The sequence below is a fragment of the Methanolobus bombayensis genome (assembly GCF_017873415.1).
GTDB lineage: Archaea > Halobacteriota > Methanosarcinia > Methanosarcinales > Methanosarcinaceae > Methanolobus > Methanolobus bombayensis.
Genome location: NZ_JAGGKD010000001.1, coordinates 346,030 through 461,372, shown reverse-complemented (window position 1 = coordinate 461,372; position 115,343 = coordinate 346,030). Strand labels below are relative to the sequence as shown.

The following is a 115,343-nucleotide window of genomic DNA, read 5'->3' as shown; positions in this document are numbered from 1 at the left end:
TTCAATCAAAAATAAACACATTTTTTGTCTGCCTTGAAAATGTATATTTTCATTGCCACTTTACACTAATTCTAAACATTCTTCTAACTCATGCCAGCATAAAAAGGATGTTTTTTAGATATAAATAAAATAATGTGGATTAAATACTAACATTTGCGGATTTTATCCAAAGTTAGAAAAGTATATATAATAACCAGAACTATATTAGTATGGTTGAAATAATGTATCAGAGTTTAACTCTGCATTAAAAGACCTATAGCTTATGTCCGAGATACTTGTTCTCGACATGATGCTATGATATGAGATAGTACAATCGTATATTCAAATATACCCTGGATGGGATCTAGAAGTAGATCATGTTCATGCTGTACGTGGTTTAGAACTATGAGAGGTTTCGACTTCTTCCAAAATTTACACGCTTTGATATCTGAGCTTCCAGTCAGAAAGCATTAGTTCACACTGTGTTTGGATGACCAAGTTCAGGAAAAGGAAAAAATGCACACCTTTCAGGACATCAAAGTGAGAATGTCAAACTAAAGAAAAACAGACAGTACACTCTGATAGATAATGGGTGTAACTAGTTACAAACCACGAGGTATGAATATGGATAAATTTACATCTGGTGATAGCAATATCTCTGACGATATAATATCTCAATTACCAAAGTCATTACAACTAATGGTAGAGATCGAGGACAGAGCAAATGCTAAACTTCGTTTGATACTGAAAGATATTGAAGAAGGAAAAACCACCCTTGAAGAGGTCAAGAAAAAAAGAGGGATTTGACCTTCATTCCTATTTTTCTTAAATAATAAGGTTCTCTAGAATATTTCCTAACCGACATGCGGAATACATTGTCCAGTATTCCGTAAGAACTTTCTTTTTATTCTGGTAAGTTCTATGAAAACTTTTCATTACATATTGTTCTTTTAGTGACTGCAAGGTATATTTCATTGTTTTCTCTTTTAATTTTCCTATAGACCTTTTGCAGTATGGCCTGAATGATCTTACATAAAGTAATTTTACTAAATGATAAAAGTTATAACAATATTTGTAAAAATGGATTAAGGTGTTTTTCAAATATAATTAAATCAATAGCAATAACCTCTGAATCAAACGTATAATTAAGCATGTAAACCTCTAACCTTGTAATATTGTAAACTCGTAATATTGTAAGCTGGTAATGTTATAACATTGTAATTATATTGATTATTAAATAATTATTTATACTATATGTGTTTACAATAAAATACCTGAATAAGTTAGGTGAACAATATGAATATAAATTCACTTTCAATGAATACCACTGTCCATACGGATGGAAGAATAATATGGGTAACTAGAGGCGAGGAATGCGCAGTTCGAATTGAAAACATTGATAAGCTCATGCAGTATCCCGATTTAACAAAAATACACTGCACAATTTTAAGCCAAACTTCAAAATATTTAGATGTCGTTATAGATGAACCATACAGTGAAGAAGAATTAGTGCGCCTTACTAAGGAAGCAGTACAAAGTGTTAATGAAAAAATACAACGTTTAAATGACGGCATTTATGAAAAAACAGAAATGACAAAGGAAGAAATTCTAAAAGATGTCTGCGTTGAGACCAATGGAAAGAAAATATGGATAAATACCGGAAAAGGCTGTGCAGTCCGGATTGCAGACGTTGATAAGCTCATGCAATCTCCTGATTTTACAGAAATGGATTGTATATTAGATCAAAATGCAAACTTTGTACAGATCTATATAGGATACACTATGAATACATAAAGTCTAGAGTAGATTCGAGTTATTTAGATGAGTTGTTAATAACTTATATTGAAAATACTTAGGCTTTGTAGACTAATGATTGGAGCTACCATCCAGAATTACATTACATAAACCTTAATTCTGAATGAATTGGAGAGATTTCTACAAAGCCAAAGCTCTATTTTACTTTTAAACTTCAAAGTAAACTCTCCATCAAAGTGGGAATCCAGCTCTTTCAGAGATAATTTAAGTTCTGGATACGAGCTACTCTAGCTTTTGTTAAAATAATCTATTCACTTTCACTTCACTTGGCTCATCAGAATATATATTCAAAACATACCATATTACATGAGTGAAAAACCAATTACAAATGAACGTGAGTTGTACATTAGAATCAATGAGTATCGTAACGAACAAGGAACAGGTGCTTTAACATCATATGACTTGTATCCATTCATTGAAACACAATCAAGTGATCTACCTCCTGACATTGTACTTAGAATCATCATTCTAGGAAATGCGTGTGCCTGGGGAATATATGATACAGCATGTCAGCATCTCAAAAATTATATACAAGCTTTCAGACATTACCAAATATTCAATATCTAAAAAGTGAAGAAATATGTGGGAATTCAAACAAGTAATTGTGATACCTGAAGATGTGGAAATGTCTCCCGGGAAACTTGGAGTTCAGGTTGCTCATGCATCTATAACTCCAATCCTCAAAAATCTGGACCGTCTTGATGATATTAAAGAATGGTTCGATGATGGAAAACAACAAAAGAAAGTTGTTCTGAAGATCAAGAATCGAACCAAATTATTGAACTTCAGAGACAAAGCAATTGATGAAGGATATATCTGTGAACTTATACGCGATGCGGGAAGGACAGAAGTGGAACCAGGGACAATTACAGCATTGGGTTTTTTCCCTATGAAAAGTGAAGATATCGATAAATTAACAAAGAAACTGAGTTTGTTCTCTTGAAAACAGTAGTATGCAAGCTATAGACTGTTATTTCTCAATGCTAATTGTTATGGGTTGTGCCGCCTGCGGCGGATGGCTGTACTGTTTTTAGTTACTAAAGAGAATTATAGGTTTGAATCCACTTGTTTTTTTCTTTTGATTATGAACTTATTTCAAAACTCCTCTTACAGCTTTTTCCAGAACAACCTGAAACATGCAATATCTAGTATTCTTTTGAAAACAACATTACGCTTTTTTCATATTTGAGAATCCTGACTATCTTCTGACATACCACGAATACGCGTAAAATACGCGCAAAACGCATAAAATACGTGTATATCAAAAAGTTCATTCATTCAAAACTAGAATGTGCCTTTTGCATGTCCTTTATGAATGATGGATCCATTCCCCTTCAGCCGACGTAGTAAAGTATATGCCAGGTATTTTTCTTTGATGAATTTCCCCTTTGCCTGAGATATTGCGAGTAGTAATGCAGAGTGAGAAGAAAAGAGAGGTACTTAGCAAAATGGAGATGGAATAACTAAAAAAGTAGTTGGTGTTGTTTCATGCAACAATGGCCAACGATTCTGAACCAGCGGGTAAATTCATTGAATTGAGTGTAGATACACCGGTTTCACGAAGAAGCTTGTGGTTTCTTTTTTGAACACTCATTGTTAACTTTAATTCGATTGTTTTTGGGGAAATATCAATGTTTACATTCAGATTCTGACATTTTTGAACATCGAATTTCTTAACTCCAAATCTACGAGAGGCATCAATAATTTCCACACCCATGATAGAATTGTCTTCGCCGATATCCAAAATTATTCCATCTACATCGATGGATGACTTATATTTCACACCTTTAGAATATGCGAAAAAGCTGTCATTTTGATAATCATAATCGGCTGAACCATCACGCTTAATCTTGCGCTCGCTCATCGTCTCTCATTCTCCTCTTGGATGCTTCTTTAAAACATGTCACTAAAGAATATTGGATAGGATCTAAGTCCTTTACACCAAATATTATTATTAAATCGTAATCTTCATTATATCGATACAAGACTTTAAACTTTTGCTCGTTTTGTTGCAAAATACCTACTGGTGTGCAATCGAAGATTGTGTGGTAAACTTCTTTTGAAAACTCCTCTCCAAAACGAGTCTCAATCCTTTTTCGGAAATGCATTGTTTCATGGATATTTTCCACAGTGATAGTGGACAGATACTGACCAAATGCGTAGATATCCAATGATTCCATATGTAACTCCTCTGTATTAAGTATGCTAATTAGGTATATACGTTGTCATTTTTAATGATTCCCACATCAATCATGCTTATATCGCTAGTTCCACTCGAAAATAGTCTTTTGTATCTGCATTAGTTCAATAGCGGTCATCATGGACTGTGCCGCCTTCGGCGGAATGGTTGTGCTGTTTTAGTTATGCATAAGAGGCAATTGAGCCTTATCATGTTGTTTTTCTTTAAATTATTCTGTAGACCTCTTGTTTTCTTCATTTTCCTATCAACTTTGAAACATAAGTAAATCCGCCGACAATTAGCCCTACTACAAACAACGTTCTCAATAATTGCTTTGCAGCTGTCATGAAATGATATAGGGCAATACAGAGATCCCATGCCTGATGAGCAGTAGCTCCAGCAACAATTGCCACTACTCCTATAATGACTATTTTAATATAATCTTCCATAGTCATTGAATCACATGATGTCGTGCTATATTATATTAAAAATAACTTGCCTGCAGTCATTGTGGCTATTAAATTGATTAGAATGGAGTTTGTTGTGAGAAATCAAACATGTCTTTCTGCTTGAAGACCTCTTCGACTTCTTTATCTAAATACTCATCAATCCCTTTTTTTTTAATCTCTTGAATCAGATTAAAGGTTCTTGCATGTGCATTTTGCAATATTGAACTATATGAATTTGGATATATTTTAATCTGTTTTTGTCCCCAATCTCAGTGAATTCACAACCAAACTCCACGTTTGTCCCAAGAACAAAACAATTTAGTATTGTATCGCTCTCTATTCGCCCGGCTTTACGTATCTCTTTTGCATAGTATTGGACTTGGTACAAATCTTCATCACATATGGTGTGTCCACCCTTCTTCAAGAAGATAAGGAACAATACCTTTCAGCTCTTTTAATATCTGCTGACCTGCACGACCACTTCAAAGACATTTCTTTTTTCAACAATCATATAGAGGAATTAAAAACAAAAGGATTTGTAACAAGGAAGTTCTTCCAATCAAAAAGCATCAAGTTCTTTGATAACAACGTTGGTAAATCGGAAAACTTTGAAAAGATGGGGCGAGGTAAATACAGATTAAAACATTGAAGCGGTTTAGAGTCCATCTTGAATGACTATGGAAAACTCAGAAATGCATTGTACCTGGAAAACTAGTGATATAAATAAAAACAAGAGATGAACATCATGCGATGCTCATCCATCCTCCTAGCCAACCCGAAGGGTATCCCTAAAACAGCCTAAGCGGCGCATGAGCGTCAACTACAACCTGCGTTTCCAACGCACCACCAAGCCCAAGTGGCGTTTGAACGTACTTATAATATGAGCATCGCATTTTTTGAATTACTTTTTTTGCACGGATGCGAACCTGGGAGCACCGGTGCACCAGCCATCTTGAAGCACTGTGGTCCGAGCACCTACCGGAGCAGAGGACGACAGTGTGTCCAATACCAATGCAAGGCGGTGCGCCGCCCGCAGTACCGCGAAGGCAGCGAGGACGGAAACCGCCAAAATGTCCCTATCCTAAGGATATATGTTACTTTACTCCTTTTATGGGTGTTGATGGTGATTAATTGATAAACAAAACCAACACATACATTCAAATTTATTATATGTGTAAGTGAAATGGAGATAGTAACAAAATAGAATAACTTCAAATTAATTTCGAATATTATTTAAAGGAATATTACAAATATAACATAAATTTATTGTATATGAATTATGCCGAGTATCAAATTAATCAGTGGGAATTAAATGATCGAACTTGTATCAAACATAGGACAAGTGGTCCGAAAAACCGAAGGTGACAAAGACTTAATTGATTTATGGCAAAAAAACGAGGCTGATGATTATGAATTTACACTAATTGTTAATATCAGCAATCAGAAAATAGATTTAGACTTGAAAGCTTTTGAAAAGAAAATATTTAAAGATGGTCTTTTTTACCAGCAAGGCAATTGGAGTATAGGTTCTATAATCAAAATTAACAAATTCAAAGATACAAAGGAAAATAAGAAAAAGATTGTAACAAAAATATTGCGGGCTTTGGATTTCTTAGATATTTCCGGTGACGCTATAATAAATGAAATAAATAATTCTGTATTTTCTAAAGTTTCTGAATATGAAAACAAAAGTTTCGTAATATTGTTCACTAAAGATAGCGATCTTCCAATTAATTCATTGAAATATAAATTTGTTGAAGCGATTGAAGACAAGGGACTAAAGAAAACAGATTACTCTGGAACCTGCCAGATTTGTGGCACTCAATCAAATGGACTTTACAACAGTATTGTTTACAAATGTTTCACAAATGACAAAGAAATTTATTCAAATACTGATTCTTCGCCATCACATGGAATCTGTAGAGAATGTATTTATGATATACTTCACGGAAAAAGCCATGTTGACAAGTATCTAAAAACGTGGTGGAGTGGAAGTGAAGTTTTATTTTTACCACACAAATACAATGCTGATATTAAAAAGATATATGAAGAATATTCTATAAATGAATCTAATAGTACTACCCTTTTATCCAAAATTCGCGAAAATGAAACAGATGTTCTATACGAAATTGGTGATTGTGGTGCTTTAGTTGATATTTTATTCATTAATGACAATAAGAGTAATTCTGAATGGAAAATAACCTATCATATAAGAAATGTTATTCCATCTCGTTTTAATAAGATTTCAAATTTAGAATATAAATATAAGAGTAAAAAAGGCACCCCATTGACATTTTACCTAATAATAAATTATCTTCTTAATGGGAAGATAAAGAAAAAAGAAATGTTCAAAACAGGAGAAGCAAAGAGCTTTTTGAAAGATATTTTTTATGGCAATAAACTCAACAGAAATTTATTCTTTTACCGTGCAATGCAAAAATATCGCCTTCAGTACTTCGAAGATGAAAATAATGGGAGAATGCCGAGTCTAATCATGATTCATAGAATTTATAATTTTTTAGTTGATTGTGGCTGTTTAGAAAATGGTTGGAACTTAGTTGTAGAAAATGAAGATGGTGATTATAGTATGAGCGAATATGAAAGCATAGATGATTTCTTTGCAAAGAACAGCGATTTTTTTTCTAGTGATACTAAGAAAGCTTGGTTTTTACTTGGGCGTTTGTATAGCAATATGATCTATGAATCAAAAAAATATAAAGGTGGAGAAAATAATAACAATGTTGAATCCTACCTCGAAAAGAATTTTTTCTTTGGAAGAAAATATGATTTTACCACTTTTGTCTATCTATCAAATCAATGTTCTGAATTGATGCATAAATATGGCGTACAAAACAAAATACATTTGAAGAATCTAGCATCAGATACAAAGGGATTAATGGGTTCCGGTTTAGAGAAACTTTCAAGCGATGAAGCAAAATATATTTTCTTTTGGGGAATGCAACAATGGATTGCAAATCCAAAAGATGCAGACAAAATTGCTGAAGGAGATGAGGAGTAATGGCAAATACAAGGGAATTTTTACTTTTATGGGATAGTACGATGGCTAATCCGAATGGAGACATGTTAAACGATAATCAACCAAGACATGATGAAATAACAGGACAACTAGAAGTTTCTGATGTCAGAATTAAGCGCTTTGTAAGAGATGAATGGCAATCAAAGGGATACAATGTCCTTGTTCGTACGAAAAGAGATAATAAAGGAAAAGTGATGTCATGCACAAAATTGATAGATGAACTCAAAAAGGAGAATAACCTGAAAGATGAAAATCTTATAGCTCATTTATTAAATGAATACATAGATGTGAGACTGTTTGGTGCTGTAATTACAAAACCAAAAAATGATATTACTGGACCTTTGCAAATAATGTGGAGCAAATCTATAAATTCTGCTGAAATAAAATTCATGCAAGGAAATTCTGCTTATGCCAGTGGAGAAGACCGAGGTCAGTCATCAATTTGGTCCAAACATATATCCCCATATGCTATTTTCAAAACCTATGCTGTTTATAATGATAATACTGCAAAGAGGCAGGGTATTGAAGTATCTGAAAATGATTTGGCTGCCTTTACTGAATCACTTATAAGTGGATTAATCAATTATAGGAGCACATCTAAGAACCAGATGCCAAGATTGCTTGTAGAGGTCATATACAAAGAACAAAGAATTGATGGCGAATTAAATTATCTAGATGTGAATTATGACATTCCTGACAATGAATTAAGGGATGTATCACAAGTAGACATAAACCTTGAAAAGCTTGTTAATTACTATCACAGTAAGAAAAGCGATATTGAAAAAGTGCGAATATATATGCATGGCAGTATAACTATAGAAAATCTGGATAAAGATTTTGAAATAATCCGTTTCTAAAAAAGAGGCTCTTACATGGATTGTGTTGTATTTCGAGCAAGAAGTGGATTTGCAAGATTTAGAAAACCATATACAACCACCTCAGCACTTACTTTTTTGTGCATCCATCCAGTAGCTATTAAAGGACTTGTTGGAGCAGTAATGGGTATCGATAAAGCTGAATTGCATAATCTAACTTCTAATATGAAAATTGGAGTACAAGTAATTTCATATGTTAGAAAAGATATGCAAGCTTTGAAACTGCTCAGTATGAAATCAGGAGATAAATTTTTGAATTTCCCCGCAAATGTTGAGTTCTTGAGAAATCCTGAATATCGAATTTTTATTTCATGGGATGGCGATAAACTTGATGAATTTGAATCTCGCCTTATAAACCAAAACCCTATATTTACTCCGTATTTTGGTACAAGTGAAAATATTGCAAAGCTTGTTTATGAGACAAGAGATAATGCACAATTAGTTGACAAAACTGATAGAATAGATAGTATAATTCCCTCTAAGTTTATAGATTTGAAATATGGAGATTATCAAATATTCATGGATAGAATTCCAGTTTTAAATAATGAACAAAGAGAATATGTGCAATATGAAAAAATTGTATTTGGATTTAAAGAAGGAAAATGTTGTAGTTTAGTAGGGTCTGTTAATAATGTATATGAAATCAATGAAAAATATGTCTACTTCTTCTGATGGATCTTTTTCACTTCGATCACATCCCCACCAAACACTAAAAGAACATCTGGAAGGAGTAACTCAAATTGCACTTCAAATTTATGACTCTAACAATACAAATCAATCACTAAGAGAAATTGTTAGAAAAATATGTATGGCACATGACTTTGCAAAATCTACAAGTTTTTTCCAAGATTATCTAAACTACCATGAACTTAAAGAAAAAACGGACTTCGAAAAAACTGATAAACGAATTTTTGGCAATGAAAAAAACCATGCTTTATTATCTGCCTTTTTTGCTTATTGGTGGCTTCCAATTGAGTACAAGTTTATTGGATTTTTAATTGTTAAAAGGCATCATGGTAGCGTAATAGATGCTCGTGATGAAGTGAATTTACAAAATGATTATTTTAATCTCAAAAAACAAGTCGATGATATTAAAAACAATCATAGAAATGAAGTCGAAAAAATCTATGGTTTTGATTTGAATGATTTCTTTGATTTTATAAACGAAAAAAATATTAGATTGCTTCGCAAGCACTTCAGGGATTTAGATGACGTAGATATTTCAAAAATCATGGAATTTAATTATCTATATTCTTTACTTCTAACAGCAGACAAACTTCAATTAATAAAAGAAATCCCAAACATCTCAGACCAAAAGCCTGCTTTTTACGTTGAGAATTATAAAAACGATTTGAGAGATGAGATTCTAAAAAAGAACCCACTCCTTGTTGGTTCAGAAATATTTAAAATGCGAGACATGATGTTTCGCGATGTTAAAAAGGAACTTGAAAACACTGATTTGAAAAAGGAATCCTTTTTTTCAATAAATATCCCTACTGGCGCAGGAAAAACATTTCTTGCATACTATTCCGCACTGTACATTGCCGAGAAAATAAAAAATGATTTCCATCACGATTCACGGATTATATATGCACTTCCATATATGAGTATTATAGACCAAAACTACGCTGAGCTTGAAAAAATAATAAGCTATAATGAAAATGGTGTTAACAATTTAAAAAGTACAGAAATTCTTAAACATCATTCATTTTCCGAAATAAAGTATGAAAGCGAAGATGTTGTCTATAAAAACTATGATGCACGATTTTGTTTTGAGAATTGGCAAAGTAGAATGATCACGACTACCTTTGTCCAATTGTTTAATACTATTTTCAAAATTGGAAAAAACTCAACATCTCATCGTTTCCACATATTGAAAAATTCAGTGATTATACTAGATGAAGTTCAGATTATAGAAGAGAAATACTTCCCTATTATAAAGTCTTTTATGGCAACCCTTGCAAATGATTATGGTGTTAAATTCATATTAGTAACTGCAACCATGCCCATATTGATTGAAACGCATGAGCTTATTCCAAACAAAAAATATTACTTTCAAAATTTGAATAGAATTAAAATTTATAATAATACACATGAAGAAGTTACAATTGATGATTTTAAAAATATTGTGCTTAATGACATCAGTAAAAATGATGATAAATCTTTTCTTATAGTATTGAATACAATTAAATCTGCAAAAGATGTTTTTTTGTATCTTCGGGAAAAAACTCATAGAAAATGCATATATCTATCAACTGAAATTTATCCAAAAGCACGACTTGAAAAGATAAACTTCATCAAAAATGCTTCTGAAAAAACAATAGTCATTTCTACTCAATTAATAGAGGCAGGTGTAGATATAGATATGGATATTATATATCGAGATTTTTCTCCACTTGATTCTATAAACCAAACTTCGGGTAGAGCAAATCGAAATGGTGGAAATGAAATAGGTTTAGTTAAAATATACAGGTTAAAAGATGGACCAGATGGTGCATATTTCCATAGTTATATTTATCCTACTTTTTTAACTGAGATAACTAGGATGGTACTTGAAGACAAATATGAAATCTCTGAAAACGAAATATTTGACCTAAATGAATCTTATTCTAAAGAAGTAATCAAAAAAGCAAGTTTTGACATTTCAGATGATATATTCAATTATATGAAAAAATTAGATTTAAAGAAAATGCGCGACTCTTTTGAATTAATAAACAGTGATTATAGGTTTAAAGAAGATATTTTTATAGCAGCAGATGATGAATTCAATCGTAATATTAATGAACTTATTTTAGTAAAAAAACAAATTAAGAAAAATGGCAATAGTATCGAAAAAAATACTGCCATTAAAAACTTAGTTCGTAGTCTAAATCAATACAAAATTTCCCTTAATAAAAAAACATACGATTCCATAAAAGACTCGCTTTATGAGATAGAGGATTTTGACTTAAAGTACCTACCCTTAAAAGTTGGTTCTTTGTGTGTTTATTCTGAAGAGGAAGGTATCATCTCCAATAACCAATCTATAGAGATATTCTGAGGTATCCATGATTAAACTTAATTACACGTGTGTGCGCTATCCTGATATAAAACTAAGAATGCGCGATGGTGCAAAGCTTAGAGGATTTTTTGCGAATAAGTATACTTGTGATGACATCATGCATAATCATGGAGAAGAAGGCACAGTTTATCGATACCCATTAGTTCAGTATAAAGTTATTGACAAAAGTCCAATTATTATTGGTCTTAATAGTGGTGCTGCAACAATTATGGACATAGGAATATCTGAAGACAATATTATAATTCAGGGTACTCATTTTAACCTCGAAAGAGCAGAAATCATAACAGAACAGGTTGATTTTGGACTGGCTAATGATAATTATGAATATCATTTTAAGACACCTTGGTTTTGTTTAAATCAAAACAACATAAACAAATATAAAAAATCAAATGAAAATGAAAAACAATCACTCCTATGTAAAATATTGATTGGAAATATTCTCTCAATGTCTAAAGGTTTCGATTATTGGATCAAAGATGAAATCATAGTTGAATCTTCATTTAAAGAAATACCTGTCAACTTTAAGGGAAAATCGATGTTGGCCTTCAAAGGCTCCTTTGTCACAAACTTCCAGATCCCAGACTATCTGGGATTAGGCAAATCAGTATCACGTGGTTTTGGGACGGTGAAAAAATGCAACTTGTAATTAATTCACGTGGATCATACCTCAAAAAACAACAGAACTGTTTTCTTGTCAAGAACGAAGACAAAGTGTTTGAGGTATCTGCCAACAAAGTTGAAAGTATTCTCATAACCACATCAGCAACCATTACAACCGATGCCATCAAGTTCGCTGTTGAAAATAACATTGACATAGTGTTTCTAGACCATTTTGGTGACCCATATGGAAGAGTATGGCATTCCAAATTAGGAAGTACTGTACTTATCCGTAGAAAACAACTTGAAATCGCAGACAAAGAGAAAGGCTTTGACCTTGTAAAAGGTTGGATTGAAGTAAAAATCAACAATCAAATCGAGTTCCTAAAAGACCTAAAGAAGAACCGTCCAGAAAAACGTGAAGAAATGGATGAATACATAACAAATATAGAAGCAATGAAGGATAAGCTCCTTGAACTTGACGGGGTTCTCGATGAAGCAAGAGAATCTATATTGGGAATAGAAGGTATGTCTTCAAGACACTATTTTAATGCACTTAGCTATATTACGCCTGAAAAATGGAAATTTGAAGGAAGAAGCAGAAATCCTGCAGTCGATGAATTTAACTGTTTGCTTAATTATGGATATGGTGTCCTTTATTCAATGGTAGAAAAAGCTTGTATCCTCTCAGGACTTGATCCTTATGTGGGTTTCATACACACTGATAACTACAACAAGAAATCACTTGTATTTGACCTTATAGAAATGTATCGAATCCATGTTGACAGGACCGTGGTCAACCTATTCTCAAAAAGAAAGATCAAAGAGGATTATTTTAACAGCATCCCCAATGGCCTGAGCCTTAACAAAGATGGTAAAGCTGTGCTTATCCAAGCGCTTAACGAGGTTTTAGACCAGAGTATCAGCTATCATGGCAGGAATATCAAAATCAGAAATACAATACAAAGTGATTGTCATAAAATAGCTAATTCACTTATCAAATGAAAAGGTGAAGAAATGTTAGTGTGGGTAATATATGACATTGCTGATGATCCAATCAGAAAAAAAGTCAGTGATAAATGCAAGAACTATGGCCTTTACAGGGTTCAGAAAAGTGTCTTTTTGGGCGATCTTAATACAAACCAAAGGGATTCTCTTGCAATTGAATGTGAAGATCTAATAGACCCTGAAGTAGATTCAGTTTATATTTTCCCAATGGATGATGAATCATTCAGAAAGGTCAAACTGATAGGACAGGCTTTTGACAAGGAACTTGTTAGCGATGAAGTATTAACAACTTTCTTCTGAGGATATTATGGAAGAAACAGAAAGTAAAAGTTCTACAATAATTACCATTTCAGATGTACTGGAATACCTGTTCTGCCCCAGATTTATCTATTTTATGTATTGCCTAGATATACCTCAACACGAAGAAAGCAGATTCAAAGTCATCAAAGGAAGAGATGTTCATAAAAAGCGACAAATGACAAACAGAGAATATGTGAGGAAGAAACTGAATTGTATTAGCAAAGAATCCGAAGTCTATGTAGTTTCCAAAGAGCACCACATAAAAGGAATAGTAGATGAAGTTCTTTTTTTAGAAGATGATACTGCTGCCCCATTGGAATATAAGTTTGCAGAATATAAAGACAAAGTATTCTCAACTTACAAATATCAACTTGTTCTACAAGCATTGTTGATAAAAGAAAATTACAACATAGAAGTTGAAAAAGGATATATCTGTTATACTCGTAGTAATAATATGATAAAGGAATTGGCTTTTAAGTTATCAGATTTTAAAAAGGCTAATGACATAATCACAGATATTATACAGATAGTTGACAAAGGAAAATACCCTAAAGCAACAAGATCAAAGAACAAATGTATTGATTGTTGTTACAGAAATATATGTGTATGACATAATTTTCTTATACTTATAAGGAGTTCAATAATTTTGCAACAAGAATTAGCGTGTTCTGAAAGAAGCAATTTAAAGCTTTATTTTGCTAAAAACAGGAAATATTTGCGCTATTCAAAATCAAGATCCACTAAAACAAGGATTGAAACTTGAACCTCTCCGGGTCACTTGTTTGAAGATCCATCAAATTCAAAATCAAGATCCACTAAAACAAGGATTGAAACCTGTAAGGGTGCAATGGGGTAATGGTATAAGTCAAAATTCAAAATCAAGATCCACTAAAACAAGGATTGAAACATATTTCCAACCCAGCATTTATCTGTATACCCTCCATTCAAAATCAAGATCCACTAAAACAAGGATTGAAACCTATATGAGCGTTCAAAAGGCTATAAAGAATTATGATTCAAAATCAAGATCCACTAAAACAAGGATTGAAACCCAGTTGACCGATAATGACGGTAGTGACCTTTTTACATTCAAAATCAAGATCCACTAAAACAAGGATTGAAACATAAGGCAGATATTACGCTACACAGGCAATTATACTGATTCAAAATCAAGATCCACTAAAACAAGGATTGAAACATCTCCCAAATCTCTCAACTGTTCAACATACCAAAATTCAAAATCAAGATCCACTAAAACAAGGATTGAAACCATTCACATCTGTGGTAGGACGATTGCTATTCCATATTCAAAATCAAGATCCACTAAAACAAGGATTGAAACCTGTTCACAGTTCTAACTTCCTTCTCCAACATTCCGCATTCAAAATCAAGATCCACTAAAACAAGGATTGAAACTCAATTATTATATCTATTGGAATATTAGTCCAGTAAATTCAAAATCAAGATCCACTAAAACAAGGATTGAAACTCTTTGCAAGTGAAGATGTAACACTAACCGAAGCAGGATTCAAAATCAAGATCCACTAAAACAAGGATTGAAACATCGAACTTCTGGAATGTTGGCAGCAGTATCATCCGATTCAAAATCAAGATCCACTAAAACAAGGATTGAAACATGCATCTATCAGTAACCCTGCACCAGTGAATATAGAATTCAAAATCAAGATCCACTAAAACAAGGATTGAAACATTCTATCGATGGAACAGGAACTTGGCAAACTGATGATTCAAAATCAAGATCCACTAAAACAAGGATTGAAACAGTTCCAGAAGTCAAGAAATGTTATGTCAGGAGTTGATTCAAAATCAAGATCCACTAAAACAAGGATTGAAACTATTGTTTGATGTTGTATATTATATCATGGAGTAAATTCAAAATCAAGATCCACTAAAACAAGGATTGAAACCAAGATCACTCTGAATATCTGCGCTATCTGGAGAATATTCAAAATCAAGATCCACTAAAACAAGGATTGAAACTCAATGTCGCCAAACGTTGTATGTGCAGCAACTATATATTCAAAATCAAGATCCACTAAAACAAGGATTGAAACATATCATGATGATTTTTCTATACGAATTATGGTTAGATTCAAAATCAAGATCCACTAAAACAAGGATTGAAACTCAATAATGAAGATGAAAGTACCTGATGGATAGCAATTCAAAATCAAGATCCACTAAAACAAGGATTGAAACAATGGTTACGATATTGAAATATGCAATGAGCCATTTATTCAAAATCAAGATCCACTAAAACAAGGATTGAAACTATTTCCTGACGTTGCATTTGAACCGGCAGTATGATTCAAAATCAAGATCCACTAAAACAAGGATTGAAACTCTGGTTCTTCTGCAAGCAAACGGCCGGATAAATCATTCAAAATCAAGATCCACTAAAACAAGGATTGAAACTGACTGCGTTTCGTTGTTTGAACTGCTAGAAAAATATATTCAAAATCAAGATCCACTAAAACAAGGATTGAAACTTTAGAACTGATATACTAACAAAAGGAACGAATTCCTATTCAAAATCAAGATCCACTAAAACAAGGATTGAAACATTTTCATCATATATTCACATCCAGATGTGAGATTGTTATTCAAAATCAAGATCCACTAAAACAAGGATTGAAACATAACCTCTTGATTTAGCAAAAGCGTTATACCTACTATTCAAAATCAAGATCCACTAAAACAAGGATTGAAACGAGATGATTACCACGGAACAGTAGATATATTGCTACATTCAAAATCAAGATCCACTAAAACAAGGATTGAAACCAATATCAAACAATCCATGTTTCTATGGACAGGCATTCAAAATCAAGATCCACTAAAACAAGGATTGAAACAACAGTTCAATTGAAAAAAGAAAAGCCATATATGAATTCAAAATCAAGATCCACTAAAACAAGGATTGAAACTTCAGATGCATCCATTTTTGATCTGTGCAGGTGCAACTATTCAAAATCAAGATCCACTAAAACAAGGATTGAAACGTTCAAAAATACGATACAATATAGAACATCTCATACAATAATTCAAAATCAAGATCCACTAAAACAAGGATTGAAACTCAATAGTAAGCTTCTCACTGATAGTGCTTGCACTAATTCAAAATCAAGATCCACTAAAACAAGGATTGAAACTATTAGTTGCATATTTTGAAATAAACTGCTGCTGTTATTCAAAATCAAGATCCACTAAAACAAGGATTGAAACTCCTCATCTTATCACTAACGAACCGTCTAACAGTCTCCGAATTCAAAATCAAGATCCACTAAAACAAGGATTGAAACTCAATCAATTCATAATCAGGCTGTCTGTCATGAACTCATTCAAAATCAAGATCCACTAAAACAAGGATTGAAACATTGAATCATTTGATGATACATATGTATATGAAGAATTCAAAATCAAGATCCACTAAAACAAGGATTGAAACTGGTATATCCGGTACTGTCAGGGAAGAACGTGTAAGATTCAAAATCAAGATCCACTAAAACAAGGATTGAAACGTCATCCTCTACTGGCGACACTGACACCCACATTTTGATTCAAAATCAAGATCCACTAAAACAAGGATTGAAACTATTATATTTTATTCCACCATGGCCAGAATCACCGAATTCAAAATCAAGATCCACTAAAACAAGGATTGAAACACTCTATGTAATCCCGGTCATTTAGTTTTGACGCATAATTCAAAATCAAGATCCACTAAAACAAGGATTGAAACTATACAAATGAACAAGTATTTAATGCTTTATTCCATACATTCAAAATCAAGATCCACTAAAACAAGGATTGAAACAACGTACTGCAACTGATAAAACAAAATATATCAGATTCAAAATCAAGATCCACTAAAACAAGGATTGAAACGTATAATATATGTATGTACATACTTACACAAGAGGACAAATTCAAAATCAAGATCCACTAAAACAAGGATTGAAACTTTTTTGAAAGATGATGGGGATGATAACAATGAGTATTCAAAATCAAGATCCACTAAAACAAGGATTGAAACAAATTAAACCAATCTATTACAATCCCAAAAAAGAATAATTCAAAATCAAGATCCACTAAAACAAGGATTGAAACTGTGAAGAGCTTGCAGCTAGTGAAGCAAAAATTTTATTCAAAATCAAGATCCACTAAAACAAGGATTGAAACTCCCATAAAAACAATATAATAACCAATGACAGCAGATTCAAAATCAAGATCCACTAAAACAAGGATTGAAACTTATAAACGATAAATCTATCATCTAAAATATTTTCTAATTCAAAATCAAGATCCACTAAAACAAGGATTGAAACATATCATGATGATTTTTCTATACGAATTATGGTTAGATTCAAAATCAAGATCCACTAAAACAAGGATTGAAACTCAATAATGAAGATGAAAGTACCTGATGGATAGCAATTCAAAATCAAGATCCACTAAAACAAGGATTGAAACAATGGTTACGATATTGAAATATGCAATGAGCCATTTATTCAAAATCAAGATCCACTAAAACAAGGATTGAAACCATATACATTATCACTGCCCCAATTGTTCTTAACTGATTCAAAATCAAGATCCACTAAAACAAGGATTGAAACTATAAGAAAACTTATCACATGCCACCGTTTACAAGCATTCAAAATCAAGATCCACTAAAACAAGGATTGAAACCTCAATGTTAAATGTGTATATACCGATGAAAGAATTCAAAATCAAGATCCACTAAAACAAGGATTGAAACTTGATACTAGAAACGATATTAATATAACTCATTTTATTCAAAATCAAGATCCACTAAAACAAGGATTGAAACTATCATGTCTAAACTTACTGAAAATGTTCACAATTTATCATTCAAAATCAAGATCCACTAAAACAAGGATTGAAACTTAAGGAACAGAGAAGATTAAAGAAGATAGAATCAATTCAAAATCAAGATCCACTAAAACAAGGATTGAAACTGGATTATCTCATATGGTTGCGGTCAAGATAATTGATAAATTCAAAATCAAGATCCACTAAAACAAGGATTGAAACAATGGAGGTATATCATATTCAACACCAATGGAATAATTCAAAATCAAGATCCACTAAAACAAGGATTGAAACTTATCATAGCTGCTATTGCTATGTTATTCTCGTATCATTCAAAATCAAGATCCACTAAAACAAGGATTGAAACAAAAGAATGGTACTATTAAAATGGAATACATTAACAAATTCAAAATCAAGATCCACTAAAACAAGGATTGAAACGATATCAGCCTAATACAGCAATTAATGAAATGGAGATTCAAAATCAAGATCCACTAAAACAAGGATTGAAACAATTATGCTGGTTCTCAACGAGGAAAAGCATATTATTCAAAATCAAGATCCACTAAAACAAGGATTGAAACATGTAACTGTTTCACCGGCTGCAAATACCTCTGATATTCAAAATCAAGATCCACTAAAACAAGGATTGAAACTAAAAGTAATGAGTTAAGGCTCATTACTGTAAAATAATTCAAAATCAAGATCCACTAAAACAAGGATTGAAACTAAAAGCTGTTGAATTGGGATACAAAATTGTAATAATTGACGGATTCAAAATCAAGATCCACTAAAACAAGGATTGAAACAAAGGTACAATCACACCATTCCTGAAGAACTCCATCATTCAAAATCAAGATCCACTAAAACAAGGATTGAAACACTAATCTCGTGGCGTAAGAATCGGCAGAGAATGTATTCAAAATCAAATTGTAATATACCAACGCAAGAGGAGGTGAGAAAATAAGTTTGCTAATATGCAAGGGTGATTTTAAGTTCGAGCTAGAAATCACCCTCGCGGAAATCGTGGCTGCCATTATGGCAGTCCTTTTTCTAATTAGTAGATTATTTTTGAGCCATAAAAGCCTTTTGCGTTGCACTTTTCCAGGTGACATTATGACAAGACCAATGTGTCCAAGGTGTAAACAAAAAATGGTATCTGCATACATTCAGTAACTTACATTCAGGGAACTTGAAAGGTAAATGATGCGGGGTAATAGGTAAGCCCAAAAAACCGAACTTCCATAAAAAACTCTAATTTTTCCTGTCAATTTGAGAAAAACGGAACTCCTAATAATAATATTATGACATATATAATACGAGTATTAAAATAAAATTCAAAAATGTTTTCTTTTTTATTCCGTAATATTTATGTTATAATGAAGTTTTGTTATTGCAAGATTATGGTTTTTGGGTGAGCTGATGGAAAAAACCGAAAATGATACAAAATATACAATAAAGGAAATTAATCAATTTAGACATGAAGTTTTTAAAATTGATGAAACCGAATCACTTGTTAAGAAAACATCAATTGTTTGTCCGTATTGCTTTAAACCATCTGTGGAATTTTTGGGAGAAAGGAATAAATGGTTTTGTAAAGCATGTAAATCAGATGTAAATTTTATGTCACGTTTTGTAAACGGAAATATCCTTTTTTATAATTATGAAAAAATTAGAATTTATGAAATGTGGGGTATTCAGGCTCTTACTAAATTAACAGGAAAAAACACAGCTAGTCTTCAATATTTTGTTCATAATTACTTAAATAATACATACACAAATATTGAAAAACTTAGTTGGGAAGAAAAAGAAAGAAAAGAGCACATCAAGATTTTAAAAGAGAATGTAGGAAAGGAAATACAAGAACAAGAAAGACTAGAAGCAGAAAGGTATGCAGTATATAAAGAAGGTGGAATTAATGCTCTTGTTCAACTAACAGGACAATCAAAAGAGAGTGCAGAAAGGTTTGTTGCAAGATATTTTGAAAAATCTTGTTTATCGAAAGGAGATAAATGTTTATATCATGGTCTGTTCCAAGAATCAAAAAAAGAAAAAGAACAAATTCGAAATATTAAATTATTATTTGCAAGTAGAAAAAGAATATTAAAAAATTTTTATCAGTTGGTTAATTATAATTCAAAATTATTTGAAGAAAAGTCTGCTTTTTTAAGTAAAGAAAAAGAAATCAAGGATGAATATATATTTTTTAAAGAAACAGCTGAACAAATCTTATCTCAATTTGATGACTGTATTATTGCACTTGCAACCGAAGACTTACATGATAACCAACAGATTAGTATAAAAAACTCAGATGAACAGCTAGTTGCAGGTTTAAATTTTAATATTGGAATTGAGGGTTTTGCTTGGAATGACGCAAAGAAGGGTGAAATGGTAGGTGTTCTTCCCATAAGTTATAACTTTTGTCAGGAATTAATTGACTTATATGCTAATCTTCTAGTCAAAGTGGGAAACATTCCTGTAAAACCTATTTTAACACCATCTGATAAAAAAGGTTTAACACAATTAGAGAGGGTTGCGTTAGAAATAATCATCGCAGAAGATGATATTTATCAAAATCAACTTTGGAAGAAGCTTGAGGTTGACTCACGTAAATGTTCAAGAATTGTAATATCTTTGGTTGACAAAAAATTAGTAAGCAGAGAACAAGCTGTTTCAAATGGAGCCCGAACATATTTACTAAAATCCAGAGTTATTATTTAGCAACAAAACAACTCATATCATCTTCCTCACAGCAGGAGTACCCAAATTCAATTTTCCTGTTTCCCTTATCCTTTTCTGCATATCCCATAATGTAGTCTTAGGAACTCCTAATTCCTTAGCTTCAGATACAGAAATATTGAGTATTTTCTGCATGATCTTCTCCTTATTCCTGAATTCCTGTGCTTTCTTGACTCCAAGAGACTGCTCATCTATGCTGTTAGCTTCCTTTCCTATCTCAATAGTATCCTTAGCATGAACGTGTTTTCTTTCCAATACTCCTATGCCTCCTTCAAATTTATGTTCTGGATGCTCTGCATACTGAGATATTGTCCTACTCAATGGCTTAAAATAATGTACTCCTTTTTTCCTCTCTCCTGTTTCATAATCTATGAAATACTCATAGACTATCCTCTGATAGTCCTTTGTAAAAGGAGCTAAAGGCTTGACAGCTTTATTGTTCTCTTCTTTTGTCTGGAAGCCAACAAGGAAGAAATTAAAAGGTTTTATCATCTCTTTCCACTCCTTTCCTTCATTTAACTTATCAAACCTATGCAGAACATTAGGAGTACTGACAGTAAGCCTAGAAATTGCATACATAGTAGAATACTTAAGCTCAATGTCTTCAGGTTTTACAATTCCATAACGTACCATAAGAATATCTAACCATATTTCCTGTTGCCAATCATCTTTATTTGAAAATGGGTTTGTTAAATGACCAAGACCATGCAACTTGTAATCTACTAGCTCAAACTTCCCATCAATAATCCTGTAAAGAACATAACGCTTTGAAGAGATACCATAGAACCACACATCTTCTTTCCCGTCTTCTTTCTTTAAAAGAGGAATATCAAGTTCAGGATTGTAAGGATTTAGCTTGTTGAAATAATCAACAACTTCCTGAGCATGTTCTGGAATGACAAAAATACTATCAGTATCCATGTAAGCATGAACAGAACCAAGTTCCTTTACTTTAGCTTCAGCCATAGCTAAGAATAATCTTGAACCCGACGTAATCATTGAAGCAAGCAGAGGATGGAAATATTTTCCTTCTTTCTCATACTTGTTATCTGTTGTTTCAAAACTATCTAACCCATGTACTTCAATAGTGCTTTTCTTATCCTCTGGATTCAGTTCAATAAAGATTCCATAACTCATTGAGTTAACTAGAATCTTAATAGCCTGTGCCCTGCTCTTAAGGTGCTGATAATCAGGGTGCTCTTTATTTAAAGTCTCTAATTCCTGTTTTATCTTTTGTCTTTCCTCAACAAGAACCTGAACTAAGTTCTCCTTTCTAGGATTAATCTTAATTCCAAGAATCTCTGTTTCCTTCAAACCTTCCTGAATGCCTACTGGAATAAATTTAACAGCTTCCACAATCTCAGGTACTTTTCCAGTTAAAAGAACTGAGCTTATAACATCAGGTAAAGCATACCATAGTTCAAAGTCAGATGTCAGATTATTGACACCCACATTATACGCACTTCCATCTCCCTTGTAATTCTTCCTTACAGGCAAAATGTCCTCATCTGGATGTAACTTAACCATTACAACAAAGTCCTTCCAATTATCCTTATTTTGAAAGAACTCAAGGTTTATGTTTGAAAGTAACTCTTTAATTTTCTCTGTTACATCCTTTGTTTCAATACTTTCAGCAATAATGAACTTCCAGAGATCAAGAAGCATTGTAACCGTTGGATACATGCTTGTAAAATCAAGGACTGTAACCTTAGTAGGTACTTTTCTTATCTTGCATTCGCATCTCCCTCCATAATAAGAAGACATGATGTTTCCAAGCAATACAGGAGAGAAATCAGGATTCAATTCAAGGAAAGGTTTTACTCCTAACTGCTTTAATGCATATTTACCAACTGAAGCATTACTGTATATTTTCGTAGGTGGGATATTGATTTGATAAATCCTTAATTCATCTATAAGTTTCTCATATACTTCCCAAGTTGCGCGAACATCCGTGATAAGATAATCAATATACTCGTCAGTTACTTTTCCATGTTCTACGCCTTCTATTTTCTGAGTTTTTGTTTTGAGGAACTTGCAGGCTTTTTCAAGGGAAATATGCTTTTTTTGAAGTAAAACCTCAGCAAGCGTCTGAGCATCGATAAAATAACCATTATGCCTGTTTTTGCCCTGATTCTCCTTTGTTCCATTCAACTTGAAACTGTATGCTGAGCCAAGTTTTTTAATGACAATTTGAGGATTCTCTTCTTTATCGGAGAGAGTAAAAGTAAAACCTCCTTTATTATATCCTCTTGAATCCCCAACCTTTTTAGCTATCCTGCTTATGTCAAATGGTAAATTGAATCCTACACAAAGAGCTTTGAAACCCAAGACCTCTGGATAAAATACATCATCAACAAACTCTTCAAGAGTGTAAAGAGAAATGTCATTCTTGAGAGAATATTCCTTAAAGACCTCAGTTTCCTCTTCATCAAGCATAGAAGGATCATAAAATAACCCTTCATGCTGTATTCCTCCATCCTGATAGATTTGAAAGAAACCTATCTTCATGTTTTGGTATTGATCTGTTGTAGTTTCAGTATCAAAGACTAATACCCTTCTATGATGAAGGATGAGGTCTTCTTTAAAAGTAGAAGGCGTGGTTTTTTTCTTACCTGCCTTCTGTGTATAAACCCTAAGTGCTAGCTTATCAGACATTTTCAACCATCTCATATCCAACTTTTATCAAGCGGTTTCCAAGTTCAACAACTAAAGCCCCAATAGAGATTATATTAAAAGCTCTAAGGTTCTGCAAAGAAGTGTCTTTTGACCTTGCTTTTGGGCTTACTTTATTTTGCTTCATTGTTACCTTGAAATGATGATTCTTACAGAGAGGTTTTTTCCACTCTGAATTATTCCTTCCATCAACATGATGCATCTCTATCAAATCGGGATCATCTTCCCCACATACAACACATGCAAGGTGTGGTATCTCTCCTTTTTTACTTCTCTTTACGGTATTTGCATAGGTTTCTTTACTCATAGTATCCACTCCTCAGTTCTGATAAATCTCCAAAAATTCAGGCTCTTCTATTGTTTCCTGTATCTCATACAGTTTGTCAAGGTCTGTTTCAAAATGATGTTCATTTCCTTCAGCATCAATGAGCTTCATTCTCTTGTATTTGGCAAGTATTGAGGAATCATTATTCTTCAATGCCTTCTGTACATCATTGAAGTATTTTGCAATCCTGCTCCTGTCTTTAGAAGATGTGGCTACAACGGTTCTTACTCCATCTTTTGTATAAACCAACATTTCAACTTCTAAGCTGTCTGTCTTAGTTGCAACCCATTTTCCTTTTGACTTCTGAAGTTGATTACCAAGATTTTTGAGTACGAAATCCTTTCTGAGTCCTCTTTTCTTCAAAGCCTGAGTTAGTGATTCGCCCTTTCTAATAGATCTTAAAACCTCAAGAGCTAGGTTTCTATCTCTCTTCTGTTGAGATGTGAGAGTTTTCCATGCTGTTTGGCTCAGGTCATAGTCACTTATTCTAAGGTTTCTTAGTTGGCTCAGGCTCTTATCTGGAAATAGTTTATGTTTCCTGATGATCTCTTTTGCATACTTTGTGTTCCTGGGTTGAGCTTTGAACCATTCCCCATAAGTTCTGTATTCTCTGGAAAATTGAGGTCTGCTCATGCTGCATCCTCCAGATACCGTATGAGAGCAATTCTCACTACTTCAGCTTGAGAACAGCCATATTTCTCAGAGTACGATTCCACTTTCTCCTTAAGGTAAGAAGAAAGGCTTATTACAAGTCTTTCTTTGTGAGTCATGTTAGTCAAAATACACTATGTAACTCATCATACCTGTACAGAAACTGAGTATAAGATTAGGTATAAATATGATATATTTCTTATATCAAGTAGGGTATAATTATGTATAAAAAAGGGTTAAATTTTGACCTAGAGGTTAAAGACATATTATCAAAACAAGGGTATGTTAGAAGAGCACAACTCATACTAACTCTAAAAAACAGACACAAAAAAGATAGTGGTTATAGTGAGAAGAGTATCAATCGAAAGTTAGACAGTATGGTAAAAAGGGGCATAGTGATTAAACTTAAAGGGGATGCTCTTAAAAAAGCAGGGATAAGAGTAGAGGATGGTAGAGCTAGCTTTTTTACTCTTAAAAAAACAGAGGAAATAAAGAGACATATAGATACGATTATAGGAAAAATAGCCTCGAATAATCCTATTATACAAAAAATGGCTCTTAAAGAGCTTGAAAAATATAAGAAACGATATACTCTTAACCCTAGTCAATTAGACATACTTATAGCCCAACTAGACACAGAGGATATAGACCTTATAGACCATATCCTAAGAATAGTCTATACCTATATAGACATAAAGAATATAGAACCCTATAACAAACCAGAAGCTATTAAGATGCTTAGAGGTTTATTGTCTAAATATCCTAAGCCATTACCTCATAGACATAAGAACCTTAGAACTCATTTTATCTATTTACTAGGACACTACAATGATAGTGCTGTTATTGATTGGCTAAAAAAGGATTCAGAGGAATTAGATAACCTTCATGAAATGGAAGATTATGACTCTAACTATACAGCACATGTAATAGAGGAACATAGGGAAGACCTCTATGAATTTGAGGAAAAATTAAGACTAGAGGGAAAAGAAGAGTCTGCTCAGTTCATTTCTCAGGTAAGAGTTAGAGCCATGATTCATCTTGGAATGTATGATGATCCTTTTGTTCAGAATAATGCTGATGTGGAGGGATTTTAATGAAAATGCTTCTTCTCAATGGTCATGGAATAGATATGCGTGTTAGTGGTGCTAAACTGCATATCAAGAATGGCAGAACTTCATCTACTGAAGAACCTGAAGAGTATGTTTACTCTCCAAAGCGGATGGATATAGACCACATCATTGTTTATGGCAGGAATGGAAATCTGACTCTTGATGCTGTCAGATGGTTGATTAAACACAATGTTCAGGTTACTTTCCTTGATTGGAACGGTAAAATTCTAAGTACCTTACAACCTCCTGAAACTACCAATGTTAAGACTAAGTTTGTTCAGTATCATGCTTTTGAGGATGAAGAAAGCAGAATCAAGATAGCAAGGAAGTTCATTGAAGCAAAGTTTGATAAATCCATTGTAGTTATGGATTATCTGAAGCAAAGGTATCCTGCAATAGATTATGATTTCTCAGAGGATATTGAAAAACTAAAATCTGCTAAAAACATTAGGGAAATAATGGGGATTGAAGGCGGAGTTGCTTGGAAATACTGGAACGAGTTTAACAAAGCTATTCCAGAAGAATATGATTTCTGTTCAAGGATAGACCAATACAGGAGAGCAACAGGAGCAGGAGACAAAGTTAATGTCATGCTTAATTATGGATATGCTTTGCTTGAAGCTGAATGCCTAAGAGCAATTAATACAGCAGGTCTTGATGCTCATGTAGGTTTTTTACATGAGATGAATCCAAGTAAGAACAGTCTAGCTTATGATCTTCAAGAGCCTTTCAGATTCCTTGTTGATATGGCTGTAATCAGTCTTATTGAGTCCAAGAAGATGGATAATACAGACTTTATCAGGACTGAGAGCTATTCACTTAGGCTTAAACCTTCAGGAGCTAAGAAGGTGACTGAAGAGTTCAATAACTGGATGAACAAAAAAGTTCCATACAAGAAGCAGTCTGTTATGTGGAGTTATGCCTTATTGTTGAAAACTAGGGAGCTTGCTCAGTATCTTGTTGGGAAAAGGAAAACACTTGATTTCAGTAAGCCTGCTTATAGTGTTGAAAGACAGGATTCAGATGATATTAGGCAAAAGATATTGAGCATATCATATTCTGACTGGAAGAAAATGGGTTTCTCAAAAGGTACTCTCCATTACATGAAGAAGAATGCTGAGGCTGATAAGCCATTTACTCTAAACTCTCATGTAAGGGAAAGATTGGAGATATGGGACAATTATTGATGTGTTTTCTAACAGTATTTTTCTATGTGCTTATCTAAATCGTCTATTGGCTTAATATAAATACCATATTTTTTTTGCAATTCCTGAGCCTTATAGAAATTAACTTTAAAACCTTCTTTAAGGTATTGTTCGTCTATAATCGTCTTAATCATTTTTATATGGTCAGTAGGGGTATTCAACCCAAAAATAATTCCTTCTAAATCTTCTTTTCTAAATTTTTTAGTATATTGCCCATGAGTATTGAAATCAATAGGCCACATTATCAAACGACGCTCTTTTTCATACTTCCAATCAAAATGTTTGGTGCATAAAAAAGATACCAATTCTTCAGGTTCATAACTGCTCAACATGTTTACTTGTTCAGGCATGTCTTCTTGATATGTTATTGGAAAAAGTAGGTAGGGATCAGGATTAGAATCTAAATATAAAAAATCTCCCGTCTCTATTATTTTAGATTTAAAGCATAAGCATATTCCTTTATGCTCATCTGCATAGTGACTCCACATTAAGATACTATCGTTGTCTTCGCTAAAACAACAAGCTCTCGGAAAATCAGGTTTATTATTAAGTTGAATATTCCCTTTAAGTACCTTAAAAGCAGTTCTATTTGGGTCTAATAAATATTCTCCTTTTCTATTTCTTAAAGACCCATTTTTAAGGTTTTCTTTGATGGATTGTTCGCGTTGTGCATGGTTCTTAATACCCATTCTATATAAAAAGCTCATCCAATCATCTTTATTGCCCCTCCAAATCAAGTCAGCTTTTGAATCAAAAGGATCATTGAAATCTGAAGCACCACTAAAATACAATTCCTGGTTTTCTAGCATTTTAATTGTATTTTCATTAACACTTCGATATTTGTAAAAAATATTAGGATTGTCATTAACCATGTAAGATTTACTTATAAGTTATCCTTTATATCTTTAGTGGGATTAAAAATTGTCTAACAAACAAAGATTATTTTTGATTCTTTTTTTGTAGTTTGAAAAAAGCTACTGTTTGAAATATTCATACATAGTTCGGTTTTTTGGCGTTACCTATTACCCAGGTAAATGATGCGGGGATATATACAAGGCGAAAAAAGTGTACGCTTTTGTAATGTTCATACAAAATCAGATATTCATAACTTTGTAATACCGACTTTTATATTTTTATTAGTCATTCAAAACAAAATAGGCATCTTTTTATAATAAATTCTTGGTATAATATAATAGTAGGAGTGGATTATATGACTCAATTAACGGTAGAGTTGGCAACTAATTACAAAGCTGAAGATTATATGAAATTGAAAGCTGATGAAAGGCGAAATTTTGACGATTTTATCCAAAAACAAATATCATATAACCAGTCATTGTCAAGAGTATTTGAGAGTCAGGCTTCTTCTTTTAAACAGGAAAAAGAAAAAATATCATACGAGAGAGCTGATAAAAAATATATACCTTTCTTGTCATATTGTTGGAGAGTAGCAGCAACAGCAATAAGTGGAAGTGTTTTTTTATTTGCTATCATATTTAGGCTACCTTTAATTGAGGAGACAAATTTAAAGTATTATGCTTTAATTGCTTCTTTTATAACGTTAATTTTTGTTGTTGCGTTGCTCACACCTTTACGTATTCTCCCTAAAAAATAGAGGGATAATATATGCTTGAAAATAATCAAATAACAAATTTGAGTCAAGAAGATATTGATAATTTGAGCTACACAGATAACGATAAATTTTTTACGTTCAAAACAAATATAGAAGAATATTATGATTCTGTGGCAAAAATCCAATATGCTAGTAACCAAGCTTCTCAAGCCTTAAATCAAAAAAACAGTTATATTAAAGCATCTAAAAAGAGTCTTCCTTTCAAAGTTTATTTTGAAACAATTGGTTTATATGTTCTATTTGGAATCTTTTCTTCGTATTATATCTTTACATCAGATTCGATACAAATAACACAATCCTACACAAAAATGTATATCTTTTTACTTTACATTCTTCTTATTATCCTAGCAGTTTTTCTACCATTTCTTATGCTTCCTAAAAAGACATAATCACCTAAACCACTATGCTCACGTAGATAAAGTAGGATCAAACCAGGCTAAAAACAGCAAAACTCCAATGAGTGCAATGCCTAATATAATCATGCATACAATAAATGTTATTATTTTTTCCATATTTGAATATTTCAACTTTTATTTGAGAATTCAACTGTCTTATTGGTATTATCTAGAGAGTTTTCTAAATTACTACTGACTAAAAGAGTGCTTGGATCTAGTTCAGAATTAATGTCATTGGCTTGATTATTAAGAGATGAGAGACTGTTGTTAATCGCACCAAGTTTTGCATCTATACTATCTAGCTGATGTTCATAATTTGTATCAATTACAAGGAAAATATTGGCGATAGTTAACAATATTACTAATATAGTCATTACTGCTGTTATCTTAAAATGATCTGAATTTTGCTTTGATCCTTCGTCTAATTGCTTTTTAATATTTATTGATGCTTTGATTATGCCTGCGTCAGCTGGTTCACAAAAATTATGTAATGGAAGTGATGGGAAAAGGTTAGATTCATAATCTAAACGTTCTTCTCTTTCACAAATCCCTCTTATGTTTTCAAGATCAAGACAGTCATAATAACAAGAACATCTTCTGACCTCATATAGTTCATATTCCTCAATTGTCTCTTCATGTTTGTCAGAAAATGCTTCAAGGCAAGAGCCTGAACAAAAATCATTACATTCAATTAGTTTGTCTTCTAATTGATCCTCTACTCTATATTCCAAATCATCATCTAATTGTACCTCTTCATATTTTCTTAAAGAGTAAAATAGATGACTATTTATTTTTTTATTACATGTGTGGCAAATTTCGTCAGAATAGTTGTTACCAGCTTTTTCATATTCATTTATCTCGGTTATTACTTTTTTTAAAGACTTTTGCCTACCATTATTGAAAGAAGAAGGTAGAATAAATGAACTACTTAAGTTATTTAGAGTTTTATTGATGTTTAGAGAAGACATGATTTTTTTATGATCTTCAATTATTTCCTTGATAGATTTACCAGTCACAACTCTTTTTAAAGATTTTATCTACTATAAATTTTTCCTATTACCATCCTCATCAATTTAGTATTCATATTAAAGTCTCCTTCTCTTACCCTATCCTTCAATTGCTTTAATGCGCTCCTATGCTCAATTCCAATCTCTTTAGCTTTATCAGGCTTTAAACCTAGAACAAATTCCCTTATCTTCTCTATATCGTGGTATATCTCAACTTCATTGCTCTCTAATTCCTGCATTTCAACCTTATTTGCTTCCTTACCAATATACACGCACCCAGTAGGAGTAAGATGTCTCCTTTGCAGTACTCCTATATCTCCTTCAAATTTAGCTTCAGGATGATTTATGTAATCAAGGAATACATCACTTAATGGCTTCCAGTATTCCCTTCCTTGAAGCGTATCTCCTGTATTGTAGTCTATGAACTCATTCTCAATAGCAACTTGTGGATTATTGTTGTAAGGAGCAACAGGCTTGACCTTCTCCCCATCCTCATTGATTGTTGCACCACTCCCAACAAGCATGAAGTTGAAAGGCTTGATTTGTTTATCAAATGGCTTCCCTTCGTTCATTCTCTCAAATCGTCTCAATATTGTTCCTGTTGAAACTGCAAGTTTAGAAATTACAGCATAGTTCTCATATTTCTCCAACACATCAGGAAGCTCTTCAGGATGAAAATGGACTCTGAGAATATCCTCCCATAACTTCTTGTGCCATTGGTCTCCTTCCTCCAATTCCCTTTTGAATGGATTTGTTATGTGTCCTAATCCATGCAGTTTATAGAACAGCTTCTTTCCTTCAGGAATGATGATCTTATTTCCTTCTTCCCTGAACAAACAATATCTCTTGGAACTGATACCATAGAACCAAATGTCTTCCATTCCGTCCTCAATCTCAAGGATTGGCTTATCAAAATCATAAGGATTCAGAGAATCAAAAAGATGACTCAATTCGTCTGCAAGATGCGGAGGAACAAAAATAGAATCTGTATCCATGTATGCATGAACCTCACCTTTATCCATCACAAACTTCTCTGCAATAGCAAGCAATAGCCTTGCTCCTGCTGTAATATTTGCTCCTATGATGGCATTGAAGTATTTCCCAGGCTGTTCATATTTTCCTTTAGAATCAAACTCAACGTTGCTAAATACTCTCAGTTTTTCCTCTTCCTTTGGATGCATCTCAATATAAATCCCGTATGTTGTGGAATTATTAAGAATCTTCAAGGCTCTCTGTTGTGCATCCAGAACATCATAGTCATGAGAGTCCTTTGATACCTTCTTCATCTCATTCTTAATCTCCTGCCTACGTTCAACGAGAACTTTGATGAGATTATCCTCTTTTGGATTCACATGAACTCCATAGACTTCTGATTCTGTGAGACTTTCCTGTATGCCTTCAGGAATAAACCTGATAGCTCTCTTTATCTTGGGAGTTTTACCTGTAAGCAGCTTTGAGGCAAGAATGTCAGGCAAGAAGTAATACAACGATTCATTCATTGTTATGTGATTAATACCGATGTTTAACGTTCCATCCTCTCCTGCATACTTTGTTCTAACAGGTAGAATATCATCATCAGGCTCTATTTCAACAAGAACGTTTAGCTTCTCCCAAATATCACGGTTAAGAGCATCCTCAAACGTAAATTCTTCAATAAATTGCCTGACGTTCTCTGTGTCATCAACATGATGGATTTTATCTGCAATCACAAAATCCCAAAGACCAAGAAGGAGGGTTACAGTTGGGTACATACTGAAGAAATCCAGAACTGTAACCTTAGTAGGTGTTCTCCTTATCTTGCACTCACATCTTCCTCCATAGTATCCACTCATCTGATTACCGATAAGTTCAGGAGGAAAATCATTATTATGCTGCATAAAAGGTGCAATGTTGAACTGATTAAGTGCCTGCTTTCCAAGAGAAGCAGCAGAGTAAATATCAGTCATTGGAATCGCCAACTGATACCTTTCATACTCCTGGCTTACTTTTTTGAATAGCTCATAAGTTGATCTTACGTCTGTAATGTTGTAATCAATATAGTTTGGAGTTATTACTCCATGTTTGCTTATTGATTTCTTCTTTATTGGAGTATCAAATATCTCACAAGCCTTCTCAAGTGTGAGAGATTTATTGTCGGTCAATGTACATGCAAGATTGGCTACATCCAGAAAATGACCTTTGAACGTCCTCTCTTTCCTGTACTTACCCTTTGCTCTTGTAAACTCAACGTTGTATGATCTGCCTGTCAGGTGCTTGATGCGAAGACGTGGATAGGTTGTATCTTCAGTTAGTTTGAAGGAGAATCCATCCTTGCCTGAATACCTGCCATGCCCATAATCTAAAATTATCCGTGACAGGTCGAAGTTGATGTTATAACCAATACAGAGCGTTTTTCTTTCGTAGATTTCCAAATAAAATATCTTGATAAACTCTTCAAGAGAGAATAAGCGTATGTTGTACTTCTCTGCATACGCTTTCAGCACTTTATACTCTTTTTTTGATACATGTCTGTCATCCCAGAACAAGCCTGCATATTGATACACGTCATTCTCATGTACCATGAACGAGCCAAACTTCAGGTTAAGGAACTCATCTGCTGTTGTTTCAGTATCGAATGTCAAGACTCTGGAAAAATCAGGTATCTCTTGTTTATACGTGTAAGGAAATTGTTTCTTCATCTCTTCCTCTTTTGTTGAGAATGTCCTCAATGCAACATTATTCATTTTTAATTCCCTCATATCTCTTTCTTAACAAATCAATCTCAATCTCATCCATTCTTTTCCTGAGTGCCGCATGTGTAAGCAGAACATAGTCAAGTCTCTCCTCTAGCGGTAATTGGCTTGATCTAAACTTAGGAGGGAGTTCATTTTGAAAATGAGTTACAGCAGCATGACAGTTCAGACAAAGCACTCTTGTTTCATCCGAAAAGCCTCTTGTGGAAATGTGATGATTCTCGTAGATTTTCAAAGCATAGGGATTAGTCTCTCCACAAATTTCGCAGATACCATTTTTAACAAGCTGTTCGCTCTTAGCTTGCTGTTTTATCTGCAAAATAAAATCTTCGTTGGACAAACCTATCCCCTGCTTGAATTAAGGTTGTTTAGTTCCTATCATCGTATATTGGCAAGAACTCAGAGTCCTCGATTTGTTCATTTGCCTCATACAGCTTCTCAAGGTCTGTCTCAAGTGGGTAATCCTTCCCATCAGCACCCTCTATTGTAACATTCTTGAATGGCTTGAGTGCTGCTTCATCTCCTGTCCTTAATGCAGTCCTGACAGCATTCAGATACTTACTGACAAGTGATGCATCCTTTGAATTTTTGACAACAACACTAACTCTTTTACCGTTAGAATAGAACCATCTGCCTCTTTCAATGGCATCGCTCTTTGTAGCAACCCAACGTCCATTTTTCTTATACACTGCATTTCCAAGATGCTTGAGAGCGTCCTGTACACTGATTCCCTGCTCTTTTGCCGCTGTGGTAAGGGATTTACCCTTTCTCATGTCATTTACTGCAAGAACAGCTCTTTTTCTCATATCTCGCTGTACGGGTGATAATGCATCAAATGACCTAGATGCAAGAGATGCATCAGATAGTTTCAATTTTCTCAATTGATTCAGGCTCTTATCTGGAAACATCTGGTGTTTCCTGATGATCTCCTTTGCATACCTCGTATCTCTTGGCATTGCTTTGAGCCATTCTCCATAAGTCCTGTATTCTCTGGTAAATTCAGGTCTGCTCATTCTTCATCCTCCAGATACCTTATAAGAGCCATTCTCACCACTTCAGCTTGAGAACAGCCATATTTCTCAGAGTACGATTCCACTTTCTCCTTAAGGTAAGAAGAAAGGCTAACTATCATTCTTGCTTTACCGGACATAATAAGTCACAATAAAACACTATGTACCTCATCATATCTGTACAGAAAGTGAGTATAAGATTAGGTATAAATATGATATAGTTCTTATATCAACTAGGGTATAAGTATGTATAAAAAAGGGTTAGACTTTGACCAAGAAGTCAGACGAATATTATCCAATCAAGGCTATGTTAGAAGGTCGCAACTCATACAAACCCTCAAAAATAAGCATAGAGGGGATAGTGGATATAGTGACAAGAGTATCAATCGAAAGCTTGACAGTATGGTGGATAGAGGTATAGTATCTAAGCTTAAAGGCGATACTCTTAAAAAAGCAGGAATAAGAGTAGAGGATGGTAGAGCTAGCTTTTTTACTCTTAAAAAAACAGAAGAAATAAGAAGACATATAGATACGATTATAGGTAAAATATCCACTAATAATCCTATAATACAAAAAATGGCACTTAAAGAACTGGAAAGATATGAGAAACACTGTCTACTCAATCCTCTCCAATTAGACATACTTATAGCCCAATTAGACACAGAAGACATAGACCTTATAGACAATATCCTAAGAATAGTCTATACATACATAGATAAAAAGGATATAGAACCCTATAACAGACAAGAAGCTATTAAGATGCTTAGAAGCCTATTGAATAAGTACCCTAAGCCATTACCACATGGACACAAGAACCTTAGAACTCATTTTATCTTTTTACTAGGATACTATAACGATAGTGCTATTATTGACAGACTAAAAAAGGATGCTGAAGAGTTAGACAACCTTCATGACCTTCTTGATTATAATTCTAACTATACAGCCTTTGTAATAGAGGATCACAGGGAAGAACTCTATGATTTTGAGGAAAAGTTAAGATTAGAGGGCAAAGAAGAGCCTGCTCAGTTCATTGCTCAAGTAAGAGTCATAGCTATGACTCATCTTGGAATGCATGACGATCATTTTAAAGAGAATAAGGATGCTGTGGAGAAATTCTAATGAAGATGCTCTTACTAAATGGTCATGGAATAGACATGCGTGTCAGCAATGCTAAACTACATGTCAAGGATGGCAGATTTTCCGCAAATGAAGAGCCTGAAAAATACACATTCTCACCCAAAAGAATGGATATTGACAGCATTGTAATTTATGGTAAAAGTGGCAACATCAGTATTGAGGCTATTAGATGGCTTGTTAAACACAATGTACAGGTTACCATACTTAATTGGGATGGCAAATTATTGACAACAATGCTTCCACCTGAAAGTGCAAATGTAAAGATTAAGTTTGCTCAATATCACGCTTTTGAGAATGAGGAAACTAGATTAAAGATAGCTAAGAAATTCATTGAAGCTAAAATATCTAAATCTGAAGCTGTGCTTGATTATCTTAAACAAAGATACTCCGAAGTTGATTATGATTTTACCACCGATAAAGGAAAAATCAAAAATGTAAAATCCATCAGGGAATTAATGGGTATTGAAGGCGGTATTGCTTGGAAGTATTGGAATGAGTTTAACAAAGTCATTCCTATTGAATATGATTTTAAAGCAAGAATTGACAAGTACAGGCGTCCAATGGGAGCAGGAGATAAAACCAATGTTATGCTCAATTATGGATATTCTTTACTTGAATCTGAATGTTTACGAATTATTAATTCAGTAGGTCTTGATTCACGTGTTGGTTTTTTGCATGAAATGAATCCAAGCAAGCATAGTTTAGCTTATGATTTCCAAGAGCCTTTTAGATTCCTTGTTGATCTTGCGGTTGTTAATCTTATTGAAAAAGAAGCAATGGAGGATAAGGACTTCATCAGGACAGAGAGTTATTCACTTAGGCTAAAGCCTTCAGGAGCAAAGAAGCTCACTGCTGAGTTTAATTCTGTGATGAATGGTAAAGTTGAGTACAGGAAAAAGAATACTACTTGGGGTAGTGTCCTGTTGTTGAAAGGTAGAGAATTAGCTCAACATCTCACAGGTAATAGAAAAATGATTGATTTTAGTAAGCCTGCTTATGTTGGGAAGAGGGATGACACTGATATTCTTAGAAAGAAGATTCTTGCTATTGGCTATACCGAATGGAAGAAAATGGGATTCTCTAAGGGTACATTACACTACATGAAGAAGAATGCAAAAGGGGATAAACCGTTTAGTGTGAATGCTCATGTTAAGGAAAGATTGGAGATGTGGGATGGATATTAAAGGTAATTTGAAAATAATTGCAAGTATTGTTTGACAAATAAAGTATGAGCTAATTACCCCTTTAACTTTAAGTGTAGAAATTATTTTTTCTCATTTAGTAATGAATTGAGTTCTTCAAGTGAAGATTTTATTTTCAAACTTACTAAAGCGTTTAAATTATCATAAACAGATAAATGCTCGGGTTTTTTTGACCTGCTGTTCTGTGATAAAATGTCTAAAAAAGAATCTAAAATGGCTCTGGTTTCATTGTCAGCAAGATATTTGTTTTTTACAATATCTCGATAAATAGGATTGGAATTTCTTTTTTCTACCGTGTCAAGACCTGAATCTCGCCTCAATTCTCTTTCATTTGGTTCATCTCCCACGGCTTTGACAGAAAATTTCATGAAATCTTCTAATGGGTAATAGAAGTTTACAAGTTTTTTTTCAGTAAAAGAAATCTTTCGATCAATAGAAGACTGTTCCACAATTTGATATGTAAAATAAACGTAAATACTAGTTACAAATACAAAAACAACCGTAAGAGAAACATTTAATAACTCCATGTTTTCAGTAGTAAAGGGCACAAACATTTTGAGTGTAGGAAACAGTGAAATAGCTATGAATATTATTGCAAAAATTAATATTGTCCCAGTAAGTCCAAATATTAAACCCTGAATTACTGCATTAAAGATATGTGAAGTAACCTTTTTGATATTAAACATTTTATTCATCAAAGAATTGCTTGAGAAGTATTTAAATTTATAGACTTATTCCTTCTGTATTTGTCATATGTGGAATTATTGTATTTCGAAGCAGATGAATATATTAGAAAACTGTGAGTTGTACTTCTGATTTATGCAAATAAAATATTTTCTTTGATAACTCTATAATATAGTTATGTGGGATGCTTGCAAAAGCGTACACTTTTTTCGCCTTGTATATATCCCAGGTAAATGATGCGGGAGGTGAGATTCGAACTCACGGACTCCTACGAGAATGGGTCCTAAGCCCATCGCCTTTGGCCAAGCTGGGCAACCCCCGCATAAAAGAGTAGTCATTAAATATATTGTTCACATATTAATATTACGCAATGAGATATCTATTTTTCATAGAAATGCTATGAAGCCCTATGAATATGGTCCTAAGCCCTGCGCCTTTGGCCAGGCTGGGCAACCCCCGCAAAAAGAAGTAGTGGATAAATATATCCTTTATTTATTAATATTGCGGACTCGATAGAATGCAAAAAGTTAGCTTATTGATTTGAACATTGTCAAAGCCTTCTCTCTTTCATCCTTATGACTGATAATTGTCTGAGGATAATCAACCCCAAGCAACTGCTGACCTTTTTCAAGAGAATGGATTGCCTTTGGTTCAACTTCTGAAAGCTCAGGAATCCACTTTTTAATATAAGCACAATCAGGATCGAACTTCTTCTGTTGCAGCCACGGATTGAATATACGGAAGTATGGTTGTGAATCCGCACCAGTTGATGCAGCCCACTGCCAGTTACCGTTGTTCACGCATGGATCATAATCCACAAGCTTGCTGGCAAAATAACGCTCACCCCATTTCCAGTCAATGTGAAGGTCCTTTACGAGGAAGGATGCAACTATCATTCTTACACGATTATGCATGTATCCAGTAGTGTTCAGTTCCCTCATACCTGCATCAACAATCGGAAAGCCGGTTTGTCCTTTACACCATGCATCAAAGAGCTTTTTATCATCTGACCATGAAAGTGAATCGAATTTCCTCTTGAAAGCACCCTTGAAAACATAAGGATGTGCAACAGCAATATGAGTGAAGAAATCCCGCCAGTGAAGTTCATTTATTAGAGTGTGACCTTCATCAAGTTCATTTCTAACATAATGATAGAACTCTCTTATTGAGACAGTACCTAATTTATTATGAGCAGAAAGTCCCGTTGTACTTTTTATTGATGGATAGTCACGTTCATTATCATAATTTCTGAACTCATTAATATCCTGAAGAATTGAAAGAGCGTTAGTTCTGCCACCTTTTGCGAAAAGAGAAGGATTCCTGTCTATTGAAAGATCAGAAAATTCAATCAGGGCTAGATCCAGATCTCCGGAATAAAAGTTACCTCCTTCCTGCATCTCAGGCAAAGGTATATCTCTTTTTGAAGCTTTTTTGAAGAACTGAGAGAACACGGAATAGCTTTTTCCTTCATTAGTAAGCACTTTACCGGGCTCATGTAGCAAAGCATCATGGTAACTTACAAAATCAATTCCTGAACTCTCACATGATTCCAGGATTGTAGAATCTCGTTTTTTGCTAAAAGGTGTATAATCCTTGTTGAAAAATACAGCATCTATTTCATGTTTCTTTTTCAAATCTGATATGATGTTTTCAGGAAGGCCAGAGAAAAAGAACAGTTTGCCGTATTTTGAATCCAGCTGTAGTTTAAGGTCATCAAGACATTCCAGCAGGAAATGGAAAGCATTGTGATTGAAATTTTTTCGCTTCTCATCTGCAAGTCTTGGATCAAATATAAAACATGGAATTACCTCATCAGAGTTTTCCATTGCAATGTTCAAAGCAGTGTTATCATCCACCCGGAGATCACGTCTGAATATAAATAAAGATAATCCGTATTTTTTTGCCATTATTCCACCTCTATAGCCACTTCGTTCCGCATAAGAGTAGGGGGAACCCACGGAGGATTATACTGCATCAGGAAAAAATCACCTGTAGTTACAATACCATTATCAGCAAGTTGTGAACTGAGAACTGAACGCTTTTTTTCAATGATCTCATCCTTTGCATATCCTGAGAATCTTATCACAGCCACTTTTCTTGCAGGAATTGCCTGAATCGATATTTCCGGATTCTCAGTATCTGGTGCATTATCAATATTGTACTCAGCAGGTAACACAAACGACATATTAACAACATTATCACTCTCTGATGTGATTACCGGAGATGTCATATCGATTTTCTTCTTTCCTGCATTATTGCCGAAAATATAAGATGCAAGTACTGAGAAAGCATCGTTCTGATTATTTGCTGATGTGGAAATAACAGTTAATTCATCATACTTCCTGACCTCAACATCTTCCTCTAATTCATACATTACTCTGTATTCAACCTCTTCCGTTGTCATTGAAACATGCACCCCTGCAAAAAACCATGAACCAAGCATGACAGTAAATACTGTTAATAAAGCAAAAACCACTCCTGCCTTATCCATAAAGATAGATTACTCTGGAAGTCTAAAGAGTATTGTGGTTCCATTTTTCACAAATATATAGATTCTATAATCTATGATTGAACCTTAGATTAACTAGATATATACACATGTAGATTTCCAGTTGTGATCGAAGCTCTGATATTTGATATGGACGGGGTGCTGATAGATTCTATGCACCTGCATGCAAAAGCATGGAAAGATGCTTTTATGGAGACTGGAATAGAGATCGACGAAAGAGATATATTTGCCCTTGAAGGCGAGAATGATGCAGGGATTGTGAGAAAAATTGTGGAAATCCATGGAAACAATTCCATTGATATGGAAGAATTGCTATCTGATGTTCCTGCAAGAAAACATGAGCTATTTGACAGGGATAGCGTCACTCTGTTCGATGATGTGGATGGTTTCCTCAGAGAGATCAAGGAAAGATTCAGACTCGCTGTTGTTTCAGGTTCCGACAGAAAGATTGTGGATATAATGATGGAGAAATATTTCCCGGGAATATTTGATGCGATAGTCAGTGGTGATGATACTGAGAAAGGAAAACCTGAACCTGAACCATATAATAAAGCAGTTGAAATGCTTGGAATGGAAAAAAATGATTGCATAGTAGTGGAAAATGCAATACTTGGTGTTGAATCTGCAAAAAATGCCGGGATATTTACAGTGGGTTTGCCTACTGATCTCAGCAGAAAAGAACTTGAACATGCCGACATAGTTCTGCATGATCACGCAGAATTGTTCAGATTCATCAGATTGTTAATGAGAAATCTTTCAGCAAATTGAGCGGGAAACTGAGGACGAATAAGCTACCAGTCTTTTTCTTATGTATTCAGGACCATAGCTCAGCACTGCCTGCTCTTTTAATACTGATGCATTCGATCTGTATCTTTCATCATTAATAAGAGTTTTAATTACCTGTAACAGTTCCCCAGGTGTTACTGAATAAGACAAACGTCTGCCATATTCATTATCTTCAATGAACTGAGCATTGTTCTCCTGTTCATTATGAGAGTGGTCCGGGAAAGATATTACAGGAAGACCATAACTGAGCGATTCCGTAATTGTACCATGGCCGCCTGTGCAGATCACTAAATCCACTGACCTGTAATATGGGAAAGGATCAGGGATCAGACGGCGAACTTCCACATTTTCAGGAACATCTTCAAGAAGACTATAATCCAGATCAGGACCACCTATGAGAGTATAATTGATATTGGAGTCCATTTTTGCTGCTTCCAGCAGCTTTTTAAATATCTGAAGACGATAACCGAAACCGCCTATGCTGCAAAGCACATGTGGTCGCTTCAATCCATCAATAGGGACAACTTCATCATACTTTTTTCTCAGGACCGGACCACTGAATTCTATTTTGTCCTTCACATTTTCAGGAAAAGAGAGGTTTGAAGCACATATAGTGAATGGAGGTTTAAAGTCCGGAACGAAAATAATGTCCACTTTTTTGTATATCCATGTATAGAATTTTCTGACAACGGAACCTGCAATGCCTATTAAAAAACCCTTGTTTTTGAAAAAGTCCTGCATACTTGACTGGTTCACTATAATAGATACAGGAACTTTTTTGTGTTGTGCAGCAATTATACCATTATAATATCCATCAGAAATTACAAAATCAGGTTTTGTTTTCTCCACAAGCTTTCTTACCGAACTCAGATTACTGATTGAAATAGTCCTGGCAGTTGAAACTATGGAACTTTTCAGATCAAGAGAACCTTTTTTACCACTGAGTCTGAGCTCCTGGGGAATTTCCTCGACACTGTAACCTGATTCTTCAATTAACTTCCGGGAATATCCATAAGCTCCAATGAAAACATTGTGACCGGAATTTTGTAGCTCGGATGCAAGGGAAATGCATCTCCCGGTGTGTCCAAGTCCTTCTCCACAAACAAAAATCAGAAAAGTCATACGCTTCTCGGAGAGATTCGAATGCTCTGACATATTAATAAAAATGAATGTTAAGTATTTATATGTTTATTATATAGAATACAGGAATAACTATAGATTATGTAGATTAACTATTTATTTTTACTTCAGAACATATACATACATAGAACAATAAGTAATAAAAAAATTGAACAAAACATAAAATTTTGCATTAAACAGAGGTAACAGGATGTTCCGCAAACAGGACAGAACAATGCAAAAAATAATTGCATCTGACAGAGCAACAGAACTTCTTGAAAATGGATGGAATAAAGCAGACCTGCATGTGCATACCTCCTGTTCATATGATGTACCTGCAAGTAAATTCACAAAACCGGAAAAACTGTTCAAAAAAGGGTTAGCAGATGGCCTTGGTTTTGTGACATTTACAGACCATGACACTGTAAAAGCTTATGATTTCATGGGATGGAATAAAGATAAACTGACCACTGGAGTGGAATTATCTATTACTGACATGGAAAACGTCGGGCACACTGTTCATATCAATGCTTTTGATTTTGATAAAGAACAATATTCTCAAATGGAGACAATTGTACAGAGAAAGCAGGATGTCTATATGCTTCTTGATTACTTCCGGGACAATGACATCCTGCACATGTACAATCACCCGTTCTGGTTCAAGCCGGGAGAAAAACCAAATATCATGGCCGTACCTGAGCTTGCAAAACAATTTCCTGTGATCGAATATAATATGCAGGACCTGAAGCAGAAGAACTTTTTCTCAATGGTGCTGGCACAGCGTTTTAAGAAAGGAATGGCTGTGACAACTGATAGCCATACCGGCAGAATAGGAAGAGTTCATACTCTGGCAAAAGGAGACACATTCAGGGATTATTTCAAAAACATTGAAAAAGGTAATTCCTATATGATGATCGATGAACCCATATGGAAGCACATAAGCCATGAATTGTATGCATGGGTAGAACTTATCTTCAATATGGAAAAACGCATGCCACACGAGGGTGATTACTCTACCGGATTGGAAGTGTTCGATAAAGTTGTCAAGCTCGTTGGCGGCGAGAATAAGATGAAACACCCGCACATCTATAATATGACAATGCATCTTACACAACAGTTCTTTGTTTCCGGTTTACCATTTCTGCTTTACAGGATATCAAAACAGCCACAGATTTCAAAGATCGGACGCGTTGTGAACAGCCAGATATTCTGAAAAGAAAATTTTCTTTTTAAAAAACGAGGCATGCAAACGGATTTGTCCCGGATGAAAGTATTTTTAAGAGATAAAAACGTAAATTCACCGGTCAGCTTTTTGATCTGATTATTTTTTGGTGATTATTATTTGGTGTTAAGATGAGAGTAATGATATTTGTCTGCGGCGAAGGTCTTGGACATACCAGCAGATGTATATCCATAGGCAGGGAGCTTGTATCGGCTGGCCATGATGTACATTTCGGAGCTTATGGATATTCCAGGGAACTAATTGAACGTAAAGGATTTAAAACCCATACTGTCCCTTCGGAGATCACACTTGTAGGTAAGGCCGGTTCTCTGAATCTTAAAAGGTCAATTCTTGCAACTTTTAAGAGAGGGCAGTTCCTTGGTCTGATCAAAATACGAAAGCTGCTCAAAAGGACCAAACCTGATGTGGTGATATCAGACAGTTATTTCATGGGAATGATAAGTGCCAAATCACGCAGCCTCCCATGCCATTTGATTGTGAACCAGTCAAATATGGAAGAATTCTTCAAAGGCAAGGGCGCTTCCAGCAAAATACTGGTGGAGCTTGTGAAAAAATCCTATATCGGAATGTTCAAGATGGCTGACAGAATAATCATTCCTGATTTTCCACTGCCTCATACCGTGTGTAGAAAAAACCTTGATTTCAGGGAAGCAGCCTGGAAAAAACTCTTCTTCAGTGGTCCACTTATTGGAAAGACCTTTGAAGAAACAACTTCAAAGGAACTTGAACGCCCTCATGTGCTCTGCACCGTTGGTGGATTTGGATATCGTGAACCTATTTTCCGAAAGGTCATTGAAGCTGCAGGCATGGATAGTTCCATAAATTATACTTTACTTTCGGGCCCAAGTGTTAATCCGGAAAGTTTTGGAAAACTTCCAGAGAATGTTACTATACTGAAATTCATAGATGACCAGTTCCCATATATGAAAGCTTCAGATGTTGTTATTGCCCCAGGAGGCCATAGTACCATGATGGAAGCCCTGAGCTTTGGAGTTCCAATGATCACCGTTCCGGACCAGAAACATAGTGAACAGCAGAATAATGCTTTTGTTATTGAAAAAGACGGTCTTGGAAAAAAACTTGACTATTCCGCATCTCCTGAAGATATCCTGGAGAATCTCAGATTGCTCATTGATGATGAGAAGTACACAAAAAAGCTCACAGAGATGCGGAAAATGGCTGAACAGTTGAACGGTCCCGGAGCTGTGAGGAAAATGCTTGAAGAAATTGTCAGGAATTAGAGACTTTCTAAATTACAACCATACTATCGCACATTATAAATAATTAAATACAAAGTTATTTATATAAAATTTTAATATATTAATTAACATAATCTTGATTTTGGATATTATAATTAGATACCTGAAAAAACAGTAAATATTTCTATTTCGGCTGGCGGTATGTGAATGATATATGGCGACATAGAATTTATAGGGATTGCAGATATTCCCCGGATCAACACCATTTTTGGGATAGACAACACTCTATGGGAACCATGGAAAGTTATCCTTACAGATAAAGAGATGGAAATTCGTACTGATTATAGGTCCATTCATTTGAGTCTGGAAAACATCCTTATCGTCGACAGACCTTTACCACATGCTATTCTCAGTAAGATACAGAATGCCAGCAGACATGGTGCGATCATAGTTATTGATTATAAGAAAGAAGCAACCATTGGAATAGGTGAAGTTGTTTCTTCCATGATAATTGCGGGAAAGAAGTCAGATGTTTCAAATCTGAAATATATGCTGATGAGCCTTTTAGGGGTCAGTGCAGACCCGATTATTGGAACCATGAAACCGGAAGACATTCGATTATTGTGTCTGTTGTCTTCCGGGATAAATAGCCTGGATCTGCTGATTCCTATTTTTGAAGGTGATGACGAGCTGGTTTCCAGGACTTTTGCTTCTTTGAAATCGAAGGGTCTTGTAGATAAATATGCTGCACTCACACCTCTTGGAATTGATCTTGTAGACAGGGTCAGGGGTGTCGACAAGAAAAAGCTTGGTTCAGATATTCAGGAAGATTTCGATAATCTGGCGACTGTATGGAATTGCCTTGACTGCAATATGGCGCCAAGTGATGATGAAACGAACAGGATCATATGGAAGTGTGGGAATTCAAAATTGTGTGGGAATGTGGCTACAGTGGATATTAATAAATTCATATGCCCCCTGAATATAGAAGATATCGAATTAGATATTCCTGAAAATACATGTTTTATGGACCTGATGATACAGACAAAAAATGATGCGTCTATTGTGTTAAAATCAAGGGATTTTTCAGTAATTATTGCACTCTACGGATGTCTGAATCCGGAAGAAGATATACAGATTCGTATTTTATTCAGTTTTTATCTTGGATACACAAATCAGCAGGAAATCCAGAACTGGCTTCAGATATCATCTGATATTTTTGAAAGGCACTGCAAGCTCCTTGCAAAGAACAATTATCTTGAACTGGAAAATTATGAGCTTACTAATTCAGGTTTGAATCTTGTCCACAGGAAGATAATTGGTGATGTCTCTGTTCTGGTCAAATGGACATGCTTTGAATATAAGTCCGAGAACTTCAAGAAAATAGAGACCAGAAAGAAGGAATGTGCTAAAAAGAAGATCCTGGATATACTCCAGAGCAAGCACGGTAAAAAGGTGAATGTTTAGTAGAATAAAAAATACCACCGGAATCAACCGGTGGTTATAGGCTATTGTTGGTTGGTTGGCTATAATTCTTACTCAATGTAGTATGTGACCTGAACTGACATTGAGACTGTGGATTCTCCAGGTTCTATTGGAGTTGCAGGTTTTTCTTCATCCATTTCAACTGCTGCTTCTTCCATTGCATAATAGATTCTTGGGTTACTATTATCGTTTATGGATGCGGTCTGCACTCCTGCGATCTTAAGATCAAGGCTGTCTGCAAGGTCATTGGCTTTTGATGATGCATCAGCTATTGCTTCATCCATGAGATCTGCACGTAGCTCTTCCTGCATGTCATCGGAAACTGTGAAGGAAATGCTTCCGATCTGGTTTGCTCCTGCGGCTGTGGACCTATCGATAATCTCGCTCAGGATGTCAAGGTTTGTGGTTGTGACCTGGACGCTGTTGGATGCGGAGTAACCTGTGATGGTCCTTTCCCCGTCATAGTTGTAGACCGGATACACGGAAACATAGGATGTCTGGATTTCCCTGTCCTCCAGTCCGAGAGCTTTGAGTTCTTCTATTACAGTGCTCATTATGGCAGCATTCTCGTCAGATGCTTCCGTTGATGTCTCGGACTGGATCACGACACCTATACTTAAAGATGCGGTGTCAGGTACAACTTTCTGTTCTGCATATCCGCCCATTGTAATTGTGTCTGCTGTAGTCTGTTCCGGACCATCCTGTGAGATAGCGTATATCGTTAGTGACATCACCACCAGGACGACTGATAGTGCGATTATTGCTAAATATGATTTATCATTTCTTTCAGGTGACATTTTCACTTCCCCTTAAATGGTTATTTGTTAACCGGTTATATTCTTTTATTGCACGTTCTAGAATGACGTATACATATTAAAGAATTGTCTAAACTTCAAACTGGTTTGTAGTTATGTGGGGCGATAGATATTGATAAAAAATTATGAAGGGGTGAGGCAAATTTATGCAGAAATAAGGGAAAGAATAATTATTTTTTAATCATCGGATTTGTAATCATTTCTCGCATCAGTTGCTGACTCATAATGTAATAGAACAAACTGAAAATAAATAATAAAAAGCAATCAAGCCCACTAATCTATAAATCAAAATAGTTCTACATAGATCCCGGTAAACAAACTTAAATAGTATATTTATAGATTATTAGTATAATTATAGCTCACCAATATAATGAGTGCTGAAAATGGATAAACCAATTCTGCTGGTAGCCGTGTTTTTGGTTTTTGTGACAGCCGGATTCATAAAACGTCTGGTTTTAATTGCCATTGTACGCCAGAAGTTGGATTTTCTCAACAGGTACTCATCAATATACAGCGAGTTCACGGAAACTTATTCCACAAACTTCGATTCTCTGCTATACTTATGGCTGACAAGCAAAGCTTCTGAAGTACAACAAACCCTGAGTTATTTCTCAGTTGAAACAAAGATCCCTCTTATCAAACCATTTATAACAAACCCACAGTTGATCACCAGAACTCTCCCTACTATGAAAAACGGAACTGCGAATGCAGGAACTGTCAGTTCATCATACAATGCACTTGTATACTGCAAAAAGACCATGGAAGAACTAATAGAGAGTCTGCACAGCGACCTGCGAAAACCATTCAAATTATCCCTTTCCGGAGTCCTGTATTTTGTATCCCTGCCTGTTCTGATGATGTTCTGGCTCAACCTGATCAACGAACCCATGTTCTACAGGATCATTAGCTCGTATGAGCTCAGGCTGGCAAATCTCCTGATATGCCTTATTTGCTTAATCACATCATCGATCATCATGTTAAACTATCTTAATGCTGAATTACTGGTTTAGTTTCGGAAATCATTTATTTTTGACAATATTAGAAAGATGATAATATAGTTTGAATTATTTTAAAATCTGCAAAGTCCTATATACCAGCTGGTTTATCATTTATTTATGAAGTATACAAGAATAATGCTAATGTGTATTGTTTTAGTTCTGATGAGTTCAGGATGCACAGAACAAGAAGAATTTACGATATCGGACAATGCAACTATAATGTCCATGAAATATGCTGTTACTTCACCAACTAACATGGATACACAGGAGTTGATAATTAATTCAACTTCCATGGACCTCAGTATTTACAATTCTGACAATGAACTCAAAGCACATTACATCAGACCAATGATAGAGTATCAATGGGAACAGCCACCTTACATGCTTACAGGAAAACCGTTTCTGGAAATCAGTTCTTCTTCAGAAGCACAGAAGATCAGATCAGATGATCCAGGTTCCGGCACTCTGGAAGTTACTGTGTTGCAGAATGGTGAAATTCACATTTTAACCATTGATTCGGATTCTCCCGAATACCTGTTTGAAGATTTGTACCAGATTGAAGGTTACATGGATTCCCAGAGGTTACTTGCACTGGAGCCTTCTTCTGAGGAAGCACAGGGAATTGTTGAAAAGTGGATTATTTCAATGCCAACTTACAGTTATGATGGCTCTAACCTGACATTAGAAGAGCATATGCGTCTGGATGAACTGCCTTCAACACATGCATTATTATACTCATTCACCAGCAGTCATGAAGGCTATGGTAATCGCTCGGGCGAAGACTTACCCGAGTCAATCACAAATCACACAATCAGAGTTTCTCTAAGACAGCGTGGAATCATAAAAGCTATAATTGATGATTCATGGGATGAGATGAGACAGAAGCCAGTGTAATCCAGTATCGAAATACTGATCATTGAAATTAGAAAGGTCTTGATAGAGGCTAAGTAGTAGAGAGACTGAAATTAAAAGAGCTTCTTTTATTAGATCAAGAACATTATTAAAAAGTAAAATGTGGATTCGATGTGCATATCTTAATCAACAACATTGTACCCAAGATCTCTCAGCTTATTGAAGATCTTCTTCCCGAATGACGGTATGAATGCAATGTACGGTTTCTCCTTCATGTTATTGTGCTCTATCAAAAAACCGATATGTGTCTGTACAGAACCATCATCCTGCCTGACCTTCTTATGTCTTCTGATGACAACAACGTTCTCCTTTTTGAGCTCCACTCGTGTCAGGATTCCTTTTATGGTGATCTTGTTCTCGTCAGCCTTTAATTTCAAGAACGGTCCTGAAGAGTATGTGAAGTTCTTTTCATCCTTGCCCCTGTAAAGGCCTCCGTATGCAGTATATGTTGTTATTTCATCAACTCCTTATAATTTTAACACCAGGTATGTAGCTTCTGCCATTAAATCAACCATGAGGTTCTGGTAATCTGCGGCATATTAGCCTTTCCCAATAGTCATTAATATTTAAAATAATATCAACTATTATATATAAATATATAGATTATATGCCAGCAAAACGATGCCTAATGGAAACAAAGGTGGTTTAATTGACTCCCTATGCTCATTATACCGAAGGATTGTTCGACGTATGAGTTACTGATGAGTAAAGGATAAAATATCTGTGGTATATATAGCAAATTTTAATACTTCATGAAATACTATTATAGTATGCAACAAAATGAAGAACAAGAAAAAAAAGTTGTACATAAAAAAAAACGTTCAAGATTTGAGAATTAAACTAATTAATACATTGTTAATAATTATTGGATTTACTTTTACAGGATACAATAGTTTATCACCTGGCGTACTAGACATATGGGGAAATCTGGTACTTTATTTTTTCCTAGGTGTATTCATAATATATGCAGCATACATTCAAGATGTTTCGGGTATTTTTTTAGACTTATTTTTTGGACTTACAACAGTACTTTTTGCCTACATAATACTCGTGTTTTTTTATGGAACTGCATTTACAGCATATCCCACATTAACCATTATAATTTGGGCACTTTCATTTGTAGTTATATTATGCATCAGTTTTACGGACTATATATCTGAATTTTATTTATCGAAAATTGGAATAATTTTTTTATTAGTACTTTTCCTGTTCTTGGGAATTTGGTTGTTTATTAACATAACTAATGCTTCATTTAATGAATTAGTAGTGCAAAATTCTAGCTATAATTATACTGAAATAGTGAATGAGGTTTTTTGGTTCGTTGCTTTCAAACAATATCCAAAATGACCAGGAAGTTAATAAAACAATTATACCTAGTTTCCTAATTCCGGAACACAAGACAGATATTCCTTCCTCACTAGTTCCGGGTCAAATTCCAGATAATTATTTGCCCAAGTCTTTTTCTTTAATGAATCTCCCCTGAGCTATTTGATGTAAACTTCCTGCTCAAAAATCAAAAGAAAACAAAGTCTAGTTACAATCTTGATTCCAATAAAAAATGAGAAGATGCGCCGACCGGGATTCGAACCCGGGTTTAAGGCTTGGAAGGCCTCAGTCATAGCCACTAGACCATCAGCGCATTGTGAACAACCAATACAATGCTTTTTCAAATATAATCTTTTCGCCTGATAATGAATATTTCAGAGGGTTGTATTTAAAGGAGGGATATTCACAGGGAATATTCATCCCGTAGTTCTTTTATCCTGTCTCGGAGGTCTGCGGCTCTCTCGAATTCAAGGTTCTTGGCGGCGAGGTGCATATCAGCTTCGAGGTCGATGATAATGTCAGCGATCTCGCGTGTTGAAGCATCCTCGGCGATTGCCATGACACCGGACTTGGGCCGGTATTTCTCTCCCTCCACAAGCTCCTTCTGCAGAGCCTTGCGGATAGTTGTGGGTGTGATGCCGTGTTTCTCGTTGAATTCCATCTGGAGCTTGCGCCGCCTTTCTGTCTCGTTGATAGCTCGCTCCATGGAACCGGTCATGTTATCAGCATAGAGGATAACACGTCCCTCTGAGTTTCTCGAAGCGCGTCCGATTGTCTGGATAAGCGAGCGCTCAGAGCGCAGGAAACCCTCCTTATCCGCATCCAGTATCGCAACAAAAGCAACCTCAGGGATATCAAGACCCTCACGCAGCAGGTTAATACCGATAAGCACATCGAACTCACCTTTTCTCAGGTCCCTGACGATCTCCGCACGTTGAAGGGTATCAATATCTGAATGCATGTAACGAACCCTGATACCCATTTCCAGCAGATACTCTGTGAGGTCCTCAGCCATCCTCTTGGTCAGCGTCGTCACAAGAGTCCTGAATCCCTTCTCAGTAACCTTGCGAATCTCACCGATGAGGTCATCCACCTGATTCTCAACAGGCCTGACCGAAATTTCCGGGTCAACAAGGCCAGTAGGACGGATGATCTGCTCCACCACAGCCCTGCTCTTCTCAACCTCATACTCCGCAGGAGTTGCGGAAACATAGATTACATTGTCAAGTCTTCTTTCGAACTCATCATAACGAAGCGGTCTGTTGTCAAGAGCTGAAGGCAACCTGAAACCATACTCCACCAGCGACTGCTTCCTAGCCCTGTCACCGTTGTGCATTCCACGTATCTGCGGGATGGTTACATGTGATTCATCAATAACCAGAAGATAATCTTCAGGGAAGAAATTAAGCAGGGAAGATGGAGGCTCGCCGGGACGGCGGCCGTCAAAGTGCCGGGAATAATTCTCAATACCACTGCAATAACCAAGCTCACGGATCATCTCCATGTCAAACTTAGTCCTCTGTTCCAGTCTTTGAGCCTCAAGCAAGCGGTTCTCCGATTTCAGCACAGCCAGTCTGTCATGAAGTTCAGCTTCAATAGTGCCAAGAGCTTTGTCAATGTACTCTTCCGGCATAACGAAGTGTTTTGCAGGATAGATACCAACAGACTCTCCGGGCAGTACTTCCTCCAGCACTTTTCCCGTAAGTGGCTCAAAATAAGCTATCCTGTCGACCTCATCACCAAAAAGCTCTATCCTTATTCCGTCATTCTCCTGAGCAGGGAAAATCTCGATCGTATCCCCACGCAGCCGGAAAGTACCCTGAGTAAAATCAACATCATTCCTTTCATATTGTATGTTGATAAGTGATTCAAGGAAAGCCGGACGGTCTATCTCCATGCCGGGTGTCAGCATAACAGACATAGCTCTCCACTCATCAGGCGAACCAAGGTTGTAGATACATGACACACTGGAAACTACGATCACATCTTTACGTTCCAGCAGAGCCTTGGTTGCCGAAAGCCTCAGTCTGTCGATTTCTTCATTAATTGACGCATCCTTCTCAATATAAGTGTCAGTCGTAGGCAGGTAAGCCTCCGGCTGGTAGTAATCGTAATAACTGACAAAATACTCTACGGCATTGTCAGGGAAAAACTCACGGAACTCCGAAAAGAGCTGTGCTGCAAGGGTTTTGTTATGCGCAATAACCAGAGTTGGTTTTTGCACGTTCTGAATGACATTAGCCACTGTAAAGGTTTTTCCTGAACCAGTCACACCAAGCAATGTCTGGTGCTTTTTACTTCCAAGCATACCCTCTGTAAGCTGAGAAATTGCCTTGGGCTGATCACCCTTTGGACTATACTCCGAAACCAGTTTGAAAGGACGCATCAATATGTGTATTGAATCTAAAGCGTATAAACGTATTCACAGACGGGGTGCATACGTATTTCGCTTAAAAAAGCAGAATCATACAGCTTAACACTATCACTACATCACCACACCATTCACATGAATATCAGAAAATACAACACCATGAGCACAATTGCAAGTATGATAAGTGTCTGAGCACTCTTACTATCTGACCCGATAATGATAGGAATTGGTCCCAACATGATAAGACCGCCTCCTTTGACATCTGTTTTATCAGAAACTGACCCATATCCATCATCAGAATATGAAGAGTAATTAGAAGTTGAATATGAATTTAAAGAGTGTTCATCCCTTTTTTCTCCATTTTGAATCCTATTTACACCTGAAATAAAAGACAGTATAAAAACCGCAATGATCACAAACATTCCCAACAATATCAAAATGGTCCCCAGCATCAAAACCTCCTCCTTGCCAGCAGATAGATCACAGCTATCAGAACGCCTGCCCAGAGCATAGATGAAGTAATCCCAGGTGATGAACCAAATGCAATTGGTATCGGACCTATCATTACCAGACCACCAAAACTGCCCTTACTGTTGAAAGAAGAAACTATAGCACCTGCGAAAACAAGGAAAAAACCAGCGAATATAAGTATTGGTCCGAGTTGTGAAAGGTCCTGTGGTAAACGCATGAAAAGCTGTATGTTAAAAGTATATTAAATACCTGACAGTTAACTGCTCAAAAACCATAAAAAACATAGTCAAAATAAGCAATTAAAGAGATCAGTACTGGAATCTGTGATCCAGAGGCATTTCTGACATCTGACCCATGACTGCATCAGATTCCTGTTCAATCTCATCTGCAATATACCTGTACTCACGCTGTGTCCTGTTCCCTCTGCGTGCAAGGATATTCTTGCGGAACATACGGGAAAGGTATGTGGACACCGTACTTTGTTTTATTTCACCGTAGATGCGCTCGTAGTGTTTCTGGATATCCTGCGAAGAGAACCATATCCTTGGATATTCATATTTCAGGAAGAGTTCCAGACGTTCATTTATCGTCAGTGAAGTGTCATTCATTCTGTTATGAAGTGATGGTACTTTACGTGGTGCCGGTGCCTGACCTGGTACAGATTGTACCGGAAGATTAGTAGGAGAGACAGCCGACTGCATCTGTTGGTTAGGATTCATTGTTTGGCGGACCGTAGATGAGATTGGTTGCACCGGCTGTCCATACCCATACTGCTGAACCCCCACAGGAGGTAGGTTGGGTTGATTATACTGCGGTGGTAATTGATGATCGGATATTGTATTTGTATTTGAAACAGGGGGTTGCCAAGGTTGTGGCTGGACGTAAGCCTGCCCGGGCTGCTGTGTTTGTGGCAACACTGGTGGAGCAGGCATTTGAGCTTGCTGCGCAGGCATCTGTGCATATTGTTGCGAAGGATACTGTGATATATGTGCCTGCTGAACCGGTTGCTGTGTATTAACAGGTGTTTGCTGCTGAACAAATTGAGGTTGGTATGCATTCTGCTCAGCAACATTCACCGGAGTAGTAGAAACAGGATTAGTAGCGGGATAATTAGGAGTTCTAGGAGTGCCCGATACTGTATTAAATGAATTGGATGAAGGTTCGGTAATATTTCTAGTCTCGTCTGAATAGATGTCCAAGAATGCCTCCAGGCCATGCCTGTCAGCATACTCAAACTCGGCGCTTGCTCTTTTAGTGCCATCGTCATTGATGATCTCAAGCCGAACCTTCATCCTTTTTGCCTCTTTGCGGATCCATTCATCCCCTCAGATATTGATGGATTCACAAAACCATTTATCCCCTCAGACTCATGGTGTTGCTCTTTTTAATCTTGATCCGTTATTTTGTGAATACATCAGGAACACACTGTTTCTCTGTGCTTCACAATTACTTACATGGTTTTAATAATATATAAATATTTGCTCTAATAATAGTCTGCACTTGTTTTGAAACAAATCAAAGCCCTAATAGAGCTTTAATTGATTATTAAAGTATTAAACACAGACATGACAAAACATATAACTTGTCAACACTAGAACAAGTGCAATAATGATAGATAAATATTTCGTTTTTTGTCGAATTTAACTAGTGATTAGGTGTATGTGGCAGATGAATACAGACATTTAAGAGTTTATTTAATAATTAAAGGATTAAAAATGATTATTACATGAAATAAACAGATTTTATGGCACAAAAATTGTTTTTTGTGAATAAGCCTGAAAAAGCATATTCGCATTCTACAAAAACAAATTACTCAAAAAAAGGATGCTGCAAGCAAAAGCACTATTCAACGATGCAGTTGGTTTTATATCTGATGATATCCATACTAAGTCCCTATGTCAAATAGCAGTGCAGAATCACCAATTGACAGCATTAGTTCAAAGATCAAGACACAGATAGAGTCTGACAGTCTTGACGAAAAAGATGTAGAATCATTACTTCATGAGATAGAATTACTTAAAGTCAACAACGAGAACATGCGGGCAAAATTGCTTGAATCAAGCATGCTTGCAAACAATTACCTTGAAGAAACAAACAAGCTCAAAAGACAGATAGAGCAGCTCACAACTCCACCACTCTTCATTGCCACAGTTATGGAAGTGGATAATGGACAGGCACTTATCAGGCAGCATGGCAACAATCAGGAAGTTGTGACAAAGATCCCTGCCAACCTCAATGTTGAGGCAGGAATGAGAGTGTGCGTGAATGCCGCATTTTCTATTATATCTATAATCACCAGAGCCGCCGACGTACGTGCGCAGGTAATGGAACTTATCAATTCCCCAGGAATCGACTATGATATGATAGGCGGCCTCGATGATGTGCTTAAAGAGGTTATTGAGTCTGTGGAACTTCCACTACTCGAGCCTGAACTCTTTGAGAAGATAGGCATCGAACCACCTACCGGCGTACTCATGTACGGAGCTCCGGGAACAGGTAAAACACTAATCGCAAAAGCAGTTGCCTCAAGGGCAAACGCCACATTCATCAGAATGTCAGGTTCTGACCTTGTTCAGAAGTTTGTAGGAGAGGGTGCACGTCTGGTGAAAGATGTGTTCCAGATGGCCCGCGATAAGTCCCCATCAATCCTATTCATTGATGAGATCGATGCAGTGGGCGGTATGCGTACACATGACGGTACCACAGGTTCCGCAGAAGTAAACCGTACAATGCTTCAGCTTCTTGCTGAAATGGACGGTTTTGACGCAACACAGAATGTCAAGGTCATCGCCGCAACCAACAGGATCGACCTTCTCGACCCTGCTTTGCTTCGTCCGGGACGTTTTGACCGTGTAATCGAAGTTCCACTTCCTGATGAGAAGGGAAGAAATGAGATATTTAAGATCCACACCCGTAAGATGAATCTTGCAGATGATGTGGACTTTGATAAACTCGCAAGAATGACAAATGCTCTCAGCGGTGCCGACATTAAAGTCATCACAAAGGAAGCCGGCATGTTCGTCCTCAGAAGGCGAGGAGAAAGCATAACAATGCAGGACCTTCTGGAAGCATATGAAAAGGTTGTTTCCGAGGAAGAAGAACAAGGCACACCACACAGTATGTTTGTGTGAACTACCACCCTATTCATAGGGTGGTTTCCTGCTTCATTATTGAATCCAACGACTCAATTCCACAGGCTTTAACTGTAGTTCCTACAGCACGATTGAGAATATTGATAGCAGCATTATGGTCACGGTCAAGAACTAATCCACAGTGAGGACAGTTGTGTGTCCTTACCGCTAATGATTTTTCTACCTTTTGACCACAGTTGCTACATAGTTGAGATGTGTTATATGGATTAACTAATTCTACAAACTTACCAGCTTCTTCCGCTTTGTATTTTGTAATCTGAATTAGATCACTCCATGATGCATCATGTATTGACTTTGATAGTCTTGAATTTTTAACCATGTTCTTTACATTCAGATCTTCAAAAGCTATGTAATCGTAAGCATTAATGAGTTCCCTGCTTAGTTTATGGTTAAAATCGTTTCTCTGATTGCGAATTTTACGATGCAAGGTGTTTACCTTATCACATTGTTTCTTCCAATTGTTAGAGAATTTCTTTTTACGACTAAGGTTACGTTGTTGTCTTTTTAATTCGCCTTCCGTATTGCGATAATATTTCGGAGGATTTATCTGAGTACCATCACTCAAAGTAACCAGAGAATTGAGTCCTACGTCAATACCTACAAAGGTAACAGGTTCAACAGGTGTAACATTGTTCTCAACGACTACAGAGAATGTAACATACCATTGTTTCCCATCTTTGCGAATAGTACAGGTCTTGATCTTGCCTTCAATCTCTCGATGCTGAACTATCTTGATCTCTCCAATCTTCGATAGCTTCAACTTCTTTCCAGAGATACTAAAACCAGATTGGGGATAGGTAAAACTGTTATATCGTCTCTTGCCTTTGAACCGAGGATAACCTACTTTTGCTTCTCCGTTCTTACATCGTCTGAAAAAAGCATCAAATGATTTGCCTAATCTCCTGATTACATCTTGTTTTACCTGAGAATGTACGTCTGTATCAAATTCAAGATACTGAACCTGATACAACTGTTCCATAGTAGATAATCCTTGATTACATCTATCATAGGCATTTCTACGGTCTGCAAGAAATTCGTTATAGATATGCCTACAAACATCAATTGTCCTGATTAAAGTTACTTCCTGTTGTTTGGTAGGATACAATCTAAACTTGTAAGATTTCTGCATTAAAAACCTATAGGTTAACAGTGTTTAAATACCTTTTGTAACTATAGGAATGTATGACATATTCAAGTTCTGCTGTATATGAAATTAATTATCATATTGTATGGTGTACTAAATACCGGAAACAGGTTATGAATGATGAATTGAAGGAGTTTCTTGGTGACCAGATAAGAACAATTGCTGATTCTAAGGAATGGGAAATACTTGAACTTGAAGTTATGCCTGAACACATCCACCTTTTCATATCTGCACCACCATTCATAGCACCGACTGATATTGTTAAGATTATGAAAGGAGTTACTGCTAAGAGGGTTTTTCAGAAGTTTCCCGAATTACGAAAAAAGGAATTTTTGGGAAATCATCTTTGGTCACCAAGCTATTATATTGGTACTCATGGTCAAGTATCTGCTGAAACGATTAAGAAATACATTGACGGTAGTTCCAATAAGGGACGTAATTCATCCACCGTTTGAAAACGGTGGGCTTCTTACTCCAACGTGATAAATCGCAAACATACATCATTTTCAGACAAACGAAAGCTTAATATGCTTTGAATGACTTTGAAGGGTGCTGATAAGCAAAGCAGATTGCTCCGATAGTGTAGCACGGCCAATCATGCAGGACTCTCACTCCTGCGACTGGGGTTCGAATCCCCATCGGAGCACCATAATTTTTTTACAAACATAATATGAAGTTTAATAGCTTTGATTAGATTATCAAGATTCTACAAACTATCTACAACTGCAAATACCCCAATCAATTAACTATTTTAACAAGCCCATAATAAGCTTATTTGGGGCTTAAATGTGGAGAAATCAATTCTAATTTTATTCCTTGTAGCTGGATTCTCAATATTAGTATCTGGCTGTGTGAATCCTATGAATGATAATTATAACATGCCAGATCAGGCATATCGCTGGCATGAACCGGGTTACATGTATCCGGAGCAATATAATTCATCATTGGATTCGAATGTTATTACAGAGTTTTCATCCAACGGAGAAATGATATACTATACCGGATACAATGAAGCCGGACAAAAAATACCAATAGATTATGGTCCTCACTGGCTATATGTTCACGGAGGCAGCTGCGTAAGTTGTCATGGAGTAGATGGTAAAGGTGGAGTACCTATAATGATGAGCAACAAAATTCCTCCTGATATAAGCTATGAAGTTCTGACATCCGAAGAAGAGCATGTTGATGAGCATGAGGAACACAACCCTTATACAGATGAGGATATCAAGATTGCAATAAGGGAAGGAAAAGATCCATCAGGAGAAGTATTGGATTATGCAATGCCAAGGTGGGACATGTCAGATTCAGACATAGAAGATCTAATAGAATATTTGAAAACGCTTTGAACTCCTTATTAGAATCACTAAAAAAGTCAAACTTAAACTATTAATATACAACCTTGACAAGTATGCCAGGTTTCTGCATATTGCTCAAATAAGGACTCTGTAAGGCCAAAAAAATAGAATTAAAATAAAATGCAGCCTCATAAACGAGGCTGCGATTCTCCAACCAGTTCTCAATTTCCACCGAATTAGATCAGTGCATCATTTGAAATCCCAGGATATTGGTTTTCTGCAGAGGAAGAATCTGCCCTGTCATCAGCAGTTTCACTTTGGACAACTGAAGCCTCCGTATCCAGTTTGAACTTGGCCACAACCAGTTGCATTCCGGAAGCAACATTCGCAAGTTCCTGAGCAGATTGTGAGAGTTCCTGCATGGAAGCAGTCTGCTCCTCAACAGAAGCCGAAGCCTGCTGGGCACCTGCTGCGGACTGTTCGGAAATGGCAGACACTTCATTAACAGAAGAATTGACCTCCTCGATCGAAGCAGACTGTTCTTCAGTAGCTGTCGCGATTTCTTTCACCATCTTCACTATCTTATTTCCGGCCTCTACAACATCATCGATAGCCTTCACAGAGTTATCAAGAGAGAGAGCACCCTTTTCAACTTCTTCAGAACCTCTCTGCATTGAATGAACAGCATCTTTTGTACCACTCTGCATCTTAATGATCAGTTCTGATATCTGCTTTGCAGCATTGCCTGAATCTTCTGCAAGTTTGCGCACCTCATCAGCCACAACTGCGAATCCTTTTCCGTGTTCTCCTGCCCTTGCAGCCTCAATTGCAGCATTAAGAGCAAGCAGGTTCGTCTGATCAGCAATTATAGTAATAAGATTCACTATCTCACCTATCTGATTAGACTTCTCATCAAGATCATTGATCACACTTGAAGAATCACCTACTGCAGACTGGATGCTTTTCATCATCTGCATCAGGTCCTTTGACATGTCCCCAAGACCCTGTATAAGAGCATTAGATTCAACCGCATTCTGAGAAGCCATCTCAGAATTAGTGGCTACATCCTGAACCATGCGACTCATGTCAGCCATTGCACTAGAAACTTCCTCGGCCTTATTCGCCTGGAGCTGCGTACCCTCCGATATCTCAGTCACAGTATCTGTGATCTGGTCTGCGCTGGATGAAAGTTGCTCCGTAACTGCAGACATTTCCTGTGCAGTATTAGCTATGGATTCTGCATTTTCAGTCACAAGAGCCACAATACCGTTCAAAGAGTTTCTGCAGTTTTCAACGCCTTCAGTAAGCTCTCTGAAATCACCGACTCCGTGAACCTTTACATTCCTTGTCAGATCATTGGAAGCGATGGATTCCAGAACCTCGCATGAATCTTCAATAATTTCCTGCAGAGTATCACCAAAACCATCCAGAGTATCGCTCAGCACCCTGAAATCACCTTTGGTATCTACCTCAACCCTGGTATCAAGATTTCCTTCCGCATAAGAAGTAATAACCCTTGAAGCTTCATTCACAGGGTCAACAACAGCATCAAGACAATTGTTGACACCTTCTACGATCCTAAGATAATCACCCTGATGTCTGGAAACATCAGCACGGATATCAAGCTGCCCGTTTACTCCGGCACGTGCCAGCATATCAGCATCTGCAACAAGATTATTGATAGAATCAATGCAGGTATTGAGATTATTCTTGATAGTGTTGAAATCACCATTGTAGTCATCAGTGATACGATCAGGCATGTCACCACAGGCAATACGATCAATATACTCAGCAGCGACATTCAACGGACCTATTACAGCATCCAGTGTGTCATTAACACCCTCTACAATTGCACGATAATCACCAGAGTGTCTGGAAACATCAGCACGATTATTAAGCTTACCTGCCACTGCCGCCTCAGAGAGCATATTGGCATCAGAGACAAGCAGGTTTATAGCATCGATACACTGGTTGAGATTATTCTTGATAGTGTTGAAATCACCATTGTAGTCATCAGTTATCTTATCAGGAATGGCTCCTCGGGAGATGCTATCAACATACTCAGCAGCAACGTTCAATGGATCAATAACAGCATCAAGAGTGTTATTGACACCATCAATGATAGCACGATAATCACCGTCATGCCTGGAAGCATCAACACGGACATCAAGATTGCCTGCAACAGCAGCCTCAGAAAGCATATTAGAATCTGAGACAAGAGAAGTAATAGCATCAATACAACCATTCAGGTTATCCTTGATCTCACTGAAATCACCATAATATTCGTCAGTAATGTGGGAAGGAATATCACCATGAGCAATACGGTCAACATACTCAGCAGCAACGTTAAGCGGATTGATGACAGCATCAAGAGTGTTATTAACACCCTCTACAATCGCACGATAATCACCATCATGTTGTGAAGCATCGGCACGGACATCAAGATTACCCGCAACAGCTGCTTCAGACAACATATTGGCATCGGAAACAAGAGCATTGATGGCATCAATACAGCCATTCAGATTATTTTTGATCTCATTAAAGTCACCATTGTAATCTTCAGTGACATGTGGCGGAATATCACCATGAGCAATACGATCAATGTATTCTGCTGCCACGTTAAGAGGGCTTATCACTGAATCAAGAGTATCATTGACTCCATCGATCACAGCACGATAATCACCATCGTGCTTTGATGCATCGGCGCGAACATCAAGTTTACCTTCAACGGCTGATTCAGAGAGCAGATTTGCATCGGAAACAAGTGCATTGATAGCATCAATACAACCATTCAGATTATTCTTAATCTCATTAAAGTCACCACTATAATCCTCAGTTATCTGAGGTGGAATATCTCCATGTGCAATGCGGTCAACATATTCAGCAGCAACATTCAACGGATCGATGACAGCATCAAGAGTATCATTAACTCCATCAATGATAGCACGATAGTCACCGAAATGATTGGAAGCATCTACCCGAACATCAAGTTTACCTTCGACTGCAGCTTCCGAGAGCATATTAGCATCGGAAACAAGTGCATTGATAGCATCAATACAACCATTCAGATTATTCTTGATCTCATTAAAGTCACCACTGTAATCCTCAGTTATCTGAGGTGGAATATCCCCATGTGCAATACGGTCAATATATTCAGCAGCAACATTCAACGGACCGATAACAGAATCAAGAGTATCATTAACACCATCTATAATTGCGCGATAGTCACCAGAGTGCCTGGAAGCATCGGCACGGACATCAAATTTACCTTCGACGGCTGCTTCAGAGAGCATATTGGCATCCTTTACCATTGCATTAATAGCATCAATGCATCCGTTAAGATTGTCCTTGATCTCATTGAAATCGCCATAATATCTATCATTGATATGTGGAGGTACATCACCGTGTGCGATACGATCAACATACTCGGCAGCAACGTTAAGAGGACCGATAACAGAATCAAGAGTATCATTAACACCCTCTATAATCGAACGATAATCGCCATTGTGCCTGGAAGCATCGGCACGGACATCAAGTTTACCTTCGACCGCAGCTGCAGAGAGCATATTGGCATCAGAAACCAATGCGGCAATAGACTCAATACACTGGTTCAGGTTATTCTTGATCTCATTGAAATCACCGTGGTATTCATCCGTAATATGAGGAGGGATGTCACCTTTGGAGATGCGATCAACATACTCGGCAGCCACATTTAATGGCATTATTACAGCATCAAGCACCTGGTTAAAACCTCTTGGAATAGCCTCAAAATCAATTCCCACATTTGTATTTGCCCTTCTGTCAAGCTGACCCTGCATTGTGGCATTGGCCATGTCCTCAAAGTCAGTAATTATCTTCTTAATTCCACCTGATATTGACCTTCCCAGAAGGAATGATGCCATAATACCCAGAATTAAAAATATTATAACAGCTGTGATCAGTCCGTTCCTTATAGCCATCAACGGACCTTGGAATTCTTCCGTATAACTGCTTGAAACTATGTACCAGTCGTTCGGTTCATAATAAGCAAAACTAGCTATCTTCTCCCGACCTTCCCAATCATATTCGATAGATCCTTCTTTATTGGAAATTATCTCCCTTGCAAAATCATGCTCATAAATATTTCCGCCTTCCATATTCGGATGCAATAACAGGTTTCCTTCAGAGTCCATGACATATACATAACCAGTCTCGCCTATGACGATCTCACCCATATGCTCTCGTATCGTATTGATAAAAGGGTCTTCAAGCACACCAACATACAGAATTCCTATAATTTCCCCCGCACTGTTCATAATAGGTTCGTATGCAGTAAGATACCAGGCATTAACAACCCATGCTCTTCCATAGAAAGTCTCACCATTACTGACAACTGCGTCATAAACCGGCTGTGAAACTGTAGTACCCACAGCCCTTTCTCCCTCATTATTGATAACATTTGTAGAAACTCTTACAGCTTCCCCGTCCTGCACCTGAAATACAGTAGCTGTTCCTCCTACCATATTCTTGATATTATCAACGATCTCATAGTTGCCGTTGACAACATAATCCTCACCTAACACCAATTGTCCGTCAGCGATTGAAGGATCACCTCTTGAATAAAAAACAGACCTTGCAACTCCAAGGTCACTATTTACTTTGTCCTGCGCTAGAGAAAAGGTAGAGTCCACATAATCTTTTTCAATTAACATTTGACTTTCCAGGCTATCTTCCAATTGAGAAAGAGTCCCTGAAGCTGTTTGTTCATAGGCATAAAAACCAACGATCGTTACCGGCAGTATTGTTAAAAGCAATGTTACTGCCATTATTTTGTGACTGATACGTACTTTATTTAAATCCATCTAACCACCCTTTGAGAAAAATAAATCTGGAAAAGTTTTACCCAAAGATGGACATTGCATCTGTTGTTTCCATGTAAAACAGAGCATGCACATGATTCTCCTAATAGCTGATATACAATTTAATTTAAGAAATGTAAGGAGTAGTAGGCCAAAAATATTGAAGAATACACTGTAAATGATCCAGGATATCCTGATGCCAATATTCGATCTGCTTAAATACAATTTATGCAAAAAACAAGAAACAGAGAATAAACTCTGATACACCATCAAGTCCATTACCTCCTTATCCATAAATTATACAACTGTGAGTGCATGCACTCTTATAAAAAGAAGAATAGATAATATATAAATCCATGCAATAAAATATAAATAATACAATATTGAAGAATAAATTTAGATTTAAACTGAAATTTATAGTGTTTCAAAAAGAGAATTCGGAAATAAAATAAAAAATATTGTTTAAACTAAAAAAAGAAATAAAAGGAAAAGTTTGTTTAGTCTACACTAACAGCAACAAGGGAAAGTCCAAGTTCCTTTTCCAGTTTCTGTATAGATTCGAGGTCTTCTTTTGTAAGTTCGGCATTACTAATATTAATTCCTGAAAATGCAAGCAGGGTAACACCTGTTTTTTCTTCGAGTTCGTTGATAGCTTTGATCTGCTCATCTTTGAGTACGGAAAATCCCCATAACATACTTTTTAATCTCCTGTATTTTTGTCTGACCATTCCTAGTCTCGGTAGTAAAATAACTAATGTTATTTAGTGATTGTGATAATGCTTATGATAATTACTAGAAAGCATATATTTTCAATATTAAATAATAATAATAATAATAATAATACGCATGATAATCACCGAAAAAGATGAAAAGGGAACAGGACATTTTAGAAATATCCTGTTGCCTTTAACTTGAACTTAGTTCAACTCCTTCTTATAAGGACTACACAAAACAATCCGAGAACTCCAAATACCAGCTCAAATCCCGGTGCACTAGCAGAGCTTTCTACACCTGATTTTTCCATATCAGAATCATAGGGAATTTCTTCATCATCGTTAGTAGAGGAAGTAGAGTCCGTTTCTTCATCAATTTCACTTTCATCAAGATCCACAACCACCACTTCATCATCTTCTGAAGATCCAGAATCATCCGCAACTACATCAGGAACAGCCATTGTACATGTCTTCCACAATGACATTTTCAGAGTGTTTCCACTGGTATCTTCTGTTTTAAGATACATACCACTGTAAAGGTCTATCATCTTGTCTGCATCAAGATTAATATCATCATTACTAGACATAACAATAGCATCATCACCAGTATTCAGGACAGTATTGGAATTGCTGCCTGCATAATCTGTGCCATTCATCGCAGAAGGAATTTCAAAACCATCGACTTCAAAGACGCCGTAAGTGTCTCCTGTTTCAATGGTAGTAATATCTCCACGAAGGAAAGCATACTTGAAGACAACAAAATCAGTGTCGGATCCACGGAATATGGAATCTACGTAACAGTAGAATACAGGATTATCATCACCGTCTTTATAAAGATAAGTTCTTTCAGGTCTGGTAAGGTTCGCATTACCTGAGATCACGTCTGAATCTACTTCCTCACCATCACGATTAAGCTGCACCCAGACCTTATCGCCTTCCACATCAACCTGTTGAACAAGCAGAGACCACCCATCGGCAAGTTCCCATTCTTCACCGGAGAACATTTGCTTCTTGTTGTCACTCTTATACTCAACCAGTATTTTTGCGATTTTATCAGGATTACATCCTGCAGAGAGAGAGGAAGAATCTTCAGGCATACAAATATAACTGGAACCGAAGAAACCTAAAAGATAATACTTTTTAAGGTCAACCCCATCCACAATATAACTACTTCCATCATCAGAACCACCAATCTTGGTTTTCTTCATTTGTGGTTTGCTCACATAATATAGAGCACCTTCTGCAACAGTATCTCCAAGCTGGAAGGTTGATGAAGAATTATCATTTTCAAAATAAAGTAACTCACTGGAAAGACCAGGTTTTATCATATACCAGAATCCAGAAAAACTGTTTGCATCCCAGTAGAAATCCCCGCTGTTCAGTGAAGAATCAGTAGTGTCATATATATTACTCCTGATCTTGTATTTTACATCAGTTGCATTTACAGGCACAATTAATAAAGATACAATAGCCAGTAAAATTAAAATTTCCATCATTTTTTTCATTTTGATAGCTCCTTACAAGAAATATCATGACAAAACTTCGTACTTATCCTGTAAAGGAATGCGAAAACAATAAACCACAATAAACCAGCGTGTAGTTTATATAAATAATGCCATATTAATTGTTATTTTCTTGAACTTTTGTGTTACTGTGTTATGCTGACTAACAATGTTATGAGATAAAAAGATATTCATTCGAATATGTAGCACTAAACAGTAATATTTTAATACTAATTTGGCATTAGTCGTGCAAAGATAATAACAAAAGGGATGAAAGAATGACAAACATAAAACTCAAAACAATTGTTTTACTTGTACTGATACTTTGTATCTCAACATTCACATCAGGATGCACAGACAGTTCAACATCACAGGAAGAAAACACAGAATCCACTGCTACTATAATCATTACAGATGCAATGGGAAGAGAAGTTGAAATTCCAGATACAATTGAAAATGTAATTTGCTCTGGTTCAGGATCACTTCGTCTTCTGACATACATCGAATCGGAAGACAGGATCATTGCAGTTGACAGTATTGAATCCAGAGATAATCCATATGATGCAAGACCTTATGCACTTGCAAACCCTCAGTTTGCAACCGATTACACTGTTTTCGGAGAATTCAGGGGGAATGATGATCCTGAAAAGATACTGGCACTTGAACCTCAGCCAGACGTGATACTCAAAACATACTCCGCATCCGGCTATGATCCGGTTGAACTTCAGGATAAAACAGGAATTCCCGTAGTTGTCGTGAACTATGGAGACATGGTAAACAACAGAGAAGATATGTACCAGGCACTCAGAATTTACGGAAAGGTCATGGATAAAGAAGAACGTGCAGAAGAACTTATCACATTCTTTGATGAAACAATTGCAGACCTCAATGAGAGAACATCTGACGTGTCTGATGAAGAAAAAACATCATGCTATGTTGGTGGAATTGCAAGGGCAGGTCCACACGGACTGCAATCCACAGAGCCGACCTATCCTCCATTCCTCTTCACCAATGCACTTAACGTTGCTTATGATGATATGGACCTAAGCACTGCGGAAGTTGCCAAGGAAAAAATAATCGAGTGGGACCCTGAGATTCTCTTTGTTGACCTCTCAACCCTGCAATCAGAAGATGAGAACAGTGCTGTTTACCAGTTGCAGAATGATGAATCATATCAGCAACTCCAAGCTGTCAACTCCGGAAATGTATACGGAGTACTGCCATATAACTGGTACACCCAGAACTATGGCTCAGTTCTTGCAGATTCCTACTATGCAGGAAAGCTGCTTTATCCTGAAAAATTCGAAGATGTTGACATAGAGGACAAGACCGCGGAAATATACACATTCCTCGTATGTGATGGCGATGAAGAACTTGGCAGAGAGGTCGCTGACATGATGATAAACGCCTTTGGTACACCTGCATTCACTGAACTGGATGTCTGAGTTTTCATGTGAAAAACTGTAAAATTAAGACAATAGCAATCAGACAATAGCGTAAGAAAAAAACAAGGGTGAAGAAATGGTGAAAATACCAAATAAAACAACCGGGGATGAAGGCGATATCAGCCGACGTTACAGGGAACATACCGGCAGGAAATACACATACATACTGTCAGGTATTTTGTTTCTCTTTGTGATGCTGATACTTTCGATATCAATTGGATCGGTTGACATTCCACCCATAGAGGTTATGCAGACCCTCACAGGACATACAGTTTCAGTCAGATGGGACAGCATCATATGGAACATACGCCTGCCTCAGGTACTCACTGCCATTGTTGCAGGGGCCGGACTTGCTGTATCCGGTGTGGTTATGCAGTCAATACTCAGAAATCCCCTGGGTTCACCTTTCACCCTTGGAATCTCAAACGCTGCTGCCTTTGGAGCTGCTTTTTCAGTAATGGCGCTTGGAACCGGCTCCACACATAGTAGTGTTGGTGATGCAGTGGTCATCAGTAATCCATATACTACCACAGTAGTTGCCTTTGTGTTTGCACTTGCTGCAACGGTCATCATACTTGCCTTCTCAAGATTCAGAGGAGTGACACCTGAGGTAATGATTCTCGTCGGTGTTGCAATGGGATCCCTGTTCTCAGCAGGTACGATGTTCCTACAGTACTTTGCAGACGATGTGCAGCTTGCATCCATGGTTTTCTGGACCTTTGGTGATGTTTCAAGGGCAAGCTGGAGCGAGCTGGCACTTATAACTTTGATAACATTGGGTTCAGTTATCTATTTCCTGCTGGAACGATGGAAATACAATGCCATTGACGCAGGAGATGAAACTGCAAAAGGTCTTGGTGTTAATGTGGAAAAGGTGCGTGTGCGCGGAATGATGTGTGCATCACTTGTTACCGCCATAATCGTTGCGTTCCTTGGGGTCATCGGTTTTGTAGGGCTCATCTGCCCCCATATGGCCCGCAGGGTAATCGGTGATGATCACAGGTTTTTGATAATCGGAAGTATGATCATGGGATCGCTGCTTTTGCTCTGCGCTGATACAGCAGCAAGGGTTATGATCGATCCATATCAGCTCCCGGTTGCAGTGCTTACATCATTTCTGGGTGCACCTACATTCATTTATCTTATACTGGGAGGAAGGAAAATATGATATTAGAAGTAGACGGAGTGGAATTTCAGTACAAAAGCAAGGAAGTATTGAAAGATATAAAATTTGAGCTTAAAAGAAACGAAATACTCTCGATCCTCGGACCAAACGGTGTGGGAAAAACCACACTGCTCAAATGCATGAACGCAATTCTAAAACCAAAAAGAGGAACAGTTCTCATTGAAGATGAGGACGTTCTCAAACTGGAACAGATAGAGATTGCCAGAAGACTTGGTTATGTGCCACAGCGTTGCGAACCTGCAAGACTCACAGCCTTTGATGCGATACTGCTTGGAAGAATGCCACACATGAAATGGAACATTTCAACAGAGGATGTAATGATAGTAGAAGATACGATTAAGAAACTAAGTCTTGATGACATGGCACTGCGCTACATTGATGAGATGAGTGGCGGAGAACTCCAGAAAGTAGGAATTGCCAGAGCAATCGCACAGAATCCCAAACTTCTGCTGCTGGATGAACCAACAAGTAGCCTGGACCTGAAAAATCAGCTTGAGATACTTGATACCGTAAAAGAGGTTGTCAGAAAAGAGAATGTTTCTGCTATCATGACAATGCATGACCTGAATCTTGCATTCAGATACTCTGATAAGTTCCTGTTCCTGAAGAACGGAACCATATTTGCAGCAGGAAATATGGAAGATATAACACCGGACATCATCAGGGAAGTCTATGGAGTTCCTGTGACAATACAGAACTTTCAGGATGTATCGGTTGTAATACCGGTTTAAGCAGATAAAAAAGGATGATGATCAAAAACAAACCCAGAGGAAAAAAATGGTAATTGACATAGATTGGGGCAATGTCTGGATAGAGCAAATGAAAAGACATCTTGAAAGTGGAAACAAGAAAGAGTGCGCTTCAATATGGGAAGAAAAAGAAAACGCAAAAAGATTCTGGGAGATGTCGCAAAGAAACAACCAGCAAAGAGCACGGGATGTTATCAGTGGTTTGAACATTACTCCAGAATCCAGGGTTCTTGATATTGGTGCCGGACCCGGAACACTTGCAATTCCAATTTCAGAAAAGGTGAAACATGTAACTGCTGTGGAACCTTCAAGCGGTATGATAGAAGTTCTGGAAGAGAACATGGTCGCTTACGGAAGAAACAATATCAATATAGTCAGGAAAAGATGGGAGGACATTGATGTTGAAAAAGACCTTGAAGGACCATATGATGTAATTATTGCCTCATTCTCACTGGGAATGCCGGACATCCGCAAAGCTATAGAAGATATGCTTGCAGTGGCTTCAGGATACATCTACCTCTACTGGTTTGCAGGAAACACATCATGGGACGAACATTCAATTGATATATGGCCAAGGTTGCACGGAACTGAATATTTCATTACACCAAAATGTGATGTACTCTTCAATGTGCTGTACCAGATGGGAATTTATCCAAATATGGAGACATTCACACTTGGAAGAACTGAAAACTACGCAACACTTGATGAAGCAGTCGACAATCTGTCAAGCCATTTCTCAATTGAGAATGATGAGCAGAAGGAAATATTGAAGCAATATCTGGAAGAGACTCTTAAAAAAGAAGATGGTAACTATATTTATGATGCCTGTTCCAGGCGTGTTAAGATATGGTGGGATACTAAGGACAAATGATGTTAGCTTTTATCCGCAAAATTCAGAAAAGAGGTTATAGCATTAACTCTTTCCTTATTTTATTTACAACATCCATCACTTTATCTTTTCTGCCAACCTCAATTATGTGATCTGCAAAGGACAGGTAAAGACCAGTCCTCTCTTCATAAAGACCGTGCAGACCTTTTTCTTTGAGCCCAACAACACCACGGGTTGTGAGGTTGGACAGGCGAGTAACAATAGTTCCAAAGGGAACCTCAAGATAAACAATAACTGAATGTCCTTTCAGGAAATTCATTGCTTTTTCCGAGTAGACGACACTGCCACCGGTGGCAATGATGCTATTGTCTTTCAGGTTCATAGTAACAATACTCTGCTCCTCTGCCTTCAGCAGCGCTACATCTCCCAGGTCATTAACAATGTCCTGCAAACCTTTTCCGGAATCATCGATTACCAGTTTGTCCGTGTCGATGAACTGATAGCCAAGCATAGAGGCCAGTTTGTGTCCTGCAGAACTTTTGCCTGCACCAGGCATACCGATGAGAGTTATTATCATATGATCATCCAGTTTTCTTTTTAAAGCAAAAATAAACAATCAGTTAGTATCAGTTGGTAAGTGATTGTATAGGTGCAGGAATACGGCCACCTCTTGAAATGAACTGCTCTGAACTGAAATCATGAACAGGCATCACCGGAGCACTTCCAAGCAGACCTCCGAATTCTATTGAATCGCCAACTTTTGTGCCCGGAGCTGGTATAACCCTGACAGCAGTTGTCTTTTTGTTTATCATACCTATGGCCATTTCATCGGCAATGATAGCTGAGATCGTTGAAGAGGGTGTATTTCCGGGGACTGCTATCATATCAAGACCAACAGAACAAACACTTGTCATGGCTTCGAGTTTGTCCAGTGAGAGAGAACCCCGCTGCACAGCTCTGATCATACCTTCATCCTCACTGACCGGAATGAAAGCACCACTGAGACCACCAACTGAAGAAGAGGCCATAGCTCCGCCTTTTTTGACAGCATCGTTCAATAGTGCAAGTGCAGCAGTTGTGCCGTGAGTACCACAGCTTTCCAGACCCATGGCCTCAAGGATTGCAGCAACACTATCGCCTATGGCAGGAGTTGGAGCAAGAGAAAGGTCGAGCACTCCGAACTGTGCATGGAGCCTGCGGGCAGCTTCACGACCCACCATTTCACCCATTCGGGTTATCTTGAAAGCGGTCTTCTTGATGCATTCGGAAATGTCGCCCAGTGTAGGATCTTTTAGACCACGCACCGCTGAGTTGACAACTCCAGGACCACTCACGCCAACATTTATAACGCAATCCGGCTCACCGACACCGTGGAAAGCACCAGCCATAAATGGATTGTCTTCCGGAGCATTGGCAAAGACCACCAGTTTCGCGCAACCGATTCCGGAATTGTCCTTTGTCATCTCTGCGGTTTCTTTGATGACTTTACCCATAAGGGCAACTGCATCCATGTTGATTCCTGCTTTAGTGGTTGCCACATTGACTGAAGAACATACTTTATTAGTACTGGCAAGAGCACCGGGAATGGATCTGATAAGTTTCAGGTCACCGGGAGTCATGCCTTTCTGTACCAGCGCACTGAAACCACCTATGAAGTCAACACCTGCATCTTCAGCAGCTTTGTCAAGTGTTTGCGCAACAGATGTAAGATCTGTTGCATCACAACTTTCAGCAACGATAGCTATCGGAGTAACAGAAATACGTTTGTTGATAATGGGAATTCCATAAAGGTTCTGAATGTCATTGGTGGTCTTTACGAGGTCTTTCGCGTAATACATAATCCGGTTGTAGACATTCTCATTGAAAGTATCTATATCAGGATGACTGCAGCCGCGCAGACTGATACCCATGGTTACCGTCCTTATGTCAAGGTTCTCATTACTCACCATTTTGATTGTTTCAAGGATCTCTTCAGGATGAACAAGCATGGCAACACCTCAGATCCTGTGCATGAAACGGAAAGCATCTTCGTTCTGAACTTTTACTTCCACACCGAGGGCTTCTCCTTTAGCAGACATTGCCTGCTGAAAAGCAGCCAGATCGAAATTGTCTTCATTTATCTGCGCCAGCATGATCATGGTGAACAGATCATCCATGATCGTCTGACTGATGTCAACTATATTAACATTATACTGAGCCATAGTCTGCGTGATACCCGCAACAATACCAACTTTATCGATACCAATAACAGTAATTATAAATCGACTGGATGACATGAATTTTCCTTCATTTGTTAATTTTTAATTAATTTTGGATGAACTCTAAATGATGTTGACAACTATAGAGTAGCATAATAGATGAGGTGCTATTTTGTTTTTGCCGATGAAAGTACTTACGCTAAGCTCAGAGAGAACAACGAAAAAGTATATTTGTGAGTGACGGAATTCTCTTAGAGGATATAAAAAAATAAAATCATTCTGATAGCTCTGCCAGCTTTGTAAAATCAAAAGTTAGTAAATAACTCCAATAAAAGAAAAATTTGACGATTGCAGTAACATTAAATTCCGCAATAGAATATATTTTCACAAATATATAATATGGCCTGTAAAAGTCGGATGAACCTTTAAATTGCTTTTGAGCAGGTAACAAAGTTTATATACAATTTTCATTATGATTATAATGATGATGGTTTGAACGGCTAAGTTCATCAGATGATTCAAACAATCAGGAGATACAATGGTTAAAATTGTACATGCACAAACGGTACTCACGGAAGATGAACTGGCGGCTTTGAAGAAGAAATGTAATGAGTCGTCAACAAAAGAAGCCTTGAGTATGGCAGTGCAACATTATCTCGAGTGCGAATATACCGACCTCGACGATAAAATGTGGACCAAGAAACTTGAAAAAGTGGTCCAGAAAAAAAAGCAAAAGAAAGTATAGTTTTTTGAACAAGAGAGGAACAAATTATGAGCAAAGCAAACCAATTCCTTAAGGGAGAGGATGCAGTATCTCCGGTCATAGGAGTAATCCTGATGGTCGCAATCACTGTCATCCTTGCTGCAGTTATCGCAGCGTTTGTATTCGGCATGGGACCACCAGAACAGGCACCACAGGCAAGTGTAAGAGCATCTGCTGCAGATATTGGTGACAACGCTACTATCAAACTTGAGCATCAGGGCGGCGACCAAGTAGTATTTTCGTCATCTAGAACAACAGTTTCCATATCAGGAAACACAACTACAGAAGGCGCTGCAACATTCGATGTAACAGGCGATGCAGCTAACTTTGATGCAGGAGATGTAATGTACATCTATGCTGACACAGCCGGAGACTTATACCTTGACACAAGCAATCTCACAAATGGTGATGGTGGAGCTGTAGCAGTATCCGGTGAAACTATAAATGTAAAGATTATTGATGTCACAAGTCAGCAGCTAATTTCTGACATGGATGTCAGGTTCTAAGCATAATTAAATAACTAATGACGCATCTTGCGTCAACCTTTTTCTTTTTTTAATATAATACTATAGATAAGTATATATACTTTCCAAATCCACACGTCATTGTAAATAATTATATACAGGACGTGGTATGTTGGACTATGAATTATTATTGAAAAATTCCTGGAATGTTGTAAAAGAGAATATTGTTACATTTGTTGTCGGTCTTTTAATAACTGCAATAGGATCTATATTGATAGTTACCATCGCGCCTCTTTTTTATGGATTTACATCCATGGCCATTAAGGGAGCAAGAGGAGAGATGATAGAGATAAATGATGTTTTTGTAGGTTTTAGCAAGGACAATTTCATCCGAAGCTGGACATTTATGATCATATATCTGGTAGTCGCCGGAATACTTGGAGAGATAGCATCGATACTCAGCACCATAATAGGAATACTCTTCATGTTTTCAATGCCACTTCTCGTTATAAAAGAAGGAACCGGTGGAATTGAAGCCATTACAGAGAGTATTGAAATTGTTAAGACATCTCCTGTAGAGAGTATTGTTGTTTATGTTATAACTATCGTACTCAACATGATCGGCGCGCTGCTTCTGGGAATCGGACTTCTCATTACAGCACCTATCAGTACAGTGATCCTTGCTTATGCAACGTTTGAACTGGCAGAGTGAAATCAAGGAACAACTAATAGTATCGTAATAACTATGCTGTGTTGAAACATGATGCAGCATAATTCTTTTTTTAGATAAAAACCAAAATCATCTTATATTCATTGATTCTGAGCTATTTTCAACTTTCAGCATGCAAAGCTTTTGTAAAACATATAGACCTGAAGCAGCCATCAGAAGTGAGCCTATATTCAGGTTTTCCATATAGAAATCAATACATTCAGCATAATAAGAAATGAATTAAATAGATATGTTTAAATATATATAAATCTTACAAATAACATGTCATTTTATTAACAGTTAAGTATGTGGTGAATTAAAGGTCATAAATATATCAATTGTTATTTGTAATCATAAATGAACCATTAAAAAAATATACATTTATATGGAGAGTTACTATGAGCGAAACTAATTTAGGAGTAAGCGAAAATATCGCCGGATTAATAGCCTATGTTTTAGGATTTATTACTGGCATATTATTATTAGTTATTGAAAAAGAAAATCAATTTGTGCGTTTCCATGCAGCACAGTCTACGGTCTTATTTGGTGCCGTATTCATATTAAATATTGTTCTGGGATTCATACCATTCCTTGGATGGTTAATAGCATTTGTATTATCAATGGTCGCACTTGTTCTCTGGCTACTCCTGATGTTTAAAGCATTCAATGGAGAGATATACAGAGTGCCAATGGTCGCAGACTATGCTGATAAACTGGAAGTAATGTTCTAAACTAACAAAACACATTTTAGCAAAAACGATTTGTTTGATGGCCATTTGGCCTCAAACATCTATTGTTCTTTTAATAACTTATATACCGTAGATCTCAGATCCTTTTTTGACCTTCTCAATATCTCTTTCTATAACAGAAAGCCTGTTCTTATCAACCTTCATACCTGCAAGGCTTTCAATGAACCATATAGATTTGACATGGTCATCCGGAGTTAGTTTCCAGTCAGGCTTCTCCATGTAGAAATCAATGCCATCAGCATAATGCAGGAGCTCCATTCTTACTTTCTCAGTGATCCAGCCGAGTTCTTCATAGTAAGACAATATATCCGGCAGGTTGTTACGACCTACAAGTTCCATCAGGAATTCAAGCCATTCCATACAGAGCTTCATATTGCTGGAATTTTTCACAATATTGGAAAGATGGACATTCTGTCCGAATCCCTTATAACTTCGTGCACCAAGTTTTTTTAGCTCGCTTTCCATATATTCAGTAAGAGATTCTATTTTTTCAAGCAATTCTGTATTTTTATTTTCGTAACCCTCTCTAAATTCCCGGAAATCTGAAGAGACCTTTCCAAGATTGTCAACTACAGATGACATAGACCTTGAGAATTCTTTTGAGGTTGACCTGGATTCTTCCTGCAATTTCTCAATGCCATCCACTCTGGTTCCAAAAGAATCGATCTTAGATGACAAATCAGCAAGCACTTCAAATTTAGCTTCATTTTCCTGCAATGATTCGTGTAGTTGAGCAAGAAGAGCCGTATAAGAACCTACAAGTTCAGATACATTTTCTTCTATAAGTGAAAGGTCAGACCTGATGGAACCATTATCAGATTGAAGAGAAGAAACTGAAGACTCAAATTCTGAAACCTGACTTTCTATCAGAGCCATCTTTCCCTCTATTCCATCAAAACGAGCATTGTTTTGAGATAATGCACTCTCACTTGAACTTACAGCAGCAGCTACGGATTCACTGAGAACCATGATTTTCTGAGAAACATTTTCAACTTCAGTATTCAGTGATGAGAATTGTGTGCCAATGTCACCAATATCCGTTTTGAGAGTTCCAAGTTCACCTTCAAAATTCTCAAACTTTTTATCTGCGTCTATTTTTATGTTCTTTAATTCTCTGGAAAGAACCTTCTTTGAGAGTTCCGTTCCTGAAGAAGAAGAGCTTTCTTCCGCAACAAGACCTGTGAACTGCTCAGAAATATCAGAATCTTTTTCAACTCCGGCATCACCAAATCCTGATGTAACGTTCAGACCAGATTCCTCAGAAATAATATCTTTTGAAACAGAAATTGAATCCGGAATTAACTCATCCTTTTCAAAAGTATCTATTTCGCCTGTTCCGACATCACCATCATCTTCAATATCTGCCAGATATTCGTCCTTCATCTCCATAATAGGCTTCTCTATGGGCGTTACATGAACTATATCCTCAATGTTCTCACCTTTTTTGCTTTCTTCAGTTTCCTGAGAGGATTTTTCTGGTTTGGTAGATTCCATAGAGTTCATATTCGTTGGCTCATCAGGAACAGCAAAGGGATTAAAATCTACGTTCTCCGGTACAGCAAAAGGATCAGCATCAAAAGGCGAATCTGATGGGGAACGCCTTGTATCAGGAGTATTATTTACATTCTCGGCAATATCTACTTCCTCGCGCATGTCCTCCATTCTTTCAATAAGGCTCTTGCCTTTTGTGAGATTTTTTAACAAACCTTTTGTGATACCGGAAAGTCCTTCCAGGTTCTTCTTAAGTGAGCCCATATCTATTGGCACCTTTACTGAACCTTTTAGTGCATTACTTTTCTTTTCCGTGGAATTACCCATGTCCGAAATGGGTTCGCCAAATGGATTAGTTGGAGCTTGACCAGATACAGAATCCTCAAAAGGATTAGTAGGAGGTACACTGCCATCGGAAACTTCAAATGGATTGGATTCTACAGCAGACTCGGTAGGAGCAAAAGGATTAGTGGGAGGTGCATTGCCATCGGAAACCTCAAAGGGATTGGAGCTTACAGCAGACTCGGTAGGAGCAAAAGGATTAGTGGGAGGTGCATTGCCATCGGAAACCTCAAAGGGATTGGGTTCCACAGCAGACTTGGAAGGAGCAAAGGGATCAGTGGGAAGTGCATTGCCATCGGAAACTTCAAATGGATTGGATTCTACAGCAGACTCGGTAGGAGCAAAGGGATCAGTGGGAGGTGCATTGCCATCGGAAACCTCAAATGGATTGGAGCCTACAGCAGACTCGGTAGGAGCAAAAGAATCAGTGAGAGGAATATTGTCATCTGCAACTTCAAATGGATTTGGCTCTGCAGATGATTCTGATGGGGGAAATGACTTCGGAAAAGGAGGTTTATCTTCGGACTGCGTGCCCATCGGAGGGAACTGATCTGTTGGAAGAGATGAAGGAACAGGAGGTGCTGTGTTTTCAACTGAAGGTAGTTCTTCAGATTCTTCGTCAGAGAATATCTGTGGTTCAAATAGTGGAGGAGGAGATCTTTTTTTCATAGGATTGCCTTGTTTTGGAGGAACTGGTCTGGCCGGTTGGAAGCCGGGAGAAATAATCCCACCTAGATCAACAGGCTTTTCCGGAGAAGGAATTTTACCAGCACCGGCAATTTCAGAATCCTCCGAAGGTTTCATAAATGGTGGTAATTCAGGAGGGGAAACTTTCTCTTCAGAAAGAGAAGGAACCGGTGGATTACCACTTAATGCGGAAAGGTCTGGTAAGTCACCGAAAGGAGAAGTTTCCATTTGTTGTGTGACATCATCTGCCTGACCCTGTTCGTTTTCATCTACCTCTATTTTTGCCTCTTCCATTGGTGTATCGGCAAATGCATTTGCCAGTATGTCGGGAATAGGTGGTGTAGAACTTTTATTCAGTTCAGAGGTACCTGAAGCATCTGATGAGGACTCATCTTCTACTGAGGCCATTACCTCTGCTATCTTTTTATTCTCCCATGGAAGTTCACTCATAAAAACCAACTGATAAGAAGTATTTGCATTATTATAATTACAAGATTATTATAGGTGGGATATTTATATAAGAGTTGCTCTTGACTGCAAAAGGAATATTGCAGATTATCAAAAATAACATAATTAGAAAAAAAAACAACAAAATTTATTTGGTTTTAAAAAAGAGTTTAGGCGCACGGGAATAATTGAGGGAATGGACGAGAGATAAAGGATGAAATTTGTGCTAAAAATTCACTTTGCTGTGAGTTTGTGCGCCTAAATGTGCATTGTAGATAATAGTATATAAGTATTATGTATTACTTTCAAAAAAGAGAAATATTATGATAGCATGATGAAAACACAAAGCTATAAATGAATAGTAATCAGAATATAATATTATAGCGTTAAAATATCATCCCTTGTTAATGTGCAAAATATGCGCACCCGTGAAAAATAATAAAATAATTATTCCAGATCAATTCTCAAAATATTCGCATTTTTCACTGAGGAATCAACAAGAGTTTCAATATCTATTTTTTCTTCTTCAATAATCATCGAATCCATTCCGGCTTTTACTTCCGGATGTATCGGCACAGCACCACAACCACCTGTCTCACGGATGGAAATATCGTATGTGCCTATTTTTCTTGCAATATCAATAATCTCATTCTTATCAAGACCTATCAACGGATGGTACAACGGAACACAGAGACCATACAACTCAGCATACATGTTAAAAGTTGTCTGTGAAGCTACCTGACCAATTGAGGATCCGGTAACGATGCCTGAAGCACCTTCTTTCTTCATAATCTCCATAGCAATACGATACATCGTACGTTTGCACAAAAGGCAGGTCTTGTTCTTTGAACATTTATCGATAAACTGACGAAGGTTTGCACCATGTGGAACTTCATATAATTTAAAAGGATGCCCCGGACACCATTCCTGAAGAGCTTTGAGGCAATCTATTGTACGCTTGTGAGCACGTTCATCGTTATAAGGAGTGTTATTGCAGTAAACAGGAATTACTTCAATTCCCCTTTTCATCATCATCCATGTGGCAACAGGTGAATCAATACCTCCTGACATAAGTGAGACCATCTTTCCCTGAGTACCCAATGGAAGTCCTCCAACGCCTTCTTCTGTCTCTGTGAAAACATAGGATTTGCTCTGCCGCATTTCCACAAAAATTTCTCTGTCTGGATTAGTAAGATCAACTGAAGGAGTTATCCCCTTAGATTCCAGCATCTTCCAGACTGCATCGCCACATTTCATACCAATGTCACGGGATGAAAAAGAATGGTTCCCGGTACGCCTTGCCCTTATTGCAAAGGACTGACCTTCTGAGATGTAGCCATCAGCAAGTTCTGAGCATAAAGAACCCGCTGCTTCAATGGTGGCATCGGCTACCCTTGCAAATGATGTTGACACTACACCAAAAACATCTGCTGCTGCTTTTGCAGCTTCTGGATCATCACTTTCGATGAATATCCTACCCCATTCCCGGGATATCTTTGAATAAGGAATTCCACGATGATCAAGCATTGAGCCTATGTTCTTTACAAGGGTCTTCTCGTACCAATTACGAACTCCTGTGCTTTTTAAAGCCAGTTCACCATATCTTACTAAGACAACGTTTTCCATTGATTAGCAATCAACTTCAGACTATTAAAGATAAACGGAAAAACTAATTTTGGAATGATGAAATTTAAAAAATGAACCCACAGTTATTCTTTTACAGTGAAATCGGAATAACTGGACGAGTAGGATGACCAGGAAACAATAACATCATCAACTGCGACAGTATCTGCTTTATCGAAAGTCTTATTCATCTCCATATAACCTATCAATGCCTGTATAGAAGATTTTTTCATCCGACATAAAGAGACATACGTTTAGTATGGATATAATATTTTGACATCTGGAATAAATGTGAAAATTAATAAAAAAGATTAAATAAAGAAAATCAGCGCTTTATGGAGAAATCTGTATACTCACCTGCAGGTTCTGACCACTCCACATTGACATCTTCAACATTTGCAAGAGCCGGACCTATATGCAGAAAATCAATGAGTTTATGGATAGAAGCAACTTTACCTTCTGCAAAAACCTCTACTCTGCCATCTGGAAGATTACGGGCAAAACCGGTCAGTCCGAGTTTCTGGGCATTATCTACAGTAAACCTGCGAAAATATACTCCCTGAACTCTTCCTGTTACAAGTATTTTTGCAGAGGAAATATCCTCTGCACTGGACAAGTCATCCTGCATACACTTTAATTCGCAGGGCAACCTTATAAGAATTTTGGCCTCTGTGAAAGCAGCTTTGCAAGACAAAGTCCCTTGTAAGGCATACCTTCAATTTCTGCTGCAACACGAGAATTGAGTTCTTCAGGGGACATCTCAACTTTCACAGGCTTCTTTGGCTGAGATTCAGCACGGATGGTAACATTGATGGTGCCACTTTCAACCTCGCTGTCACCGACAACCACTACATATGGTACCCATTCACGACCTGCCTCACGTATCTTCTTGCCAACTGTATCTTCCCTGTCATCAATGTCTACACGACAGTTGAGTTTGTCAGCAATCTGCATGGCATAATCCATATGTTTGTCACCTATAGGGATTATCCTTACCTGGGTCGGAGAGAGCCAGAGCGGAAGAATCGGAACTCCTCCTTTTTCAGCCTTCATAGCTTCTTTCTCAAGAAGACCATATATACAGCGCTCTATTGCACCGCTTGGTGAGCAGTGTAGAATAACCGGCCTGTTGGCACTTCCATCAGAGTCAATATAATTAATGTCATATCTTTCAGCATTCTCAACATCGATCTGTACTGTTGAGAGTGCACTTGCCTTTGCAAGAGCATCAACGAAGTTGAACTCGAACTTAAGTACAAAATAGAAGAAACGGGTATCCCACATCTCAACAAGTACCGGCTTGTTCACAGTCTTTGCAAGATGCGTGATGAAATCCTTGTTCTCATTATAGAAATCCCTGGTAAACCTGATAGCAACCTCGAAGTCATCAACCTTGATTCCAATCTTATCAAGAACATCGATGCACATGTTATACTGCTGGCCGAACTGATCTATTGCACCCTCCATATCACCACAGAGACTGTGCATATCAGGCATTGTGAAAGCCCTGAGACGTCTGAGACCTACAAGTTCACCACGCTGTTCCTTCCTGAAGCTGTATCTGGTCATTTCAACCATTTTAAGTGGCAGGTTCTTGTAAGAAATTGTCATGTCGTGATTCATAAGGAATTGACCGAAACATGCGGCAAATCTAAGGAACATCTGCCTCTTGTCAGATTCAATTGAATACTGGCGTGCAGGGAACCTGTCAAGATATTTCTTCAGGGTTGGGTGATTCATATCGTACATCAGAGGAGTCTCAACCTCCATTGCACCAACCTTTGAAGTTTCCTCGAGTACATAGTTCTCAAGGAGTGATTTCATAAGACGTCCTTTTGGATAGTAACGCATATTACCGGAATCAGACCCGGGTTCATAGTCAGCTATTTCCAGCCTTCGCATAAGTTCAACGTGTGGCGGTGCTTTGTCAACAGCTCTTGCTTTGGATATCTCATAGTCCACGAACTTTCCGAGATTTTCATGACCTTTGAAATCAAAGGTGGATGCATCGTGCAATTCACCATCTGGTGTCAGAACGTGCCAGTAGGATTTTGCAGTACTTTCTGCTTTTAGTGCCTCGGAGACAACTTCTTCCTTTACAACTTCGCCACAGGCACTGGATTCCTCACCAGTTGATTCATCCGGAACAATAGTACGGGATAACTCAGAAAGAGGGTGTCCTTTACAACTTATCTTGAAAGCCTTATACCAACCAAATGGTGCTCTTTTAACTATAAAATCTCCGGAAAGTGCTGCTTCTATACCTTTAAGAACAGCAACACCTGCTTTTGGAGAAGAAAGATCAGAACTCAGGTGAGCATACGGATATACCATGATACTCTCAGCTTTCACCTGTGTAGCTACATTCTTTATCTCTTCAACAGCTTCGGAAATAGCTCCCTGGACATTTGCCTCATCGACCTTTTCAACTGCGATGAAAGCTGTAAGAGCTTCCTCAAGTCTTCCCTGTTTAAAGGAATCCTCAATCTCTTCAGCCACAGGAGTGCTCTTTTTCACTTCATATTCAATATAATCAGAATGGATAAGTAATAACTGCATAATAAATTCACCTTTGAGATTCTGCTACCTAATTAGGCCAATCCTTATTAACCTTTTTCAAATCACAGAAAAACAAATACAAGCCAATATCGAAATCCTATTCTGTGATGGATTTGGATTCAGCATCATCATTGCAGAGTGATATGTCCATCTGGGAGCATATCGCAGTATTGTCATTTATGTATACACGATATGCAGCAACAATAGCACCAAGCACTATTGGAGCCAGGAAGAAACCTGCAACACCCCCTACAAAACCACCACCCAGGAATGCGAGGAGAATCAGGAATGGATGGATCTGTGATTTTATGCTTGCAAGATACGGACGTAATACAAGTTCCGGTGGAGCATATATGACGATCGATGCAACAATAAAGAACACTGACGCACTTTCAAGTCCTTGCTGAAGGTAACGATATACAGATAGCACAAGCAGAACCATGTAACCGGCAAACATGGGGATCACAGAAGCAACGAATATAAGTGCTGCAAGCGCAAGCACATGAGTGAATCCAAATGCATAGAACACAATAAGAGACAGGACACTGACTATTAGTGCTGCAGATGCATTGCCTACAAAAATACCCTGTAATATCACATCAAGATGCATTACAAATCTTTCAAATGCAGAATCATGTTTTTCAGGAACAATCTTCATTACTGCCCTGTAAAGACCATCCCCATCTGCCAATAGGAAATAACAAAGGAATATTGCCAGGAAGAGATTAATTCCAAACATCACCAGATTACGAGCATAAGAAATGACTCCTATTCTACCGAGCAAAGGCAAAATAGATGTTGAAACATCCCATACAAGCTGCTGCACATCATCGCTGTATGTGGCTGGTACGTCTATGGATCTTAAAAGATCAAGGATTGTGTTTAATACATAAGCCTGATTCTCAACTACCCATACGATCTGACGAAGTATCTCAACTATACCCGAACCAATAATAAATACAACAGGAACTACTATACATAGTGTTGCTATAAGTGCCCCGAGTCTTCTAAACCGCCTTAGTTTCATGAATATAGGCCGGCCTATATAAGCAAATACAAGTCCAAGTACAATTCCGTCTGCAAGTGGAAACAATATGTATGAGAACAGAAGGAAAAGTAACAGAACAACCAAAAAGGAAGCTAGTTCCCATTTTGCAGCAATTATACGCGAAATTCCATCCTTTTCGTTATTAACCATTTTTTCCCTTCTAAGATTCTTTTGATTTTATATAATATTATAGCTATTAATAATTCTTCCCTGTAAATTCAACATCGTTAATTGAATATGAAGTATGATATCTCCGGAAAATTTTATTGTAGCTTGTTTTCATACCTGAGAACAACACAAGAATCAGTACACTTTCCACATCTTATGCATTTCTCACTAACACGAACATGTCCATCATCAATTGAAATTGCATTTACAGGACATGTTTTTACACATATTCCACAGCATGTACACCTGTGAGCCTTTAGTAACTGGCGTGAAACTTCCCTGAAAACTGATTCTGCCGTATCTTTGTCTTCAGAATTTACCACAAGACTTCCCGATGAAAATATCTTGACGTTTGCAAATTTATTTTTTACCATGAGAAGCCCCAGCTCTTCTGAATAGACCATTTCCCCTATTATGTTCATGACACCCTTTGTCTTTTCCATTGAAAAACCATGGATAGAAGCTTCGATACTATAGCCTCCCGCCTTGCATGGAGAAATTCCCGAACTGATATCAACACTGAAAACCGACTCTTGTGAGCTGGATGAAGTTGAAATATCCAAGTCTCTGCAAAGTTGTAGCATTTTAGGCGGTAGTTCCTTCCACCTCCAGAGACCATGTTTTATGTACTTTTCAGACAGACCGTTTTTTTCCGCCCACTGCAAAAGGAAAGATTCCCATCTGTCATACATTTCAGGGTGAAGAACCTTAAGGCGCTGATATTCAGCTGTAAGTGCAGCCGGACACAAGTAACACCCAACTCTTTCAAAACCAAGATCATAGAGACGATTGTAGTCAAGTTTTCTCCAGTAGATGTAGAGCCAGACTTCTATTGCTTTCCAGTCCTTTATGGGGAAAATGTTGAGCTGACCCGGTACAAACGGATTTTTCTCACTTGTGGAAACATTAGCCCTTGAAAAAGACTCATAACGTCTTTTTCCATCCACTGTTATGCACGTTGGGGACTTAGCAAGACACTCTTCTATGGCATCATTTGCAGGTGCAAGTTTGCATATTTTGCAGCACCAGCGAAAATCTTTTGCAGGAGGACCGAATGAGCCAACATTGTCCCAGAAATCAGAAACTGCCTTTTTTTCAATTAATTCAATAGCATTGGCCCTGCAGTAATCATGAACAAAATCCACGGTTTCCGGGAATTCAATTCCCGTGTTAAGGAAAAATGCCGAAACGTTCCTGTTTTTAAGGGCACTTAAGGTAAGGTCAAGAACAACAAGACTATCTTTGCCACCACTGAAAGACACATTTACAGGCAGTTTTTTGTATTCTTTCTGGTTCGCTATACCCTTTATGGTATTAATGGCATTCTTGCCAATCTTGCGTATATATGGCAGGTTTGCATCAATTACGTTTTCCATTGTAGAAATATTTGAGAGTAGCGAAGAACGCTGTGAATCAATTTTTCTGACCCTGATGACAGGACCATCAATTGAATCGGCATCTTTAGCATCACAAAGTGCAATCCCATAACCCGTAAGCTTGCCTGATCTTATAAGAACAAAATCTCCTTTTCTGACATCATCAGACATTGATTCAACTAGATCAAAATTCACTTTTTTACCATTAAGATGCCTGGAATTTTTTTTCAGGACAAAAGTTTTCAGCTCCGTTTGTTTCAGAAGAATATGAGCACCTGAAACAGATGGTTCAAAAGTGTAATCTATTTTCTGCAGATCAAAACGAAGAATTCCCACTGTTAAACTGTCTACTATAACTTCATCGGTTTTGTCGTCTCCAGGAATTTTGTTCAGGAGAATTATGCGATCTGTAAATGGATTGCATTCGTAAGTCGACATAAGAATATCATGAAAAACGCTTTTTTCATACGGAGAACAGAACCTCACATCTGCAGGCTGAGAAAGATCTATCCTTTTGCTTTCTTTTCCACAGATATTACACTTTTCATCAAGAAGCGGTACATTGCACTCCATGCACCAGAAGATATAATCTTTTTCGTTGCTGGCATATCTCTTCTGAGACTTTTTTAGAGATGCATCTTTTCCTGAAATCCTGTTTTCGGACTTTTTACCCCTTCTGGAAACAGGTGAATTATTCACACTCTTCAGATGTGACCTAGCATATCTCTTAGATTTAGATGTGCCGGAAAAAGAACTGCCTTTTTTCATTGATACCATTTAGCGTACTCCAGCTTAAAAAGATGTCCGGGGGGAAAATAGAAAGAGAATCCGGACAAAGCCGGAAATAATTATTTAGAAAGATATTCGTTTATTGCCTGTGCAGCAATCTTACCTGCACCCATTGCACTGATAACTGTTGCAGCGCCTGTTACGGCGTCACCACCGGCATAAACATTGTCAATGGATGTCCTGCCGGATTCATCAACCACAATTGTTCCCTTTGAATTTGTCTCAAGGCCTTCTGAGCCGGAGAAGATCATAGGATTAGGTGATGTACCTATTGCAATGATAACAACATCTGCATCAACCACATGCTCTGAACCTTCAACCGGAACAGGACTTCTTCGCCCGGATTCATCAGGCTCACCAAGTTCCATGTTGATACATTCCACACCATTTACAGTCATGTTCTCGCCTTCGAGAATCCTTGTTGGGTTGGTAAGAAGCCTGAAGATAATACCTTCTTCCTTTGCGTTCTCAACCTCTTCTCTCCTTGCTGGAAGCTCTTCCTCACCACGGCGGTAGACTATGCTTACCTCATCGGCACCAAGGCGAAGTGCACTGCGAGCAGCATCCATTGCAACATTACCACCACCAACTACAACGACCTTCTTTCCTCTTTTGATAGGAGTATCGTAGTCTGGGAACTGGTAAGCCTTCATCAAGTTAACCCTTGTGAGGAATTCATTTGCAGAATAAACACCATTGAGATTCTCACCTTCAATACCCATGAACTTTGGCAGTCCTGCACCGGTTCCAAGGAATACAGCGTCGAACTCTGTTCTTAGTTCATCCAGAGTCTTTATTTTACCAATGACATAATCAACTTTCACATCAACACCGAGCTGTTTGATGTATTCCACTTCCTCTTTTACAATTGCCTTTGGAAGCCTGAATTCAGGAATTCCGTAAGTAAGAACACCGCCAGTGTCGTGTAGTGATTCGAATATTGTAACTGCATGACCTGCTTTTGCAAGGTCTGCTGCTGCTGTAAGACCTGCCGGCCCGGCACCGATAACAGCAATTTTCTTTCCTGTTGATTCCGAACGCTGTGGAGGAGTTACACCCTTCTTTCTTTCATAGTCTGCACAGAAGCGCTCAAGTCTCCCTATGGCAACAGGTTCACCCTTCTTTGCCAGCACACAGTGTAACTCACACTGAACTTCCTGAGGACATACACGTCCGCACACAGCAGGAAGAGTATTTGTAAGTTTAATTGTTTCAATTGCCCCGTCAAAGTCACTTTCCTTTATACAGGAAATAAAACCCGGAATATCAATATTTACAGGGCACCCATCCACACATTTAGGATTCTTGCACTCAAGGCACCTTGAAGCCTCAGCAAGTGCCTGCTCGTCGGAGTATCCCAGTGCTACCTCATCAAAATTATGTGCTCTTTCTTCAGGGTCCTGTAATGGCATTGCCTGTCTGTCAACCATCAGTTTTCACCTCTGCAGGTGCATTTGTGATCGTGATTTTCCTGACATTTTGATTCTTCATCCCTGTAAAGTGCAAGACGGTTCATGAGCAGATTAAAGTCAACTTTATGAGCATCAAATTCAGGACCATCCACACAGGCGAATTTTGTCTCGCCGCCAACAGAGACCCTGCATCCGCCACACATGCCGGTTCCATCTATCATTATAGGGTTCAGACTTACTATGGTCTCAACACCATATGGCTCAGTCATACCTGCTGCCACTTTCATCAGAATAGGAGGACCGATTACAACGATCCTTGCAACCTTCTCGCCACTGTCAAGGATTTCCTTGACTACATCGGTTACAAATCCATGATGACCTTTTGAACCATCATCTGTTGCAACGTGGAACTCGTCACTTGCAGCCTCCATTTCATCTTCAAGGATAAGGAGACTTTCGTTTCTTGCACCGATAATGGAGATTACCTTGTTGCCAGCTTCACGGTAAGCCTTAACCTGAGGGTATACAGGAGCAATACCCACGCCGCCACCTACAAGAATAACAGTACCCAGTTCCCTGACATCTGCAGGTGTGCCCAGCGGACCCACAAAGTCCTGAAGCCCATCAGAGGAACTCATTTTAGCAAGCTGTTTTGTAGTCTTGCCCATTTCCTGGAAGATTATGGTGACAGTACCTTCTTCTGGATCAAAATCTGCAATCGTGAGAGGTACTCTTTCACTGGTCTCGTCAATACGTAAAATAATGAATTGTCCTGCCTTTGCGGCTCTGGCAACGTCAGATGCCTGGATTTTCATAAGATGCACAGAGGGTGCAATCTCTTTTTTCTCTATGATTTGATATGACATGGAATCACATTTTGGAAATTTGAATGGAAAATTGATGGTGAATGTGAGGGTATGATTAGAGTAATAGTACTTAAGAATTGAGATAAGGGTCTGTAATACTTATAATAATAAACTAAGGCCTGTAAATGCAATTTATATTTACTCATATCTATTCAAGTTCTGGCAAATCAGCATCATCCCTGTTTTCAAACTTCTTCCTGTTTAATGCAAGGGTGAGTGCCCCGACAAAAACCCCAAACCACAGGGTTCCGAATCTTATCAACAAAGCCGCACCTGCCGCTATTGCTTTAGAAATACCTGCACTCTGGAGAATTCCCACAATACTCCCCTCTGCTACACCAAGTCCACCAGGAAGCATAGATACGGCTCCTGCCATGGAAGAGAAGGCAAAAGCAAAAGTTGCAAAAACAAGACTTGTGTCAATACCAAAGCCTTTCAGCACATACCACATGGCAATACATTCGAATGACCAGGATAGTATACTTATTAAAATTGAAATGAAAAATGGCTTCATTTCAAGCAAAGAATAAGCACTTTCATAGCTGGCGTATAAATGATGTGCAAAACCAGAAACTAGTGGCATTTTTTCCCCGAATTTTATGAGACTGTGTGATAATGATCTGGACTGAATTATGATCAGAATAATAGCAATGAAAGAAAGAATCATAACAAGGACGATTTTGCCATTATCAAACAAAACTGATCCGGTAGATGCCAGTATTATAAGACCCACCACATCTGTCAGGCGCTCAGCAAAAACAATTGGAGCTGTCCTGCTCATGCTGATATTATCCAACTGTTTAAGAAGATAGGATTTCAGTACTTCGCCAAGTTTCCCGGGAGTTACAGACATTGTAAGCCCGCTGAAAAAGACAATAGCACTATCCATCTTGCTCACATGGATATCCAGAATTGAGAGATAGTAATCCCACTTGTAATATCTTAAGAGATAATTAAGAACTGTGAGTAAAAGAATCAATGGAATGTATTTCCACTCAAAAGCAATTAGCTCAGCAGTTATCTTGTTAAGATCTGCATATATCGAAATAAGGGCAAATACAACTACAGCAAAAAGAGCTGATAACAGAATCTTTGTCCTGAGTTTTTCAATAACTGACATAGCGTTTTTTCCATTTCAGCAATTTAGTTCCTGCATGATTAATCAATGATGATTTTCTGCCAGAGACATCCACGTTCCCGGCCAGGATTGATACCTTAAGGGCCTGCATAGGATCTTTATCATAAGCCTCATTGTCAACATTTATTTCATTGTATGCATGTCCTACTTCATTTGAAAAGTGAGCATCGCTTCCTGCAAGCATTACCAGATTATAGTCTTTTTGTTTCTTCAACGCATATTTCCTTGCATCCTCATTACTTTCATTCTTTAAGCATCTGGAATTCAAAACTTCAATCCCATCTAAAAGATGCACAATACTGTCCACATTATTAAATCTTGATGAACGAAATTTATCGAATGGGTGAGGAACTACTACAATACCACCTTGCTTATGTATTTCACTTATGGCTTCAAAGGGATCTCTTGACTTTATTTCCTCATTCAAGAACAAACCTATTATTTCGCCTTTTGTGGTCATTAACTCGCATCCCACAATAACCTTGAAATTTTCAGTCTCAAATTTTCTGGCTTCAAGAGCACCTTTTATGGTATCATGATCAGTTACTGCTATGCCGTCGAGTCTCCTTGAAATAGCTTTTTTGACCAGCTTTTCAGGTGTCAGGAAACCACATTTTGGTGAATTATTTGTATGAGTATGCAAATCGAATTTTAGTGTTCTCAAAATCATCCCTTCTTTCATATAGAATAAACAGGAGTGAAATGGAGAATGAAAAGTACCATTATCACCCAAATCAATATGCAACCCACCATTCCTGCATCTTTGAACAACATTTCAGGCTCTCCTCCAAAATCAGAAGTATGGATCAAAAAGAGATACCTGAAAAGACCATAAACAGCAAGTGGAATTGTAAGCATCATATAGTACCTGCCTGAAAAGAAAGTGTACAGGGAATATGAGACAACCAAAGATGCAGTTATTATGGTAATCATTTGCTCCAGCATCATTGTCGAATAATCATCCAGTATCTTACGATGAGCAGTGGCGCTATCACCAAGTAAATAAATTTCATGCCTTCTTTTACCAAGTCCCAGAAACATTGCCACCAAGAATGTGCAGATTACAAGCCATGGGGAGAATACAACGCTTATTGCAACGGCTCCAGCTGCAGCTCTCATCACAAATCCTATGGATATGGTCAGTACATCAACTATTACAATCTGTTTTAGTACAAGTGAATAGAGCAAAAATAATACAAAGTATGCTCCAGAAATTATGCTCAATGATGGCGTAAAGTTAAATGATATACCCAGTGAAATGACAAGTAAAATTATTGAAAAAATAAATGCATGTCCTCTCTTCAATTCTCCGGAAGCAATCGGACGATTTTTTTTGACAGGATGCTGTTTGTCTTTTTCAGCGTCTACTATATCATTGATGACGTAAACACTGCTTGAAATGAGACAGAATACAAAAAATGTAATCAAAGAAGCAGACCATGCATCAAAGTTTCCAAGATTACCTGAAAAAACAATTGCAACAAAAACAACCAGATTTTTGTACCACTGTTTAGGACGCATGGTCCTGAATAAAGCTGATATCATAACTCTCTTTATCCTTTTAAAAATCAATTTTTTTTAAATTTTTAAGATTTTGTGTGTAATCCTCTGATGGTACTTGGAAAGTATTTAGTAAGTCGATTATAATATTTAAGGTGATTAGTTAGGAATTTGGAGTCAGTATATAAACTCCCCCAACTACAGATATAACATGGGCATCGGACTGCAGCCAAGATATTGCTGTTCCCTCTGGATTTGCGGCATTTATATCACCAGTCAGTACAAAAAATAATTTATTCGGAGCAGTTTGTGAAACAATTGAATCCAACTCTTCATGAGTGTATCCAGTAGTTTTTACATATGTGCCATCACTGGAGTTATCATAATAATGCTTTAAAGGCTTTGATATATAAGAAGGAAGAGCAACAACTACATCTCCTTGCTGGGTATTGGATTCAATTACTCTTGATACCTCCTTCCAGTCATTTTTCTGTGCTGTTGAATAATAATCAGCTAAAGAACCAGCTGAAGTAAGCACTAGGGAAAGTACAATCAAAATTGTTAAAATTATTTGCTTATTCACAGATTCTTTTTTCATTTCCTTTTTCTTTTTTCCGGAATGCTGAGTTTCTGAAATGAACAATAGAGGTATTGAAACAATACCACGGGCAACCAGTATTAAAAATGCTGGCAAAATAAAAATCAGATACCTTGGCTGGAAAGGCATAACTGAAGAAAGGTAAAAACTTACAAGGATAGGCAAAATAAACCACATTCCCAGTAACAGAGATTGTCTTTTATTTTGCAATATAACAGCAATTGCCCCTGCAACAAAAAGTATTAAGAAGAGAAGAGAGGGGGATGAGGAATAAGTTGTAAAACGTGAAAATAATATTGGAATTAAATAAGATGGTCCAATTCCCCATGTAACTTCACCTCCAACCCTGGATGCAGCCTGTTCGAGGAAAACCTGTATCCTAGGAATTATCAGTAAAACAATGGTCAGAATATTTATTGTAAAAATCCTGAATTGTCCTGCATCCTTCAATGCAATCGGATATTTAATATTGGACTCCCGGGAAAAAGACAGACCTGTAAGCATATAAAAAAGTATCTCTATTGGAAAAATAAAAAAACCAAAATAGTGAGTATAAATATTCAATACAGTAAACAATGAAAATAGGATCCAGTAAATCTTTTTGTTATCCTCAACTGCAAGATAGAAGAAATAAATAGAACACAATGATAAAAACATAAGCATTGAATACATCCTTGCTTCCTGAGAATAATAAATATGCATCAGTGAAATTGCAAGCAGGAATGAACTAATGAGTCCCTCTTTATGACTGAAAAGTCTGGTTGCTAACAAGTACAAAACCGGAACACTGAAAACCCCAAGCAGCATGGATGGGAACCTCAAGGCAAACTCTGAGTTCCCTGCAACAAGAAAAATGTGAACTAAAATGTAGTAGAGTGGCGGATGTACATCGCCAGATGTTGATTCAATAATTCCGGCAAGAGTGTTTGAGGATATTAAATAAGTGGTTACTTCATCAAGCCACAGGGATTCTGCCCCAAGCTGGTAAATTCTTAAAACTGCAGCCAAGCATGTAATAGCGAATATTATCTGTAATTCAATTTTTGAGCTGAAGGAATTTGAAATATGAGATATGAATCCTTTTTTTTCAGAAACCACAGAATTGGTTTCTTCCTTGTTTTTTTCCGGGTAAGCATCAGATGACATAATAATCTCCTGATTTAGTCATACTTCTTGAATAATTGTCCCCATTCTGTTTTCATAAATTCATTCACACGTTTTTTTCCGACAAGTGGATACCAGAAATAGTCATGATAACCTGCTGAAGCCATTATAGGTACTTTGAAAAGAGGAGTGTGAAACAGTATGGGCTCTACAAAACTTAGAGGGCCTTTTCTGAACAATTTATCCCCCTGAATTACGAGACTTTCACCGGTGCTGAAATGATAATTGACATTACTAATGTCTTCACCAACTACTTCTATGTTGCTGACATCACCTACACCCAGACTTTTCCCGTCTGCAAGCCGTATCTGATCAATTGACAATGGATCAAAGCCCATCATCTTGGCGCTCACTGCATCAATTGCAACCTGATCACCACTTGCAAGAATATAATTTTTAATTTCGGGAATCATTGTTCTTGGACCTGCACCGTCACCACATACTGTTCCGTCCATTACTGCAAATATACCTGTGTGAATTTCTTTCTGTATGGATAACAGGTCAACAAGTACCTCATGAATGTATTTATGAGAATGGTGTCTTCTTTCCCTTAGAAGACCACCAAAGGCATTTTTGAGTGCTCCGGTCATGGTTGTATGTCCGTGTGTTTTCTGGGTTGGCAAATGAAGAACATTAGCTCCAATAAATGGTTTTGGTATTTTGAATCCATCTGGAAAAACCTTATACATTGCAAGCATTTCAGATTTAGGTTTATAGTCCACCCATTCCACATCAGTCAATGGAACAAAATCAACATCATACTTTTCAAGAATAGGAATCCACTTATTCTGTCTGGCTCCTTTCATTGGGTTGGTAACTACTGTTTTGTTTTCCATGGCTACAATATCTTCATAGCCATCTTCTCTCATTGTTTTTAGTATTGCTTCAAGCTGCCAGGGTTCTGTGGAACAGGCAGGGAAATAAAGCGACCAAGACAAATTAAGTTTGATAATTGTTTTTTTATCCTTTGGAAGATATTGCTGATAATCAATGCTACGCATCAGTTTACTGTAGTCCTCTATTACAGTAGATGGTGTGGTTTTCCGGACAGCGACTTGTGACATTGGAAATACTATTATCAGGAAGATATAAAAATACTACCATACAGAAAAACAATATTCACTTTATATTTTAGTTCTTTTATTGGGCTCCCATATGTGCACATCTCTCAACATATTGAACAAGCCTATCAGTAGGTATCCTTGATAGATAATAAAGGATGAGACAATATTAGTATGAATATTGCCCATCAGGACAAGAAATACAATGAAAACTATGAAAGCGAAACCATAGATCAAGTTCATTGAAGCAAGTACTAGAGTCCACAATATCAACGACAGGAAAAATGTTGTCGGAACTACAGCAAACATCAAAAATCTCAATGGATAAATTATCATACCAAATTTACCATATTTTGGAGAAAAAACATCATTGTTAAAAATCGTGGCCTCAAGTAATCTTGTAGCCCTGCGGATTTTCTGACGACGTTGTTCACTGAATTCATGAGGAACGAGTTCATAAAACTTTGCGGATGGAACATATTTACATTTATACCCATTACGTATAACAGACAATGCCATACTGGCATCATCGGCACCTCTGCGAGTATTAAGTGAGGAAGCAGCCTTTTTCTTGAAAGCAACTACTGCTCCGTTAAAACAATATGTGGAATGAAGATTGCTTTCCCATGTACATATCCTTCCATAGATGGAGCGATAGGCACTTTCGGACTTGGAGAACAGTGTATCACCTTCTGAATAGGTTATCATGTCACCTGAAACAGCACCAATGTCATCGCTACTTGTGAGTACCGCCATAAGATCAGGGATGGTATTCTCATCGAAAAGACCATCTGCACCTGTTATAACTACTATTTCATTAAATGATTGCTCTATGCCCCTGTTTATAGCTTTGTTTACACCACTTCTTTCATGCGTGATAACTTTTCCATTTAGTGCATAATCATCAAGTGCTTTTTTTGCTATGTCTTTCGTAGAATCATTTGAACCGTCGTTTGAAACTATGATTTCCATCTTATCTTTTGGATATGATTCTGCAAGGTTTTTGAGACGTTCTTCAATGACAAGTTCTTCGTTGTAGGCAGGGATTACAATGCTGACATTAGGTAAGGACTTTAGAGTTTCTGTAAAAGGTGGTTTTGAGATAAAAGATGCAATTATGTAAATGAAATAGACTGTAATAGGGATGGCAGATACGCTTAAAGTGAGGGCAATTGGGAGATTCATATGTACTCCATTGAGTGTGATACTACATTAGATTCAAATTATATAATATAATGGCATTAAGAGATGGATATATTCTTGTTACTGTTGTGCACTAATAGCTACTATCAAACTTCTTTGGTAGATTATAGTATTTTTTAGCCTTTGCTTCTTTCTCATATCTTCTCTTGACAAAGTTTCTATAGTAGTGAACTGCTTTTCAGAGTTCTTGTTCCAATTTTCTATGGCACTTTGCTTTTTATAGAGGAATCATAGTATCGATTGATATTGTTCTTATATTATTAATTCTGAACCATAACCTTTATACATTTCAAAGACTTTGGTTTATTATTTTTGTGGTATTGTTTAAACAATTTATTAACATGCTGATATCATGTAAAGGTTCATCCAAATCTTGAATTTGGTAACAATTATTCATATAGTGTAGTTGGAGATGCTTGCTTCAGGAATGACCATTAGTAGATCCACTTGAATCAATAGAATTAACTTTTAGTTATTACTAAGTATTTCTTTGTTTGTTCCATTTTATTGATTTTAATATTCGAATAAAACTGTGTACAACATTGGTTTTTCTATTTAGGTATATGAACAGAGGGATATTAAACAGTACAAATAATATTGTTTTACTTATCGTTGAAATTATATCTACTTTTTCTGCTAAAAGAACATACTCTATCAAGAAAAGCAAGATAGCAAGATAAAAAAATGGAAGATAAATTTTTGCAAAGAACTTGAGCTGATCAGTGAGCCTACTATATACCTTGGATGTGGAGTATGTTATGACCATGCTTCCATAAACAATATACGTAATACCCGTTCCTAAAGAAACGCCTTCTATCCCCCATCCTATCATAATAAAAGTATAATTTAGAGCTACATTCAAAAAAAGGGCAAATATCTGAAGCATAAAAAGACTGGATTGCTTGTCAATTGCTATTGCAAATTTATTTGATATTGTGCTCAGAGACATAAAAAACATAAGTACGACTAAGATCTTTGCTGCATTGACCCCCGGAATATATTCAGGCAAAATACCTTTGATAAATAAAGGGAACATCAGGTACGTCACCCCAATGATAAGAGGCATTAAGTAAGAAAGAGCAAATGTGGGTTCTATTATATAATTTTTTAAATGGTTTAGCTTATCAGTTGCTCCGCGTATTTCCATCATACTTGGAAATATAACTGACCCTATAACTGATGGGACATAAAATATCAAATTTGCGATAACAACCCCAATACTATAATATCCTAATTCTGTTTCATTGATAAGACCTGCAATCATCAATTTATCAATACTTCCAAGCAACTCATACATAAAAGATATTAATAATAGAGGGAAACCAACTTTTAAAAGTCTTACAATTTCATCGAACCTAATATTCATATGAAAAATATATCTTTTTGTTTTCCTGATAAGTATCAGGGCAATAACATAACTGATAGTTATTGAAAAAATAGCTCCGTTCAATTCATACATCAAAATGAGTGGATATATTGTAATAACACTCAAAAATGTGAAAATCAATGTTATTTTTCCTATTACTATAAAATTACTATTTGCAGCTAACAGACCTAAGTAAAAAGAGTAAAGTTGTTGTAATATAACTACCAGCGCAATTAACCTTAAACCAGTGATAAATACTGAAGAATAAGTATCAGGCAATAAGAACGATGCTAAGAGAAGACTTGCACTAATTGCAAGGGATATAAAAATCATCTCATAATAAACAGTGTTTTTAACCAGTTCGGACCTTTCCGGCTCCATCCTACCTTTGTAGAATGGTATTTCCTTAAGCATTGCTTCACGTAAGCCCAGATGGGAATGCTGACTATAGCTTAGAAATACTAGCAGTATGTTCCAAATACCAAAAAGAGATGGACCAAGTAATCTAGCTACAATTATTCCTCGTAAGATAAGTAGGATTCTTGTAACCAGCCGGACTGCAGAATAGTGAGAAGCATCCAGAATGATCCGTTCTTTCTTTTGCATTTGCTTTCAATTAAAACATCAAGACTTTAAAGCTGTTGGTATCCATTGAGTCGCTTTTAGACCACAATACTTCAAATGCTATTTGATCGTGGCGGTCTTTTTCCAGTTTCTTCCAAAGAATGCACTAAATTTATTCCTTCAATCCTTTACCCCATTTTCCTTACAAATGGAACCTATCTGTGAGCATATGATTCAGTAAAGAGTCGACGATCAAAATGAAAATATCATCATTTCCGTTCTTGTCAATTGGAGTGACTTTGTACTCTAAAGATAGCTAATTTTGAGATCATCCATTAGTTACATGAATATGTGGTCAGCAGTATCCTGACATTGTTCTTATCAGCCACAATAGAGACCTTATCCATGATTTGCATTCAGACAACTATCACACAAAGGTATTTTGTCAAGATCTCCTTTTCTGTGAAGGTCACGAAGTCTTTGGTATTTTTCACCATTCCATATCTCTTCAATGGAGCTCTCATTTACATTCCCGACTTTAAGGGCAGCGTTATGGTCAACACAACAAACGGTCACATCCCCATTCCACAGAATAACCATGTTGGTCCATATCTCCTTGCATAACTTTTTCTGTGATCTTGTTGAGCCGAAATCCTCAATTTGTCCTCCAGCCGTTGAAATCGACTCAATCTTCACATAATCAACAATTGGCTCCCACAAATCAATTCCAGCCTGTATATCCTTTTCATCAGTATCCTTGGAAGTTAGCATTTGGACCCTGATAGAAGGTTTCTTTAATCCTTTTTTCTTTTTCATTTCAACAATATTCTGAACATTTCTTGTGACCTGCTCAAAATCGGAACCAACCCTGAACTTATCATGAATGTCTTTTGTCGATTCAATTGCAATTGTCAGAATATCCAGTCCGGATCCAAGAATCTGTTCAGACATCTTTTCATCAAGAAGCATAGCATTCGAATTGAACTTGACTATTGGGACACCTTTATCTTTTGCGTATCTTATCATTTCTGGTAATTTCTTATTTATAAGCGGTTCTCCGGAAAAGTGCAGGGTCAAAAGATAAGGCTTTTTGAATTTTGTTGTGTCATCTATTACTTTCTTAAATAATTCTAGGTCCATGACACCCTCTTTCCGAGTCATAATCTCTCGCGGACACATAATACATTTCAAATTGCAATGATTCGTGACCTCCATCATCATATTCAGAGGGAAATTTGCAGTCTTTCTTATTTTCTGCAAACTCCCTATCTTGTAATGAACATAATAATACCACTTAAGACTTGGGATCAAACCCCATTTTCTGACCTTATAGATTTTATCACTGATACTGGATTCCGAATTGTTTTTAGAACTTTCAGCCATTAAATACACCTTTCATCATACACCAATGTTTCCGCAATAGTTACTATTCTCTCTGATGCCTTACCATCTATCCTATATAAATAATCATGCAAATATACTTTTTGTTTTTTCCTTAGCTGCGAAATCAAATAATCATCGTGTAGAGCCTTGTCTAAAGCTAAAGTTAATTCATTAAAAGAGTACACACCAATTGCTGCACCTTCTTCAGCATAGGACATTATATCTTCCTGCCCACTATAATTAACAGTTATTACTGGCTTTTCAAAAAACATAGCTTCTAAAGCCACAGTGGAATGAATAGTTATGAGAACATCACAAACATTTACCAAATCAATAATGTCCATATTTTCACAAAACATATAATTTTGTATCTGAGTTTCATGTACCACCTTTTCGTGCAGGTCATTTGATTCAGATGGATGGGGTTTTATCATTAATAATATTTCAGAATTATCTCTAATAGTATTGCAAACTGAATAAATTAAGGCCCACCTTTGATCATCACTGACAGGTTGTGTTGCAAGCAATACTAGTTTTTTGTCCGAAGGCAAATCTAACTCCTGCTTTGTAAAAACACAGCTTTTTTCCATTTTGCGTTGGAACAGGGAATCATACCGGGGTTGTCCTGTAACAGTGATCATATTTGATGAAACACCACAATCAATAAGGAGGCTTTTAAAGAATGGACCCATTACAGCGAGCATATTGACCTTTATGATACCGGGAACATAAGATTTGCCGTATACACCTTCTTGTATCCTTATAGTAGGTATATGCAACTTGTTAGAAGCCAAAACAGCTATTTTCTCTGGGAGGGTATTTTCACTTACGACCAATATCGTTGAAGGCCTATATATCCTCAAAAGCAAGGAAGAGAAGAGAACACAAATATCCAACAGTCTATCTTTTAATAGAGTTCTTTTATCTATAATTCTGGTTTGATATAAACTTGCTGACCCAGAAGTTATACTTCTTTTAGAGCATTTACTGTTTACTCTTTCATAAAATGAGGACACATTCAAATAGATAATCCTCCTACTCCTTTTTTTGAAGGTTTTAACTACCGGATCAAGAGTAGAAACATGATTATATCTTGAAGCTATGGCTAAAAATCGTTGGGTCAATATTACACCATTAAATACGCTTGGAAACACATCGTCAAATAAAGATTTTATCCAATAGTACTTTGATTCCTTCTTTACTTAAGCGATCAGAATCATTAGAATTAGACGAATACACTGCTTTTTGGGTTTTCACAAATCCTTCGGGAATATTTAACAGGAAACTTTCTGCAAGACCCATATTCTCTGTTGGCAAAATAAACATCCTATCATCCTCATAAGCATTTTCAGCCTCGTGCTCGGTCATTAATTCCTCATACAGCTTTTCACCAGGCCTTTTGCCTATGTCCTCAACAGTTATATCTGCGAAGTTGTAGCCATATTCAGGAGCAAATTTTTCGATCATGACCTCTGCCAATTCCCTGATATTGATCACAGGCATTTTCAGAATAAATATTTCGCCTCCTGAAGATATCCTGCTTGCTTCGAATACAAGGTCAACAGCTTTTTCGATTGTCATCATAAAACGAGTCATATCAGGGTCAGTAAGAGTTACCGGACCACCTTTCATTATTTGATTTTTGAAAAGAGGTATAACTGAACCACGAGTGTTAAGGACATTCCCAAAACGAACACATGAAAATGATGTTTTTCTCTTGCCCTTGTAGTAGTTCATTGAAACGGTCAACCTTTCAGCAAGTAGCTTGGTAGCTCCCATTACATTAGTAGGGTTTGCTGCTTTGTCCGTACTTATTAAGATCACTTTTTCAATTTCATGATCAAGTGCTGCGTCCATCACATTCTGTGTACCAAGAATATTTGTCTTTACGGCATCAAGAGGGTTATATTCACAGAGAGGAACATGTTTTAAAGCTGAAGCATGAAATAGAATATCAATACCCTCAAGAGCTCTTGATATCCTTTCTTTGTCTCTGACATCACCTATCAACGGTCGTATTCTGTCTGAACCTAGCTCATTGTAGAGATTGAATATTTCAGTCTCATTATTATCAAAGACCCTAACCACTTCAGGATCGAATTCAAGCAATTTCCTTACCAATACACTGCCAATTGACCCTGCCCCTCCGGTTACCAGGATTGATTTCTCCTTAAAAAAATTATCATAACCCATTTCAATTTCCCTCATAATAGTTTGTAATCTCATCAATCAAATAATCCATTTCATCTAGCTTCAGGTCAGGGTACATGGGCAAAGTAAGAACATTATCTGCAATTTTATCCGTAACAGGCAAATCACACTCATACTTTAATACATTTCTGTAAAAGTGAGACCGGTGTACAGGTGAAAAATATACTTTAGACATTATCCCCTTATTAGCTAGATGTTCCTGCAACCCATCCCTGTCATTTGCAATAACAGTATAAAGTTGATATACATTGACGTGACCTTCTGGCATGTTTGGGAAATAAATATGTTCAGCCACTTCTTTCTTCAAACGTGAGTTCAAGTAAGAGGAGTTGTCCTGCCTCATTTTAATTATAGCATCCACTTTTTTCATTTGTGCAATCCCAAGAGAAGCTGTAAGACTTGACATCCTGAAGTTATACCCCAGAGTTACATAGTCCATAGATATAGTAGAAGAAAAATATTGCGAATTATCTGCCCTTCCATGTGAACGAACCAATTTCAATTTTCTATATATCTCATCGGAATCAGTTACCATTGCACCACCTTCTCCTGTTGTTATTACCTTGTTCTGGCAAAAGCTCAACATTGTGGAATCACCAAATGTCCCTACTTTTTTACCTTTAACAGATGCACCAAATGCCTCAGCTGCATCCTCTATTAAGATTAAATTATAGTCATCGGCTATTTCCTTAAGTTCCCTTATCATACATGGACAGCCACCATAATGAATTGGCATAATAGCTTTCGTCCTAGGTGTTATTTTTTCAAGTACTGAATCAGGATTTAGCCCTAATGTTTGTTCTTCAATATCAGCAAAAACGGGCTTTGCACCAACAAAAAGAGGAGTATTGGCGGTAGAGATGAAAGTAAATGAAGGAACAATTACTTCATCACCTTTAGAAATACCGTAAGCTAACATTGAAGCATGTTGAGCAGATGTACCAGAATTAAATGTCACACAATACTTAGTACTAATAAAATCTGCTATCAGTCTTTCAAATTCCTGAATATCCGGACCTTCTGCCCAGGACATACCAGACTTTATTGAATTGCTAACATTTTCAATATCAGATTCATCCCAGAATATTTTAAAAAGAGGAATTTTCCAGTTCAAAATCATTACTCCTTTATAAGTGCTCTATAAAACTCAATATGTGTTTTTCTTTTGTAACAATTGCTGGTCAAGCCTTATCGTTGCAAGAGCATCTGCAATCCTAACACCAGACTTTCCATCACCATATGGGTTTTTGCATTTGTTTACTTCCTGTTTGAATTTTTCATCAAATAATGCTTTATTAATAGCCCTCAGAATCTTTTCCTTATCATTTGGTACATCAATAACATTATTAGAACGCTGTCTTCCTTCCTGCCTGATCCCAATATTAACAACAGGTAACTTGAATGAAGAAGACTCGATCATTCCACTACTGGAATTACCAATCAGAACACTTGCAATATTCATTAAACTTATGAATTCCCTGCGAGGTATGTTCTTGAAAGTATGTAAAAAATCCTTGTGCTCATATTCTTGGATTACCTCAATTATTGTCCTCCCACCTGAATCCGAATTAGGATAAATCAATATGGTCTGGATATTAAGTTCAGAAAGGGCTTCAAGGGTAATTCTTATTTCCGGCCCTGCTTTTTCGGGTTGAGTAGTTACAGGATGCTGTATTACAAGCAACAAAGGTTCATTTCTTTTTATTGAAAATTTTTCTGCGAGAATATCAAATGGAATCAAATCTGTATTTAAGATCGTATCCAGTCCTGGAGCACCAACTACATTAATTCTCCATTCTTCCTCACCGAGTTTTCTGATCCTTTCCGCACTTTCTTCTGTAACAGGAAAATGAATATGGGAAAACTTGGTCATTGAATGACGTATACTCTCATCTATACATCCTCCGGTAGTGAAGTCACCGCCGTGGATGTGTGCAACAGGGATATTCATATGTGATGATGCTATGGTAGCTGCAAATGGTTCACCCCTGTCACCTAGAACCAGAACAATATCTGGTTTGATTTGTTCCAGCGCCTGAGTTATACTTATTATACCGATACCCAATGACTTTGCCATGGATGCCCCAGAATCATTGCTCAAAAGCATATCAACAGCAACATCTATATCGAACCCGTCCTTTTCTATATCCTTGATGGTATAACCATGCGCATGAGAAAGATGCATTCCAGTAGCAATTATCGAAAGATTGAGTTTTGGATGATATTTTATAGCCTTTATAACCGGATATAATAAACCATATTCTGCACGTGTTCCGGTAATAACACATATTTTTCTTTCCATTATATCATCTATCCTCTTCAATATGTATCTGAATACGGTATCTCTTGCCATCAACTTCAAAATAAGCACTTTCTTTAATGTTGCTGGTCGTCAGAGCCCTGAAAAGCCTTATAAGATCACCTGTATTAACATTTTCACTTAGATCAATAAATTGTATAGATTCAATATCTGCTTTTTTATATATAGTTCCCTTGTTTAAATCCTGTTTTTTGAGAGTATAAGTGTTATGAACTAATGATTCCCAGCTTTCTTTAAATAATTCAAATTCTGTCATTTTAACTTTTTGATATAAGGAATCTGCTGTATCATCAGGCATTATTTCTATCCCTTTTTGGTGAATTATATCTCCTGCATCCATTCCTTCATTCATGAAATGTAATGTTGCACCATAAGGAGTACCATCATATATGGCCCATGTAGGTGTATTCCAACCACGGTTATAAGGAAGATATGCAGGATGTAGGTTTAGTACACCATATTTTGGGATTTCCAGTACCTCTTTTGGCACAACATACGGAAAATGTACACAAATAATATAATCGGGTTCTAACTCCTTGAGTTTTTGTATACTCTCTCCTGTTCTGAACTTGCTCCCTTCCAGTACATTTTGACTTTCAAGGTAATCACATAACTCCAGAAGATCCTTATCATGAGTTGCTTTGTTCTTATCTGAAACCATTAATGCAATGGGTTTGACACCATTTTCAAGAATAAATTCAAGCACCCACTGACTAATATCTCTGTCACCTGCATAAACAATCCTAGGATAATCATTCTTATTCAAGTTTCTCAAACAATATCATCTCATCAGCATGGATATTTTCTTTAGCAACTTTTCCCACTACTTGCATAAGGTCCTTTGGAGGTATACCTATACCTGGTCTTTTAAATAAAAGCATATCTTCCTTTATCACAGTATTTTTCTGAATAGGATTCTTTGCAACAATGCTTTTTCTTGCTACATCCCTTACTTCCAGCTCAGAATCCACAGGCATTTTATCGCCGGAGCCATGTGCTTTCTCTACAATTCTTATAGCTTTGACCATTTCCTTTAATTCAAAAGGTTCAAGGGATGCAAGATGATCAGGACCAGGAAGGCTTTTATCGAGGGTAAAATGCTTTTCGATGACCGGTGCCCCCATGGCTACGGCTGCAAGAGGAACATAGATACCGGGAGTATGATCAGAATATCCAACAGGGATATCAAATTCTTTTTCCATTGTCTTCATGGCCATCAAATTAGAATCTTCTATGCGTGCCGGATAGTTGGACACGCAATGAAGCAGAATCAGATTATTACAGTTCTTTTTTATTACAGACACTGCCTCACGTACCTCTTCAAGGGTAGACATACCAGTAGAAAGAATTATCGGAAGACCTTTTTTAGAGAGATATTCTAAAAATGGGTGGTTTGTAACTTCTCCAGAACCTATTTTTATAAGAGGAACTTCTAGTTCTTCAAGAAGATCAGCACTTTTGTTGTCAAAAGGAGTTGATAAAAAAATAATGTTTTTCTTGTTACAATATTCAATTAATTCATTATGACCTTCTTTTGATAACTCCAGTTTTTTTATCATTTCAAACTGAGATTCTGAGCTGTCAGTATTATCTAACTGATATTCAGCCTTTGGTGCATTTTTAGTTACAAGTTCTTCTGCAATAAAAGTCTGAAACTTAACAGCATCTGCACCAGCATCGCTTGCAGCATCGACTAATTTTTTTGCTAACTCAATGTCACCATTGTGATTTACACCAGCCTCTGCAATGATAAAACATGGACTACCTATACCAATATAGCTTTTTTCAATCCTAATTTTAGTCATAAGTCCCTCATTCAAATATTAATTATACAGTCTTTTTTTGTACTACTAAAAATCCAACTTTACCCTTATAATAAGGCAAAAAATCTGATTATATATACTTTTTCTCATATAATATAGTCTCAACAGTCATAAAGTCGATTTCATTGTCAATATCAATACTTCTCTGTAATGGCATTATATATGGAATTGTTTTTGAACAATAAAAACCATTGAATTTCTTTAAAGTAGAAGGAATTGAAATATAAATAGCTCCATTAGGGAGATAAGTTCGTGGTAAGTCCTGCCGTCTCATTTTAAGATATTTTTCATTCATTAGGGGTTTAAGATATCCTGCTTCAATTTGGGAATACCAGAAAGGAGGATGCTCTGCCTCACAAACACTAACTAACGATTCGCACTTCTTTTCAGAGAAAAGTTCTATAGCCTTATCTATATCAAAAGTAGTACGTAAAGGCGAAGTTGGTTGTAAAAGAACAACCATTCCGACTTCAATATTTTGATTTTGAATCGTATCTATTGCATGAAAAATCGCATCAATTGTTGGAGAGTTATCTTTTGCAAGCTCACTGGGACGCTTAATTACATTTGCTTTGTACTTTTCTGATATATTTGAAATCTCAATATCATCAGTTGAAACAAACACCTGATCCAGATATTTGGATGCTAACGCAGCTTCAATTGTATAGGCAATAAGGGGTTTTCCGGCGAGTTCTTTGGCATTTTTACCAGGAACACCTTTGCTGCCACCTCTTGCAGGAATAATCCCAATTATTTTGCTTTTCATACACTATTACCATAATTATAGTCACTTATATACATATAGTATTGTAATTAGATTAATTGTAGATGTGCATCCTATAAATAAAGAAGTGATTTTATATATTCAATCTGGCACAAAATAGAAATTCAATTATCCTGAATTCTCAATGATGTTAAGTACTCTTGTTGTAGCTTCACCATCCATCTTATACAAATGTTCATAAACAAATATCTCTGCATTTTTGTCTAATGAACTCCTTACACTTTCATTTTCAAAAATAGAAAGGATTGCAGGAACTAACTCTTCTTCAGAATAAACACCAATAGCTGCTCCGCTTGCAGCATATGGCATCATGTCTTCCTTTCCAGTAAAATTAATAGTAATTACGGGCTTATGGAGAATCATGGCTTCAAGCGCAGTTGTGGAAAATGCTGTCATCATGATGTCACATGAATTTATTATTTCATAAATGTCAATTTTTTGAAGGACCTTTATTTTTCCATCTATATTGGAAATTAATTCTTTACTTATGCTTGTTTCAGCTGGATGCAATTTTATTATCAATTGACTATCAGGAAGCTCGGAAATTGCCTTAACCAGCCCCATAAATATTTTTTTATTTTCTTCAGGGTCAATAGGTTGCGAAGTATACAAAATTGTCCTTTTGTTTAAGTCCAAACCAATTTCAGATAATGTTTTGTTTTTATTTAAATACTTTAATTTTTCAGGAACAAGATCATATTTAATAGAACCTGTCACACTTAAAGAATCAGGAGGATAATTTCCGATCTCTTCCAACAAATTCAGATAATATGGACCAAATACAGCTGTTATATCAGCCAATGGATAATAGGGAGTATGATATTCACCTTTTTTTGAGACTTCACTTTGAAAATGAACATAACTTGGCCTGTTTTTTGATATTGCTCCATGTTGCAAAGCTATCGTTCGGACTCCTGAAAGTTTTCCACCAATAATAACAGCTCTTCCAATTGGATTGTACTCATCAATAAGAATTAAACACTCAGGACTTTCCTTATATATTATCTCTAAAACAGTTTCGATAAAATAAATAGAGTTTTGAAGGCCATAAGAATATATATGAAAATCCATCTGTTTATAGAATAGTTTTGTAATATTGTAGGATTTATAATAGACATCCGTATTTTTTAGTTTTTCATACGACCTTTGTAAATTCTTTGTCGCTGCTAACAATTCTCCAAAATTTATATCATATCCTTCTGCAATTCTAAAAAAGATATTATGATATTTCAATTGCTTCATTTCAAGTATATTTTTTAATCCTATCAACGAAAAAACAGGAAAATCAATCCTTGTAACCTTATTTTTTTTGTTAATTCTATGAATCAGCGATTCAAATATGAAATCCTTTTTATTTCTCCAGTTTGATGTCAACGATATGATAACATAGTTTTTGTTGAAAGGAGACATCTGTCTTTTTTTATATCGAGAATAAAGCAAAGATGAAGCAATTTTTCTTGCAAAAAAACGAAAAATTACAAAAAATCGGAGGAAAGTAGGAAATAAACCAGACCAAAAAAAACTGCTAAGGAGTATTTTTTTGTTTTTGATATGCTTGGAATCACAACCCAAAATAGAACATATTTCAGAATAATAAAAATTGTGCGGGTTAAACGTATTTAGATGAATCACATGTTGAGGTTTTTCTATTTTTAGAATTAAATCTAAAAGTTCTAATTTTTCAAGAAGCTTTTTTACCGAAACGGGATTGTTCAAACCTTTATAAGAGTCAAAAATACCAATTTCTAAAAACCACCATAAAGAAATTCCTTTATAGTCAAAAATTTCCTTAATAGTGCTGTTCCCAAAAATAGGTTTATCAGCCCACTGTTTGAACCAAGTCAAAATATCAATATCACTTGATTCACTCAATGAATAATCCCAAATATTTTTATGCTCAATATTTTTTGATAAAAGCATTTTATGGATGTCATGATCAAGGCAAACAATCAAAACTTTGTCTGTTTTTTTTATTACTTTATTCATTATATTTAAAGAGTCTTTTTCACAAAGAACTAAAGTTCTGTCAGTAACCATGATGATCATTGATTGAATAATTTGTTTTTTGGGAATATGAATTTAGATTTAAAAGCATTAGATATGCCTATGGATTTCATCATAAATACTTATGTTATAGAGTAAATTACAGGTATTTAATATTATGTAATAAATAGAAAATTCAATTTGAGACCATCAAATTAGAATTTTGATTTAAAAACCTATCTCTTTTTTCAACAAGACCTACCCAAAAAAATAGCGTCACTCCCTCCAAAACTATAAATAGTATAAATTTGGCCAGTCTCATGGAGGATATTTATACTGTTTATAAAGGAGTCCTCTTTGAGGACTCCATTCGAAACGATATTGGTAAAGAGAATGTATCAGTTTGCCGCTTACTACATTTTCTTAATATTGACGACATCGCACAGCATGTTGAAAATAACCATTATTCCAATAAAGACTGGCATTTCAAATATCGTATTTCTTCTATGATAAAACTCACTATTGTCAAATGTTTCAGAAATCTTTCATTCAACAAAACAATCTCATCTCTTTCAAATGAAGAAGCTCTGCTTCTTCATTTTGTTGATGAACATGGGGATATTGCACTACCTACAGGAGCAACACTTCACCATTTTGTAAAATACAGGTTAGGAAAGAAAGGATTTCAATATATTATGGGAATGATAGCTGAGAGGATCATCAAACTAACTAAAGCCAGAGATCTGAAAACCGATTCTACACCTCTTGAAGCTTCCAGATATGACAAACATAGTGATTATAATCCTCACTATGGATGCAAAATGGACAAAGCTCACATCACATTGATAGGAGTTTTTCCATTGTACATGATGTATACAAATGGATTGGCCAGTGATTCTCCTGAACTAGATAAGCATATTAACTTCTTAGAGAAGTTCAACATCGACATTGATTTTTATGCTTTGGATTCTGGATATGATTCATTTGAAAATCATGCTGATATATGGTATCACTTGAAAGTGAAACCAACAATCCCACCCAAATGTAATGCAGTAATTAACATAGAAGGAACAATTGAAAGAATTAACCACTGGGTCAACAAGCTGTGGAAAAAAGGCGGTTCGATACATATGCCATTAGCAAAAAAACTGGAATTACTATATGAAAACAGAAGGCGAAAACAAGTAGGTATGTATCTGAGAAACAGAATGATGATGGATGAAAAGTTTGAAGAGAAAATTAAGACGAGACAACCTATTGAAAGATCAAATAGACACATCAAAGGTAGAGTAACTTTTGATGTGAGGGAAATACAGAAGAAGAGCAGGGAACTCTATTCAATAGTAAGATTTGTGGCATACCAGTTTATGACACTGACAAATTTACAAAATAAAATTGAAAAGGTTGACTTAGCTAGATATTTTTAAGAAAAATACTCATCAAATTAGAATGGAGGGAATTATGAACTAATTTGATAATCTCAATTTGACGATAAGAAAATAGCAACATTCTGGGAATCTTCGCCTGAGTTAATAGATACTGAAAATGGAATATACGGCCTTAAGATCGTTAAACCAAATAGTGTCAATTACTTCTATTTTTCAAGGAAACTTCAGAAAGAGCAACTTGATTCTAAGGCAAGAAAAATAATGAGACAACTAGGGTAAGCAAGGGCAATACAAGAATCAATCGATAAGAACAAGAAACTTCCAAAAAGATTCAGGATTAATAATGTCCTTGTTGATGTGAGTTATTCTTTGCAGACAAAACTCATGAACTTGATGAAGAAGAAGCTATCAAACTTCTTGAAGAGAAATTAATTACGGGTCGAGAAGGATTTTTCTGTTTGAGATCGAGCAAGAATTTGACACTAAAAGAAGCTCTCCAAACATACAGAAAAAAGGATAGTATCGAGAAAATAATGCATTCTCTGAAGAATGAAATTGAGATTAAACCATTACGAGTGAGGACGGATGCTAGCATTTATGGTGCCGTGATCATTGGGTTCATTGCGCAACTCTTCATATCGCTGATGCGATATGAGTTCGATGAACTCAAACATATGTCTACAAAATTCATTAAAAATAGCTTATTGAATTTGACAGTAACCGTCGATTTCATGAAAAGTCAGGTAAAAAAGTATATTTTCGCCAATTTTGATGACATAAATTCACTGATTTTAAGGCAAAAATGGACAAAATCGTAGCAACTTAGCTGAAATTATTTAAACTGTCGAATAGGTTTTCCTGACAAAAAAACGAAAATTTTGGGTTCAAAGAGAAGACATTCTCTTTGGGAAAGAGTGGAAACTGTCAAACTGGGGGTTACTATCAACCGGATATGAGCTACCACCTACAATATCTATATTTATCAGAGACACTAATTAGTCTGCGCTACAATATATTTAGCAATCATTAAAATAATACTAATTTAGCAGGGGAATAATAATGGAAGACGAGAAAAAAAAATCATTTGATATTAAAAACGGTTTACCATACCTGATAGGTGTGGTAATATCCTTTCTAATAGCATTTTACATCCGAACAGTTCCTAAAGCCGGTGTTTTCATATCTGACACTTTCGTGAGATTCGGTGGCAATGATCCTTGGTACCACTTTCGAAATGTAGAATCAATTATCCATAACTTTCCACATATGTTGTGGTTTGATGCATATACACAATTCCCAAACGGCACTGATCAGGTATTTGCACCACTATTTGACCTAGTTCTTGCTACAATAATATGGGTACTTGGTGTTGGAAATCCAGATCAAAACCTCATTTACACAATAAGTGCATACTATCCTTCCATATTAGGAGCTCTTGTTGTAATTCCTACATATTTTGTTGGGAAATGGTTATTCAATAAAAGGACAGGTTTGTTAGCATCCTTTTTAATCGCAATTTCCTGTGGTCAGTTTCTTTCAAGATCCATAATAGGGTTCAATGACCATCATATTGCAGAAACATTGCTTAGCACTGTAGTGGCCATGTTCCTCATAATGGCAATAAAAAAGGCAGATCAAAATAAAATTACCTTTTCTGATTTGAAAGAAATGAATTTAAATCCAATAAAACCTGCAATTCCCTATCTTATTCTAACAGGAATTGCCCTGGGAGCCTACTCACTCGCATGGAAAGGAGCATTATTCTTCTCATTTATAATTGGCGTTTACATTACTGTCCAGCATATTATTAATCATATGCATGGAAAAAGCACGGACTATCTCGCAATAAGTGGAATGATCATCTTCTTTATTGCATTGATAATGGTACTTATGACACCCTACTTGGGAGGAACAAAATCTCTATACATTAAAGGTCTTCTTGCAGGTATCATAGCATTTCCGATATTAACCGGGATATCTATTGTTTCAAAACATAAAGGACTTAAAAATTATTACTTCCCTGTTTCAATTGCTACCCTTTTCATAATAGGGGTCCTTGCAGCAAAACTTTTCTCAGAATCAGCGTACTCCCTGATCACCAGCGTATTCAGCTATTTCATGCGTACAGGTGGCGGCCTAACAGTAGCAGAAGCCTCCCCTCTCCTCTCCATAGGTGGTCAGTTTTCCCTGCAACCCCTCTGGTACAACTTCGGCGCCCTTGGATACATCTCTTTCATCGCACTTGCAATACTAATCTACAAAGCATTCACCCAGAAGAATACTCCAGACAAAATATTCCTTTTAGTCTGGACACTTATGATAATATGGGCAATGCTTCAGCAGAACCGTTTTGCATATTATTATTCAGTAAATGCAGCAATCCTCAGCGCATGGATAGGTATTGAAATTCTGAATTTTGCCGGCTGGCAAAGCCTGATAGACAGTATCAAATCAAAAACGTTCAATGCTAAAAACATTAAGGCCATGCACATACTCTCAGCCATATTCATATTGCTGATCATGGTATATCCAAGTTATAGTCTTGCAACGCAGCAAAATCAGGGGACAGGTGGACCAAATGGTTACTGGATAGAAGCAACCCAATGGTTAAGATATAACACTCCTGATCCAGGACTTGACTACTATGAAAACTATGAGATTCCTGCTGATGGCGAAAGCTACCAATACCCAGAAACCGCATACGGTGTGATGTCCTGGTGGGACTACGGACACTGGATAGAGGTCATTGGACACCGTATTCCAAATGCAAATCCATTCCAACAGGGAATTGGTGGAAGAAGAAATAGCATAGAACAAGAGAACAGACCAGGTGCATCAACTTTCTTCACAGCACCATCTGAAGAAGAGGCCACAGAAGTCCTAGAAGCAGTCCATCCAGACCCTGACAAAGCAGGGGCACGCTATATAGTCTCTGATGTTGAAATGGCAACTGGGAAATTCTATGCAATGACAGCATGGACACTGGATACTGCTGATTATTATGTACAGGTGCAGACCGATTCAGGATACATGAATGTTCCCGGACAAAGATATTTTAACTCGATGGAAGCAAGACTCCACATGTTTGATGGTAACGGACTGAAACAATATCGTATGGTTCATGAATCACCAATAGGAAACAGTCAGGAAACAGGATACAAGAATGTCTACAACGTTCTTTTTGGTGGAAACCTGGAAGAAGAAAATTCAGGTTATGTAAAAATCTTCGAATACGTTGAAGGTGCCACAATTACCGGAACAGCTCCTGCTAATGAGACAGTGACTATCAGCAACACAATACTGACCAGCCAGATGAGAACGTTCACATACACTCAAACCACAACATCTGACGGAACTTACTCATTCACAGTCCCTTATTCAACAACAGGACCTATTGAAGGAGAAACACAATTCGATACCATGCCAACAGGACCTTATGTGATAAGTTATGGAGACACCACACAACAGGTCAGTGTTAGTGAAACAGATGTTTTGAATGGGAATGTAATCGAAATTTAATTCTTTCCCATTCTCCTCTTTTTTACATTTTTACTTCATTTCCGACATCTACAAATAACATCATGCAGAAGCTAGCCATAAGGTGATATATTGGACAATATAATCAAGGGAAAAGCATGGATATACGGCAGTGATATCGATACCGATGTAATAATTCCCGGAAAATACCTGCGAACAAAGGACATGCAGGTCTTTGCAGATCATGCCATGGAAGGGATCGACCCTGGATTCTCTCAGAAAATACAGAAAGGCGATATCATTGTTGCAGATGACAACTTTGGTTGTGGATCATCCAGAGAGCAAGCTGCTCTGGCACTTAAATATGCAGGAGTAGGCTGTGTAGTCGCCAAGTCATTTGGAAGAATCTTTTTCAGAAATGCCATTAATGTAGGTCTTCCATTAATGGAAGCAGACGTTCAGTGTAATGAAGGCGACGAAGTTGAGATTAATTTACCAGAAGGAATCGTGAAAGTAAATGGCAAAGTCTTCCAGGGTAACAAACTTCCTGACTTCCTGCTTGAGATTCTTACTGATGGTGGCCTTGTAGCACACAGAAAAGCACAGAAGAACAAACAATAATTATGTCTAAAATGATATTTCCGGATGAATACAAATACATCGGGCACAGCAAAGATATGCCTGACGGTGAGGACAGACGAATCTACTTCCTTACCAAATACTTAATTGTTGAAAACTGTGAAAACGGAACCTATTCACTTTTTGAAGTGGAACACCAGGGAGATGGACTGCTCAGGGATGCTACAAACCTGAAAGAACTAGCCTCCGGAGAAGAGATCATACGTTATGAGAAGGAACTTAATATCAAAGATAGGGCGCTTCTCATAGATATAGCAGCAGACATCTGCAATGAAAAAATTAATACGGTCATATTTACAGGGATAGACAAACATCTGACATTCGTACACAAACCTGATCCTTCTGAGATTATTGAGATTGAGATTGTTGATATTTTTCCACCTGAACCTTCCTGGCTTGCAAGTGTTGTTCGCAGAATAGAAAAAAGTGGAGTATGGGGAGATCTGTCTATTCGGTTCACAGAGAATCTTACAGACCTTAGACAATTTGAAGGAGAAAATACTGTATTCCCATGTTCTTCTTCCGGACTGAAAGGAAAATGTCTGGATTGCGATGTTATCGATGAGGATGGAGCTTTGCTGGTGGGTTGTGAGATCTCAAAGAGTCTTTTTGAGTCCAGATTTCCGGGAATCAAATATTCGTTTGTGAATATCTGTCCCTTCAAATCAGATATATTCAAACCCACAAAGATTTTTATCACAAGATGCTGTCGTGCAGAGAATTCAGGAATTGTTACCATAGGTGGCATCAGAGGAGCAGTTGTACACTGGGGTGCTTCGGAATTTGATGTGACAATGGCAATCAGGGATCTTGTCCAGGAGCTAAAGCTTTCTGGTAAGAAAGACAATTTATAATAAAGGAATGATTGGGGATTTGACATGAAACTTGCAGTTGTAGAAGGAGACGGAGTTGGGAAAGAGGTAATTCCTGCAGCCCTTGAAGTTCTTGACGCATTTGGACTTGACGTGGAAAAAATACCTATGGAACTGGGTTATGGCAGATGGGAACGAACAGGGTCTGCAATCACAGAAGAGGATATAGATGCACTGAAAGACTGTGATTGTGTCCTTTTTGGTGCGGTGACAACACCTCCTGATCCGAATTACAAAAGCGTGCTCCTTACAATACGGAAAGAACTTGATATGTATGCAAATGTTCGTCCAATACGCCCTCTTCTATCAGTAAAGGGAATTCATGACAGGACTGATTTCAATTACATTATCGTCAGGGAAAATACCGAGGGACTTTATTCCGGGATTGAAGAGATAGGAGAAGAAATATCCACCACTAAAAGAGTAGTTACAAAAAAAGGCTCGAAAAGGATTGCAGATTACGCAAGCAAACTTGCCAGTAACAGGACCAATAAACTGACAATAGTCCACAAATCCAATGTGATGAAATCCGATAAACTGTTCCTTGATGTATGCCGGCAGTCTGCAACTGATGCAGGTGTCACACATAGCGATGAACTGGTGGATTCCTTTGCATACAACCTGATAAAGAACCCCTGGAACTACGATGTGATTGTCACCACCAATCTTTTCGGAGATATTCTCAGTGATATGTCAGGAGCTCTTGTGGGTGGGCTTGGTCTTCTGCCAAGCGCCAACATTGGCGAAAAATATGCCTTCTTTGAGCCTGTTCACGGCAGTGCACCGGATATTGCAGGCAAGAATATCGCAAATCCTCTTGCTGCAATACTCAGTCTCAAAATGCTTCTTGAATGGAACAAGAACATGGCTGAAGCAACAATTCTGGAAGAAGCTATAGATACTGCCCTAAATCTGGGCCTTTGCACTCCTGACCTTGGAGGAAAGAGCACTACATCTGATGTAGGAGAGTTTTTAGCTAACTACATCAAAACAAGATTAGAATGAAAAGGATATTCTATCCTTTCTACTTTTCTTTTTTGTTTCAGGCCAAACCCAGTAGTGATGATACTGCTGCCATTGTTACAACAGCACTTGCACCGGATATCCAGACCATGATCACAAAATCTATGGTTGCACTGAGCATATGCCCTCCGTCCACTACCCTGATAAGAAGAGCTGACATCAGGGAATGACCTATCATGATGGCCAGAACCATGTTAGAAAGAGTATCCAGATTACCTATATTAGTGTAAAGAATCATGCCCATGGACATACCGGCAGGCATTTCCACTGCTGAGAACATATCCTGCATCAATCCCACCACACCAAGGGAAATGTACATAGTAAATCCTATACCACCGGTCAGACCATACAGAACACCCACAAGACTTCCGGCAGATTGGGATCTTTTTTTCCTGAGTGTTACTATCCTGTGAAAATTGGTTGCGATAATGTCGCCTATAACTTCAGGCTGACCACCAAGATTGGTGGCCTGGACGAACATTCCAGAAAAACGCTGTACAAGATTACTACCGGTATTTACTGCAAAATGTTCCCATGAACTGAATTTGTCTATTCTGGTAACAAGCATTTTATAGAGATTATTCACATCAGTTGTAAGCGGTCCGAAGTCATGCGCCCTCAATGCCTTGAGAGCCTCATCAATAACACCACCTCTTGCACCGGCAGAGCTTCCAAGAGAGCGAATGAATGCAGGGAAATTCTCATCCTTTCTTCTGATAGCTTTTTCAATTTTTCTGGAAACATGTCCTGTGTACACCAGAGGAGTGAGTACCATTGCAACAGCTATACTGGTCTCAATTTTACCATAGAGAAGTACTGCAATAAGAACCACAATACAACCTCCAATAGAAACCGGAATTGAGCGGTATAATTTCAGTTTGTTTTCCGTAATATCGCTGGACTGACTCCATGCAGGATCCTTTGGAATCTTGCTCTTTGTGAACATCAGCATGACGACATCGGTGACAAGGAAAATAACAACTACTATACCCATGAGAAGTTCTGCGTTCATACCGGTTATCACAGGCATGATAACAGCAAAGGAAGCCATGAATATCAGTGACATGACAAGAGAGACGAAAAGTTCCTTTATGATCTCAACAACATAGAGAGCACCATTGTACATTGCCTCATACTCGTTCATCACAACGTTCTGCTCTGCAAAAAGGAAGGTTTTTACATCTTCTCCTGACTGGAGAGCATGTGCAAATCTGTCAAGAAAGTCCTCAAATATTATAGAAGGAGTCCTTTTGGAAATAAAGCGACATGAATCTGCAAGACTCAGATGCCATACCGTTACAAGATCATATATCTTCCTTGTTTCCTCCGCAAGTTCCTGATAATCTTCATTTTCCGACACGATTCTAACGATATCTATCCTCGGAGTTTCTGCTGTTGCAATTGAACCCATCTGGGTGATATAGTAGTGCATATTGTTATCTATACGGGAAGCTTTGGCACCCAGTATCGAAAGAGGATAAGAGAAAGCAAATACGATACACACAAGAGGTATCAGATAGGGTATATATTGTGCAGGTCCTGTGAAAATTGTAGGCAATATTGCAAGAAGAAGTATGGAAAATATAAATCCGAATGCTATGATAGGCAATGCAAATTTCTTGAGATAAACCTTGGGTTCCATTCCAAGATTCTTGAATGCTTTATCATAGCTCACAAAATCACCTTATATTGCAAATGGAAGCCCATCCACACCGTGCTTGTAGAAATTCACAATGATCTCAAGAACATCAAAATAATCTTCAATTCCTCTGGACCTCATTTCTTCCAGTATTTTGGCCCTGAGGAAAAGATCCTGGTAGATCTGTCTTTTATCTTCATAACCAAGCTTTGTGGCTATCTTATCCTCAAGGATGTAACTGTTATTCAGACCACGGAACTTGTGAGTGTCAGTATCAGGCTCCCACTGGAAAACAGCCCTTGTTGCAACACCACCGATCTCTTCATAGTATCCTTCAATTTCCTCAATAGCAAGGGCACGCCTGAGGAACTTACCTTTACGATAAACAGCTGAAAGAATCATTGCAATATTCAGGTTATCGATGAAAGTCACAGGTACATTGATAGGATCAGCCGTAAGACGCTGGATCATCTTTGATACAGCAGATGCGTGAAATGTTGCAAGTACAGGGTGACCTGTCTGCATACCCTGAAAAGCTACATTACCTTCGGCTCCTCGGATCTCACCTACGATAATATAGTTCGGTCTTGACCTGAGAGCCGCTTTTAGAAGGGCAAAAGTATCTACCCTTGATTCGGGCGGACCTTCCTCACGAGTGATCAACTGCTGCCATACAGGTTGTGGTGGCTGAACCTCAGCAGTATCTTCAGCAGAGAATATCTTGGCCTTTGGATTTACAAAAGCAAGGCACGCATTGAGCATTGTGGTCTTTC

The 115,343-nt window shown here is 37.0% G+C and carries 100 protein-coding genes, 3 tRNA genes, 1 pseudogene and 1 CRISPR repeat array (1 of these 105 running past the window's edge); of the genes and pseudogenes, 44 read left to right on the top strand and 60 right to left on the bottom strand.

Annotation, left to right across the window (positions count from 1 at the left end; genetic code table 11):
* Positions 1-603 precede the first annotated feature (603 nt).
* Positions 604-786: a hypothetical protein gene (locus J2746_RS02370; protein ID WP_209615581.1), complete on the top strand. Its 183-nt coding sequence runs from the start codon at positions 604-606 to the stop codon at positions 784-786.
* A 489-nt stretch (positions 787-1,275) separates the two neighbouring features.
* A complete protein-coding gene (locus J2746_RS02365; protein ID WP_209615580.1) occupies positions 1,276-1,773 on the top strand; it encodes a hypothetical protein in 498 nt (165 codons plus the stop codon).
* A 323-nt stretch (positions 1,774-2,096) separates the two neighbouring features.
* On the opposite strand, the gene J2746_RS02360 is transcribed toward J2746_RS02365, so the two are convergent.
* Positions 2,097-2,261 (bottom strand): hypothetical protein, encoded by a 165-nt coding sequence (locus J2746_RS02360; protein ID WP_209615577.1) that lies wholly within the window; start codon positions 2,259-2,261, stop codon positions 2,097-2,099.
* Between the two features lie 113 nt (positions 2,262-2,374).
* Here J2746_RS02360 and pth2 point away from each other — a divergent pair, with 113 nt between their 5' ends.
* Positions 2,375-2,737 carry an aminoacyl-tRNA hydrolase gene (pth2, locus tag J2746_RS02355; protein ID WP_209615575.1) on the top strand — a complete coding sequence of 121 codons (363 nt, stop codon included), beginning with the start codon at positions 2,375-2,377 and terminating at the stop codon, positions 2,735-2,737.
* 543 nt (positions 2,738-3,280) lie between these two features.
* Here the strand turns inward: pth2 and J2746_RS02350 are convergent.
* From J2746_RS02350 to J2746_RS02340, 3 genes are all read right to left on the bottom strand, one after another.
* Positions 3,281-3,658 (bottom strand): DUF2283 domain-containing protein, encoded by a 378-nt coding sequence (locus J2746_RS02350; protein WP_209615573.1) that lies wholly within the window; start codon positions 3,656-3,658, stop codon positions 3,281-3,283.
* Positions 3,639-3,974, bottom strand: a complete 336-nt coding sequence (locus J2746_RS02345) for a hypothetical protein (RefSeq protein WP_209615571.1) — start codon at positions 3,972-3,974, stop codon at positions 3,639-3,641. The genes J2746_RS02350 and J2746_RS02345 overlap by 20 nt, the downstream gene beginning before the upstream one ends.
* Before the next feature lie 253 nt (positions 3,975-4,227).
* Positions 4,228-4,428 (bottom strand): hypothetical protein, encoded by a 201-nt coding sequence (locus J2746_RS02340; RefSeq protein WP_209615570.1) that lies wholly within the window; start codon positions 4,426-4,428, stop codon positions 4,228-4,230.
* 373 nt (positions 4,429-4,801) lie between these two features.
* Here J2746_RS02340 and J2746_RS02335 point away from each other — a divergent pair, with 373 nt between their 5' ends.
* From J2746_RS02335 to J2746_RS02290, 10 genes are all read left to right on the top strand, one after another.
* Complete coding sequence (locus J2746_RS02335) at positions 4,802-5,071, top strand: hypothetical protein (RefSeq protein WP_209615568.1); 270 nt, start codon at positions 4,802-4,804, stop codon at positions 5,069-5,071.
* A gap of 663 nt (positions 5,072-5,734) precedes the next feature.
* Complete coding sequence (locus J2746_RS02330) at positions 5,735-7,441, top strand: TIGR02556 family CRISPR-associated protein (RefSeq protein WP_209615566.1); 1,707 nt, start codon at positions 5,735-5,737, stop codon at positions 7,439-7,441.
* Positions 7,441-8,316, top strand: a complete 876-nt coding sequence (gene cas7b, locus J2746_RS02325; RefSeq protein ID WP_209615564.1) for a type I-B CRISPR-associated protein Cas7/Csh2 — start codon at positions 7,441-7,443, stop codon at positions 8,314-8,316. The genes J2746_RS02330 and cas7b overlap by 1 nt, the downstream gene beginning before the upstream one ends.
* A gap of 15 nt (positions 8,317-8,331) precedes the next feature.
* The gene (gene cas5b / locus J2746_RS02320) at positions 8,332-9,006 is read left to right on the top strand and encodes a type I-B CRISPR-associated protein Cas5b (RefSeq protein WP_209615562.1); all 675 of its coding nucleotides are present in this window, start codon (positions 8,332-8,334) and stop codon (positions 9,004-9,006) included.
* Positions 8,972-11,374 (top strand): CRISPR-associated helicase Cas3', encoded by a 2,403-nt coding sequence (gene cas3 / locus J2746_RS02315; protein WP_209615560.1) that lies wholly within the window; start codon positions 8,972-8,974, stop codon positions 11,372-11,374. Before cas5b ends, cas3 begins: the two co-directional genes overlap by 35 nt.
* Positions 11,375-11,381: 7 nt before the next feature.
* The gene (locus tag J2746_RS02310) at positions 11,382-12,041 is read left to right on the top strand and encodes a CRISPR-associated endonuclease Cas6 (RefSeq protein WP_280921202.1); all 660 of its coding nucleotides are present in this window, start codon (positions 11,382-11,384) and stop codon (positions 12,039-12,041) included.
* Positions 12,029-12,997, top strand: coding sequence for a CRISPR-associated endonuclease Cas1 (gene cas1, locus J2746_RS02305; RefSeq protein WP_209615559.1), 969 nt, complete (start codon positions 12,029-12,031; stop codon positions 12,995-12,997). The genes J2746_RS02310 and cas1 (J2746_RS02305) overlap by 13 nt, the downstream gene beginning before the upstream one ends.
* A 12-nt stretch (positions 12,998-13,009) precedes the next feature.
* Positions 13,010-13,300, top strand: a complete 291-nt coding sequence (cas2, locus tag J2746_RS02300) for a CRISPR-associated endonuclease Cas2 (protein ID WP_209615556.1) — start codon at positions 13,010-13,012, stop codon at positions 13,298-13,300.
* 7 nt (positions 13,301-13,307) lie between these two features.
* A complete protein-coding gene (gene cas4 / locus J2746_RS02295) occupies positions 13,308-13,910 on the top strand; it encodes a CRISPR-associated protein Cas4 (RefSeq protein ID WP_209615554.1) in 603 nt (200 codons plus the stop codon).
* A 112-nt stretch (positions 13,911-14,022) separates the two neighbouring features.
* A CRISPR array of direct repeats spans positions 14,023-19,039; the repeat unit is 37 nt; unit sequence ATTCAAAATCAAGATCCACTAAAACAAGGATTGAAAC.
* A gap of 540 nt (positions 19,040-19,579) precedes the next feature.
* Positions 19,580-20,878, top strand: coding sequence for a hypothetical protein (locus tag J2746_RS02290; protein ID WP_209615552.1), 1,299 nt, complete (start codon positions 19,580-19,582; stop codon positions 20,876-20,878).
* Between the two features lie 12 nt (positions 20,879-20,890).
* Here J2746_RS02290 and J2746_RS02285 read toward each other — a convergent pair whose 3' ends face one another.
* From J2746_RS02285 to J2746_RS02270, 4 genes are read right to left on the bottom strand one after another with little or no spacing between them, the layout of a single operon-like run.
* A complete protein-coding gene (locus J2746_RS02285) occupies positions 20,891-23,551 on the bottom strand; it encodes a DNA polymerase (RefSeq protein ID WP_209615727.1) in 2,661 nt (886 codons plus the stop codon).
* On the bottom strand, positions 23,544-23,876 hold the full coding sequence (locus J2746_RS02280; RefSeq protein ID WP_209615549.1) for an HNH endonuclease: 333 nt from the start codon (positions 23,874-23,876) through the stop codon (positions 23,544-23,546). Before J2746_RS02280 ends, J2746_RS02285 begins: the two co-directional genes overlap by 8 nt.
* 12 nt (positions 23,877-23,888) lie before the next feature.
* A complete protein-coding gene (locus J2746_RS02275) occupies positions 23,889-24,527 on the bottom strand; it encodes a hypothetical protein (RefSeq protein WP_209615545.1) in 639 nt (212 codons plus the stop codon).
* The gene (locus tag J2746_RS02270; RefSeq protein WP_209615528.1) at positions 24,524-24,664 is read right to left on the bottom strand and encodes a hypothetical protein; all 141 of its coding nucleotides are present in this window, start codon (positions 24,662-24,664) and stop codon (positions 24,524-24,526) included. The genes J2746_RS02275 and J2746_RS02270 overlap by 4 nt, the downstream gene beginning before the upstream one ends.
* Before the next feature lie 102 nt (positions 24,665-24,766).
* Here J2746_RS02270 and J2746_RS02265 point away from each other — a divergent pair, with 102 nt between their 5' ends.
* Together J2746_RS02265 and cas1 (J2746_RS02260) are read left to right on the top strand one after the other, a co-directional pair.
* Complete coding sequence (locus J2746_RS02265; RefSeq protein WP_209615526.1) at positions 24,767-25,639, top strand: hypothetical protein; 873 nt, start codon at positions 24,767-24,769, stop codon at positions 25,637-25,639.
* Positions 25,639-26,841, top strand: coding sequence for a CRISPR-associated endonuclease Cas1 (gene cas1 / locus J2746_RS02260; protein WP_209615523.1), 1,203 nt, complete (start codon positions 25,639-25,641; stop codon positions 26,839-26,841). Before J2746_RS02265 ends, cas1 (J2746_RS02260) begins: the two co-directional genes overlap by 1 nt.
* A gap of 8 nt (positions 26,842-26,849) precedes the next feature.
* Here the strand turns inward: cas1 (J2746_RS02260) and J2746_RS02255 are convergent, their stop codons facing one another.
* The gene (locus J2746_RS02255) at positions 26,850-27,731 is read right to left on the bottom strand and encodes a DUF2971 domain-containing protein (protein ID WP_209615521.1); all 882 of its coding nucleotides are present in this window, start codon (positions 27,729-27,731) and stop codon (positions 26,850-26,852) included.
* A 338-nt stretch (positions 27,732-28,069) separates the two neighbouring features.
* On the opposite strand from J2746_RS02255, the gene J2746_RS02250 reads away from it, so the two are divergent.
* The gene (locus J2746_RS02250; RefSeq protein ID WP_209615518.1) at positions 28,070-28,471 is read left to right on the top strand and encodes a hypothetical protein; all 402 of its coding nucleotides are present in this window, start codon (positions 28,070-28,072) and stop codon (positions 28,469-28,471) included.
* Positions 28,472-28,482: 11 nt separating this feature from the next.
* On the top strand, positions 28,483-28,878 hold the full coding sequence (locus J2746_RS02245; RefSeq protein WP_209615515.1) for a hypothetical protein: 396 nt from the start codon (positions 28,483-28,485) through the stop codon (positions 28,876-28,878).
* 134 nt (positions 28,879-29,012) lie between these two features.
* Here J2746_RS02245 and J2746_RS02240 read toward each other — a convergent pair whose 3' ends face one another.
* From J2746_RS02240 to J2746_RS02220, 5 genes are read right to left on the bottom strand one after another with little or no spacing between them, the layout of a single operon-like run.
* Positions 29,013-29,900 carry a hypothetical protein gene (locus J2746_RS02240; RefSeq protein WP_209615513.1) on the bottom strand — a complete coding sequence of 296 codons (888 nt, stop codon included), beginning with the start codon at positions 29,898-29,900 and terminating at the stop codon, positions 29,013-29,015.
* 17 nt (positions 29,901-29,917) lie between these two features.
* Positions 29,918-32,614 carry a DNA polymerase gene (locus J2746_RS02235; protein ID WP_209615510.1) on the bottom strand — a complete coding sequence of 899 codons (2,697 nt, stop codon included), beginning with the start codon at positions 32,612-32,614 and terminating at the stop codon, positions 29,918-29,920.
* Positions 32,607-32,963 (bottom strand): hypothetical protein, encoded by a 357-nt coding sequence (locus J2746_RS02230; RefSeq protein ID WP_209615507.1) that lies wholly within the window; start codon positions 32,961-32,963, stop codon positions 32,607-32,609. Before J2746_RS02230 ends, J2746_RS02235 begins: the two co-directional genes overlap by 8 nt.
* Before the next feature lie 28 nt (positions 32,964-32,991).
* Positions 32,992-33,636: a hypothetical protein gene (locus tag J2746_RS02225; RefSeq protein ID WP_209615505.1), complete on the bottom strand. Its 645-nt coding sequence runs from the start codon at positions 33,634-33,636 to the stop codon at positions 32,992-32,994.
* Positions 33,633-33,773 (bottom strand): hypothetical protein, encoded by a 141-nt coding sequence (locus J2746_RS02220; RefSeq protein ID WP_209615502.1) that lies wholly within the window; start codon positions 33,771-33,773, stop codon positions 33,633-33,635. The genes J2746_RS02225 and J2746_RS02220 overlap by 4 nt, the downstream gene beginning before the upstream one ends.
* Positions 33,774-33,879: 106 nt before the next feature.
* Between J2746_RS02220 and J2746_RS02215 the strand changes: the two genes are divergently transcribed.
* Entirely contained in the window at positions 33,880-34,752 is an 873-nt protein-coding gene (locus J2746_RS02215) for a hypothetical protein (protein ID WP_209615500.1), read from the top strand.
* Complete coding sequence (gene cas1, locus J2746_RS02210) at positions 34,752-35,954, top strand: CRISPR-associated endonuclease Cas1 (protein WP_209615497.1); 1,203 nt, start codon at positions 34,752-34,754, stop codon at positions 35,952-35,954. Before J2746_RS02215 ends, cas1 (J2746_RS02210) begins: the two co-directional genes overlap by 1 nt.
* Before the next feature lie 80 nt (positions 35,955-36,034).
* Here cas1 (J2746_RS02210) and J2746_RS02205 read toward each other — a convergent pair whose 3' ends face one another.
* From J2746_RS02205 to J2746_RS02190, 4 genes are all read right to left on the bottom strand, one after another.
* Entirely contained in the window at positions 36,035-36,667 is a 633-nt protein-coding gene (locus J2746_RS02205; RefSeq protein WP_209615494.1) for a hypothetical protein, read from the bottom strand.
* A 226-nt stretch (positions 36,668-36,893) separates the two neighbouring features.
* Positions 36,894-36,978, bottom strand: a tRNA-Leu gene (locus J2746_RS02200).
* Positions 36,979-37,183: 205 nt separating this feature from the next.
* A complete protein-coding gene (locus tag J2746_RS02195; protein WP_209615491.1) occupies positions 37,184-38,563 on the bottom strand; it encodes a cryptochrome/photolyase family protein in 1,380 nt (459 codons plus the stop codon).
* Positions 38,563-39,147 carry an SOUL family heme-binding protein gene (locus tag J2746_RS02190; protein WP_209615488.1) on the bottom strand — a complete coding sequence of 195 codons (585 nt, stop codon included), beginning with the start codon at positions 39,145-39,147 and terminating at the stop codon, positions 38,563-38,565. Before J2746_RS02190 ends, J2746_RS02195 begins: the two co-directional genes overlap by 1 nt.
* Positions 39,148-39,270: 123 nt before the next feature.
* On the opposite strand from J2746_RS02190, the gene J2746_RS02185 reads away from it, so the two are divergent.
* Positions 39,271-39,933: an HAD family hydrolase gene (locus J2746_RS02185; RefSeq protein WP_209615485.1), complete on the top strand. Its 663-nt coding sequence runs from the start codon at positions 39,271-39,273 to the stop codon at positions 39,931-39,933.
* Here the strand turns inward: J2746_RS02185 and J2746_RS02180 are convergent.
* Positions 39,922-41,106 carry a UDP-N-acetylglucosamine--N-acetylmuramyl-(pentapeptide) pyrophosphoryl-undecaprenol N-acetylglucosamine transferase gene (locus J2746_RS02180; RefSeq protein ID WP_245249930.1) on the bottom strand — a complete coding sequence of 395 codons (1,185 nt, stop codon included), beginning with the start codon at positions 41,104-41,106 and terminating at the stop codon, positions 39,922-39,924. The genes J2746_RS02185 and J2746_RS02180 overlap by 12 nt on opposite strands.
* Positions 41,107-41,281: 175 nt before the next feature.
* Here J2746_RS02180 and J2746_RS02175 point away from each other — a divergent pair, with 175 nt between their 5' ends.
* From J2746_RS02175 to J2746_RS02165, 3 genes are all read left to right on the top strand, one after another.
* Positions 41,282-42,283 carry a PHP domain-containing protein gene (locus J2746_RS02175; protein WP_209615483.1) on the top strand — a complete coding sequence of 334 codons (1,002 nt, stop codon included), beginning with the start codon at positions 41,282-41,284 and terminating at the stop codon, positions 42,281-42,283.
* Between the two features lie 140 nt (positions 42,284-42,423).
* Positions 42,424-43,554: a UDP-N-acetylglucosamine--N-acetylmuramyl-(pentapeptide) pyrophosphoryl-undecaprenol N-acetylglucosamine transferase gene (locus tag J2746_RS02170; protein WP_209615480.1), complete on the top strand. Its 1,131-nt coding sequence runs from the start codon at positions 42,424-42,426 to the stop codon at positions 43,552-43,554.
* Between the two features lie 165 nt (positions 43,555-43,719).
* The gene (locus J2746_RS02165) at positions 43,720-44,979 is read left to right on the top strand and encodes a hypothetical protein (RefSeq protein ID WP_209615478.1); all 1,260 of its coding nucleotides are present in this window, start codon (positions 43,720-43,722) and stop codon (positions 44,977-44,979) included.
* A gap of 68 nt (positions 44,980-45,047) precedes the next feature.
* On the opposite strand, the gene J2746_RS02160 is transcribed toward J2746_RS02165, so the two are convergent.
* Positions 45,048-45,794 (bottom strand): SIMPL domain-containing protein, encoded by a 747-nt coding sequence (locus J2746_RS02160; protein ID WP_209615475.1) that lies wholly within the window; start codon positions 45,792-45,794, stop codon positions 45,048-45,050.
* Between the two features lie 401 nt (positions 45,795-46,195).
* Between J2746_RS02160 and J2746_RS02155 the strand changes: the two genes are divergently transcribed.
* Both J2746_RS02155 and J2746_RS02150 read left to right on the top strand, forming a co-directional pair.
* The gene (locus J2746_RS02155) at positions 46,196-46,822 is read left to right on the top strand and encodes a hypothetical protein (RefSeq protein WP_209615473.1); all 627 of its coding nucleotides are present in this window, start codon (positions 46,196-46,198) and stop codon (positions 46,820-46,822) included.
* A gap of 150 nt (positions 46,823-46,972) precedes the next feature.
* A complete protein-coding gene (locus J2746_RS02150; RefSeq protein WP_209615470.1) occupies positions 46,973-47,704 on the top strand; it encodes a hypothetical protein in 732 nt (243 codons plus the stop codon).
* 140 nt (positions 47,705-47,844) lie between these two features.
* Here the strand turns inward: J2746_RS02150 and J2746_RS02145 are convergent, their stop codons facing one another.
* Positions 47,845-48,099: a hypothetical protein gene (locus tag J2746_RS02145; RefSeq protein WP_209615468.1), complete on the bottom strand. Its 255-nt coding sequence runs from the start codon at positions 48,097-48,099 to the stop codon at positions 47,845-47,847.
* Positions 48,100-48,502: 403 nt separating this feature from the next.
* On the opposite strand from J2746_RS02145, the gene J2746_RS02140 reads away from it, so the two are divergent.
* Positions 48,503-49,069 (top strand): hypothetical protein, encoded by a 567-nt coding sequence (locus J2746_RS02140; RefSeq protein WP_209615465.1) that lies wholly within the window; start codon positions 48,503-48,505, stop codon positions 49,067-49,069.
* A 220-nt stretch (positions 49,070-49,289) separates the two neighbouring features.
* Here J2746_RS02140 and J2746_RS02135 read toward each other — a convergent pair.
* The 5 genes from J2746_RS02135 to J2746_RS02115 form a co-directional block, all read right to left on the bottom strand.
* Positions 49,290-49,361 (bottom strand) — tRNA-Gly (locus J2746_RS02135).
* A 90-nt stretch (positions 49,362-49,451) separates the two neighbouring features.
* Positions 49,452-51,434 (bottom strand): excinuclease ABC subunit UvrB, encoded by a 1,983-nt coding sequence (uvrB, locus tag J2746_RS02130; protein WP_209615462.1) that lies wholly within the window; start codon positions 51,432-51,434, stop codon positions 49,452-49,454.
* Positions 51,435-51,550: 116 nt separating this feature from the next.
* On the bottom strand, positions 51,551-51,871 hold the full coding sequence (locus J2746_RS02125) for a TIGR00304 family membrane protein (RefSeq protein ID WP_209615459.1): 321 nt from the start codon (positions 51,869-51,871) through the stop codon (positions 51,551-51,553).
* Complete coding sequence (locus J2746_RS02120) at positions 51,871-52,107, bottom strand: TIGR00304 family membrane protein (protein WP_209615456.1); 237 nt, start codon at positions 52,105-52,107, stop codon at positions 51,871-51,873. Before J2746_RS02120 ends, J2746_RS02125 begins: the two co-directional genes overlap by 1 nt.
* A gap of 91 nt (positions 52,108-52,198) precedes the next feature.
* Entirely contained in the window at positions 52,199-53,182 is a 984-nt protein-coding gene (locus J2746_RS02115; RefSeq protein WP_209615454.1) for a hypothetical protein, read from the bottom strand.
* A gap of 603 nt (positions 53,183-53,785) precedes the next feature.
* Between J2746_RS02115 and J2746_RS02110 the strand changes: the two genes are divergently transcribed.
* Positions 53,786-55,021 carry a proteasome-activating nucleotidase gene (locus J2746_RS02110; RefSeq protein WP_209615451.1) on the top strand — a complete coding sequence of 412 codons (1,236 nt, stop codon included), beginning with the start codon at positions 53,786-53,788 and terminating at the stop codon, positions 55,019-55,021.
* Positions 55,022-55,034: 13 nt separating this feature from the next.
* Here the strand turns inward: J2746_RS02110 and J2746_RS02105 are convergent, their stop codons facing one another.
* The gene (locus tag J2746_RS02105) at positions 55,035-56,171 is read right to left on the bottom strand and encodes an RNA-guided endonuclease InsQ/TnpB family protein (protein ID WP_209615448.1); all 1,137 of its coding nucleotides are present in this window, start codon (positions 56,169-56,171) and stop codon (positions 55,035-55,037) included.
* 53 nt (positions 56,172-56,224) lie between these two features.
* Between J2746_RS02105 and tnpA the strand changes: the two genes are divergently transcribed.
* The 3 genes from tnpA to J2746_RS02090 all read left to right on the top strand — a co-directional run bounded on the left by tnpA (position 56,225) and on the right by J2746_RS02090 (position 57,532).
* Positions 56,225-56,641 carry an IS200/IS605 family transposase gene (gene tnpA, locus J2746_RS02100; RefSeq protein WP_209615445.1) on the top strand — a complete coding sequence of 139 codons (417 nt, stop codon included), beginning with the start codon at positions 56,225-56,227 and terminating at the stop codon, positions 56,639-56,641.
* 116 nt (positions 56,642-56,757) lie between these two features.
* Positions 56,758-56,835, top strand: a tRNA-Glu gene (locus J2746_RS02095).
* A gap of 211 nt (positions 56,836-57,046) precedes the next feature.
* Positions 57,047-57,532, top strand: coding sequence for a c-type cytochrome (locus J2746_RS02090; RefSeq protein WP_209615442.1), 486 nt, complete (start codon positions 57,047-57,049; stop codon positions 57,530-57,532).
* A gap of 185 nt (positions 57,533-57,717) precedes the next feature.
* Here the strand turns inward: J2746_RS02090 and J2746_RS02085 are convergent, their stop codons facing one another.
* The 3 genes from J2746_RS02085 to J2746_RS02075 form a co-directional block, all read right to left on the bottom strand.
* The gene (locus tag J2746_RS02085) at positions 57,718-62,322 is read right to left on the bottom strand and encodes a Cache 3/Cache 2 fusion domain-containing protein (protein ID WP_245249929.1); all 4,605 of its coding nucleotides are present in this window, start codon (positions 62,320-62,322) and stop codon (positions 57,718-57,720) included.
* A 494-nt stretch (positions 62,323-62,816) separates the two neighbouring features.
* A complete protein-coding gene (locus tag J2746_RS02080; RefSeq protein ID WP_245249928.1) occupies positions 62,817-63,047 on the bottom strand; it encodes a hypothetical protein in 231 nt (76 codons plus the stop codon).
* 194 nt (positions 63,048-63,241) lie between these two features.
* Entirely contained in the window at positions 63,242-64,537 is a 1,296-nt protein-coding gene (locus J2746_RS02075) for an S-layer protein domain-containing protein (protein WP_209615716.1), read from the bottom strand.
* A 275-nt stretch (positions 64,538-64,812) separates the two neighbouring features.
* Between J2746_RS02075 and J2746_RS02070 the strand changes: the two genes are divergently transcribed.
* The 4 genes from J2746_RS02070 to J2746_RS02055 all read left to right on the top strand — a co-directional run bounded on the left by J2746_RS02070 (position 64,813) and on the right by J2746_RS02055 (position 68,785).
* Positions 64,813-65,979, top strand: coding sequence for an iron ABC transporter substrate-binding protein (locus J2746_RS02070; RefSeq protein ID WP_209615439.1), 1,167 nt, complete (start codon positions 64,813-64,815; stop codon positions 65,977-65,979).
* A 76-nt stretch (positions 65,980-66,055) separates the two neighbouring features.
* Positions 66,056-67,147, top strand: coding sequence for a FecCD family ABC transporter permease (locus J2746_RS02065; RefSeq protein ID WP_209615436.1), 1,092 nt, complete (start codon positions 66,056-66,058; stop codon positions 67,145-67,147).
* Complete coding sequence (locus tag J2746_RS02060) at positions 67,144-67,896, top strand: ABC transporter ATP-binding protein (protein WP_209615433.1); 753 nt, start codon at positions 67,144-67,146, stop codon at positions 67,894-67,896. Before J2746_RS02065 ends, J2746_RS02060 begins: the two co-directional genes overlap by 4 nt.
* Before the next feature lie 46 nt (positions 67,897-67,942).
* Positions 67,943-68,785, top strand: a complete 843-nt coding sequence (locus tag J2746_RS02055) for a class I SAM-dependent methyltransferase (protein WP_209615430.1) — start codon at positions 67,943-67,945, stop codon at positions 68,783-68,785.
* Between the two features lie 34 nt (positions 68,786-68,819).
* Here the strand turns inward: J2746_RS02055 and J2746_RS02050 are convergent, their stop codons facing one another.
* Genes J2746_RS02050 through J2746_RS02040 form a run of 3 tightly spaced genes read right to left on the bottom strand, consistent with a single transcriptional unit; the run spans position 68,820 to position 71,019 of the window.
* On the bottom strand, positions 68,820-69,320 hold the full coding sequence (locus J2746_RS02050) for a shikimate kinase (protein ID WP_209615427.1): 501 nt from the start codon (positions 69,318-69,320) through the stop codon (positions 68,820-68,822).
* Positions 69,321-69,369: 49 nt separating this feature from the next.
* Positions 69,370-70,731, bottom strand: a complete 1,362-nt coding sequence (locus J2746_RS02045) for a PFL family protein (protein ID WP_209615424.1) — start codon at positions 70,729-70,731, stop codon at positions 69,370-69,372.
* Positions 70,732-70,740: 9 nt separating this feature from the next.
* Positions 70,741-71,019: an ACT domain-containing protein gene (locus J2746_RS02040; RefSeq protein ID WP_209615421.1), complete on the bottom strand. Its 279-nt coding sequence runs from the start codon at positions 71,017-71,019 to the stop codon at positions 70,741-70,743.
* 460 nt (positions 71,020-71,479) lie between these two features.
* On the opposite strand from J2746_RS02040, the gene J2746_RS02035 reads away from it, so the two are divergent.
* The 4 genes from J2746_RS02035 to J2746_RS02020 all read left to right on the top strand — a co-directional run bounded on the left by J2746_RS02035 (position 71,480) and on the right by J2746_RS02020 (position 73,608).
* Entirely contained in the window at positions 71,480-71,686 is a 207-nt protein-coding gene (locus J2746_RS02035) for a DUF5371 family protein (protein WP_091711067.1), read from the top strand.
* 26 nt (positions 71,687-71,712) lie between these two features.
* Positions 71,713-72,210: a type IV pilin domain-containing protein gene (locus tag J2746_RS02030; RefSeq protein ID WP_209615416.1), complete on the top strand. Its 498-nt coding sequence runs from the start codon at positions 71,713-71,715 to the stop codon at positions 72,208-72,210.
* 127 nt (positions 72,211-72,337) lie between these two features.
* On the top strand, positions 72,338-72,880 hold the full coding sequence (locus J2746_RS02025) for a hypothetical protein (protein ID WP_245249927.1): 543 nt from the start codon (positions 72,338-72,340) through the stop codon (positions 72,878-72,880).
* Between the two features lie 395 nt (positions 72,881-73,275).
* Positions 73,276-73,608 carry a DUF4870 domain-containing protein gene (locus J2746_RS02020; RefSeq protein WP_209615414.1) on the top strand — a complete coding sequence of 111 codons (333 nt, stop codon included), beginning with the start codon at positions 73,276-73,278 and terminating at the stop codon, positions 73,606-73,608.
* A gap of 78 nt (positions 73,609-73,686) precedes the next feature.
* Here J2746_RS02020 and J2746_RS02015 read toward each other — a convergent pair whose 3' ends face one another.
* The 25 genes from J2746_RS02015 to J2746_RS01895 all read right to left on the bottom strand — a co-directional run bounded on the left by J2746_RS02015 (position 73,687) and on the right by J2746_RS01895 (position 105,586).
* A complete protein-coding gene (locus J2746_RS02015; protein WP_209615411.1) occupies positions 73,687-76,596 on the bottom strand; it encodes a FlaD/FlaE family flagellar protein in 2,910 nt (969 codons plus the stop codon).
* A 444-nt stretch (positions 76,597-77,040) separates the two neighbouring features.
* Positions 77,041-78,219: a tRNA uracil 4-sulfurtransferase ThiI gene (thiI, locus tag J2746_RS02010; RefSeq protein ID WP_209615408.1), complete on the bottom strand. Its 1,179-nt coding sequence runs from the start codon at positions 78,217-78,219 to the stop codon at positions 77,041-77,043.
* A gap of 83 nt (positions 78,220-78,302) precedes the next feature.
* Positions 78,303-78,449, bottom strand: coding sequence for a hypothetical protein (locus J2746_RS02005; protein WP_209615404.1), 147 nt, complete (start codon positions 78,447-78,449; stop codon positions 78,303-78,305).
* A 92-nt stretch (positions 78,450-78,541) separates the two neighbouring features.
* Positions 78,542-78,844 carry an acylphosphatase gene (locus tag J2746_RS02000; protein WP_209615401.1) on the bottom strand — a complete coding sequence of 101 codons (303 nt, stop codon included), beginning with the start codon at positions 78,842-78,844 and terminating at the stop codon, positions 78,542-78,544.
* 23 nt (positions 78,845-78,867) lie between these two features.
* Positions 78,868-80,775 (bottom strand): threonine--tRNA ligase, encoded by a 1,908-nt coding sequence (locus tag J2746_RS01995; protein WP_209615398.1) that lies wholly within the window; start codon positions 80,773-80,775, stop codon positions 78,868-78,870.
* 97 nt (positions 80,776-80,872) lie between these two features.
* Positions 80,873-81,973 (bottom strand): AI-2E family transporter, encoded by a 1,101-nt coding sequence (locus J2746_RS01990; protein WP_209615395.1) that lies wholly within the window; start codon positions 81,971-81,973, stop codon positions 80,873-80,875.
* Positions 81,974-82,086: 113 nt separating this feature from the next.
* Positions 82,087-84,144, bottom strand: a complete 2,058-nt coding sequence (locus tag J2746_RS01985; RefSeq protein ID WP_209615392.1) for a phosphoadenosine phosphosulfate reductase domain-containing protein — start codon at positions 84,142-84,144, stop codon at positions 82,087-82,089.
* Between the two features lie 71 nt (positions 84,145-84,215).
* Positions 84,216-85,586, bottom strand: a complete 1,371-nt coding sequence (gene gltA / locus J2746_RS01980; protein WP_209615389.1) for an NADPH-dependent glutamate synthase — start codon at positions 85,584-85,586, stop codon at positions 84,216-84,218.
* Positions 85,586-86,434, bottom strand: a complete 849-nt coding sequence (locus J2746_RS01975; RefSeq protein WP_209615385.1) for a sulfide/dihydroorotate dehydrogenase-like FAD/NAD-binding protein — start codon at positions 86,432-86,434, stop codon at positions 85,586-85,588. The genes gltA and J2746_RS01975 overlap by 1 nt, the downstream gene beginning before the upstream one ends.
* A gap of 148 nt (positions 86,435-86,582) precedes the next feature.
* The gene (locus J2746_RS01970; protein WP_209615382.1) at positions 86,583-87,554 is read right to left on the bottom strand and encodes a lysylphosphatidylglycerol synthase transmembrane domain-containing protein; all 972 of its coding nucleotides are present in this window, start codon (positions 87,552-87,554) and stop codon (positions 86,583-86,585) included.
* A complete protein-coding gene (locus tag J2746_RS01965; RefSeq protein WP_245249926.1) occupies positions 87,541-88,236 on the bottom strand; it encodes a PHP domain-containing protein in 696 nt (231 codons plus the stop codon). The genes J2746_RS01970 and J2746_RS01965 overlap by 14 nt, the downstream gene beginning before the upstream one ends.
* A 14-nt stretch (positions 88,237-88,250) precedes the next feature.
* Positions 88,251-89,117, bottom strand: a complete 867-nt coding sequence (locus J2746_RS01960; RefSeq protein ID WP_209615381.1) for a decaprenyl-phosphate phosphoribosyltransferase — start codon at positions 89,115-89,117, stop codon at positions 88,251-88,253.
* Positions 89,118-89,235: 118 nt separating this feature from the next.
* Entirely contained in the window at positions 89,236-90,816 is a 1,581-nt protein-coding gene (locus J2746_RS01955; protein ID WP_209615378.1) for a glycosyltransferase family 39 protein, read from the bottom strand.
* 14 nt (positions 90,817-90,830) lie between these two features.
* On the bottom strand, positions 90,831-91,898 hold the full coding sequence (locus J2746_RS01950) for a DUF362 domain-containing protein (RefSeq protein ID WP_209615375.1): 1,068 nt from the start codon (positions 91,896-91,898) through the stop codon (positions 90,831-90,833).
* Positions 91,899-91,958: 60 nt separating this feature from the next.
* Entirely contained in the window at positions 91,959-93,080 is a 1,122-nt protein-coding gene (locus J2746_RS01945) for a glycosyltransferase (protein ID WP_209615373.1), read from the bottom strand.
* A 496-nt stretch (positions 93,081-93,576) separates the two neighbouring features.
* A complete protein-coding gene (locus tag J2746_RS01940) occupies positions 93,577-95,070 on the bottom strand; it encodes an oligosaccharide flippase family protein (protein WP_209615370.1) in 1,494 nt (497 codons plus the stop codon).
* A gap of 357 nt (positions 95,071-95,427) precedes the next feature.
* Positions 95,428-96,243: a radical SAM/SPASM domain-containing protein gene (locus J2746_RS01935; RefSeq protein WP_280921208.1), complete on the bottom strand. Its 816-nt coding sequence runs from the start codon at positions 96,241-96,243 to the stop codon at positions 95,428-95,430.
* A gap of 167 nt (positions 96,244-96,410) precedes the next feature.
* Positions 96,411-97,535, bottom strand: coding sequence for a glycosyltransferase family 52 (locus J2746_RS01930; protein WP_209615365.1), 1,125 nt, complete (start codon positions 97,533-97,535; stop codon positions 96,411-96,413).
* A 34-nt stretch (positions 97,536-97,569) separates the two neighbouring features.
* On the bottom strand, positions 97,570-98,619 hold the full coding sequence (locus J2746_RS01925) for a UDP-N-acetylglucosamine 4,6-dehydratase family protein (protein WP_245249924.1): 1,050 nt from the start codon (positions 98,617-98,619) through the stop codon (positions 97,570-97,572).
* On the bottom strand, positions 98,606-99,736 hold the full coding sequence (locus J2746_RS01920; protein WP_209615362.1) for a DegT/DnrJ/EryC1/StrS family aminotransferase: 1,131 nt from the start codon (positions 99,734-99,736) through the stop codon (positions 98,606-98,608). The genes J2746_RS01925 and J2746_RS01920 overlap by 14 nt, the downstream gene beginning before the upstream one ends.
* A gap of 33 nt (positions 99,737-99,769) precedes the next feature.
* Positions 99,770-100,975, bottom strand: coding sequence for a UDP-N-acetylglucosamine 2-epimerase (gene neuC, locus J2746_RS01915; RefSeq protein WP_245249923.1), 1,206 nt, complete (start codon positions 100,973-100,975; stop codon positions 99,770-99,772).
* Complete coding sequence (locus tag J2746_RS01910) at positions 100,929-101,708, bottom strand: methionyl-tRNA formyltransferase (RefSeq protein ID WP_209615359.1); 780 nt, start codon at positions 101,706-101,708, stop codon at positions 100,929-100,931. Before J2746_RS01910 ends, neuC begins: the two co-directional genes overlap by 47 nt.
* A complete protein-coding gene (neuB, locus tag J2746_RS01905; protein ID WP_209615355.1) occupies positions 101,701-102,747 on the bottom strand; it encodes an N-acetylneuraminate synthase in 1,047 nt (348 codons plus the stop codon). Before neuB ends, J2746_RS01910 begins: the two co-directional genes overlap by 8 nt.
* Before the next feature lie 88 nt (positions 102,748-102,835).
* Complete coding sequence (locus J2746_RS01900) at positions 102,836-103,531, bottom strand: acylneuraminate cytidylyltransferase family protein (protein ID WP_209615350.1); 696 nt, start codon at positions 103,529-103,531, stop codon at positions 102,836-102,838.
* Between the two features lie 126 nt (positions 103,532-103,657).
* Positions 103,658-105,586, bottom strand: a complete 1,929-nt coding sequence (locus tag J2746_RS01895; protein WP_209615347.1) for a UDP-N-acetylglucosamine 2-epimerase — start codon at positions 105,584-105,586, stop codon at positions 103,658-103,660.
* A 266-nt stretch (positions 105,587-105,852) separates the two neighbouring features.
* Between J2746_RS01895 and J2746_RS01890 the strand changes: the two genes are divergently transcribed.
* The 6 genes and pseudogenes from J2746_RS01890 to J2746_RS01870 all read left to right on the top strand — a co-directional run bounded on the left by J2746_RS01890 (position 105,853) and on the right by J2746_RS01870 (position 112,913).
* Positions 105,853-106,959 carry a transposase gene (locus tag J2746_RS01890; RefSeq protein WP_209615344.1) on the top strand — a complete coding sequence of 369 codons (1,107 nt, stop codon included), beginning with the start codon at positions 105,853-105,855 and terminating at the stop codon, positions 106,957-106,959.
* A 60-nt stretch (positions 106,960-107,019) separates the two neighbouring features.
* Positions 107,020-107,738, top strand: a pseudogene (locus tag J2746_RS14610) (transposase); the annotation flags it as partial.
* Between the two features lie 241 nt (positions 107,739-107,979).
* Complete coding sequence (locus tag J2746_RS01885) at positions 107,980-110,439, top strand: oligosaccharyl transferase, archaeosortase A system-associated (RefSeq protein WP_209615342.1); 2,460 nt, start codon at positions 107,980-107,982, stop codon at positions 110,437-110,439.
* Between the two features lie 87 nt (positions 110,440-110,526).
* Positions 110,527-111,018 (top strand): 3-isopropylmalate dehydratase small subunit, encoded by a 492-nt coding sequence (locus J2746_RS01880; RefSeq protein ID WP_342451762.1) that lies wholly within the window; start codon positions 110,527-110,529, stop codon positions 111,016-111,018.
* A 2-nt stretch (positions 111,019-111,020) separates the two neighbouring features.
* Entirely contained in the window at positions 111,021-111,890 is an 870-nt protein-coding gene (locus J2746_RS01875; protein ID WP_483414098.1) for a DUF7714 family protein, read from the top strand.
* A gap of 24 nt (positions 111,891-111,914) precedes the next feature.
* Positions 111,915-112,913 carry an isocitrate/isopropylmalate family dehydrogenase gene (locus tag J2746_RS01870; protein ID WP_209615338.1) on the top strand — a complete coding sequence of 333 codons (999 nt, stop codon included), beginning with the start codon at positions 111,915-111,917 and terminating at the stop codon, positions 112,911-112,913.
* A gap of 37 nt (positions 112,914-112,950) precedes the next feature.
* Here the strand turns inward: J2746_RS01870 and flaJ are convergent, their stop codons facing one another.
* Both flaJ and J2746_RS01860 read right to left on the bottom strand, forming a co-directional pair.
* Positions 112,951-114,606 carry an archaellar assembly protein FlaJ gene (gene flaJ / locus J2746_RS01865; RefSeq protein WP_209615336.1) on the bottom strand — a complete coding sequence of 552 codons (1,656 nt, stop codon included), beginning with the start codon at positions 114,604-114,606 and terminating at the stop codon, positions 112,951-112,953.
* A 9-nt stretch (positions 114,607-114,615) separates the two neighbouring features.
* Positions 114,616-115,343, bottom strand: partial view of a type II/IV secretion system ATPase subunit gene (locus J2746_RS01860; protein ID WP_209615334.1) — the 3' end only. 934 nt of this gene lie beyond the right edge of the window; 728 of the gene's 1,662 nt are visible here — the last part of the coding sequence; the start codon falls outside the window, past its right edge; the stop codon is at positions 114,616-114,618.

Bases quoted from the DNA above. Each gene is read 5' to 3' on its own strand.
- J2746_RS02370 (WP_209615581.1), top strand. From the start codon at position 604: ATGGATAAATTTACATCTGGTGATAGCAATATCTCTGACGATATAATA.
- J2746_RS02365 (WP_209615580.1), top strand. From the start codon at position 1,276: ATGAATATAAATTCACTTTCAATGAATACCACTGTCCATACGGATGGA.
- J2746_RS02360 (WP_209615577.1), bottom strand. From the start codon at position 2,261: ATGATGATTCTAAGTACAATGTCAGGAGGTAGATCACTTGATTGTGTT.
- pth2 (WP_209615575.1), top strand. From the start codon at position 2,375: ATGTGGGAATTCAAACAAGTAATTGTGATACCTGAAGATGTGGAAATG.
- J2746_RS02350 (WP_209615573.1), bottom strand. From the start codon at position 3,658: ATGAGCGAGCGCAAGATTAAGCGTGATGGTTCAGCCGATTATGATTAT.
- J2746_RS02345 (WP_209615571.1), bottom strand. From the start codon at position 3,974: ATGGAATCATTGGATATCTACGCATTTGGTCAGTATCTGTCCACTATC.
- J2746_RS02340 (WP_209615570.1), bottom strand. From the start codon at position 4,428: ATGACTATGGAAGATTATATTAAAATAGTCATTATAGGAGTAGTGGCA.
- J2746_RS02330 (WP_209615566.1), top strand. From the start codon at position 5,735: ATGATCGAACTTGTATCAAACATAGGACAAGTGGTCCGAAAAACCGAA.
- cas7b (WP_209615564.1), top strand. From the start codon at position 7,441: ATGGCAAATACAAGGGAATTTTTACTTTTATGGGATAGTACGATGGCT.
- cas5b (WP_209615562.1), top strand. From the start codon at position 8,332: ATGGATTGTGTTGTATTTCGAGCAAGAAGTGGATTTGCAAGATTTAGA.
- cas3 (WP_209615560.1), top strand. From the start codon at position 8,972: ATGAAATCAATGAAAAATATGTCTACTTCTTCTGATGGATCTTTTTCA.
- J2746_RS02310 (WP_280921202.1), top strand. From the start codon at position 11,382: ATGATTAAACTTAATTACACGTGTGTGCGCTATCCTGATATAAAACTA.
- cas1 (WP_209615559.1), top strand. From the start codon at position 12,029: ATGCAACTTGTAATTAATTCACGTGGATCATACCTCAAAAAACAACAG.
- cas2 (WP_209615556.1), top strand. From the start codon at position 13,010: ATGTTAGTGTGGGTAATATATGACATTGCTGATGATCCAATCAGAAAA.
- cas4 (WP_209615554.1), top strand. From the start codon at position 13,308: ATGGAAGAAACAGAAAGTAAAAGTTCTACAATAATTACCATTTCAGAT.
- J2746_RS02290 (WP_209615552.1), top strand. From the start codon at position 19,580: ATGGAAAAAACCGAAAATGATACAAAATATACAATAAAGGAAATTAAT.
- J2746_RS02285 (WP_209615727.1), bottom strand. From the start codon at position 23,551: ATGTCTGATAAGCTAGCACTTAGGGTTTATACACAGAAGGCAGGTAAG.
- J2746_RS02280 (WP_209615549.1), bottom strand. From the start codon at position 23,876: ATGAGTAAAGAAACCTATGCAAATACCGTAAAGAGAAGTAAAAAAGGA.
- J2746_RS02275 (WP_209615545.1), bottom strand. From the start codon at position 24,527: ATGAGCAGACCTCAATTTTCCAGAGAATACAGAACTTATGGGGAATGG.
- J2746_RS02270 (WP_209615528.1), bottom strand. From the start codon at position 24,664: ATGACTCACAAAGAAAGACTTGTAATAAGCCTTTCTTCTTACCTTAAG.
- J2746_RS02265 (WP_209615526.1), top strand. From the start codon at position 24,767: ATGTATAAAAAAGGGTTAAATTTTGACCTAGAGGTTAAAGACATATTA.
- cas1 (WP_209615523.1), top strand. From the start codon at position 25,639: ATGAAAATGCTTCTTCTCAATGGTCATGGAATAGATATGCGTGTTAGT.
- J2746_RS02255 (WP_209615521.1), bottom strand. From the start codon at position 27,731: ATGGTTAATGACAATCCTAATATTTTTTACAAATATCGAAGTGTTAAT.
- J2746_RS02250 (WP_209615518.1), top strand. From the start codon at position 28,070: ATGACTCAATTAACGGTAGAGTTGGCAACTAATTACAAAGCTGAAGAT.
- J2746_RS02245 (WP_209615515.1), top strand. From the start codon at position 28,483: ATGCTTGAAAATAATCAAATAACAAATTTGAGTCAAGAAGATATTGAT.
- J2746_RS02235 (WP_209615510.1), bottom strand. From the start codon at position 32,614: ATGAATAATGTTGCATTGAGGACATTCTCAACAAAAGAGGAAGAGATG.
- J2746_RS02225 (WP_209615505.1), bottom strand. From the start codon at position 33,636: ATGAGCAGACCTGAATTTACCAGAGAATACAGGACTTATGGAGAATGG.
- J2746_RS02220 (WP_209615502.1), bottom strand. From the start codon at position 33,773: ATGTCCGGTAAAGCAAGAATGATAGTTAGCCTTTCTTCTTACCTTAAG.
- J2746_RS02215 (WP_209615500.1), top strand. From the start codon at position 33,880: ATGTATAAAAAAGGGTTAGACTTTGACCAAGAAGTCAGACGAATATTA.
- cas1 (WP_209615497.1), top strand. From the start codon at position 34,752: ATGAAGATGCTCTTACTAAATGGTCATGGAATAGACATGCGTGTCAGC.
- J2746_RS02205 (WP_209615494.1), bottom strand. From the start codon at position 36,667: ATGAATAAAATGTTTAATATCAAAAAGGTTACTTCACATATCTTTAAT.
- J2746_RS02195 (WP_209615491.1), bottom strand. From the start codon at position 38,563: ATGGCAAAAAAATACGGATTATCTTTATTTATATTCAGACGTGATCTC.
- J2746_RS02190 (WP_209615488.1), bottom strand. From the start codon at position 39,147: ATGGATAAGGCAGGAGTGGTTTTTGCTTTATTAACAGTATTTACTGTC.
- J2746_RS02180 (WP_245249930.1), bottom strand. From the start codon at position 41,106: ATGTCAGAGCATTCGAATCTCTCCGAGAAGCGTATGACTTTTCTGATT.
- J2746_RS02175 (WP_209615483.1), top strand. From the start codon at position 41,282: ATGTTCCGCAAACAGGACAGAACAATGCAAAAAATAATTGCATCTGAC.
- J2746_RS02170 (WP_209615480.1), top strand. From the start codon at position 42,424: ATGAGAGTAATGATATTTGTCTGCGGCGAAGGTCTTGGACATACCAGC.
- J2746_RS02165 (WP_209615478.1), top strand. From the start codon at position 43,720: ATGATATATGGCGACATAGAATTTATAGGGATTGCAGATATTCCCCGG.
- J2746_RS02160 (WP_209615475.1), bottom strand. From the start codon at position 45,794: ATGTCACCTGAAAGAAATGATAAATCATATTTAGCAATAATCGCACTA.
- J2746_RS02155 (WP_209615473.1), top strand. From the start codon at position 46,196: ATGGATAAACCAATTCTGCTGGTAGCCGTGTTTTTGGTTTTTGTGACA.
- J2746_RS02150 (WP_209615470.1), top strand. From the start codon at position 46,973: ATGAGTTCAGGATGCACAGAACAAGAAGAATTTACGATATCGGACAAT.
- J2746_RS02140 (WP_209615465.1), top strand. From the start codon at position 48,503: ATGAAGAACAAGAAAAAAAAGTTGTACATAAAAAAAAACGTTCAAGAT.
- uvrB (WP_209615462.1), bottom strand. From the start codon at position 51,434: ATGCGTCCTTTCAAACTGGTTTCGGAGTATAGTCCAAAGGGTGATCAG.
- J2746_RS02125 (WP_209615459.1), bottom strand. From the start codon at position 51,871: ATGCTGGGGACCATTTTGATATTGTTGGGAATGTTTGTGATCATTGCG.
- J2746_RS02120 (WP_209615456.1), bottom strand. From the start codon at position 52,107: ATGCGTTTACCACAGGACCTTTCACAACTCGGACCAATACTTATATTC.
- J2746_RS02115 (WP_209615454.1), bottom strand. From the start codon at position 53,182: ATGAAGGTTCGGCTTGAGATCATCAATGACGATGGCACTAAAAGAGCA.
- J2746_RS02110 (WP_209615451.1), top strand. From the start codon at position 53,786: ATGTCAAATAGCAGTGCAGAATCACCAATTGACAGCATTAGTTCAAAG.
- J2746_RS02105 (WP_209615448.1), bottom strand. From the start codon at position 56,171: ATGCAGAAATCTTACAAGTTTAGATTGTATCCTACCAAACAACAGGAA.
- tnpA (WP_209615445.1), top strand. From the start codon at position 56,225: ATGACATATTCAAGTTCTGCTGTATATGAAATTAATTATCATATTGTA.
- J2746_RS02090 (WP_209615442.1), top strand. From the start codon at position 57,047: ATGAATGATAATTATAACATGCCAGATCAGGCATATCGCTGGCATGAA.
- J2746_RS02085 (WP_245249929.1), bottom strand. From the start codon at position 62,322: ATGGATTTAAATAAAGTACGTATCAGTCACAAAATAATGGCAGTAACA.
- J2746_RS02080 (WP_245249928.1), bottom strand. From the start codon at position 63,047: ATGGTCAGACAAAAATACAGGAGATTAAAAAGTATGTTATGGGGATTT.
- J2746_RS02075 (WP_209615716.1), bottom strand. From the start codon at position 64,537: ATGAAAAAAATGATGGAAATTTTAATTTTACTGGCTATTGTATCTTTA.
- J2746_RS02070 (WP_209615439.1), top strand. From the start codon at position 64,813: ATGACAAACATAAAACTCAAAACAATTGTTTTACTTGTACTGATACTT.
- J2746_RS02065 (WP_209615436.1), top strand. From the start codon at position 66,056: ATGGTGAAAATACCAAATAAAACAACCGGGGATGAAGGCGATATCAGC.
- J2746_RS02060 (WP_209615433.1), top strand. From the start codon at position 67,144: ATGATATTAGAAGTAGACGGAGTGGAATTTCAGTACAAAAGCAAGGAA.
- J2746_RS02055 (WP_209615430.1), top strand. From the start codon at position 67,943: ATGGTAATTGACATAGATTGGGGCAATGTCTGGATAGAGCAAATGAAA.
- J2746_RS02050 (WP_209615427.1), bottom strand. From the start codon at position 69,320: ATGATAATAACTCTCATCGGTATGCCTGGTGCAGGCAAAAGTTCTGCA.
- J2746_RS02045 (WP_209615424.1), bottom strand. From the start codon at position 70,731: ATGCTTGTTCATCCTGAAGAGATCCTTGAAACAATCAAAATGGTGAGT.
- J2746_RS02040 (WP_209615421.1), bottom strand. From the start codon at position 71,019: ATGTCATCCAGTCGATTTATAATTACTGTTATTGGTATCGATAAAGTT.
- J2746_RS02035 (WP_091711067.1), top strand. From the start codon at position 71,480: ATGGTTAAAATTGTACATGCACAAACGGTACTCACGGAAGATGAACTG.
- J2746_RS02030 (WP_209615416.1), top strand. From the start codon at position 71,713: ATGAGCAAAGCAAACCAATTCCTTAAGGGAGAGGATGCAGTATCTCCG.
- J2746_RS02025 (WP_245249927.1), top strand. From the start codon at position 72,338: ATGTTGGACTATGAATTATTATTGAAAAATTCCTGGAATGTTGTAAAA.
- J2746_RS02020 (WP_209615414.1), top strand. From the start codon at position 73,276: ATGAGCGAAACTAATTTAGGAGTAAGCGAAAATATCGCCGGATTAATA.
- J2746_RS02015 (WP_209615411.1), bottom strand. From the start codon at position 76,596: ATGAGTGAACTTCCATGGGAGAATAAAAAGATAGCAGAGGTAATGGCC.
- thiI (WP_209615408.1), bottom strand. From the start codon at position 78,219: ATGGAAAACGTTGTCTTAGTAAGATATGGTGAACTGGCTTTAAAAAGC.
- J2746_RS02005 (WP_209615404.1), bottom strand. From the start codon at position 78,449: ATGAAAAAATCTTCTATACAGGCATTGATAGGTTATATGGAGATGAAT.
- J2746_RS02000 (WP_209615401.1), bottom strand. From the start codon at position 78,844: ATGCAGGATGACTTGTCCAGTGCAGAGGATATTTCCTCTGCAAAAATA.
- J2746_RS01995 (WP_209615398.1), bottom strand. From the start codon at position 80,775: ATGCAGTTATTACTTATCCATTCTGATTATATTGAATATGAAGTGAAA.
- J2746_RS01990 (WP_209615395.1), bottom strand. From the start codon at position 81,973: ATGGTTAATAACGAAAAGGATGGAATTTCGCGTATAATTGCTGCAAAA.
- J2746_RS01985 (WP_209615392.1), bottom strand. From the start codon at position 84,144: ATGGTATCAATGAAAAAAGGCAGTTCTTTTTCCGGCACATCTAAATCT.
- gltA (WP_209615389.1), bottom strand. From the start codon at position 85,586: ATGGTTGACAGACAGGCAATGCCATTACAGGACCCTGAAGAAAGAGCA.
- J2746_RS01975 (WP_209615385.1), bottom strand. From the start codon at position 86,434: ATGTCATATCAAATCATAGAGAAAAAAGAGATTGCACCCTCTGTGCAT.
- J2746_RS01970 (WP_209615382.1), bottom strand. From the start codon at position 87,554: ATGTCAGTTATTGAAAAACTCAGGACAAAGATTCTGTTATCAGCTCTT.
- J2746_RS01960 (WP_209615381.1), bottom strand. From the start codon at position 89,117: ATGATATCAGCTTTATTCAGGACCATGCGTCCTAAACAGTGGTACAAA.
- J2746_RS01955 (WP_209615378.1), bottom strand. From the start codon at position 90,816: ATGTCATCTGATGCTTACCCGGAAAAAAACAAGGAAGAAACCAATTCT.
- J2746_RS01950 (WP_209615375.1), bottom strand. From the start codon at position 91,898: ATGTCACAAGTCGCTGTCCGGAAAACCACACCATCTACTGTAATAGAG.
- J2746_RS01945 (WP_209615373.1), bottom strand. From the start codon at position 93,080: ATGAATCTCCCAATTGCCCTCACTTTAAGCGTATCTGCCATCCCTATT.
- J2746_RS01940 (WP_209615370.1), bottom strand. From the start codon at position 95,070: ATGCAAAAGAAAGAACGGATCATTCTGGATGCTTCTCACTATTCTGCA.
- J2746_RS01935 (WP_280921208.1), bottom strand. From the start codon at position 96,243: ATGGAGGTCACGAATCATTGCAATTTGAAATGTATTATGTGTCCGCGA.
- J2746_RS01925 (WP_245249924.1), bottom strand. From the start codon at position 98,619: ATGAGGGAAATTGAAATGGGTTATGATAATTTTTTTAAGGAGAAATCA.
- neuC (WP_245249923.1), bottom strand. From the start codon at position 100,975: ATGGCAAGAGATACCGTATTCAGATACATATTGAAGAGGATAGATGAT.
- neuB (WP_209615355.1), bottom strand. From the start codon at position 102,747: ATGACTAAAATTAGGATTGAAAAAAGCTATATTGGTATAGGTAGTCCA.
- J2746_RS01900 (WP_209615350.1), bottom strand. From the start codon at position 103,531: ATGAAAAGCAAAATAATTGGGATTATTCCTGCAAGAGGTGGCAGCAAA.
- J2746_RS01895 (WP_209615347.1), bottom strand. From the start codon at position 105,586: ATGGTTACTGACAGAACTTTAGTTCTTTGTGAAAAAGACTCTTTAAAT.
- J2746_RS01890 (WP_209615344.1), top strand. From the start codon at position 105,853: ATGGAGGATATTTATACTGTTTATAAAGGAGTCCTCTTTGAGGACTCC.
- J2746_RS01885 (WP_209615342.1), top strand. From the start codon at position 107,980: ATGGAAGACGAGAAAAAAAAATCATTTGATATTAAAAACGGTTTACCA.
- J2746_RS01875 (WP_483414098.1), top strand. From the start codon at position 111,021: ATGTCTAAAATGATATTTCCGGATGAATACAAATACATCGGGCACAGC.
- J2746_RS01870 (WP_209615338.1), top strand. From the start codon at position 111,915: ATGAAACTTGCAGTTGTAGAAGGAGACGGAGTTGGGAAAGAGGTAATT.